At 64.1% G+C, this 114240-nt stretch carries 103 protein-coding genes and 1 pseudogene (1 of these 104 only partly in view); 48 read left to right on the plus strand and 56 right to left on the minus strand.

Annotated features, from left to right (window positions below):
• Both AC0L27_RS04080 and AC0L27_RS04085 read right to left on the minus strand, forming a co-directional pair.
• A protein-coding gene (locus tag AC0L27_RS04080) for an ATP-binding protein (protein WP_354203647.1) crosses the window boundary here: on the minus strand, nucleotides 1–1969 show its 5' portion. 1181 nt of this gene lie to the left of the window's left edge; the window shows 1969 of its 3150 coding nt (coding positions 1–1969); it begins with the start codon at nucleotides 1967–1969; its stop codon lies off the left edge, out of view.
• Between the two features lie 216 nt (nucleotides 1970–2185).
• The gene (locus tag AC0L27_RS04085) at nucleotides 2186–3550 is read right to left on the minus strand and encodes an FAD-binding protein (RefSeq protein ID WP_354203649.1); all 1365 of its coding nucleotides are present in this window, start codon (nucleotides 3548–3550) and stop codon (nucleotides 2186–2188) included.
• A gap of 328 nt (nucleotides 3551–3878) precedes the next feature.
• Between AC0L27_RS04085 and AC0L27_RS04090 the strand changes: the two genes are divergently transcribed.
• Both AC0L27_RS04090 and AC0L27_RS04095 read left to right on the plus strand, forming a co-directional pair.
• Nucleotides 3879–5699 carry a peroxidase family protein gene (locus AC0L27_RS04090; RefSeq protein WP_473317966.1) on the plus strand — a complete coding sequence of 607 codons (1821 nt, stop codon included), beginning with the start codon at nucleotides 3879–3881 and terminating at the stop codon, nucleotides 5697–5699.
• A gap of 2 nt (nucleotides 5700–5701) precedes the next feature.
• Nucleotides 5702–6646 (plus strand): hypothetical protein, encoded by a 945-nt coding sequence (locus tag AC0L27_RS04095; RefSeq protein WP_354203653.1) that lies wholly within the window; start codon nucleotides 5702–5704, stop codon nucleotides 6644–6646.
• Here the strand turns inward: AC0L27_RS04095 and AC0L27_RS04100 are convergent.
• The 5 genes from AC0L27_RS04100 to AC0L27_RS04120 all read right to left on the minus strand — a co-directional run bounded on the left by AC0L27_RS04100 (nucleotide 6643) and on the right by AC0L27_RS04120 (nucleotide 11699).
• Nucleotides 6643–7362 (minus strand): haloacid dehalogenase type II, encoded by a 720-nt coding sequence (locus AC0L27_RS04100; RefSeq protein ID WP_354054757.1) that lies wholly within the window; start codon nucleotides 7360–7362, stop codon nucleotides 6643–6645. The two genes, AC0L27_RS04095 and AC0L27_RS04100, sit on opposite strands and share 4 nt — an antisense overlap.
• Before the next feature lie 139 nt (nucleotides 7363–7501).
• Complete coding sequence (gene glpX, locus AC0L27_RS04105; protein ID WP_354054759.1) at nucleotides 7502–8503, minus strand: class II fructose-bisphosphatase; 1002 nt, start codon at nucleotides 8501–8503, stop codon at nucleotides 7502–7504.
• Between the two features lie 138 nt (nucleotides 8504–8641).
• Complete coding sequence (locus AC0L27_RS04110; protein ID WP_354203656.1) at nucleotides 8642–9958, minus strand: homoserine dehydrogenase; 1317 nt, start codon at nucleotides 9956–9958, stop codon at nucleotides 8642–8644.
• Nucleotides 9959–9987: 29 nt separating this feature from the next.
• Nucleotides 9988–11208, minus strand: a complete 1221-nt coding sequence (locus AC0L27_RS04115; protein WP_354203658.1) for an LL-diaminopimelate aminotransferase — start codon at nucleotides 11206–11208, stop codon at nucleotides 9988–9990.
• 215 nt (nucleotides 11209–11423) lie between these two features.
• Nucleotides 11424–11699 carry a hypothetical protein gene (locus AC0L27_RS04120; RefSeq protein WP_354203660.1) on the minus strand — a complete coding sequence of 92 codons (276 nt, stop codon included), beginning with the start codon at nucleotides 11697–11699 and terminating at the stop codon, nucleotides 11424–11426.
• Nucleotides 11700–11953: 254 nt separating this feature from the next.
• Here AC0L27_RS04120 and AC0L27_RS04125 point away from each other — a divergent pair, with 254 nt between their 5' ends.
• The 3 genes and pseudogenes from AC0L27_RS04125 to AC0L27_RS04135 form a co-directional block, all read left to right on the plus strand.
• On the plus strand, nucleotides 11954–13762 hold the full coding sequence (locus AC0L27_RS04125) for a PHA/PHB synthase family protein (protein WP_354203662.1): 1809 nt from the start codon (nucleotides 11954–11956) through the stop codon (nucleotides 13760–13762).
• 65 nt (nucleotides 13763–13827) lie between these two features.
• A complete protein-coding gene (locus AC0L27_RS04130) occupies nucleotides 13828–14226 on the plus strand; it encodes an MAPEG family protein (RefSeq protein ID WP_275171950.1) in 399 nt (132 codons plus the stop codon).
• Nucleotides 14227–14405: 179 nt separating this feature from the next.
• A pseudogene (locus tag AC0L27_RS04135) lies at nucleotides 14406–15107 on the plus strand (outer membrane protein); the annotation flags it as partial.
• Between the two features lie 179 nt (nucleotides 15108–15286).
• Here the strand turns inward: AC0L27_RS04135 and AC0L27_RS04140 are convergent.
• The 5 genes from AC0L27_RS04140 to AC0L27_RS04160 form a co-directional block, all read right to left on the minus strand.
• Nucleotides 15287–15856: a class I SAM-dependent methyltransferase gene (locus AC0L27_RS04140; RefSeq protein WP_354203666.1), complete on the minus strand. Its 570-nt coding sequence runs from the start codon at nucleotides 15854–15856 to the stop codon at nucleotides 15287–15289.
• A gap of 14 nt (nucleotides 15857–15870) precedes the next feature.
• A complete protein-coding gene (argC, locus tag AC0L27_RS04145; RefSeq protein WP_354203668.1) occupies nucleotides 15871–16917 on the minus strand; it encodes an N-acetyl-gamma-glutamyl-phosphate reductase in 1047 nt (348 codons plus the stop codon).
• Nucleotides 16918–17016: 99 nt separating this feature from the next.
• Nucleotides 17017–18000 (minus strand): N-acetyl-gamma-glutamyl-phosphate reductase, encoded by a 984-nt coding sequence (gene argC / locus AC0L27_RS04150; RefSeq protein ID WP_354203670.1) that lies wholly within the window; start codon nucleotides 17998–18000, stop codon nucleotides 17017–17019.
• The gene (locus AC0L27_RS04155; protein WP_354203672.1) at nucleotides 17997–18665 is read right to left on the minus strand and encodes an FMN-binding negative transcriptional regulator; all 669 of its coding nucleotides are present in this window, start codon (nucleotides 18663–18665) and stop codon (nucleotides 17997–17999) included. Before AC0L27_RS04155 ends, argC (AC0L27_RS04150) begins: the two co-directional genes overlap by 4 nt.
• A gap of 226 nt (nucleotides 18666–18891) precedes the next feature.
• Nucleotides 18892–19422, minus strand: a complete 531-nt coding sequence (locus AC0L27_RS04160) for a DedA family protein (protein WP_275171944.1) — start codon at nucleotides 19420–19422, stop codon at nucleotides 18892–18894.
• 272 nt (nucleotides 19423–19694) lie between these two features.
• Between AC0L27_RS04160 and parE the strand changes: the two genes are divergently transcribed.
• The 4 genes from parE (at nucleotide 19695) to AC0L27_RS04180 (ending at nucleotide 24206) form a co-directional block, all read left to right on the plus strand.
• A complete protein-coding gene (gene parE, locus AC0L27_RS04165; RefSeq protein WP_275171943.1) occupies nucleotides 19695–21737 on the plus strand; it encodes a DNA topoisomerase IV subunit B in 2043 nt (680 codons plus the stop codon).
• A gap of 434 nt (nucleotides 21738–22171) precedes the next feature.
• Nucleotides 22172–22954 (plus strand): outer membrane protein, encoded by a 783-nt coding sequence (locus AC0L27_RS04170; protein ID WP_275171942.1) that lies wholly within the window; start codon nucleotides 22172–22174, stop codon nucleotides 22952–22954.
• A 274-nt stretch (nucleotides 22955–23228) separates the two neighbouring features.
• A complete protein-coding gene (locus tag AC0L27_RS04175) occupies nucleotides 23229–23414 on the plus strand; it encodes a hypothetical protein (RefSeq protein WP_007591540.1) in 186 nt (61 codons plus the stop codon).
• A 21-nt stretch (nucleotides 23415–23435) separates the two neighbouring features.
• Complete coding sequence (locus AC0L27_RS04180) at nucleotides 23436–24206, plus strand: SDR family NAD(P)-dependent oxidoreductase (RefSeq protein WP_354203675.1); 771 nt, start codon at nucleotides 23436–23438, stop codon at nucleotides 24204–24206.
• A 109-nt stretch (nucleotides 24207–24315) separates the two neighbouring features.
• Here AC0L27_RS04180 and AC0L27_RS04185 read toward each other — a convergent pair whose 3' ends face one another.
• Both AC0L27_RS04185 and AC0L27_RS04190 read right to left on the minus strand, forming a co-directional pair.
• Nucleotides 24316–25092, minus strand: a complete 777-nt coding sequence (locus AC0L27_RS04185; RefSeq protein ID WP_354203677.1) for an outer membrane protein — start codon at nucleotides 25090–25092, stop codon at nucleotides 24316–24318.
• A gap of 179 nt (nucleotides 25093–25271) precedes the next feature.
• Nucleotides 25272–26528 carry an FAD-dependent oxidoreductase gene (locus AC0L27_RS04190; RefSeq protein WP_354203679.1) on the minus strand — a complete coding sequence of 419 codons (1257 nt, stop codon included), beginning with the start codon at nucleotides 26526–26528 and terminating at the stop codon, nucleotides 25272–25274.
• A 119-nt stretch (nucleotides 26529–26647) separates the two neighbouring features.
• Between AC0L27_RS04190 and AC0L27_RS04195 the strand changes: the two genes are divergently transcribed.
• The gene (locus AC0L27_RS04195; RefSeq protein WP_473317967.1) at nucleotides 26648–26782 is read left to right on the plus strand and encodes a hypothetical protein; all 135 of its coding nucleotides are present in this window, start codon (nucleotides 26648–26650) and stop codon (nucleotides 26780–26782) included.
• Nucleotides 26783–26933: 151 nt separating this feature from the next.
• On the opposite strand, the gene AC0L27_RS04200 is transcribed toward AC0L27_RS04195, so the two are convergent.
• Nucleotides 26934–28448 (minus strand): caspase family protein, encoded by a 1515-nt coding sequence (locus AC0L27_RS04200; protein WP_354203683.1) that lies wholly within the window; start codon nucleotides 28446–28448, stop codon nucleotides 26934–26936.
• 211 nt (nucleotides 28449–28659) lie between these two features.
• Between AC0L27_RS04200 and AC0L27_RS04205 the strand changes: the two genes are divergently transcribed.
• The 4 genes from AC0L27_RS04205 (at nucleotide 28660) to fabA (ending at nucleotide 33364) form a co-directional block, all read left to right on the plus strand.
• Complete coding sequence (locus AC0L27_RS04205) at nucleotides 28660–29625, plus strand: helix-turn-helix domain-containing protein (RefSeq protein WP_473317968.1); 966 nt, start codon at nucleotides 28660–28662, stop codon at nucleotides 29623–29625.
• 298 nt (nucleotides 29626–29923) lie between these two features.
• On the plus strand, nucleotides 29924–31492 hold the full coding sequence (locus AC0L27_RS04210; protein WP_473317969.1) for a DEAD/DEAH box helicase: 1569 nt from the start codon (nucleotides 29924–29926) through the stop codon (nucleotides 31490–31492).
• A gap of 162 nt (nucleotides 31493–31654) precedes the next feature.
• The gene (locus tag AC0L27_RS04215) at nucleotides 31655–32725 is read left to right on the plus strand and encodes a GGDEF domain-containing protein (RefSeq protein WP_354203689.1); all 1071 of its coding nucleotides are present in this window, start codon (nucleotides 31655–31657) and stop codon (nucleotides 32723–32725) included.
• 108 nt (nucleotides 32726–32833) lie between these two features.
• Complete coding sequence (gene fabA / locus AC0L27_RS04220) at nucleotides 32834–33364, plus strand: bifunctional 3-hydroxydecanoyl-ACP dehydratase/trans-2-decenoyl-ACP isomerase (RefSeq protein ID WP_275171932.1); 531 nt, start codon at nucleotides 32834–32836, stop codon at nucleotides 33362–33364.
• A 2-nt stretch (nucleotides 33365–33366) separates the two neighbouring features.
• On the opposite strand, the gene AC0L27_RS04225 is transcribed toward fabA, so the two are convergent.
• From AC0L27_RS04225 to AC0L27_RS04260, 8 genes are all read right to left on the minus strand, one after another.
• Complete coding sequence (locus AC0L27_RS04225) at nucleotides 33367–33822, minus strand: TfoX/Sxy family protein (protein WP_354203691.1); 456 nt, start codon at nucleotides 33820–33822, stop codon at nucleotides 33367–33369.
• Nucleotides 33823–33986: 164 nt separating this feature from the next.
• The gene (locus AC0L27_RS04230; RefSeq protein WP_081747958.1) at nucleotides 33987–34397 is read right to left on the minus strand and encodes a HesB/IscA family protein; all 411 of its coding nucleotides are present in this window, start codon (nucleotides 34395–34397) and stop codon (nucleotides 33987–33989) included.
• A gap of 85 nt (nucleotides 34398–34482) precedes the next feature.
• Nucleotides 34483–34854 (minus strand): SUF system Fe-S cluster assembly protein, encoded by a 372-nt coding sequence (locus tag AC0L27_RS04235; protein WP_007591551.1) that lies wholly within the window; start codon nucleotides 34852–34854, stop codon nucleotides 34483–34485.
• Entirely contained in the window at nucleotides 34851–36098 is a 1248-nt protein-coding gene (locus tag AC0L27_RS04240; protein ID WP_354203693.1) for a cysteine desulfurase, read from the minus strand. The genes AC0L27_RS04235 and AC0L27_RS04240 overlap by 4 nt, the downstream gene beginning before the upstream one ends.
• Nucleotides 36095–37399: a Fe-S cluster assembly protein SufD gene (gene sufD, locus AC0L27_RS04245; protein WP_473317970.1), complete on the minus strand. Its 1305-nt coding sequence runs from the start codon at nucleotides 37397–37399 to the stop codon at nucleotides 36095–36097. The genes AC0L27_RS04240 and sufD overlap by 4 nt, the downstream gene beginning before the upstream one ends.
• Nucleotides 37400–37411: 12 nt before the next feature.
• Nucleotides 37412–38164 (minus strand): Fe-S cluster assembly ATPase SufC, encoded by a 753-nt coding sequence (gene sufC, locus AC0L27_RS04250; protein WP_473317971.1) that lies wholly within the window; start codon nucleotides 38162–38164, stop codon nucleotides 37412–37414.
• A gap of 62 nt (nucleotides 38165–38226) precedes the next feature.
• Nucleotides 38227–39723 (minus strand): Fe-S cluster assembly protein SufB, encoded by a 1497-nt coding sequence (gene sufB / locus AC0L27_RS04255; RefSeq protein ID WP_007609805.1) that lies wholly within the window; start codon nucleotides 39721–39723, stop codon nucleotides 38227–38229.
• A 116-nt stretch (nucleotides 39724–39839) separates the two neighbouring features.
• Nucleotides 39840–40979 (minus strand): cysteine desulfurase family protein, encoded by a 1140-nt coding sequence (locus AC0L27_RS04260; RefSeq protein ID WP_354203698.1) that lies wholly within the window; start codon nucleotides 40977–40979, stop codon nucleotides 39840–39842.
• A 341-nt stretch (nucleotides 40980–41320) separates the two neighbouring features.
• Here AC0L27_RS04260 and AC0L27_RS04265 point away from each other — a divergent pair, with 341 nt between their 5' ends.
• Nucleotides 41321–41968 (plus strand): alpha/beta hydrolase, encoded by a 648-nt coding sequence (locus AC0L27_RS04265; RefSeq protein WP_007591562.1) that lies wholly within the window; start codon nucleotides 41321–41323, stop codon nucleotides 41966–41968.
• Between the two features lie 13 nt (nucleotides 41969–41981).
• Here AC0L27_RS04265 and AC0L27_RS04270 read toward each other — a convergent pair whose 3' ends face one another.
• From AC0L27_RS04270 to AC0L27_RS04280, 3 genes are all read right to left on the minus strand, one after another.
• Nucleotides 41982–42305 carry a DMT family transporter gene (locus AC0L27_RS04270; protein WP_354254959.1) on the minus strand — a complete coding sequence of 108 codons (324 nt, stop codon included), beginning with the start codon at nucleotides 42303–42305 and terminating at the stop codon, nucleotides 41982–41984.
• A gap of 10 nt (nucleotides 42306–42315) precedes the next feature.
• Complete coding sequence (locus AC0L27_RS04275) at nucleotides 42316–42993, minus strand: glutathione S-transferase family protein (RefSeq protein ID WP_275171925.1); 678 nt, start codon at nucleotides 42991–42993, stop codon at nucleotides 42316–42318.
• A 107-nt stretch (nucleotides 42994–43100) separates the two neighbouring features.
• A complete protein-coding gene (locus tag AC0L27_RS04280) occupies nucleotides 43101–44204 on the minus strand; it encodes an anhydro-N-acetylmuramic acid kinase (protein ID WP_275171924.1) in 1104 nt (367 codons plus the stop codon).
• 164 nt (nucleotides 44205–44368) lie between these two features.
• On the opposite strand from AC0L27_RS04280, the gene tyrS reads away from it, so the two are divergent.
• From tyrS to AC0L27_RS04300, 4 genes are all read left to right on the plus strand, one after another.
• Nucleotides 44369–45622 (plus strand): tyrosine--tRNA ligase, encoded by a 1254-nt coding sequence (gene tyrS, locus AC0L27_RS04285; RefSeq protein WP_354203704.1) that lies wholly within the window; start codon nucleotides 44369–44371, stop codon nucleotides 45620–45622.
• 57 nt (nucleotides 45623–45679) lie between these two features.
• On the plus strand, nucleotides 45680–46951 hold the full coding sequence (locus AC0L27_RS04290) for an MFS transporter (RefSeq protein WP_354203706.1): 1272 nt from the start codon (nucleotides 45680–45682) through the stop codon (nucleotides 46949–46951).
• A gap of 219 nt (nucleotides 46952–47170) precedes the next feature.
• Nucleotides 47171–47575 (plus strand): DoxX family protein, encoded by a 405-nt coding sequence (locus AC0L27_RS04295; protein ID WP_275171921.1) that lies wholly within the window; start codon nucleotides 47171–47173, stop codon nucleotides 47573–47575.
• A 395-nt stretch (nucleotides 47576–47970) separates the two neighbouring features.
• Complete coding sequence (locus tag AC0L27_RS04300) at nucleotides 47971–49665, plus strand: methyl-accepting chemotaxis protein (RefSeq protein ID WP_354203709.1); 1695 nt, start codon at nucleotides 47971–47973, stop codon at nucleotides 49663–49665.
• A 94-nt stretch (nucleotides 49666–49759) separates the two neighbouring features.
• Here the strand turns inward: AC0L27_RS04300 and AC0L27_RS04305 are convergent, their stop codons facing one another.
• Nucleotides 49760–53554: a YhdP family protein gene (locus tag AC0L27_RS04305; protein ID WP_473318219.1), complete on the minus strand. Its 3795-nt coding sequence runs from the start codon at nucleotides 53552–53554 to the stop codon at nucleotides 49760–49762.
• Nucleotides 53555–53758: 204 nt separating this feature from the next.
• On the opposite strand from AC0L27_RS04305, the gene AC0L27_RS04310 reads away from it, so the two are divergent.
• Together AC0L27_RS04310 and AC0L27_RS04315 are read left to right on the plus strand one after the other, a co-directional pair.
• Entirely contained in the window at nucleotides 53759–54451 is a 693-nt protein-coding gene (locus AC0L27_RS04310; RefSeq protein WP_354204541.1) for a peroxiredoxin, read from the plus strand.
• Between the two features lie 110 nt (nucleotides 54452–54561).
• Nucleotides 54562–55920 carry a M23 family metallopeptidase gene (locus AC0L27_RS04315; protein ID WP_275171919.1) on the plus strand — a complete coding sequence of 453 codons (1359 nt, stop codon included), beginning with the start codon at nucleotides 54562–54564 and terminating at the stop codon, nucleotides 55918–55920.
• Nucleotides 55921–55938: 18 nt separating this feature from the next.
• On the opposite strand, the gene AC0L27_RS04320 is transcribed toward AC0L27_RS04315, so the two are convergent.
• From AC0L27_RS04320 to AC0L27_RS04345, 6 genes are all read right to left on the minus strand, one after another.
• On the minus strand, nucleotides 55939–57174 hold the full coding sequence (locus AC0L27_RS04320) for an ABC transporter substrate-binding protein (protein ID WP_473317972.1): 1236 nt from the start codon (nucleotides 57172–57174) through the stop codon (nucleotides 55939–55941).
• A gap of 108 nt (nucleotides 57175–57282) precedes the next feature.
• Nucleotides 57283–58194, minus strand: coding sequence for a DMT family transporter (locus AC0L27_RS04325; protein WP_354203714.1), 912 nt, complete (start codon nucleotides 58192–58194; stop codon nucleotides 57283–57285).
• Between the two features lie 129 nt (nucleotides 58195–58323).
• Nucleotides 58324–59205, minus strand: a complete 882-nt coding sequence (locus AC0L27_RS04330) for an NAD(P)-dependent oxidoreductase (protein ID WP_275171917.1) — start codon at nucleotides 59203–59205, stop codon at nucleotides 58324–58326.
• A protein-coding gene (gene prfB / locus AC0L27_RS04335) for a peptide chain release factor 2 (protein ID WP_007609760.1) occupies nucleotides 59205–60336 on the minus strand; the annotation gives its coding sequence in 2 pieces (ribosomal slippage) (nucleotides 59205–60266 and nucleotides 60268–60336; 1131 coding nt in all). The genes AC0L27_RS04330 and prfB overlap by 1 nt, the downstream gene beginning before the upstream one ends.
• 111 nt (nucleotides 60337–60447) lie before the next feature.
• Nucleotides 60448–62949 carry a penicillin-binding protein 1A gene (locus tag AC0L27_RS04340; protein ID WP_354054830.1) on the minus strand — a complete coding sequence of 834 codons (2502 nt, stop codon included), beginning with the start codon at nucleotides 62947–62949 and terminating at the stop codon, nucleotides 60448–60450.
• A gap of 273 nt (nucleotides 62950–63222) precedes the next feature.
• On the minus strand, nucleotides 63223–64515 hold the full coding sequence (locus AC0L27_RS04345; RefSeq protein WP_473317973.1) for an N-acetylmuramoyl-L-alanine amidase: 1293 nt from the start codon (nucleotides 64513–64515) through the stop codon (nucleotides 63223–63225).
• 704 nt (nucleotides 64516–65219) lie between these two features.
• On the opposite strand from AC0L27_RS04345, the gene AC0L27_RS04350 reads away from it, so the two are divergent.
• A complete protein-coding gene (locus AC0L27_RS04350; protein ID WP_354203720.1) occupies nucleotides 65220–68309 on the plus strand; it encodes an Rne/Rng family ribonuclease in 3090 nt (1029 codons plus the stop codon).
• 64 nt (nucleotides 68310–68373) lie between these two features.
• Entirely contained in the window at nucleotides 68374–69606 is a 1233-nt protein-coding gene (locus AC0L27_RS04355; RefSeq protein WP_354203722.1) for an NAD(P)/FAD-dependent oxidoreductase, read from the plus strand.
• A 120-nt stretch (nucleotides 69607–69726) separates the two neighbouring features.
• Here AC0L27_RS04355 and AC0L27_RS04360 read toward each other — a convergent pair whose 3' ends face one another.
• From AC0L27_RS04360 to AC0L27_RS04370, 3 genes are all read right to left on the minus strand, one after another.
• A complete protein-coding gene (locus AC0L27_RS04360; protein ID WP_354054838.1) occupies nucleotides 69727–71061 on the minus strand; it encodes a dicarboxylate/amino acid:cation symporter in 1335 nt (444 codons plus the stop codon).
• Between the two features lie 83 nt (nucleotides 71062–71144).
• On the minus strand, nucleotides 71145–71699 hold the full coding sequence (locus AC0L27_RS04365) for a biotin transporter BioY (RefSeq protein ID WP_275172013.1): 555 nt from the start codon (nucleotides 71697–71699) through the stop codon (nucleotides 71145–71147).
• 87 nt (nucleotides 71700–71786) lie between these two features.
• Nucleotides 71787–72974 (minus strand): pyridoxal phosphate-dependent aminotransferase, encoded by a 1188-nt coding sequence (locus tag AC0L27_RS04370; RefSeq protein WP_354203725.1) that lies wholly within the window; start codon nucleotides 72972–72974, stop codon nucleotides 71787–71789.
• A gap of 217 nt (nucleotides 72975–73191) precedes the next feature.
• Here AC0L27_RS04370 and AC0L27_RS04375 point away from each other — a divergent pair, with 217 nt between their 5' ends.
• From AC0L27_RS04375 to aat, 10 genes are all read left to right on the plus strand, one after another.
• Nucleotides 73192–74595: a M48 family metalloprotease gene (locus AC0L27_RS04375; protein WP_275171909.1), complete on the plus strand. Its 1404-nt coding sequence runs from the start codon at nucleotides 73192–73194 to the stop codon at nucleotides 74593–74595.
• Between the two features lie 98 nt (nucleotides 74596–74693).
• A complete protein-coding gene (locus tag AC0L27_RS04380) occupies nucleotides 74694–75461 on the plus strand; it encodes a DsbA family protein (protein ID WP_354203729.1) in 768 nt (255 codons plus the stop codon).
• 226 nt (nucleotides 75462–75687) lie between these two features.
• The gene (locus AC0L27_RS04385; RefSeq protein WP_354203731.1) at nucleotides 75688–76542 is read left to right on the plus strand and encodes a DUF1236 domain-containing protein; all 855 of its coding nucleotides are present in this window, start codon (nucleotides 75688–75690) and stop codon (nucleotides 76540–76542) included.
• Nucleotides 76543–76801: 259 nt separating this feature from the next.
• The gene (gene aroQ / locus AC0L27_RS04390; RefSeq protein ID WP_007591609.1) at nucleotides 76802–77269 is read left to right on the plus strand and encodes a type II 3-dehydroquinate dehydratase; all 468 of its coding nucleotides are present in this window, start codon (nucleotides 76802–76804) and stop codon (nucleotides 77267–77269) included.
• A gap of 37 nt (nucleotides 77270–77306) precedes the next feature.
• A complete protein-coding gene (gene accB, locus AC0L27_RS04395; RefSeq protein WP_275171905.1) occupies nucleotides 77307–77795 on the plus strand; it encodes an acetyl-CoA carboxylase biotin carboxyl carrier protein in 489 nt (162 codons plus the stop codon).
• 60 nt (nucleotides 77796–77855) lie between these two features.
• The gene (gene accC / locus AC0L27_RS04400) at nucleotides 77856–79214 is read left to right on the plus strand and encodes an acetyl-CoA carboxylase biotin carboxylase subunit (RefSeq protein ID WP_275171904.1); all 1359 of its coding nucleotides are present in this window, start codon (nucleotides 77856–77858) and stop codon (nucleotides 79212–79214) included.
• A gap of 106 nt (nucleotides 79215–79320) precedes the next feature.
• Nucleotides 79321–80838, plus strand: coding sequence for a sensor histidine kinase (locus AC0L27_RS04405; RefSeq protein ID WP_354203734.1), 1518 nt, complete (start codon nucleotides 79321–79323; stop codon nucleotides 80836–80838).
• Nucleotides 80835–81275, plus strand: coding sequence for a response regulator (locus AC0L27_RS04410; protein WP_354203736.1), 441 nt, complete (start codon nucleotides 80835–80837; stop codon nucleotides 81273–81275). Before AC0L27_RS04405 ends, AC0L27_RS04410 begins: the two co-directional genes overlap by 4 nt.
• Nucleotides 81272–82375, plus strand: a complete 1104-nt coding sequence (locus tag AC0L27_RS04415; protein WP_275171902.1) for a sensor histidine kinase — start codon at nucleotides 81272–81274, stop codon at nucleotides 82373–82375. Before AC0L27_RS04410 ends, AC0L27_RS04415 begins: the two co-directional genes overlap by 4 nt.
• A 50-nt stretch (nucleotides 82376–82425) precedes the next feature.
• On the plus strand, nucleotides 82426–83106 hold the full coding sequence (gene aat / locus AC0L27_RS04420; RefSeq protein WP_354203739.1) for a leucyl/phenylalanyl-tRNA--protein transferase: 681 nt from the start codon (nucleotides 82426–82428) through the stop codon (nucleotides 83104–83106).
• Between the two features lie 34 nt (nucleotides 83107–83140).
• Here the strand turns inward: aat and AC0L27_RS04425 are convergent, their stop codons facing one another.
• Nucleotides 83141–84187 carry a DUF2155 domain-containing protein gene (locus AC0L27_RS04425; protein ID WP_354203741.1) on the minus strand — a complete coding sequence of 349 codons (1047 nt, stop codon included), beginning with the start codon at nucleotides 84185–84187 and terminating at the stop codon, nucleotides 83141–83143.
• Nucleotides 84188–84391: 204 nt separating this feature from the next.
• Between AC0L27_RS04425 and AC0L27_RS04430 the strand changes: the two genes are divergently transcribed.
• Complete coding sequence (locus AC0L27_RS04430; RefSeq protein WP_354203743.1) at nucleotides 84392–85339, plus strand: alpha/beta hydrolase; 948 nt, start codon at nucleotides 84392–84394, stop codon at nucleotides 85337–85339.
• Nucleotides 85340–85352: 13 nt separating this feature from the next.
• Nucleotides 85353–86369 (plus strand): Na+-dependent transporter, encoded by a 1017-nt coding sequence (locus tag AC0L27_RS04435; protein ID WP_354203745.1) that lies wholly within the window; start codon nucleotides 85353–85355, stop codon nucleotides 86367–86369.
• A gap of 62 nt (nucleotides 86370–86431) precedes the next feature.
• Here the strand turns inward: AC0L27_RS04435 and AC0L27_RS04440 are convergent, their stop codons facing one another.
• Together AC0L27_RS04440 and AC0L27_RS04445 are read right to left on the minus strand one after the other, a co-directional pair.
• Nucleotides 86432–86608, minus strand: coding sequence for a hypothetical protein (locus AC0L27_RS04440; RefSeq protein WP_275171898.1), 177 nt, complete (start codon nucleotides 86606–86608; stop codon nucleotides 86432–86434).
• 164 nt (nucleotides 86609–86772) lie between these two features.
• Nucleotides 86773–87714 carry a GlxA family transcriptional regulator gene (locus AC0L27_RS04445; RefSeq protein WP_473317974.1) on the minus strand — a complete coding sequence of 314 codons (942 nt, stop codon included), beginning with the start codon at nucleotides 87712–87714 and terminating at the stop codon, nucleotides 86773–86775.
• Nucleotides 87715–87805: 91 nt separating this feature from the next.
• Between AC0L27_RS04445 and AC0L27_RS04450 the strand changes: the two genes are divergently transcribed.
• The gene (locus AC0L27_RS04450; protein ID WP_354203749.1) at nucleotides 87806–88492 is read left to right on the plus strand and encodes a DJ-1/PfpI family protein; all 687 of its coding nucleotides are present in this window, start codon (nucleotides 87806–87808) and stop codon (nucleotides 88490–88492) included.
• A gap of 496 nt (nucleotides 88493–88988) precedes the next feature.
• Here the strand turns inward: AC0L27_RS04450 and AC0L27_RS04455 are convergent, their stop codons facing one another.
• A complete protein-coding gene (locus AC0L27_RS04455; protein WP_354054866.1) occupies nucleotides 88989–89396 on the minus strand; it encodes an NADH:ubiquinone oxidoreductase subunit NDUFA12 in 408 nt (135 codons plus the stop codon).
• Nucleotides 89397–89644: 248 nt separating this feature from the next.
• On the opposite strand from AC0L27_RS04455, the gene AC0L27_RS04460 reads away from it, so the two are divergent.
• The 3 genes from AC0L27_RS04460 (at nucleotide 89645) to AC0L27_RS04470 (ending at nucleotide 93259) form a co-directional block, all read left to right on the plus strand.
• Nucleotides 89645–90352 (plus strand): BA14K family protein, encoded by a 708-nt coding sequence (locus AC0L27_RS04460; RefSeq protein WP_473317975.1) that lies wholly within the window; start codon nucleotides 89645–89647, stop codon nucleotides 90350–90352.
• Nucleotides 90353–90587: 235 nt separating this feature from the next.
• Nucleotides 90588–91010, plus strand: coding sequence for a response regulator (locus AC0L27_RS04465; RefSeq protein WP_275171893.1), 423 nt, complete (start codon nucleotides 90588–90590; stop codon nucleotides 91008–91010).
• Nucleotides 91007–93259, plus strand: coding sequence for a CHASE3 domain-containing protein (locus tag AC0L27_RS04470; RefSeq protein ID WP_354203752.1), 2253 nt, complete (start codon nucleotides 91007–91009; stop codon nucleotides 93257–93259). The genes AC0L27_RS04465 and AC0L27_RS04470 overlap by 4 nt, the downstream gene beginning before the upstream one ends.
• On the opposite strand, the gene AC0L27_RS04475 is transcribed toward AC0L27_RS04470, so the two are convergent.
• The gene (locus AC0L27_RS04475; protein ID WP_354204545.1) at nucleotides 93256–93453 is read right to left on the minus strand and encodes an arginase family protein; all 198 of its coding nucleotides are present in this window, start codon (nucleotides 93451–93453) and stop codon (nucleotides 93256–93258) included. The two genes, AC0L27_RS04470 and AC0L27_RS04475, sit on opposite strands and share 4 nt — an antisense overlap.
• Nucleotides 93454–93782: 329 nt before the next feature.
• Between AC0L27_RS04475 and AC0L27_RS04480 the strand changes: the two genes are divergently transcribed.
• Nucleotides 93783–94274 carry a group I truncated hemoglobin gene (locus tag AC0L27_RS04480; protein ID WP_275172012.1) on the plus strand — a complete coding sequence of 164 codons (492 nt, stop codon included), beginning with the start codon at nucleotides 93783–93785 and terminating at the stop codon, nucleotides 94272–94274.
• A gap of 301 nt (nucleotides 94275–94575) precedes the next feature.
• Here AC0L27_RS04480 and AC0L27_RS04485 read toward each other — a convergent pair whose 3' ends face one another.
• The 3 genes from AC0L27_RS04485 to AC0L27_RS04495 form a co-directional block, all read right to left on the minus strand.
• Entirely contained in the window at nucleotides 94576–95244 is a 669-nt protein-coding gene (locus AC0L27_RS04485) for a type 1 glutamine amidotransferase domain-containing protein (RefSeq protein WP_354203755.1), read from the minus strand.
• A 75-nt stretch (nucleotides 95245–95319) separates the two neighbouring features.
• Nucleotides 95320–96078 carry an alpha/beta fold hydrolase gene (locus AC0L27_RS04490; RefSeq protein ID WP_354203757.1) on the minus strand — a complete coding sequence of 253 codons (759 nt, stop codon included), beginning with the start codon at nucleotides 96076–96078 and terminating at the stop codon, nucleotides 95320–95322.
• A 522-nt stretch (nucleotides 96079–96600) separates the two neighbouring features.
• Nucleotides 96601–97014, minus strand: a complete 414-nt coding sequence (locus AC0L27_RS04495) for a hypothetical protein (RefSeq protein WP_354203759.1) — start codon at nucleotides 97012–97014, stop codon at nucleotides 96601–96603.
• A gap of 108 nt (nucleotides 97015–97122) precedes the next feature.
• Between AC0L27_RS04495 and AC0L27_RS04500 the strand changes: the two genes are divergently transcribed.
• Nucleotides 97123–98058 carry a LysR family transcriptional regulator gene (locus AC0L27_RS04500; protein ID WP_354203761.1) on the plus strand — a complete coding sequence of 312 codons (936 nt, stop codon included), beginning with the start codon at nucleotides 97123–97125 and terminating at the stop codon, nucleotides 98056–98058.
• Between the two features lie 29 nt (nucleotides 98059–98087).
• On the opposite strand, the gene AC0L27_RS04505 is transcribed toward AC0L27_RS04500, so the two are convergent.
• Nucleotides 98088–98984 (minus strand): DMT family transporter, encoded by an 897-nt coding sequence (locus AC0L27_RS04505; RefSeq protein ID WP_354203763.1) that lies wholly within the window; start codon nucleotides 98982–98984, stop codon nucleotides 98088–98090.
• Between the two features lie 504 nt (nucleotides 98985–99488).
• On the opposite strand from AC0L27_RS04505, the gene AC0L27_RS04510 reads away from it, so the two are divergent.
• Nucleotides 99489–99689 carry a hypothetical protein gene (locus tag AC0L27_RS04510; RefSeq protein ID WP_275171885.1) on the plus strand — a complete coding sequence of 67 codons (201 nt, stop codon included), beginning with the start codon at nucleotides 99489–99491 and terminating at the stop codon, nucleotides 99687–99689.
• 56 nt (nucleotides 99690–99745) lie between these two features.
• Nucleotides 99746–103510, plus strand: coding sequence for a vitamin B12-dependent ribonucleotide reductase (locus AC0L27_RS04515; protein WP_354254953.1), 3765 nt, complete (start codon nucleotides 99746–99748; stop codon nucleotides 103508–103510).
• Nucleotides 103511–103792: 282 nt separating this feature from the next.
• On the opposite strand, the gene AC0L27_RS04520 is transcribed toward AC0L27_RS04515, so the two are convergent.
• Nucleotides 103793–104218, minus strand: a complete 426-nt coding sequence (locus tag AC0L27_RS04520) for a DUF7946 domain-containing protein (protein WP_473317976.1) — start codon at nucleotides 104216–104218, stop codon at nucleotides 103793–103795.
• 358 nt (nucleotides 104219–104576) lie between these two features.
• On the opposite strand from AC0L27_RS04520, the gene AC0L27_RS04525 reads away from it, so the two are divergent.
• Nucleotides 104577–105092, plus strand: coding sequence for a ParB N-terminal domain-containing protein (locus AC0L27_RS04525; RefSeq protein WP_354203769.1), 516 nt, complete (start codon nucleotides 104577–104579; stop codon nucleotides 105090–105092).
• A gap of 120 nt (nucleotides 105093–105212) precedes the next feature.
• Here the strand turns inward: AC0L27_RS04525 and AC0L27_RS04530 are convergent, their stop codons facing one another.
• Nucleotides 105213–105509 carry an HdeA/HdeB family chaperone gene (locus tag AC0L27_RS04530; RefSeq protein WP_354254950.1) on the minus strand — a complete coding sequence of 99 codons (297 nt, stop codon included), beginning with the start codon at nucleotides 105507–105509 and terminating at the stop codon, nucleotides 105213–105215.
• Nucleotides 105510–105728: 219 nt separating this feature from the next.
• Between AC0L27_RS04530 and AC0L27_RS04535 the strand changes: the two genes are divergently transcribed.
• The gene (locus tag AC0L27_RS04535; protein WP_275171879.1) at nucleotides 105729–106787 is read left to right on the plus strand and encodes a hypothetical protein; all 1059 of its coding nucleotides are present in this window, start codon (nucleotides 105729–105731) and stop codon (nucleotides 106785–106787) included.
• 55 nt (nucleotides 106788–106842) lie between these two features.
• Here AC0L27_RS04535 and AC0L27_RS04540 read toward each other — a convergent pair whose 3' ends face one another.
• From AC0L27_RS04540 to AC0L27_RS04550, 3 genes are all read right to left on the minus strand, one after another.
• The gene (locus AC0L27_RS04540) at nucleotides 106843–107061 is read right to left on the minus strand and encodes a hypothetical protein (RefSeq protein WP_354203774.1); all 219 of its coding nucleotides are present in this window, start codon (nucleotides 107059–107061) and stop codon (nucleotides 106843–106845) included.
• The gene (locus tag AC0L27_RS04545) at nucleotides 107055–107273 is read right to left on the minus strand and encodes a hypothetical protein (RefSeq protein ID WP_354203776.1); all 219 of its coding nucleotides are present in this window, start codon (nucleotides 107271–107273) and stop codon (nucleotides 107055–107057) included. The genes AC0L27_RS04540 and AC0L27_RS04545 overlap by 7 nt, the downstream gene beginning before the upstream one ends.
• A gap of 308 nt (nucleotides 107274–107581) precedes the next feature.
• Nucleotides 107582–108589 carry an acyl-CoA desaturase gene (locus AC0L27_RS04550; RefSeq protein ID WP_354203778.1) on the minus strand — a complete coding sequence of 336 codons (1008 nt, stop codon included), beginning with the start codon at nucleotides 108587–108589 and terminating at the stop codon, nucleotides 107582–107584.
• A gap of 268 nt (nucleotides 108590–108857) precedes the next feature.
• Here AC0L27_RS04550 and AC0L27_RS04555 point away from each other — a divergent pair, with 268 nt between their 5' ends.
• Complete coding sequence (locus tag AC0L27_RS04555; protein WP_473317977.1) at nucleotides 108858–109592, plus strand: lytic transglycosylase domain-containing protein; 735 nt, start codon at nucleotides 108858–108860, stop codon at nucleotides 109590–109592.
• Nucleotides 109593–109731: 139 nt separating this feature from the next.
• Here AC0L27_RS04555 and AC0L27_RS04560 read toward each other — a convergent pair whose 3' ends face one another.
• From AC0L27_RS04560 to AC0L27_RS04575, 4 genes are all read right to left on the minus strand, one after another.
• The gene (locus tag AC0L27_RS04560) at nucleotides 109732–110007 is read right to left on the minus strand and encodes a hypothetical protein (protein WP_275171874.1); all 276 of its coding nucleotides are present in this window, start codon (nucleotides 110005–110007) and stop codon (nucleotides 109732–109734) included.
• Nucleotides 110008–110098: 91 nt separating this feature from the next.
• Nucleotides 110099–110515, minus strand: coding sequence for a hypothetical protein (locus AC0L27_RS04565; protein WP_473317978.1), 417 nt, complete (start codon nucleotides 110513–110515; stop codon nucleotides 110099–110101).
• Complete coding sequence (locus AC0L27_RS04570) at nucleotides 110516–111169, minus strand: cell envelope biogenesis protein TolA (protein ID WP_354203784.1); 654 nt, start codon at nucleotides 111167–111169, stop codon at nucleotides 110516–110518.
• A gap of 306 nt (nucleotides 111170–111475) precedes the next feature.
• The gene (locus tag AC0L27_RS04575; RefSeq protein WP_275171871.1) at nucleotides 111476–112012 is read right to left on the minus strand and encodes a helix-turn-helix domain-containing protein; all 537 of its coding nucleotides are present in this window, start codon (nucleotides 112010–112012) and stop codon (nucleotides 111476–111478) included.
• A 199-nt stretch (nucleotides 112013–112211) separates the two neighbouring features.
• Here AC0L27_RS04575 and AC0L27_RS04580 point away from each other — a divergent pair, with 199 nt between their 5' ends.
• Together AC0L27_RS04580 and AC0L27_RS04585 are read left to right on the plus strand one after the other, a co-directional pair.
• A complete protein-coding gene (locus AC0L27_RS04580; protein ID WP_275171870.1) occupies nucleotides 112212–112562 on the plus strand; it encodes a zinc ribbon domain-containing protein YjdM in 351 nt (116 codons plus the stop codon).
• A gap of 145 nt (nucleotides 112563–112707) precedes the next feature.
• Nucleotides 112708–112893 carry a hypothetical protein gene (locus AC0L27_RS04585; protein WP_275171869.1) on the plus strand — a complete coding sequence of 62 codons (186 nt, stop codon included), beginning with the start codon at nucleotides 112708–112710 and terminating at the stop codon, nucleotides 112891–112893.
• Between the two features lie 21 nt (nucleotides 112894–112914).
• Here the strand turns inward: AC0L27_RS04585 and AC0L27_RS04590 are convergent, their stop codons facing one another.
• Both AC0L27_RS04590 and AC0L27_RS04595 read right to left on the minus strand, forming a co-directional pair.
• Nucleotides 112915–113835, minus strand: a complete 921-nt coding sequence (locus tag AC0L27_RS04590; protein WP_354203787.1) for a DMT family transporter — start codon at nucleotides 113833–113835, stop codon at nucleotides 112915–112917.
• Between the two features lie 56 nt (nucleotides 113836–113891).
• The gene (locus tag AC0L27_RS04595; protein ID WP_167552239.1) at nucleotides 113892–114038 is read right to left on the minus strand and encodes a hypothetical protein; all 147 of its coding nucleotides are present in this window, start codon (nucleotides 114036–114038) and stop codon (nucleotides 113892–113894) included.
• Nucleotides 114039–114240 lie beyond the last annotated feature (202 nt).

The following is a 114240-nucleotide window of genomic DNA, read 5'->3' on the forward strand; positions in this document are numbered from 1 at the left end:
GTCCCGCCGGAAGCTTCCTGATCTCCTCCAGCGCCATGTTGAGCTCGGCGACCGCTTCCAGATTAGCCGAACGTTGTGCTGCCTGCTGGGCCGCCTTGAGCCGCATCTGTGCCGCGCGGGAGGTGCGCCCGGCCTCGGACAGGTGCTGCGCAAGATAGCCGGGTTCGGTGATGGCAACCTCCGGCAGATGGAGCTCGATCTCCGCAGCCACGCGGTCGTGAAGCTCTCGTCTCTGCCGTTTGAGAAGCGAATAATAGGCAACGTCCCGGACCAGCGCATGCTTGAAGGAGTAGACCTTTTCGTCGTCGTTGCGCTCAAATCCTATCAGCCCAGACGCTCGCAGCCGCTCGAGAGCCGGTTCGAGGCTATCTTGAAGCTCGCCGGCGACGGCAGCAAGAAGCCGATGCGGAAAGCTTCGGCCAATCACCGACGCGAGCTGCGCGACGGCCTTGGCATTGCCGAGGCGCTCGAGACGCAGCATCAGGGAGTCGTAGAGCGCCGACGGCACTTCTGAAGGTCCGCTGGCGCCAGCCGTTCGGACGCCCGGATCGACCTGGCCCGTTTCGAGGGCCGCCGCCGCCAGCTCCTCCACGAACAGCGGCACACCGTCCGATCGCGCCACAATCTGCTGTATCAGCTGACTTGATAGCTGTTTGTCGCGCACGACCGATCCGGCAAGATGGCGGCAGTGCTCATCGTCGAGACGCTGAAGCGCTATACGCAGGATCGTCGGCGACACGTCACCAAGCACGGATGCCCGGCTGGTGACCACTAGGAGATTCCGCGTACCGGCGATCTGGCCGGCAATTCGCTCGACGATCTCGATTGTTGATGGATCGGCCCAGTGAAAATCCTCAATCAGGATCAAGCTGGCTTCGCCGCGCGTTTGCGAGATCAACAGCCGCACCGCCGCATCACGCGTCTTTCGACGCTGCTCCTGCGCGTCGGGAATGATCGCGCCTGACGCCGCCGGCACCGCCAAGCCGAGCATCTGGCCGATCAGCGTCAACTGCTCCTCGTCGCCGCCGGACGTCGCGGCCACGAAATCATGCAGACGCGCCGAATTCGCGTCGGCGTCTCCATCCCTGCCGATGCCGATGCGCTGCTCGAGTGCCCTGATGATCGGGTAAAGCGGCGTGCTCTGATGCGGGGCGGAGGCTTGGATCGCCAGAATCAGGTCGTCCGGCAGCGCGGCCCTTTCGATCAGCTCCAATGCCAGGCGCGATTTTCCGATCCCGGACTCCCCAGTGATCTCCACCGTACGCCCCTGCCCGGTCCGCGCCAGCTCCCACGCTTGCAGCAGCTGGCCCATTTCAGCGACCCTGCCCACCAGGCGCGAGGCATTGCGACGGCGTGCACGATGGCCAGCGCCATCTTCCAACGCCTCGCCCATGACGAGAAAGACCTCGACTTTTCGCGACAGTCCCTTGAGCGAACGCATACCGAGCGGTTGCATGGCGAATTTGCCGCGGAGGAGACGCCTGGTCTCACCGCTGATCACCAGCGAATTGGGCTCGCCCATCTCCAGCAACCGGAATGCGATGTTGGGCGTATCGCCGACGATCTCGGTTGCATCGTGCACATGGCCCGGCCTTGCCTTGCCGATCACCGCTACGCCCGTATGGACCCCGATCCGAACGCGCAGCGGTTCCCGGATCTCCGCGATCGCGCGCTCACTCAGTTCGTGGAGTGCCCGCAACAACACCAGGCCGGCACGGACCGCGCTCTCGGCTTCGTTCTCAGATGCGAGCGGATAGCCGAATTCCGCACGAATGCCGTCGCCGATATAGTTGACGACGCTGCCCCCGGCATTGCTGATGCATCGCGAGCTTATCGCCTGGAACTCCAGCAGGATCTCTCGCAAATCCTCCATGTCACAGCGCTCGGACAGGCCTGTTGAGTCGACCACGTCGCAGAACAGGACTGTCAGCTGGCGGCGTTCGGTTGCTCTGTCGTGAGGGTCGTCCATCACTCATCCCGAAATTCTGAAGCATGTTGCCCGGTTCGACGTCACGGCTCGACTTGGCTCCGCTCCTCTTTCGAAAGTGTGACGCAGATTGGCCATTGCCTCGGCAGAAGTCCACGACACGTTACGCGAGTAATTGGTCAATCCCACTGCCTCAATCGTGCGAGCCCGCAGCTACTGCCGGCTTGTCAGCCTCGGTCAAACCGCTGGACTCGATCCTCACGGACTCAGCAGATCGGCAAAGAACGGATTCAGCATTCGTCCTCGCGGATCTTCCCTTCTCACATGCGCCGAGAAGTCGATCCATCTTGTCCCGTACGCTGCCTCGACGTGGTCCCTGGTGATGAATGGACTCTGGTTCAACAGGGGAATGCCGCCCCTCTTGCTCGCAAATTCATTGAACGCCTTCAAAAACCCGTCCCAAGCCGGCCGGTCCGTATAAGCGTGGATGGGGTCGACCGAAAACACGTCTCCGTCATGCGAGTAGGACAGCAACGAGTGCTCATCCTTCCGGATGAAATAGGAGCCGAGCGCCATGTTGCAGCGGAAGTCATGGTCCTTGAAATATTTTTCGCTGAAGTCCACGTAATCGCGCAGCACATGCAGCCATTCAGAGCGCGGAAATGCCCAGAACGTAAACGCATATCGCGCCGACGGCCGCGTATTGCTGTAGTCGATCGTCTTATCGGGATTGTATAAGGTCGCTCCGCCGATCAGGTGCAAGAACGACATCAACAGCCGGTTGCCAATGAACCACGTGTCGAGCAACGCATCCCTGAGAGGCTTGGTCGGGATGCTGCTGTCGATGAATCTGCCGACGCGGGCTTCCGCAAAATTCCAGAGGTTACGGCGGCTGGCGGCGAACAGCGATCCCAACGGTCCGATCCTGTCGATGGGACGTCGCGTCTGGAAGTACGCCTTTCGTCCGACCGTCCAACAGATCAGGCCTCGCGACGCATCGATGATCCCGTCCACTTCCTTCTCGGTCAGTTCGCCGATCCGGCGCGGCAAATATCTGAAGTGGATCGCTTCCAGCGGCTTGATGCGAAACGTCACCTCGTAGATGACGCCGCACAGGCCGTAACTGGAGCGCATCAGGTACATCAGATGCGGGTCCTTCTCCTCCGATGCTTCCGCCAGCCCGCCGCTGGGCGTCACCCATTTCATCGCTGTGATGTACGAGCCGACCTGTCCGAACTCGCCGCCGTCCAGGCCGTCCTTGGTGTGGCAGCAGGCCGCCGCACCGAGCGTCATGTTCCCGATCTCGATATTGGTCAGAAACTGGAGGTTCATCGCCCGCAATAGCCGCGATGCAGCAATGAACTGGAGACCGGCCTCGGCCGTGAACGTCATGCTGTGTGGATCGATCTTGTGGATGCGGCTCATCCCGGACATGTCGATGATCGTCCCGTCCGAGGACGCGCAAGGCGTCAAGGAATGATAGCTGCCCATCGCCCGAACAGGGCTTGGGTAGCGGTCGGCATCCCTGAGGATTGATTGAATCTCGTCGACGGAGCGCGGTGACCCCAATTGCGCGGGCGAGCTTGTGATCCCGCCGTCGTAATTGCGAACCATATTGCCCATCTGCGTCACCCCCTTGACGGCGAAACACGCAACTTAGGATGGCTTTTCGGTCTTGCCGGCGCCGGTGCCGGCCTGGTTCTCACGAGATTGAAGCGCTTTGTCGCGCAGCTTCGCCGCGCTCACGCAAATTCAGCCGGGTCGCCCGATGCACCCACGTGCTGTACGCTATCCTATCCGACCAAACATTTGGTCGACAGGGAAAATTGCATGCCCGGGCGACCGCAACCGCCGGAAAGCCGCGTTGGCAAACGGCCATTTTGGTGCTATTGAACTGCATTTACTAGTTGCAAATTGAGTTTATTTCACGCCATCGAGTTTGGGAGCGTCAATGTCCCGCGAGAACGATGGTTTTGCCTTCCATCGTGACCTGCTCCAGGCGGTCCTGGATGTTGTCTATCGGGCCATCAACTTCCTTGTCAGATGGGACCACCTGCCGACCCTGCTCGGAGCTGCCAATCTTTCGGTGTTCCGCGACCGGCTGCGCGAGCACAACCTCCACCATACCGGCTATGGCGCGACGTCGCCTGGCTGGAGCACCGGCAATGACCGGTGGCGTTCCGCTGACGGCTCGTTCAACAGCCTCGACCATCCGCGCATGGGCATGGCGGGCGCCCGGTTCGGACGCAATTTCCCGCTGCCGGAATGCGTGCCGGACGGCGTAGACGATCTGCTCGAACCCAGTCCGCGCGAAATTTCGACGGAATTGCTGGCGCGGGACCAATTTATTCCCGCGACCAGCCTCAATCTGCTGGCCGCCGCCTGGATCCAGTTCGAAACGCATAATTGGTTCAGCCATGGGGTGCCCGAGCCGGGAAACGAGTTCAAAATCCCGCTGAAAGCGGGCGACCAATGGCCCAAGAAGGAGCGGCTCGACGACTGCATGAAGATCCGTCGCACGGTTTGCGACGAGACATCGCGTGAGTCATGGCTCGGCGCCACACCGACATTTCGCAATTTCAACTCGCACTGGTGGGACGCCGGGCAGATCTACGGCAGCGATCGCGCGAGGCAGATGAAGATCCGATCCGGGGTCGATGGGAAGATCAGGGTCGGCGATGATGGGATGCTCCCAGCCGATCCAATCCATCCGGGTGCCGATCTCACCGGCTTCAATGACAATTGGTGGGTCGGGCTCAGCCTGCTCCACAATCTCTTCGCGCGTGAGCACAATTACATCTGCGATGGCTTGAAGACCCGGTATCCGGCCTGGAATGACGAAGAACTATTCCAGCGTGCGCGCCTGATCAACGCGGCCCTGATCGCCAAGATCCACACCGTCGAATGGACGCCAGGCATCCTCGGCCATCCTGCGCTGGATTTCAGCATGCACGCCAACTGGTCGGGGATACCATACCGGGTGCTGCGCGCAGTGCTCGGCAAGAACAGCGAGGCCGCCTATGGCATCATCGGCTCTCCGACGGACCAGCACAGCGCGCCCTACGCGATGACCGAGGAATTCACCGCTGTCTACCGCCTGCACCCGTTGCTCCCGGACAAGATGGATGTGCGGCGGCTCGATACCACAGAGCCAAAATCTTGCGACTTGGTCAACATGCAGGGACGCGTCTCCCGCGAGTTCATGCAGTCTCACGGCTTCGCCAACCTGATGTACTCCTTCGGCACCGCTCATCCCGGCGCCATTCGCCTCCACAATTATCCCAACTTCCTGCGCCAGTTCACGAAAGACGGCCAGCCGCTGCTGGACGTGGCCGCGATCGATATCATGCGTGATCGCGAGCGCGGCGTGCCGCGCTACAATCGTTTCCGCGAGCTGGTCGGCAAGAAGCGCGTCAAGACATTCGAGGAAATCACCAGCATCCCCGGTGCCGCCAAGAAGATGCGCACGATCTACAAGGGCGACGTCGACCGCGTTGATCTGATGGTGGGGCTGTTAGCCGAGGACCTGCCGGACGGCTTTGGCTTCAGCGATACCGCTTTCCGCATCTTCATCCTGATGGCATCGCGGCGTCTCAAGAGCGACCGCTTTTTCACCGACGACTACCGGCCGGAAGTTTACACCGACTTCGGTCTGGACTGGATCAACCACAACGGAATGAAATCGGTCCTGCTGCGGCATGTGCCGCAGCTCGGGGCGGCGCTCGAGGGCGTCAACAACGCTTTTGCCCCCTGGAATGTGCTGCGAGGCTAGTCATGGCCCTCATCATCACCATTCCGGGCCTCGTTCGTCTTGCCCTCGTGCGCGATCCGGACGAACTGCTCCGCGTCAACGATGCGGGCGTGGTCGCGCGCTCGCTGTCCGGCCGCGGCGGTCTGTTCAATCGCTCGATCGCGGCAAAGCTCGCGGTTTTCCGCACACGTGATGGTGACATCTGGCCGGCGTTTCGCGACCGGCGCGATGCATTCCGCGCGGCGCATCAGGCGGCGCTCGAATCCGCACTTTCGGATGTCGAGCCGCTGTTGCAGCGGATCGCGCCGGAGATCACCGAACTCGGCAATTACATCCGCGACGGGCACGCACATCGCAGCATGGGCGTCGCTGTTCAGCAAGCGATAGGCCGGCTCTTCTTCGCCGACTATGTTGCTAGCGAGGAGTCCTACGCCGCCGCGCGCACGTTGCAGGCCTGGCTGTCGGCCTGGCCGCTGCGTGCATACTGGATCAGGCGCAGCGGCGCGTTGAAGGCTGCGCTCGATCGAATTGAGGCAGCCTCGCGCGGCGACATGGCTTGCGCGCATGCAACTGCGCTTGCGATGGACAACATCGTAAAGTCGATCGATCTGATGCGCGAGCTGGTGCTTCGCGGCGACAATCTGGCGAAGATCGAACCGCAGGATGCACTGCTTCGCACGCTGCGCGCGCCCGCACGCGTGATCCGCGAAGTGCGCGATGGAGACTGCGTTGGTTTGATCCGGCTGCGGTCACGGACGTTGGTGCTGCTAGCAGTCGAAGACGCCCGCCAGCAACGTGCCTCCGACCCGGGATTCGCATTCTTTGCCGATGCGTGGAATCGTTGCCCCGCGCACAGCATTGTCCCCGCGTTGCTCATCGAGGTCTGGCAGGCGGCAAGGACCAACAAGAAGCACAGCGCGACGGGAACGCCGCCGCAAGGTGGAGTGACAACGTCGCGGCCGGCCTAGCACTTGAGCTTGTCGGCGATTCCGCCAAAATCCTTGGCGACGATGTCCCAATTGCCGGTGGCCTCGAAATCGACTTTCTGGAGCGGACCGTATTCGGTCGGCCGCGCCACGAAGGCCGTCTTCAGCCCGTTCTTCTGCGCGGCGGCAAGGTCGCCGTTATGGGCTGCGACCATCATCACCTCTTCCGGCTTGAGGCACAGCAGGCGCGCGGCGCCGAGATAGGTTTCGGGATCGGGCTTGTAGTGCTCGAACAGCTCGGCCGACATGATGAGGTCCCAGGGAAGCCCTGCGAACTTCGCCATGTTGGTGAGCAGCGCGACATTGCCGTTCGACAGCGGCGAGATCACGAATTTCGTCTTCAGCCGCGTCAGGCCCGCGACGCTGTCGGGCCAAGGGTTCAGGCGGTGCCAACCCTTGGTGAGGTGATCGAGATCGGCTTCGGTCAGGCCTGAAATCGAAAATTGCGCGACCAGCTTTTCCAGCGAGCGGCGATGCAGATCATCCAACATGACATAGCCGCGCTCGGGATGTTTGCGCACGTCATCCATCGAGGCCATGTACATGCCGCGCCAGCCGTCGACCAAGGCGGTCCAGTCGGCGGAGATCCCGCGGCCCTTCGCCCACCACATGAAGTCCGTGATCAGGCTGGTGCGCCAGTCGACGACGGTGCCGAACACGTCGAACACCAGGGCTTTGACGGCGGTGAGGTCTGACACTGGCGCTTCCCTTGATTATTCTTGTTGTCATTCCGGGGCGACGGCGCAGCATCAAGCCCGGAATCCATTTCACCGCGGATACTGCCGTCCGATAAATTCCGGGCTCTCGCTTTGCGAGCCCCCGGAATGACGGAGAACATCAATCCAGGTGGAATTTCGCCAGCTCGCGGTGCTCGGCCTTGATGTAGCGCACGGTGCCGGTGACGGAACGCATCACCACCGTCTCGGTCTCGATCACGCCGTCCTTGCGGAATTTAACGCCTGACAGCAGCGAGCCCGTGGTGACGCCGGTGGCCGCGAACAGGCAGTCGCCGCGCGCCATGTCCTCGATGCCGTAGATCATCTTGGGATCGTTGACGCCCATCTTGGCCGCGCGTTCGCGCTTCTCGTCGGAGTCCAGGATGAGACGGCACTGCATCTGGCCGCCGATGCAGCGCAGCGCAACGGCTGCGAGCACGCCTTCGGGTGCGCCGCCGGTGCCGAGATACATGTCGACGCCGGTGTTGTCAGGGTCGGCGCAGTGGATCACGCCGGCGACGTCGCCGTCGGTGATGAGGCGCACGGCGGCACCGGTCGAGCGCACGCTCTCGATAATGCTGGCATGGCGCGGACGGTCGAGCACGAGAACGGTGATGCCGTCCGGCTTGACCCCCTTGGCCTTGGCGAGGCGGCGGACGTTTTCGGCCGGTGTCGCATCGAGCTCGACGACGCCCTTGTCATAGCCGGGACCGATTGCGAGCTTCTGCATGTAGACGTCGGGGGCGTGCAACAGCGTGCCGCCGTCGGCCATCGCCATGGTGGCGATCGAGCCCGGCATGTTCTTGGCGCACAGCGTGGTGCCTTCGAGCGGATCGACCGCGATGTCGACCTGCGGGCCGGCGTTCATGCCGACCTTCTCGCCGATGAAGAGCATCGGCGCCTCGTCGCGCTCGCCCTCGCCGATGACGATGGTGCCCTCGATCGGGAGCTTGTTGAGCTCGCGCCGCATCGCGTCCACCGCGGCCTGGTCGGCCGCCTTCTCGTTGCCGTGCCCGCGCAGACGCGCCGAAGACACCGCCGCCCGCTCCGTCACACGCACGATCTCCAGCGTGAGAATGCGCTCGAGCAATGCATGCGGCGGGACTGAAATATGGGTCGACATCGGCTCACTCCTTCGAAACAGTTTTGGACGGACATCTCCGCCGCATCAACTCGTAACACCCACAGTTCGTTCGAACCGTGTCTTATTCTTGGAGCATGACCTTTCCGGAAAACCGCTTCACACTTTTCCGGGACATGCTCAGTTCTTCTCGATCCTGATGACCTGCGGCCGTCCGCTGATCACCTTGTCCTTCTGCACGGCCGCGAGCGCGCGGCGCACGGCGTCCTCGTGCGTGGCATAGGTGATGAGGATGACGGGCACCGGTACCGCCTTGCCGTCTGCCGGCGCAGCGCCGCCATTGGGATGGCGCTGCACGATCGACTCGATCGAAATCTTCTGCTCCGCAAGCCGCGTCGCGATCGCAGCCGCGGTGCCCGGGAAATCGCGTGCCAGAAGGCGGATGTAGTAGCCGCCCTCGTGGCGCTCCATCGGCGCCTTCTTGGTATCGCGCAGCTGCGAAATCGGCCGGCCGAACGGATTGGCGCGAATGCCGCGCGCGACATCGGCGATGTCGGCGACGACGGCGGATGCGGTCGCAGCGCCGCCGGCACCGGGGCCCACCAGCGTGATCGGCGGGATGCCCTCGCCATCGATCGTGACCGCATTGGTGACACCCATCACCTGTGCGATCGATGAGGATTTCGGAACCATGGTCGGATGCACGCGCTGCTCGATGCCCTTGGCGGTACGAACGGCGACGCCGAGGAGCTTGAGCCGGTAACCGAGATCGTCAGCGGCACGGAGATCTTCCGGCGCGATGGAGGAGATACCTTCGACATACACCGCGCTTTGAGCAACTTTCGTGCCGAAAGCGAGGCTGGCGAGAATGGCGAGCTTTTGCGCGGTATCGTGGCCGTCGACGTCGAATGACGGATTGGCCTCGGCATAGCCGAGCCGTTGCGCGTCCTTCAGGCACTCGGCGAAGGACAGGCCCTCCTGCTCCATCCGGGTCAGGATGTAATTGCAGGTGCCGTTGAGGATGCCGTAGACCCGGTTGATGCCGGTTCCGGCGAGACCTTCGCGTAACGTCTTGATGACAGGGATCGCAGCGCCGACGGCTGCCTCGAAATTCAGCGCGCCGCCGTGCTTTTCGGCGGCCTTGGCCAGCTTGAGGCCGTGCTTTGCCAGCAACGCCTTGTTGGCGGTGACGACGGATTTGCCGGCACCAAGCGCGGCCTCGACTGCCGCCAGCGCGGGATCGCCGGAGCCGCCCATCAGCTCGACGAAGCAGTCGATGCCGGGATGCGTGGCGAGGGTAAGCGGATCCTTGACCCATTCGATGCCGCGCAGATCGACGGCGCGCTTCTTGGCCTTCGAGCGGGCGGTGACGGCGACGACGCGGATGCCGCGGCCGCTGCGGCCGGCAAGCACGCGCGCCTGCGTTTCGATCAGACGGACAACTTCGGCGCCCACGGTGCCGAGCCCCGCTATGCCCACTTTCAGGGGTGCAACCATGATGCCTTGGAAAACCTGCGGAAGAGAACTTAACGCCGAGTGGCGAGCGGAACGACGTTGTGCAACGTTTCGATGCCGCTTTCAAGGAAGCGGCGCACGCCGCGCGCGGCCTGCCTGATCCGTTGCTCGTTTTCCACCATGGCGATGCGGACATATCCTTCGCCATGTTCGCCGAAGCCGACGCCGGGCGAGACCGCGACGCCGGATTTCTCCACCATCAGGGTCGCGAACTGCATGCTGCCGACGCTGCGGAAGGCTTCCGGCAGCGGCACCCAGGCGAACATCGACGCTTCCGGCGGCGGGATCTCCCAGCCGGCGCGGCCGAACGATTCCACCAGCGCGTCGCGCCGCTTGCGGTAGGTGTCGCGCATCTCCTTGATGCAATCGTCCGGTCCGTTCAGCGCGGCGGTCGCTGCGACCTGGATCGGCGTGAACGCACCGTAGTCGAGATAGGATTTGACGCGGCCGAGTGCCGCAATCACGCGCTCGTTGCCGACCGCGAAGCCCATGCGCCAGCCAGCCATCGAATAGGTCTTCGACATCGAGGTGAACTCGACGGCGACGTCCATCGCGCCCGGCACCTGGAGCACCGAGGGCGGCGGGTTGCTTTCGTCGAAATAAACCTCGGCATAAGCGAGATCGGACAGGATCAGGATCTCGTGCTTCTTCGCGAACGCGACCAGGTCCTTGTAGAAGTCGAGGCTCGCGACATAGGCGGTCGGGTTCGAAGGATAGCAGACGACGAGCGCCAGCGGCTTCGGGATCGAATGCACGATCGCCCGCTCGGCCGCCTCGAAGAATTGCGGCGTCGGCTCCGACGGCACCGAGCGGATCACGCCCCCCGCCATCAAGAAGCCGAAGGCGTGAATCGGGTAGCTCGGATTGGGACAAAGGATGACGTCGCCGGGCGCGGTGATCGCCTGCGCCACGTTGGCAAACCCCTCTTTGGAGCCGAGCGTGCCCACCACCTGGGTGTCGGGATTGAGTTTCACGCCGAAACGGCGGGCGTAGTAGCCGGCCTGGGCCCGGCGCAGCCCGGGGATGCCGCGGGAGGCCGAGTAGCGATCGGTGCGCGGCTTGCCCAGCGTCTCCTTCAGCTTCTCCAGCACGTGCGCTGGCGCCGGCAGGTCCGGATTGCCCATGCCGAGGTCGATGATGTCGGCGCCGGCGTTCCGCGCGGCTGCCTTGGCCCGGTTGACCTGCTCGAACACGTAAGGCGGAAGGCGGCGGATGCGGTAAAACTCTTCCATGGCTCTCTCGGCTCCAGGCAACCGGTCAGGACAGAATCGACAGACCATAACGGCCATGCGGAAAGGCGCCCGCTTCCCTCGCGAAAATTACTCAAGATCAAATACTTAGAGCAATCATCGACGACGGCGACTGAAGTCGTTCGCCCTGACTCTCGGCTGAACTAAGGTCTTTTAGCACGGCGAGGCGGAGGCGCCAGCGATTACCTTGCAGCGCCCTATTTCGCGTCCTTGGTGGCAACCGCCTGGCGGTCGCGCGCGGCAGCAAGCTCGGCCTCGATCTTGGCGCGTTGATCCGGCGGCATGACCGCCTGATCGCGATCCGGCGGCAGATCGTGCACCGGCAGATAGCTACCGGCCTCCCTGGGATGCGCTTGCGCATCGGCAGGCGTCATATCCGCAAGCTGGCTCGAGCAGCCCCCCAAGGCGAGCACCGCCATCAGCAGCACACCACAGATCCACCGCGACTTTTGCAGGTCCCTCAACGCCAACACCAGGGAAATCCCCTACCCGTCCCAAAGCACGGCCCCGGGCAACCTTACCCAAGTCCGCGCCCAAGCTCAAACCATTGCTGCCCAGATGGTGCGAGCGAGAAAACAACCCCGGGTCCACCAAGCCGAGCGGTGCGGCTCGATTGTGACGGAACCAAGAAAATTTGTCGCACTGCAACACATCTTCGAGAGTGTTTAACGCCAACCATGCGAGCTTCGCGGTGACGAATACGGAATGAATCGTTACTGTTCTGCTCATGAGTATGGCCACGACCGATACGCCCAAACCCGAGACGAAGTTCGATGCGGAAGCCTTCGCGATGAATGTCGCGCGGGCGATGGAAAGCGGCGGCAAGGCGCTCGCGGCGTACCTGAAGCCGCGGGAGAGCGGCGAGGTGCAGGATCGTCCGCCGGCGGAGCTTGCCGAGGTCGTCAAGACCTTCACCGCCGTCGCCGAATACTGGCTGTCGGATACGTCGCGGTCCTCCGCGCTCCAGACGAAGCTCGCCAAGGACTATCTCGATCTCTGGGGTTCGGCGGCGCGCCGCATGGCCGGTCAGGACGCCCCGCCCGCGATCGCGCCCTCGCCGCGCGACAAGCGCTTTGCCGATCCGGAATGGAAGTCGAACCAATTCTTCGATTTCCTGATGCAGCTCTATCTGCTCACGACCAAATTTGCGCAGGAGCTTGTGCGCGACGCCGAGGGGCTCGATCCGCTGACCCGCCGCAAGGCCGAGTTCTACGTCCAGCAGGTCACCAACGCGATGTCGCCCTCGAACTTCGTGCTGACCAATCCGGAAGTGCTGCGCGCGACGGTGGCCAGCAGCGGCGAAAATCTCGCTCGCGGGCTGAAGATGCTGGCCGAGGACATCGCCGCCGGCAAGGGCACGCTGAAGATCCGTCAGTCCGATCCGGATAATCTCGTCGTCGGCGTGAACATGGCGACGACGCCGGGCAAGGTGATCTACCAAAACGAGATGATGCAGCTGATCCAGTATGCGCCGACGACGGAGAACGTGCTGCGCACGCCGCTCCTGATCATCCCGCCCTGGATCAACAAATTCTACATCCTCGATCTCAAGCCGGAGAAATCCTACATCAAGTGGTGCGTCGACCAGGGCATCACCGTGTTCGTGATCTCATGGGTCAATCCCGACAAGCGGCTCGGTGCCAAGAGCTGGGAAGACTACATGAAGGAAGGCCCGCTCACGGCGATGGACGTGATCGAGAAGGTCACCGGCGAGATGAAGGTGCACACCGCCGGCTATTGCGTCGGCGGCACCATGCTCGCGACCACGCTGGCCTGGCTCGCCGAGAAGCGCCGCCAGCGCGTGGCGTCCGCGACGTTCTTCGCAGCACAGGTCGACTTCACCCATGCCGGTGATTTGCTCGTGTTCGTCGACGAGGAGCAGATCGCATCCCTCGAGCAGGACATGAAGGCGGCGGGCGTGCTCGAAGGCTCCAAGATGGCGATGGCCTTCAACATGCTGCGCTCCAACGATTTGATCTGGTCCTATGTCGTCAGCAATTACCTCAAGGGCCAGCAGCCGAGCGCGTTCGACCTGCTGCACTGGAATTCGGACGCGACGCGCATGACGGCGTCGAACCATTCGTACTATCTGCGCAATTGCTATCTTGAGAACCGGCTCTCGACCGGCACGTTGGTGCTGGACAACACCTTGCTCGATCTCTCCAAGGTCATGGTGCCGATCTACAATCTCGCAACCCGCGAGGACCATATCGCGCCGGCGGAATCGGTGCTGTACGGCTCCCAGTTCTTCGGCGGCCCGGTGAAATACGTGCTGTCCGGCTCGGGCCACATCGCCGGCGTGGTCAATCCGCCCGCCTCGAACAAATACCAGTACTGGACCAACGACAACGTGAAGTCCGGCAACGTCACCGAGTGGATGAAGGGCGCGGTCGAGCACAAGGGCTCGTGGTGGCCGGACTGGCGGCAATGGCTGGGCACACTCGATCCCGAGGAAGTCCCGGCCCGCACGGTCGGCAGCGAGGCGTTTCCCGCAATCGAGGACGCGCCCGGCAGCTATGTCAGGGTTCGCGCATAGCAGAATCTTCCGCGCTTTCGTATAAGCTCCACGCCTGCGGCAGAAATTGATGAGGGGACCGGGTTATGACGCGTGAATTGTTCTGGCTGACACTGACGGTGGTCCTGACCGGAATCCTCTGGATTCCCTACACCATCAACCGCTGCCAGATTCGCGGTCTCGGTGGCGCGATGGCCAATCCCTCGCGCGCCGACAAGCCGCAGTCGGAATGGGCAAACCGCCTGATGTTCGCGCATGACAACGCCGTCGAGAACCTCGTGCTGTTCGCGCCGCTGGTGCTGATCCTGAACGCGATCGACTATTCCTCGACATGGACGGTGCTTGCCTGCGCCGTCTATTTCTGGTCGCGCGTCGCGCATCTGATCGTCTATGCGCTCGGAATCCCGGTATTCCGCACGCTGGCGTTCACCGTCGGCTTCATCGCGCAGGCCGTGCTGGCCGTCGCGATCTTCAAGGTGGTTTGATCGCGTCTCCGATGGCTTAGCGCCTGCAACAAAGGAGTGAAATCCTCGAAACCTGCCCGGCTGCCGGTGTTGCCAAAGGATGACAGTGCGACAAAAACAGGGATGCCATCCGTGGGAGAGACGAAGGATCGCCAATCCACAGGTATATTTGGTCATCTCATTGATGATTCGGGGCAGACATGAATTGGAAGATTGCATCCGCGCTCGCCGGCCTCTCGCTCGCAGCCGTCACGACCCAGGCCAGTGCCGCCGATCTCGCCGCACGTCCCTACACCAAGGCGCCGCCGATGATCGCGGCGATCTATGATTGGAGCGGCTTCTACATTGGCGCCAACGGCGGCTATGGCTCGTCACGCAATTGCTGGGACCAGACTGTTGGTTTCGCGGCCGGCGTTGCGGAAGGCTGCCATGACGCGACGGGCGCCGTCGCCGGCGGCCAGATCGGCTATCGCTGGCAGAGCAGCGCCTTCGTGTTCGGCCTCGAAGCGCAGGGCGATTGGGCGGATCTCTCCGGCCGGAGCGCCAGCACCGTGGCCGGCGTCGCGAACCGCACCCGTGTCGATGCTTTCGGTCTGTTCACCGGCCAGGTTGGCTATGCCTGGAATAGCGCACTGCTTTACGTGAAGGGCGGCGCCGCCGTCACCCGCAATCGCTACCGCGGCATCGGAACGGGCGGTCTGGCCGGAGCCGAGTTCGACGGTGCCGACGATACCCGCTGGGGCGGCACGGTCGGCGTCGGCATCGAATACGGCTTCGCCCCGAACTGGTCGGTCGGCCTCGAATACGACCATCTGTTCATGGGCCGCCACGACGTCACGCTCACCTCCAACGGCGCGCTGGCGCCGGTCGGCACGTTCTCACGCACCGACCGCATCGGCCAGGCGAAGGCCCGGGCATCCACAGTCTTCCTCGACTGCGGCGACGTGGATGGCCGGGACAAGCCCGGCCATGACGAGCAGCGAATGTTGCTCCTACGCCTTCACCGTCGGCTTCATCGCGCAGACCGTGCTGGCCATCGCGATCTTCGAGGTGGTTTGAGATCAGGCCTTGTAGCCCGAAATCAGGCTTTGCGAACGACGAGATGCAGCATGTGCGCCGGCGTCTTGTCAAAACTCTGGATCACGTTCCTGTCCGAGGACAGCGTGATCCATGAACCTGCGCTGGCGTAGGTCGCCTCGAGCCATTCTGGCGACGCATAATTGTAATAGCGCCCGAGACTGTCCCGGCCGTCGCCCTCGCCCATCTTGTAGCTTGCGTAGAACACGCCTGACGGCCTGAGTGCGCGATGAATCCGCGCCAGGATGCCGGCGAGTTCGTCGCGCGGCACGTGCAGGAGACAGGCACTGGCCCAGACACCGTCATAGGCCTCGAACCGCATCGCCTCGACGGCATGACCGAGCCGCTGCGAGGCGATCTCGGCCATTTCAGGCGAGCCGTCGTTGGCGCGCACCGAAAAACCTTCGGCCAGCATCACCGCCGAATGATTGCCGGCGCCACAGCCGAGCTCGAGGATCGAGCCGCCGGACGGCAGCAGAGCGAGAAAGCCTCGCAGCCGCGTCGAGGGCGCCTTCGCCCAGTCCGCATAGGACCGGGCGTTGCTCCGATAGAACTGCAGAGTCGCTTCGTCCACGGTGGCCACTCCGATCAGGGAAACAGCGCGATTTGCTCCAGTCCAGCGGTCTCGGGGAATCCGAACATCAGGTTCATGTTCTGGACCGCCTGACCGGCCGAGCCCTTCACCAGATTATCGAGTACCGAAATCACAATGGCGCGGTTCTTGATCCGGTCGGCGATGACGCCGATCTGCACATAGTTCGAGCCGCGTACGTTCTGGGTCTGCGGCAGCACACCCTTCTTGACGACATGCACGAACGGCTCGCTCGCGTAGGCTTTCTCGAGGGCGGCCCGCAAATCGTCCGGCGTCGCGCCATTGAGCTTGACGTAGGACGTGCAGAGTTCGCCCCGCGACATCGGTATGAGATGCGGCGTGAAATTGATCGTCACCGCGGAACCGGCGGCGACGCCGATCTCCTGTTCGATCTCCGGCGCATGCCGGTGCGTGCCGACCGAATACGGCGAAATCCCCTCGCCCGCCTCGCTGAACAGCGTGTTCTGCTTCAGGCCGCGTCCGGCGCCGGTGACGCCTGACTTGGCGTCGATCACGATATCATCGACGTCGATCAGTTTTGCTTTCGCCAGCGGCACCAGCGCCAACAGCGCTGCCGTCGGATAGCAGCCGGGACAGGCGACCAGCCGCGCCGCGGTAATCTTCTCCCGATAGAATTCGGTCAGGCCGTAGACGGCTTCGCCCTGCAGCTCGAGCGCCTGATGTTCGTGGCCGTACCACTGCGCGTAGGTTTCCTTGTCGCGCAGCCGGAAATCGGCGGACATGTCGAGGACCTTGATCTTCGGGTTGGCCTTCAGCACGGCCGCGATGATCTGCTGCGTGGTGCCGTGCGGCAGCCCGCAGAACACCGCGTCGAGTTTGGTCCAGTCGACCTTTTCCCATTCCACAAGTTTGGGCAAATCCAACATGAAGAAATGCGGAAACACCTCGCTCATCGCCTTGCCGGCATGGGTGTTGGCGGTGAGTGCCGTGATTTCCGCATTCGGATGCCGCGCCAGCAGGCGCACCGCATCGGCCCCGGTGTAGCCGGATGCGCCCAAAATGCCGATCCTCTTCGAACTCATCACACGTTCCTTTCAGGCGTCGCTGGATCGTCTTGGCGGGGTAGAAGGTTGCCGGGTCGCTTCGCCCACCGGACTGGTCTCGCGGCAACGCTCGATCGGTTACTCGTCGGCAAGGCCCAGCATCAGCCGCATGTTCTGCACGGCCGCGCCGGACGCGCCCTTGCCGAGATTGTCGAGCCGCGCGACCAGCACCGCCTGGTGGTATTTGTCACTGGCGAAGACGTAGAGCTCGAGCGTGTTGGTCTCGTTGAGCGCTTCCGGCTCGAGCTTGCCGCCCTTGGTCGCCTCGTTCTGCAGCGGCATCGCCGAGACGTATTTCGAGCCGGCGTAACGCTTTGCCAGTGCGGCCTGGAGATCGGCGCCGCTGGGCTTGCCGGGCAGCGTGTCGAGCTGGAGCGGCACCGACACCAGCATGCCCTGCCGGTAGTTGCCGACCGACGGGATGAAGATCGGCCGCCGCGTCAAGTTCGAGTAGAGCTGCATCTCCGGCAGATGCTTGTGCTCGAATCCGAGGCCGTAGAGCTCGAAGGACGGCGCACTGCCGTCCTCGAAGCTCGCGATCATCGACTTGCCGCCGCCGGAGTAGCCGCTCACCGCATTGACGGTGACGGGATAGTCCGCAGGCAGCAGGCCGGCATCGACGATCGGTCGCAGCAGCGCGATCGCGCCGGTCGGATAGCAGCCGGGATTGGAGACCTTCTTCGCAGCCCTGATCTTGCCAGCCTGATCCGGCGTCAGTTCCGGAAAGCCATAGGCCCAGTCGGGCGCGACCCGGTACGCGGTCGAGGCGTCCAGCACCTTCGGGCCCGACGGCCCCATGCTGTCGATGAGCGCAACCGTTTCCCTGGCAGCATCGTCCGGCAGACAGAGGATGACGAGATCAACCTCCTCCATCAGCGCCTTCTTGGCCGCGGGATCCTTGCGCTTGTCGTCGGCAATCGTCTTCACGACAACGTCGCTCTGCAGCTTCAGCCGCTCGTTGATCCCGAGGCCGGTGGTGCCTGAGCCACCGTCGACGAAGACGGTCGCGGGCTTTGTTGCAGCGCCGGTCTTGGGGGCATTTTTGGTGTCAACGAGACTCATGGCGCGCTCCTTTCGAGCATGTTGGTTTCGGATGCGAAGGCCTCCGGCCTTACGTCCTGCATCAGTTGCGCGATCTCCCTGGCGTCGGCGTGGGCTTGCGCGCCAAGCGCGTTGGCGATCGCCGTATAGTCGGCATCGGACTTGTGCTGGTTGAGCTTGAAGCTGCCTTCGACCTCCTCAATCGTCATGACCAGACCCACGATCCCCTTCTTCAGCCCCTCGAGCCGCCCCGCCGTCATTTTGCCTGAGGTCCACGGCTTCTTCGGCAACAGCCAGTTCTCGAACTTGTCGCTGAGCGTGTCGATCTGCACCGCCAGCTCGTCATCCGACAGGAGCCTCACCGGCCCGCTCAGATGCACCGACTGGTAAAGCCAGGTCGGCACCTGATCCGGCGAGACGTACCAGTCCGGCGACACGTAGGCATCGGGGCCGTTGACCGCGAGCAGCCAGGACGCCGCGCCGCCCGCCAGCTTTAGCAGCGGATTGTGACGGGCGACGTGGAAGGCGGCCTGCGGCGTGCCATCGGCGGCATAGGTCAAATAGAACGGCAGCGGCGAGGCGACCGGCTTGTGGCCGTCGAAGGCGCAGATGGTGCCGAAGCCGCGCGTGTCGGCGAATTTCAGGCTCGCGGCGCGGTCCTGCTTGAAAAAGGGTGGCGTGTACATCCTGGTCTCCTGCTGGCCTCTTTCGGGGGGGCCGCCGGATCAGATCGCGCTGACAGGAGAGAGAATGCCGCGGATCGGATCCAGCGGCAAAGACGATGATCTCAAACGCGATCGACCGCCCAAACCGCTAAAGAGCGGCGGCGGCGACGGGCGAACAAAATGGTCGCGGCGTTGATCATGGCGCGGGGCTATAGGGCCAGTTGCGGTTGGCGTCAAGGTTCGCACGTCACACCACGCGCCAGATCCATTCCATGAACTTCGCGATCACGTCGCCGAACAGCAGGAGCGCCGCCGACCAGATCAGCGCCGAGACGAAATTGGCGGCCTGGAAGCTCCAATAGGGCATCTCGAAAATGCCGGCCGCAAGCGGCACGGAGGCGCGCAAGGGGCCGAAGAAGCGGCCGATGAAGATGCTCGGCACGCCCCAGCTGCGCACGAAGGCCTCGCCCCTGGGCAGGAGTTCCGGATAGCGCGAGAGCGGCCACATCTGGGCAACCTTCTCCTTGTAGCGATAGCCGAACCAGTAGGAGACCCAGTCGCCCAGCGCCGCGCCGATGCCGCCGGCGATCCAGACCGGATAGAAGCTGATGCCACTCGCGCCGATCAGCGCGCCGATAGCGACCAACGCGCCCCAGGCCGGAATCAGCAGCGAGATGAAGGCGAGCGACTCCCCGAAGGCGAGCACGAACACGATGGGAGCTGCCCACGTCTGATGCGCGCGCACGAAATCGGCAAGCGCGTGCGCAAACTGCTCCATTCAAAATTGCCTTTCCGCCTGCCCGAAGGTGCTGCTCGATGAAAAGGACTGGTAAGCCAAGGACTTGTGTGACATCAAGTCACAAAGTCCCGTCCAGACCGGACCGGACCGTCAAATTGCCGGGAATTGATGGGGCTGCGGCGTAAAATCGCCGGGATTGGCTCCCAACCACACCGCCCGGCCCGCCCTGCGATAACCTTTCCAAGTCAGAAGTGGCATAGTCGGCCCAACCGATTCGCCGCTCATGCGGCCCTCAAAACGCATAAAGATATATGTCCAAGCAGTTGAAACCAAAAGCAAAAGACGACTTTTTCGGTGGTGATGAGCCGAAGCCTCGACCCGCCAAGGCGGCCCCGCGCGCGAGCGGCGCCGAGGCCGACTACACCGCGGCCGACATCGAGGTGCTCGAAGGTCTGGAACCGGTGCGCCGCCGGCCCGGCATGTATATCGGAGGCACCGACGAGAAGGCGCTGCATCACCTCTTCGCCGAAGTCATCGACAACTCCATGGACGAGGCGCTGGCGGGGCATGCGACCTTCATCGGAGTCGAGTTGAGCGCGGACGGGTTCTTGACCGTCACGGACAACGGCCGCGGCATCCCGATCGATCCGCATCCAAAATTCCCGAAGAAGTCGGCGCTCGAAGTCATCATGTGCACGCTGCACTCGGGCGGCAAGTTCGACTCCAAGGTCTACGAGACCTCGGGCGGCCTGCACGGCGTCGGCATTTCCGTGGTGAACGCCCTCTCCTCGCTGCTCGAGGTCGAGGTCGCGCGCAGCCAGAAACTCTATCGCATGACGTTCGAGCGCGGGCACCCGAAGGGCAAGCTCGAGGATCTCGGCAAGATCAACAACCGCCGCGGAACCCGCGTGCGGTTCAAGCCGGACACCGACATCTTTGGTGCGAAGGCCGCGTTCAAGCCGCAGCGCCTGTTCAAGATGACGCGTTCGAAGGCGTATCTGTTCGGCGGCGTCGAGATCCGCTGGAATTGCGCGCCCGAACTGCTCAAGGGCGTCGACGACGTGCCGGCGGAAGCGACGTTCCACTTCCCCGGTGGCCTCAAGGATTATCTGGCGGCCGCGATCCATGCCGACACGCTGGTGCATCCCGACATCTTCTCCGGCAAATCGGGCCGCAACGGCGCCCATGGCGCCTGCGAATGGGCCGTCGCCTGGACCGCGGATGCCGACGGTTTTCTGTCTTCCTACACCAACACCGTGCCGACGCCCGACGGCGGCACGCACGAATCCGGTCTGCGCAGCGCGCTGCTGCGCGGCCTCAAGGACCACGCCGAACGCGTCGGCCAGGGCAAGCGCGCGTCGTCCATTACGTCTGAAGACGTGATGGTGGGTGCAGCCGTGATGCTCTCGGTGTTCGTGCGCGAGCCCGAATTCCAGGGCCAGACCAAGGACCGTCTCGCCACCGCCGAAGCGCAGCGCATCGTCGAACAGGCGATGAAGGATCCCTTCGACCATTGGCTGTCGGGCAATCCGAACCAGGCCAACAGGCTGCTCGACTTCGTGGTCGACCGCGCCGAGGAGCGGCTGCGCCGCCGGCAAGAGAAAGAGACCGCGCGCAAGACCGCCGGCAAGAAGCTGCGCCTGCCGGGGAAGCTCGCCGATTGCAGCGATGCCGGTCTGGACGGCTCGGAACTCTTCATCGTCGAGGGAGACTCGGCCGGCGGCAGCGCCAAGCAGGCGCGCGACCGCAAGACTCAGGCCGTGCTGCCGCTGCGCGGCAAGATCCTCAACGTCGCGTCCGCCGGCAAGGACAAGCTGACAGCGAATACGCAGCTCGCCGACCTCGTGCAGGCGATCGGCTGCGGGATGCTCGCGCAGTATCGTGAAGAGGATCTGCGCTATCAGCGCATCATCATCATGACCGACGCCGATGTCGACGGTGCCCACATCGCTTCGCTGCTGATCACCTTCTTCTACCGGCAGATGCCGCGGCTGATCGACGAAGGCCACCTCTTCCTCGCCGTGCCGCCGCTCTACAAGCTGACCAACGGCACGAAGTCGGTCTACGCCCGCGATGACGCGCACAAGGCAGCACTGATCAAGAGCGAGTTCAACGCCAACGCCAAGGTCGAGGTCAATCGCTTCAAAGGCCTCGGCGAAATGATGCCGGCGCAGCTCAAGGAAACCACCATGGATCCGGCCAAGCGGACCATGCTGAAAGTGGTTCTGCTCGCCGACGACCGCGACACCACGGCGGATTCGGTTGAGCGCCTGATGGGCACCAAGGCCGAAGCGCGCTTCGCGTTCATCTCGGACAAGGCCGAATTCGCCAATGACGACCTGCTGGACGTCTGATCCGCAGGCGCTGCCCGGTCGTATCCCATCCAGAGCCCCGGCATGAAGCCCCGGGGCTCTTTTGTTTTTGGGGCCGACAATCGTCCTACCCCACCTCGACTCGCTGATTCCCGGCCTCGTCGCATCGCGAGTCGGCCAACGACTCACCCAGCCAAGCTGATGCAGGATTGCCTCCATTTCGGACAAAGCCGGATTTGCTAACGAGAAGTTACCAAAACACAGATCGCGAAATTCTGAATAACACGTTGATAATGCAGCTCTATTGTATATTTCGGCAATGGCACTCAGAATCCCTGCGGTGCAGCGTTTCCCGGCGACTGTGCCTGCTCTGCAACAGCATTTCGGAGAGAAGCAGCTATAGTCCGGGACATCAGATCACACGGACTTCAGTGCGCTCGCGCCTGCCAGACAGACCAAAGCTTGGGGATTTTAAAATGAAGAAGATTTTGCTCGCACTGACTGCGGTTGCCGCGATGACCGGTTCGGCCTCGGCCGCTGACCTTGGCGCCCGTCCCTACGTGAAGGCGCCGATGGCGGCTCCCGTCGCCAGCTGGACCGGTTTCTACATCTTCGGCGGCGCTGGCGGCGGCCTCTCGGCCTCTGACCAGCGCGTGCAGACCACGGTCGGCGCAGTTCCCCTGACGATCGATCAGCGCCAGGGTGGCTCGGGCTGGTTCGGCACGGTCGGCCTCGGCTACGACTGGCAGTTCAGCGGCACCTGGGTCGCCGGCGTGTTCGCTGACGGTCAGTTCGGCAGCATCCGTGCCACCATTCAGGATCCGACCCTTGGCCTCACCGGCAACCAGAAGCTGGAAGACTCCTGGGCCGCTGGTGTCCGCCTCGGCTGGCTGGTCGCCCCGAACGTTCTCTCCTACGTCAACGGCGGTTACTCTGGCGCCCATTTCGGCCAGACCAACTTCATGACGCTGGGTGGCGTTCCCGCTGGTGTCCACCTGGGCAGCTACAACCGCAACGGTTGGTTTGTTGGCGGTGGCGTCGAGAACAACCTGAACATCTTCGGCATCCAGTCGCCCGGCTGGTTCATGAAGACCGAGTATCGTTCGGCCTTCTACAACGCCAAGACCTCGGACATCGTGACCGACGTGGGCAATCTTCCGATCGGTAACAGCATCCGTGCCAACAGCTGGAACCAGACGATCTCGACCTCGCTGGTCTACCGCTTCAACTGGACCGGTCCGGTCGTCGCGAAGTACTGATCCGAACGCAAGTTCAGACGTCAAAGCCCCGGCATCGTCCGGGGCTTTTTCGTTGTGCGGTGCTTCAGCGGCTGATGCCCGCTTTCAGCTTTGGGTAGGCGTCTCGAAAGCTGGCTTTCCGGCGATCTTGCGTATGGACATGCATCCGCCCTGCGGCCTGCATCAGCAGCCATTGTATCCCAACCACGGCTACGGCTAGTCTCCCGCCAAGTTTTCGGGCCGCGGCAATCGGCTTGTCGCGTCCCGACAGAAGCGGACCAATGGGGAGGAATGCATGCGCAGATTTCTGCTTGTAGCAGGCCTGTTTGCCCTCGCCGTCGGGCTGCTCTGGATCGGACAGGGCACGGGCACCGTCGCGTGGCCGCGATCGAGCTTCATGGTCAACCAGTTGCAATGGGCCGGCTATGGCGCAGCCATGGCCGGCTTTGGGCTGGTGCTGATCTGGCAGAGCAACCAATAGAAGAAACCAGGGAATAGCAGCATGACATCCAGTCGGTTCGATCTCCGCGGCAAGGTCGCGATCGTCACGGGCGGCAATGGTGGCATCGGGCTCGGCATGGCCCGTGGCCTCGCCGATGCCGGCGCCAACATCGCCGTGGTCGGTCGCAACGAAACCAAATCCGCCGCCGCCGTCGCCGATCTCAGCCAACGCGGCGTGAAGGCGATCAGTGTTGCCACCGACGTCACCGACAAGGCGGCCATCGCCGCGATGGTCGAGCGTGTCATCGGGGATCTCGGCCGCATCGACATCCTCATCAACAACGCCGGCATGAGCATCCGCAAGCCGCCGCACGAGCTCGAGCTCGACGAGTGGAATACGGTGATCAACACCAACCTCACCAGCGCCTTCCTGTGCTCGAAGCTGGCCTATCCGGCGCTGAAGGCGTCCGGCAACGGCAAGGTGATCAACATCGGCTCGATGATGTCGATCTTCGGCGCGAGCTTCGCAACGGCCTATGCGGCGAGCAAGGGCGGCATCGTTCAGTACACGCGCGCCTGCGCCAATGCATGGGCGCCCGACAACATCCAGGTCAATGCCATCCTGCCGGGCTGGATCGACACCGACCTGACCCGCGGAGCGCGGCAGCAGGTATCAGGATTGCACGAGCGGGTGCTGGCACGCACGCCTGCGGGGCGGTGGGGCGACATCGACGACTTCGCCGGCATCACCGTGTTCCTTGCCTCGTCCGCCTCCAACTTCGTCACCGGCACCGCGATCCCCGTCGATGGCGGGTTCTCGGTGATGGCGTAGGCCGTACGCGAAAGCCCTGCACACAAAAAAGAAGCCCCGGACAATGCCGGGGCTTTTAAATTTGGGCAGTGATCGTCTTTTGTGGCTGCTTGGTCGTTCGTTGACGCACTCAGTAGCGGGCGATGACCGGCGCGTCGAACTTGTAGCTGGCGCGCACGACGGCCCACTGGATGTCGCGCGGCTTGGCATCGAAGCTGTAATTGCCCGAGGTGCCGCCAAGTTGATAGGTCTGGCTGGCGAAGGCTGCGTAGTTGTACTCGAGGCCGACGATCCAGTTGCGGGTGACGCCGTATTCCCAGCCGGCGCCGACGGTCCAGCCGTTGGCCCAATGGGTCTGACCGCCAGAGCCCGTCGACGGGTTCGGAACGGTATCGCTCACCGACAGGCGGTTGTTCACGCCCGCATAGCCGCCCTTGATGTAGAACAGATTGTTCTGCACGGCGAAGCCCGCACGACCGACGACGGTCGCGAGCACGTTGGCGCGCCAGGAGAACACATCGTCTAGGCCGACGCCGAACGTATTGTTCCTGCCCGAGCCGTGGTTGTCGAGGCCGGAGATCGTACCTTCCATGCCGAACACGTAGTTGTTGGCCTGCCAGTTGTAGCCAATCTGGGCGCCGCCCATGATGCCGGCGCCGCGCTGACGAAAGCCCTCGCCCGGAGCGAGGTCACCAAAGGGCGTTGTGTTCGCGGTGTTGTTCCAGCGCTCGTTGGTCCATGCGCCACCGATGTGACCGCCGACATAGAAGCCGGTCCAGTTGAACATCGACTCCATATAGGCCGGCGCCTTTGTGTAGGGCCGTGCACCGAGATCGGCAGCGGAAGCGGCGCCGGTCGAAATCAGAGCGGTCGTGCAGGCGAAGGCGGCAATCAATTTGTTACGCATGGTACACCCCGTGTCCTTTGATGGGTGCACGCTCACATGCAGTTCTTACTCAAATTTGAATCAAGACAGTTAAGACGTGGGATTGGCAAGCAGCGCGCCTTCAATCCGTTTGCGCTGTTGCACGCAGGCAACGCGCCGAGCGCGATTTAACGCAGCGTTATCCCTACCGGGTTCTTGCGCTACCGTGCCGGCGCAGCCTTCGACCGCACGTGCTCGGGCCGGACGCCGAGCGCGAGCAGGCGCGCCGGAATGCCCTGGAGCCACGGCAGCGCGGTGATGAGGCGCACGACCAGCGGCACTTTCAGCGGCCGGTCGCCGCCCTGCAAGGCGCCGCTGATGATGTTGTTCTGCACGATCATCTGCATTCGCTGCGTCATTTTCACCGGGAATTCGCGGCGACGGCGCACGGCATCGAGTTCGTCCTCCGACGGACAGCTGTTTTGCAGCTTGTCCGCCAGCAGATTTGCGGTCGCAACCGCATCCTGCACGGCGAGATTGACGCCGACGCCGCCGACCGGCGACATCGCATGCGCGGCATCGCCGATGAGAAGCAGGCCCGGCCGCGTCCAGCGCGGCAGACGGTTGATCGCGACGGTGAGCAGCTTGAAATCGTCGAAGCTCTTCACATCGGCAATGCCGATCTTCAGGATCGGCGCCATGCGAACGACGTCATCGAGCAACGCCTGTAATCCCCTCGCCTTCACCGCGTCGTATTGTCCCTTGGCGATGACATAGGCGCACTGCCAATAGTCGCCGCGGTCGAAGGTGATCATCATCTTGCCGGGCTCGACGCGCGCGAACACGTTCTCGGTCTCGTTCGCCTTGCGGCCGACGCGGAACCACAGCACGTCCATTGGCGCGCCGATCTCCTCGACCTCGAGGCCGGAACGCTGACGCACTGTCGAATGCCGGCCGTCACAGGCGATGGTGAGATCGGCTTCGATGTCCACGATGCCGTCCGGCGTCTTCGCCCGCACGCCGACGACGGTCTCGCCGCGGCGGATCAGATCGACGGCCTCCGTGTTCATCATCACCTTCAGCGAGGCGAAGCGCTGGCCGGCCTCGCGCAGGAAATTCAGGAAATCCCATTGCGGCATGAAGGCGATGAAGGGGTACTTGGTGCGGAGGCGGCTGAGATCGGCGATGCGAACGGGGGTACCGCCGAACAGGCCGTCCATCTTCTGCAAGCGCTGATGCGGCAGCTTCAGGAATCCGTCGATCAAGCCGAGCTCGTCCATCACCTGGAGTGTCGAGGGATGCACGGTGTCGCCGCGGAAGTCGCGGAAGAAATCCGCATGCTTCTCCAGCACCACGACATCGATGCCGGCGCGTCCCAGGAGATAGCCGAGCATCATGCCCGCCGGTCCGCCGCCGACGATGCAACACCGCACTTTCACCGAGGAGCCCTGGGGATGCTGCGACGTATCGGATTTCACGGCCGGGTCCTCATCCACCAGTTGAGCTTTCTGTGCAGTGCAGCAAGCAAGATTCATTTGCCGCAGTTGTGAATGGCCGTTAGCCTTGCTGCCAATTCCGACTCATTCAGGAAATTGCAGTGCAGACAATCTTCATACTGCTCGGCGTCTGGATCCTGATCAACGTGCTTTTCGTCGTGATCATGATCACGCCGCGGAGGCCCGGGCTGGCGCCGGTGCGCATCGAACAGAACGGCTATCCGTACGAGGAGTAGGAGAAGCTCCTGCTGCGCCGCGTCATCATTTCGATCGCGATGGGCGCGTTCTTCTCGCTGACTGCGCCCTTGATCGAGGCGCTCGACTCGATCAAGCCTTTGATAAGGATGCGCCGCGAATAGTTGCGGCGGACGCGGCCTGCTCGACACCTCAGTTGTTGCTGCGGTTCGCGCTGCGGAAGCTCTTGATCTCCGACACGCTGCCGTCGCGATAGGTCAGCTCCACCGAGATGAACTGCGTTGCCGGCGCGAGCTTCATGTAGAGCGGCATGCCAGCGCTGATCGCGCTGGGATCGCGCATGTCGCAGCCCGGCATCTTCAACACCTGGTTCGGAACGGCGGTGTCGATGCCGATGCGCACCTCGCGGATTGCGCAGCGGTAGGACACGAGGTGCGTGTAGTAGACCAGCAGCCCGTTGAACTCGCGGAATGACAGCCAGCTCGTCGCGGTCATGTCGAGGATCTTGCGCTGGTCGCGGATCAGCGCGGCTTCGGGATCGAACCTGATCGGGAACGGCCCCTGCATGTCACCGGACTGGTCGACATAGCGGACCTCGATGGTGCCGGCCTGCGCGTCCGGCGGCAATTCAATCGATGGGTTCGGCATTCTCTTGCGCGTGCGCGGGTCGAGCGTATCGATGAAGCCGGTTTCGCGGAAATCGCCATTGCCGGCCATGCGCCAGGATACGCCGAGGGTCGGGTCGGCAAAGGAGAACACCACGCTCCACCCGCCATTGTGGCGCGAGAAGCTCGCGATCGGCGCATTGGTGGTCTCCTCCTTCGGCACGCGCGGCACCGACACCGGCGGCAGCGCCGCAAGCTTCTGCGCCGGCGGATCGGCCGGGCGCGCGGCGACGTCCTTGGCGATGCCGCTGAGGAAGACGTCGTCGACCATCTGATCGAAATAGACCGGCACCTGCCTGTGCTTGACGGTGTCGGCCATCTCGGCGACGAGACGGCGCGTACGCTGCGCCACCTGCACCAGGTTCTCGCCGGGCTGGAGCAGCTCCTTGGCGAAGGTGCGCGTGAACACCGAATTGGGATTGGCGTCGTCGTTGGAGAGGCGGTCGAGCGCGGTCTGGCGCGGGCCCGCGGAGAAGACCGAGAACACGCCTTCAGGCAGCTGCACCATCGGGGCAAGTCCGCCACCACCTGAGACGGCGCGGGTGCCCTTGCGCTCGAACGGGTTGTTGCGGCACGCGTCGAACACCAGGATCGAGGTTCGCGCCTTCTTGTTCTGGAGACGCTCGACGATGCGATCGGCCAGGATGGAGGCGTCACGCACCAGCTCTTCCTGCCCTTCCGTCGCCGCCGGCACGTCGGTCGGCAGCAGATAGTTCTGGCCGGCGATCTCGAAGCCGTGGCCGGCATAGAAGAAGAACGCGGTGTCGCCGGCCTCGATCGTCCGATCGAACGCGAGCAGCGTTTCCGAAAATTGCTGCCGGCTCTGGTTTTCGGCGACCATCACCGAGAAGCCGAGCTGCTTCAGCGTATCGCCCATGGTGCGGGCGTCGTTGACCGCCTTGAGCAGCTTCGGAACGTTCCTGTAGTCGTTGTTGCCGACGACGAGCGCAACGCGCTTCTCTGCACAGGCGGGAAGCGCGAAACCGCTGAGGCCGGCCGCGAGGCCAAGCGCCGCCAGAACTCTGAAAAGCCGACGCGTCATCGAAAATCCCTCACGAACGGCCCACGCCGGTTCCCTCGAACATCGGTTCATGGGAACCGCGCCGTTGATGTGATAGTCGGCCCAGCCATAGCGCTGGTTCAACAGCCCCGAGGACTCAGGTTCTGTCGTCTAGCCTATGGCAGATCCCGCTGGAATCTGCTTTTTCTCAGTCAATTCTTGTGGGCGATTCCGCTGGAAGCGAGGGGCTGCCGTGTATCGCTGGTGCACCGACGAGGTCGAGCCGCACGACCGCTTCGACTTTTGGCGCGAGGTGCGCGCCAAGGGCCTGTTCGGCGTCACCGCCGAACTCGAGCGAGAACGCCGCGCGGACTTCTTCGGCGAATTCTCGCTGCGCCAGCTTGGCGGCGCCGGCCTCGTCGAACTGAAGGCGTCGCACTACAGTGTCGAGCGCAGCATGACCGACATCGCTCACGCGCCGAGCGACAGCATCTGCGTCTATCAGCAGCTCGGCAGCGGCGGCTGGTTCGGCGGCATGCGCAGCAGCGACTTCACGATCGCCAATGGCAGCTTCGCCACCAGCCATACCGACCAGCCCTATCGCACGACGCCGCTGGGCGCAGGAGGCTTCCATCTGCGGATCCTGAAGGTCCCCGTGAGCAGCCTCTCCACGCAGGATAACCGCATGCGCGAGCTTGCGCCCCGGACGTTCGACGATTCCACCCTGGCGCCTCTGCTCGGCGCCTGCTTCGCCGATCTCGGTGAGGTTGCCGCGGGTGATGACGGCCCCGCCGATGCCGCTTCCCTCGTCCAGGCTTTAGCCCATCTGGCGCTGATCGAGCGCGGCATCCTGCGGCCCGGCAGCCGCCTCGGGCAGGCCGCGCTGCGGACCGCCCGGCTCTCGCAGGCACGGCGCCTGATCGCGCGTCACCTGCAAGACCCGAATCTGGCGCCGACAGTGGTGGCCGATCTGCTCGGCATCTCCGTGCGTCACCTTCATATTCTGTTCGAAAGCACGGCCAAGAGCTTCTCGCAAACCGTGACGGAGGAACGCCTGAACCAGAGCCGCCACTTGATGCGCGAAGCCTCGGACCGGCTGATCGCCGACATCGCGACCTCCTGTGGCTTCGACAGCCTGGCGACCTATTACCGGGCCTTCAACGCCGCCTACGGGATGGCCCCCGGCGACTTCCGCGCGCAGGGGCCGCAGGGGCGTTAGCCGACGTTTGGGCAGCTCCGGCCGATCGCCGGATTGGGCGGAAAACCGCAGCCGCGCCCGCTATTTGGGCGAAAACCTCAGGTTTTTTAGGGCCTTCCCGCGCCTGCTCCATTGACTTTGGCCGATTCCCGCCTATGTTCCGTGGCGACGCGGCTCAGATCGAAGAGCGATTCCTGAGCTTGGCGCTTTGTTCGCGTGAGTCAGCACCCCCAGCTTCTTTGAGAGCGCGCCGTTTTGGGGTGGAACGCGACAGCCTTATTACCCTCGATTCCGAACGGCGGTTTCGACCAGAGGCTCAATGTCTTTTACCCATCTCGGACTATCCGAAAAAGTCCTCGCCGCAGTGGCGGCCACCGGTTACACCACCCCCACCCCCATTCAGGAACAGGCGATCCCTCACGTCCTCGCTCGCAAGGATGTGCTCGGCATCGCCCAGACCGGCACCGGCAAGACCGCGGCCTTCGTGCTGCCGATGCTCACCATTCTCGAAAAGGGTCGCGCGCGGGCGCGCATGCCGCGCACCCTGATCCTTGAACCGACCCGCGAACTCGCGGCGCAGGTGAAGGAAAACTTCGACCGCTACGGCGCGGGTCAGAAACTCAACGTCGCCCTCCTGATCGGCGGCGTTTCCTTCGGCGACCAGGATGCCAAGCTGACGCGCGGCGTCGACGTGCTGATCGCCACTCCCGGTCGCCTGCTCGACCACACGGAGCGCGGCGGCCTGCTGCTCACCGGCGTCGAGTTGCTCGTCATCGACGAAGCCGACCGGATGCTGGACATGGGCTTCATTCCCGACATCGAGCGCGTCTGCAAGCTCGTCCCGTTCACCCGGCAGACCCTGTTCTTCACCGCGACCATGCCGCCGGAGATCCGGCGCATCACCGAAACCTTCCTGCACAATCCGCAGAAGGTCGAGGTATCGAAGCCCGCCACCACCGCTGTCACCGTTACGCAGTGTCAGGTCCCGGCCGGGCGTGAGGCGCACGAGAAGCGCGAGCTGCTTCGCCGATTGCTGCGCGAGGCCAAGGATCTCCAGAACGCGATCATCTTCTGCAATCGCAAGCGCGAGGTCGCCGTCGTTCACAAATCGCTGCAGAAGCACGGCTTCAGCGTCGGTGCGCTGCACGGCGACATGGATCAGTCGGCCCGCACGGCGGCACTCGAACAGTTCCGCAAGGGCGAGCTGCCCCTGCTGGTCGCATCCGACGTCGCCGCCCGCGGCCTCGACATCCCCGAGGTCAGCCACGTCTTCAATTTCGATGTTCCCCACCATCCCGACGACTATGTCCACCGCGTCGGCCGCACCGGTCGCGCAGGCCGGTCCGGCATGGCGATCTCGCTCGTCACGCCGCTCGACCAGAAGTCGATGGTGGCGATCGAGAAGCTGATCGGCCAGAGCATTCCGCGCGCCGAAGGCGATTTCGAAGTCCGCACCGATGCTTCCGATGCGAGCGAGCGTCCGCGCGAGCAGCGCGGCCGTGAACGTTCACGCGGCGGACGCGGCAAGCCGCAACGCGGTCGCGATCGTGAGCGCAGCCACGAGCCGCGCGAAGCGCGTGGCGAGGCACAGCCTTCAGCCGAAGCACGGACCGCTCCCGAGGCGAGGCCCGCTGCCGAAGCAAGGCCCGCACGCGAGGCCAGGCCTCCGCGTGAATCAAGGCCTCCGCGTGAAGCCAGACCTCCGCGTGAAGGCAAGCCATCATCCGAGCCGCGTGACGGTGCGCGCCAGCAGGCCAATCCGTCGCATGTGCCGTCGATCGGTCGCCCCGAGCCGCGCCGCCAACGTGAGGCCGACAGTGAGCCGGGCGACCACTCGCATCTGCCGGCATTTCTGCTGCGTCCGGTTCGCACCCCCGCCGGCGCCTGAAGCGCGATGCGCGCCTTTGGTTGAAGTAAAGCTGGCGCGCACTTTTTTGGACGCATTCGTGGGCGTATATTTACGGGGCGTTCACGATCGTCCGTTAGCCTACGAACATAATTTAAGTATTGCTGCGGTCGACGGCGCGCCGATCGCTGTGGGGTATGTTCCGTGGTCAAGGTGCTCGACGAACACGAACGCACGATGGCGTTCGCTGAGGTTGCGCTCGGTCAAATCCGATCGCTACGACAGACGGCAATTCCCCGCAATTACGAGATCTGGTTCGTCTACGCCACCGGCTACAACGCCCCCCTCAACAAGATCATCAACGAGACGCTGGCGCGGAGCGGCAAGCTGACCGAAGCCGATCTCGATCAGATCTACGAGACCTACCTCTCCCACATCAAGACCACCGACCGCATCGACAAGGTCGGCGCGCGCGTCATCGGCGAGATCGACGACGTCATGAAGGTACTCGGCGACGCACTCGAGATGACCGGCTCCTACGATGCCAGCCTGTGGGGCGCGACCGAAAAGCTGTCTACGGCGCCCGAGAGCCGCGAGCAGATCAAGTCGATCGTCGAGACGCTGCTGCATTCCACCAGCGAGATGCGCGAGACCAACAAGGCGCTGGAAGATCGGCTGACGCTCTCGAAGAGCGAGATCAGCAATCTCCAGCAGAGCCTGGAGGCAATCCGCGCCGAGAGCCTGACCGATCCGCTGACGGGGCTCGGCAACCGCAAATATTTCGATCGCATGATCGACATGGCCGTGCAAGGCGCGCTCGCCTCGGGCGAACCGCTGTCGCTGCTGCTGGTCGACATCGATCATTTCAAGTCGTTCAACGATTCCTACGGCCATCTCACCGGCGACCAGGTGCTGCGGCTGGTCGGCCTGTCGCTGAAGCAGACCATCAAGGGCCAGGACATCACCGCGCGCTATGGCGGCGAGGAATTCGCGGTCGTGCTACCCAACACCGCGCTGCGCCAGGCCCTCACGGTGGCCGATCACATCCGGCGCGCGGTGATGGCGAAGGAATTGAAGAAGAAGTCCACCGGCGAAATCCTCGGCCGCGTCACCATCTCCGTCGGCGTCTCCATGCTCAAGCAGGGCGACGACACCGATGCGCTGATCGAACGCGCGGATGCTTGCCTGTACGCCGCCAAACGCAACGGCCGCAACCGCGTGATCTGCGAGGCCGATCCGGAATTCGCGGTAGAGACGCACAACCGCGTGGCGTGACGCCGAAGCCGCGCACCGCCGCCCGCGCTTGACATTCTGACCTGACGAACGACATCTCCCTCGCCGTCTCGAGGCGCCCGACTGCGAGCATCCGGAGGACTTATCGTCTTGCCCAACCCGCATGATTTTCACACGCCGCAACCGTCCTACACGAGGGACGACTTGTTGAAATCGAGCGAGGGCGGCTATTTCGGCCCGGGCAATGCGCAATTGCCGGCGCCGCCGATGCTGATGATGGACCGCATCACGGAGATCAGCCTGGACGGCGGCGAGTTCGGCAAGGGCCATATCGTCGGCGAACTCGACATCGCGCCGGCCCATTGGTTCTTCGATTGCCACTATCGCGGCGATGCGACCATGCCGGCCTCTCTGGGGCTGGATGCCATGTGGCAGATGGTCGGCTACTGGCTTGGTTGGTCGGGCTCGCCGGGCAAGGGCCGCGCCATCGGCGTCGGCGAAGTCGCGTGCACGGGCGAGGTCACACCGAACGCGCAACGCGTGCGCTACGAGGTCGCCATGCGGATGGTCCGGCGCGGCAAGCTGGTGCTCGGAATTGCTGACGGTCGCGTGCTTGCCGACGGCATCTGCGTCTTCACCGCCAAGGACATGCGGGTTGGTCTGACCAAGGCCGTGGACTGAGCTTACCCCAGTCGCTTGGCGCGCTTCCCAAGCGAGCTCTTTTTGCTCGCCTTCTTCGGCGCTTTCGCAGGCTTGGCGACCTTCTTCGCCGGCTTGTTCGCCGCTTTCTTCGGTGTCTTCTTGGCTTTGGGCCGCTTCTTCACCTTGGCGCGCTGGGCGGCGGCGAGCGCGGCCCTCGCCCATTGCGCGAGTTCCGCGGAATCGTCGAACAGGCGGGCCGGCAGCTCCCAGTAGGAGTTCACCACCACGGTCTTGGCGCGGGTCGAGTATTGGAACGGCTTCGAGCCTTCCGCCTCAAAATCCGGGATCGTCATCTCGTCGGCGCGGAAAAACAGGCCGGCGCGCAACGCGAGCGCGAAGTTGATGCCGTCGGCGGAGATGCCGTAGCCGGAAAACATTTTTCGAATCGCGACGGGGCCGAAATCGGCGAACAGGTCGATCAGGAATTCGCGGTCCATGGCTGACCTATCTCCGCACGGTCGTCCTGGCGAAAGCCAGGACCCATTACCCCAGGGAGTAGTTTAGCGAAGACTGCCCGTCGCGCCACGCCGGTACCGACATCTCTTACCGACGAGAGATCACGCTGTATGGGTCCTCGCTTTCGCCAGGACGGCCGCGGGCCTTACCCGTCGATCTGCGCGGGACGCAGCTCGACCGACTCGCCGCAGCCGCAGGCGGAGATCTGGTTGGGGTTGTTGAAGACGAACTGGGCCTGCATCTTATCGGCCTTGTAGTCCATCTCGGTGCCGAGCAGGAACAGCACGGCCTTCGGATCGACCAGGATCTTGACGCCCTTGTCCTCGACGACCTCGTCGGTCGGGCGGACGTCATGGGCGTATTCGACAGTGTAGGACTGACCGGCACAGCCGCCGTTCTTGACGCCGACACGCAAGCCCACGATCTCGGAATCGGCCCGCTGGGTCAGCTCGTTGATGCGCTGGGCAGCAGCGTCCGTCAGCCGCATCACCTGCGGGCGGGGCCGCCGCGGCTTCGGAGTGGATGCTGGTGTCGAGCCTGACGAAATCTGTGTCATGTCAGTGATGTGGTCCGTTGCCGAGCGAATTCAATGCCAAGGATCCAACAAGGATCTTCTAAGTATCTAAAGCGAAGGTTACGCGTCACCACATGTTGAGCACGAGGCGCGCCTCGTCGCTCATGCGCTCCGGCGTCCAGGCCGGTTCCCAGACCACCTTGACGTCGACTACGCCGACGCCGGGGACGCTGGCGACCGCGTTCTCGACCATCGTCGGCAGCTCGCCGGCGGCCGGGCAGTTCGGCGTCGTCAGAGTCATTTGCACGTCGACGGAACGATCGTCCTTGATCTCGACCTTGTAGATCAGGCCGAGCTCGTAGATATCAGCCGGGATTTCCGGGTCGAACACGGTCTTGAGCCCTGCGATGATCTCGGTGGTGAGACGCTCGGTCTCCTCCGGCGGCAGCGCCGACTGGGTTTCCATCGGATTGGCTTTGATTTCGGCCGTGTCACTCATGCGAACAAATCCCGCGCCTTCAGAAGCGCCTGTGCCAGATGATCGACTTCTTCCCGCGTATTATACATGCCGAACGACGCCCGGCATGTGGCTGTGACGTTGAACCGCTCTAAAAGCGGCATCACGCAATGGGTGCCGGCGCGCACCGCGATGCCCTGGCGGTCGATCACGGTGGCGACGTCATGGGCGTGCGCGCCCTTGAGCTCGAAGGAGATCACCGGGCCCTTGCCCCGCGCCGTGCCGATCAGCCGCAGCGAGTTGATCTCGCGCAGCTTGTCCTGCGCATAGGTGACGAGATCGTGCTCGTGCGCGGCGATACGCTCCTTGCCGATCGAATTGACGTAGTCGATGGCGGCGCCAAGCCCGACCGCCTCGACGATCGCCGGCGTCCCGGCCTCGAATTTGTGCGGGGGATCGCCATAGGTGACGATGTCGCGCGAGACCTCGCGGATCATCTCGCCGCCGCCGTTAAACGGGCGCATCGCGACGAGGTGGTCGTACTTCGCCCAGAGCACGCCGATGCCGGTCGGACCGTAGACCTTGTGGCCGGTGAAAACGTAGAAGTCGCAGCCGAGGTCCTGGACGTCGACGGGCAGATGCACGGCGCCCTGGCTGCCGTCGACCAGCACGGGGATGCCGCGGGCGTGGGCGATCTTCACGATGTCCTTGACCGGAACGATGGTGCCGAGCGCGTTCGACATCTGCGTGATCGCGACAAGCTTGGTCTTCGAGGTCAGCAGCTTCTCGAATTCGTCGATAAGGAAATTGCCCTCGTCGTCGACCGGCGCCCATTTGATCACGGCACCATGGCGTTCCCGGAGGAAATGCCAGGGCACGATGTTGGAGTGGTGCTCCATGATCGAGATGACGATCTCGTCGCCTTCTTTGATGTTCGGTTCAGCCCAGGACGAGGCGACGAGGTTGATCGCCTCGGTCGCGTTGCGAGTGAAGATCACTTCCTCGGTCCGCGGCGCGTTGATGAACTGCGCCACCTTGGTGCGGCCGCCCTCATAGGCCTCGGTCGCGGCGTTGGCGAGATAATGCAGGCCGCGATGTACGTTGGCGTATTCGGAGGTGTAGGCCTGCGTCATGCGATCGAGCACGGCACTCGGCTTCTGCGCAGAAGCCGCGTTATCGAGATAGACCAGCGGCTTGCCGTAGATCTGCATGGCCAGCGCCGGGAAATCCTCGCGCACGCGCGCAACGTCATAGGCGCCGTTCTTGACTGCCGGATGCGTGCTCATTGGCGCCGCTCCAGCCAGCGCTCGGCAATGCCGATCACGTGCTCGCGCAGATCATCATCGGCGATCTGCTCGATCGCCTCGCCCACGAAAGCCTGGATCAGCAGCGCCTGGGCCTGCTTCTCCGGCAGGCCGCGCGCTTTCAGATAGAACAGCAGGCTGTCATCGAGCGCGCCGGCGGTCGCGCCGTGACCGCAGGAGACGTCGTCAGCAAAGATCTCGAGCTCGGGCTTGTTGTCGGCTTCCGCCTCGTCCGACAGCAGCAGCGCGCGGATCATCATCTTGCCGTCGGTCTTCAGCGCATCTGGACGAACGATGATGCGGCCCTGGAACACCGAGTGCGCACGATCGTCGATCACGGCCCGGAAGACTTCGCGGCTCACACAATTCGGCACGGCATGGTCGACCACCAGCGTGGTGTCGCCATGTTCGGTCTTCTGCAACAGGTTCACGCCGTTGACCGAGAGTTCACTGCCCTCGCCTGCGAGCGTGATGAAGCCCTGGAGGCGGCTGACCGCAGCACCGGTGGTCATGTTGAAGAAATTGAGCTTTGTATTCGCGCCGACGGTGACGAATTGCGAGGTGATGTTCACCGCATCCGGCGAATCGTCCATCAGGCGGATATGCGCGACGTCGGCGTTGTCGCCGACCGAGAGGATGACGGCATCGTTGACCTGGTAGGCCTTGGCGCCGGCCGCGACAAAGCTCTCGATGATGGTGGCACGAGCGCCCTTCCCGACCGCGACCTGCGAGCGGGTGAAAGTCGACGCGGAAGGCGCGGTCGCAATGTGGATGATCTGGATCGGCGCGGACAGCTGCGCGCCGTCGGCGATATCAAGCACAACACCGTCGGTCGCCATTGCCGCGTTCAGCGAGATCACAGCATCGGTAGCTGCGGTCTTCAGCAGCCCGGAATCCTTCTCCAGCGTCTCCCGCAATGTCTTAAAGCCCGCCTCGGAGGCCAGCGCCTTGATGTCCGAGAGATCGGGAGCGAACACGCCGTCGACCAGCACCAGCTTGCGGGCGCCCGCGATCGCGTGCGCTTTCACCGCGTCCGCGGCGCGCTTCAACCCAGCCGCATCGGGCGCCGCCGCCAGCGGCAGCACCTCGCCGACCAGCGCGCGCAGATCGGTGTACTTCCATTCCTCGATCCGGCGGTGCGGCAGGCCGAGACGCTCATAGGTCTCGAACGCCTCGCGGCGCGCCGCGATCACGGAAGGCGAACCCGGCAGGCGGCCTTCGGCGCTGGCGAAGAGATCGCTCACCGCGCGGCCGTTTCCGGTCTTTGCCACAGCAACGTTCATCTCAAACAATCCTTACGCGGCGTCCTCGAACTGGGCGTAGCCCGACGCTTCCAGCTCCAGCGCCAGTTCCTTGCCGCCGCTCTTCACGACACGGCCCTTCGACATCACGTGCACGATGTCGGGCACGATGTAGTTGAGCAGCCGCTGATAGTGGGTGATCACGACCATCGCGCGCTTGGGCGAATGCAGCGCGTTGACGCCGTCGGCTGCGATGCGCAGCGCGTCGATGTCGAGGCCGGAATCCATCTCGTCGAGGATGCACAGGCTCGGCTCGAACAGCGCCATCTGCAGCACCTCGTTGCGCTTCTTCTCGCCGCCGGAAAAGCCGACATTGACGCCACGCTTGAGCATGTCCTGCGGGATATTCAGCGCCTTCGAGACTTCACGAACCTTCTTCAGGAAGTCGGGCGTCGAATACTCGCTCTCACCGCGCGCCTTGCGCTGCGCGTTCAGCGCGGTGCGCAGGAAATTCATGGTGGCGACGCCGGGAATCTCGACCGGATACTGGAACGCCAGGAACACGCCCTTGGCGGCGCGCTCGTTCGGGGCCATCTCGAGCAGGTCTTCGCCCTTGAACAGAATCTGGCCGTCGGTAACCTCGTAGCCCGGCTTGCCGGCAATGACGTGGGACAGGGTCGACTTGCCGGAGCCGTTCGGCCCCATGATCGCGTGGATCTCGCCCTCGTTCACGGTCAGTGTCAGCCCGTGGAGGATCTCACGTTCCTCGACACGAACCTTGAGGTCTTTCACTTCGAGCAAAGCCATCTTGGTGTCCAGTTTATTCAAATGATGCATGGGGCGCGCGATGCGCGCCGCGAGGATCGGCGCTAGCCGACCGATCCTTCGAGCGAGATCGAGATCAGCTTCTGCGCTTCCACCGCGAACTCCATCGGCAGTTGCTGAAGCACGTCCTTGACGAAGCCGTTGACGACGAGGCCAACCGCCTCCTCCTGCGTGAGGCCGCGCTGGATGCAGTAGAACAGCACGTCCTCGGAGATCTTCGACGTGGTGGCCTCGTGCTCGAACGTCGCCGACGAGTTCTTGGCTTCGATGTACGGCACGGTGTGCGCGCCGCATTTGTCGCCGATCAACAGCGAATCGCAGGCGGTGAAGTTGCGCGCGCCGGTCGCCTTGCGATGCGCCGTGACGAGCCCGCGATAGGTGTTCTGCGACCTGCCGGCGGCGATGCCCTTGGAGATGATGCGGCTCGACGTGTTCTTGCCGAGATGGATCATCTTGGTGCCGCTGTCGACCTGCTGATAGCCGTTCGAGATCGCGATCGAATAAAACTCGCCACGCGAATTGTCGCCCCGCAGAATGCAGCTGGGATACTTCCAGGTGATCGCCGAACCGGTCTCGACCTGGGTCCAGGAGATCTTGGAATTGTTGCCGCGGCAATCGCCACGCTTGGTGACGAAATTGTAGATGCCGCCCTTGCCTTCCGAATTGCCCGGGTACCAGTTCTGCACCGTCGAATATTTGATCTCGGCGTCGTCGTGCGTGACAAGCTCGACCACGGCCGCGTGCAGCTGGTTCTCGTCGCGCTGCGGCGCGGTGCAGCCCTCGAGATAGGAGACGTAGGAGCCCTTGTCGGCGATGATCAGCGTGCGCTCGAACTGGCCGGTGTTGCGCTCGTTGATGCGGAAGTAGGTGGACAGTTCCATCGGGCAGCGCACGCCCGGCGGCACGTAGACGAACGAGCCGTCCGAAAAGACCGCCGAGTTCAGCGTCGCATAGAAATTGTCCGACGTCGGCACCACCGAGCCCAGATATTTCTGAACCAGCTCGGGATGCTCGCGGATCGCTTCCGAGATCGGCATGAAGATCACGCCAGCCTTCTTCAGCTCGGCCTTGAAGGTGGTCGCAACCGAGACCGAATCGAACACCGCATCGACCGCGATCTTGCGCCTGTTAGGGTCTTCCTCGCCGGGCTTCGGCTCGACGCCTTCGAGCATCGCGACTTCCCGCAAGGGGATGCCGAGCTTCTCGTAGGTCTTGAGGATCTCGGGATCGATCTCGTCGAGCGAGGTGATCGTCTTCTTCGGCTTTGGCGCCGAATAGTAATAGAGGTCCTGGAAGTCGATCTTGGGATAATCGACGCGCGCCCAAGTCGGCTCGGTCATGGTCAGCCAGCGCCGATAGGCTTCGAGCCGCCACTGGAGCATCCAGGCGGGTTCGTTCTTCTTCTCGGAGATGAACTTGACGGTCTCTTCCGACAGCCCCTTGGGGGCCTTGTCGGACTCGATCAGGGTCTCAAACCCATAACGATACTGATCGACGTCGATGCGCTTCACGCGCTCGACCGTCTCTTGCACGGCTGGCATTCTATCCTCCGCTCGCGGTTTCAAGGACCGCGGTGGATCATCAAACTCGGACGACTATTACGATGTTTCTTGGCGGGACGCACGCGCTTAGAACCGTTCAAGCCGTGTTTCATCGCTTATCCCTTAAGTAGGGTATTACCGAGCTTTCGCCAAGCCTCTAACGCCCTGTTGATGTCATCCGGCTCCGTGGACCAGCCCAGACTGAGACGCACCGCTCCCTGGGCGACGGTGGGATCATACCCCATTGCCGACAACACGTGGGACGGCTGGACTTTGCCCGAGGAACAGGCAGAGCCCGAGGACACTGCGACACCTTCGAGGTCGAAACCGATCACGGCGGTCTCGGCCTTCAAGCCAGGGGCCGTGAAAAGAACGGTATTAGGCAACCGCTCAACGTTGTCTGAGAAGACCGTTGCGCCGGCCATGGAGCGAATGCCGTTTTCCAAGCGATCTCTTAGACTTGCCATCCTCTCCGTATCCTCCGGCAAAGCCTGAAGCGCGACCCGCACCGCAGCCCCGAAGCCGGCGATGCCGGCGACATTCTCGGTTCCCGCGCGCCGGTTCATCTCCTGCCCGCCACCCCGCAGCAACGGCTCAAGTCCGGCCACGCCCTCGCCCACAACCAGCGCGCCGATCCCCTTGGGGCCGCCGATCTTGTGCGCAGAAAAGGTCGCAAGGTCTGCGCCGATAGCTTTGATATCGAAAGGGATTTTTCCAAGCGCCTGGATTGCATCGACGTGCAGGAGGCCGCCAGCCCCGTGAACGATTCCCGCGGCCTCGGCGATAGGCTGCTGCGCGCCCGTCTCGTTGTTGGCGGCCATGACGGAGACCAGCGCCGGCGGGCCATCGCCAAGCAGCGCCTTCAAATGGTCGAGGTCGATCACGCCGGATCGCGTGACCCGGATCTGACGGATCTTATCGCCCGGGAACCGGCCGCCTGCCAGCACCGAAGCATGCTCGACGGCCGAGACCAGAAGCCGCTCGACAGGCCCGCCCGACGGGCCCCGAAGGCCCGGCGACAGCGCCAGCGCGTTGGCCTCTGTTCCCGCCGAGGTGAACACGACATTCCGCGGCAGCGCCCCTACGGCTTCGGCAAGCGTGGACCGGGCCCCCTCGACGAGCCGCCGTGCCTCCCGCCCCTCGGCATGAACCGAGGACGGATTGCCGATCAGCTCGTAGGCTGCGAGCATTGCGCTTCGCGCCTCGGGGCGAAGCGGCGTCGTCGCGTTCCAGTCGAGATAAACACGGCTCGGCATGACGTATTATATTACCATTGAGTCAGGCTGCTTCGCCCGCTGGTACCCGACATGGGCCCGCAGGGAGCACTTGGCAATCTCGATTCCCAATCGCCATCGCGCGATGACGGCCATGACAGGCTAACGTCTTGAGCCGATTGCGGGATGTTCAAGATGCTTGCTTTTTGACCCTCGCCTCATGTTAGAACGCGCGCGTCAGTTCGCCGCGCGCCGCTCGCGCATCATCCGAGGGCGCCGCTCCACCCTTCCATTCGCGGCTTGATCGGCCCAGCAGCCGATGAAATCCGCACAATCGGTTGATTGTTGAAGAGCGTCTTCAAGGGATCAATCAAGAGATCATCATGCCTGAAGTTATTTTCACCGGCCCCGCCGGCCGTCTCGAAGGCCGCTACCACCCGGCCAAGCAGAAGAACGCGCCGATCGCGATGGTTCTCCATCCGCATCCGCAGTTCCACGGCACGATGAATCATCAGATCATCTACCAGTGCTACTATGCGTTCGCGCATCGCGGTTTCTCGGTGCTGCGATTCAATTTCCGCGGCGTCGGCCGCAGCCAGGGTTCGTTCGACCACGGCACCGGCGAATTGTCGGACGCGGCCGCGGCACTCGACTGGGCGCAGACCATCAATCCCGAAGCGCGCGCCTGCTGGGTTGCCGGCTTCTCCTTCGGCGCCTGGATCGGCATGCAGTTGCTGATGCGCCGCCCCGAAGTCGAGGGCTTCATCTCGATCGCGCCACCCGCCAACCTCTACGACTTCTCGTTCCTCGCGCCCTGCCCGTCCTCGGGCCTGATCGTGCATGGCGAGAAGGACGCGGTGGTGCCGCCCAAGGACGTCAACACACTGGTCGAGAAGCTGAAGACCCAGAAGGGCATCGTGATCGACCAGCAGGTCATCCCCGGCGCGAACCATTTCTTCGACGCCAAGCTCGAGCCGCTGATGGAAACCATCACCGCCTATCTCGACATGCGCCTCGCCAACGTGCGCTAAGGGGCGGCACCGCTCAAGCCAGCTTGAGCGCGACGATTCCCATCAAGACGAGCGCGATGCCCGCAAGTTTCATCGCGCTCAGGGCCTCGCCGAACAGCGCGACGCCCATGACGAAGGTGCCGGCGGCGCCGATGCCGGTCCAGACCGAATAGGCGACGCCGACCTCGAGCACCTTCAAGGCGCGCCCGAGCAGGACAACGAAGGCTACGAGCAGCACGAGCGAAACGACGCTCCAGCCAGAGCGCGTGTAGCCCTCCGCATATTTCATCGAGATCGCCCAGCCGACGTCGAGGAGGCCGGCGATCACCAGCATCAGCCAGGCCATGGATTGCGACATCGGCGTGGGCTCAGGCCGCAAGCTTGAGCAGATGTGCGTCGTGGCGCACGAGGAAGGCGCGCAGCAATTGCGAATAGTCCGCGCCCACGGCAGTGCGGACGCTCGGACGCTTCGCCAGCTCGGCGCGCCACGCCCGGACCTTCGGCACATCGCGGAAAATGCCGTGCTCAGTCAGCTCGTCGAACAGATCGAAATAGCGGAAGACGGGAGCGAACACGGCGTCGACCAGACTGAACGCTTCGCCAGCAAAATAAGGACCGGCACCGAGCGCCGCTTCGACCCGCGCAAATTTCGCCACGAGCGCCTGGCGCTTGCTCTCGAACGTCGCCGGATCGGTCGTGGTCTCCAGGCCCCAGAGGTCGCCGAGCACTGCTGAACCGAACTCCATCCAAGCCCGGTGCTCGGCACGCTTCAAGGCATCCGCCGGATGCAGCCTCACCCCGCCTTGCGTCTCCTCGATGTATTCGCAGATCACGTTGCTCTCGAACAAAGCGACCTCGCCCTTCTCGCTCGTCACGACCAGCACCGGCACCTTGCCAAGCGGTGACAGTTTGAGAAACCAGTCGGGCTTGTTGGCGAGATCGATGTCGACCCGCTCGAACGGAACGCCCTTCTCCTTGAGCGCGATCACTGCGCGCTGCACGTATGGACAAAGCTTGTGGCTGATCAGTTTGAGGGAAGCGGTCATGGCAACGATCCCGGCGGTTGGATGCAACTGCATCCAACATAAATGCATTTGCATACACTCGTCAAGTTCAATGCATTTGCATGGATCGGCGCCGATCTATTAAGGCCTCAAGGCCGCGCGATCACCCCGCCCGTCATCGGCATCGGCACGCCCGTGGTAGTGGGATACGACAGCGGCAGTCCCTTCAGGCCGCGCGCGGCGAGGAAGCCGAAGGCCTGCGCCTCGATGGCGTCGGAGGCCCAGCCGACTGTCTCGGCGGCCTCGACCGTGGCGGACCCGACGCGCTCCCGCAGCATCTGGAGCATGGTCCGGTTGCGCGCGCCGCCGCCGCAGACGATCCAGCTCCGCGGCCTGCGAGGCAGCAGCGGGATGATGCGGGCGATCGCCGCCGCGGTGAAGGCGGTGAGAGTCGCGGCGCCGTCGGCCGGCTGCACCTCGCCGAGCTTCAGGGCGGCAAAATCGTTGCGATCGAGCGATTTCGGCGGCGGGCTTGCGAAGAACGGCAGCTCCAGCGCTCGCGCGATCCAGGCTTCGTCCGCCTTGCCAAGGGCTGCGAACTTTCCGTCCGCGTCGAACGCCTGATTCATGGTGCGGTACATGAAATCGTCGAGCAGCGCGTTGCCGGGCCCGGTATCGCAGGCAATCAGCGTGTCGTTGCCGTCGATATAGGTGATGTTGGAGACGCCGCCGATATTGACGACAACGATCGGCCCTTCGCGCTCCAGCGAATGGACGAGCGCCCGGTGGTAAACCGGCACGAATGGCGCGCCCTGCCCGCCGGCCTCGACGTCGGCGGCGCGGAAATCATGCATCACGGGGATATGGATTGCCCTGGCCAGCGCCGGCGCATCGCCGATCTGCACCGTCAGCCGCTTCTCGGGGCGATGCAGCACGGTTTGGCCGTGGAAGCCGACGATGTCGATGTCTTCCGGTTTCATCCGGTTCTGGGCAACGAAAGCGGCCACCGCCTCGGCATGCGCGAGCGTCACCGCGCGTTCGGCCTCGGCCAGAACTCCCGGCCGGGCATCGCGTTGCGACAGCTGCACGGCCTCGCTCAGCGCCTGGCGCAGCAGGTTGCGCTCCGCCGGGCTATAGGGCCGATAGCCGGACGGCCCGAACGCCTTCACCTGCTTTCCGTCGGTTTCGATCAGCGCGACATCCACCCCGTCCAGCGAGGTGCCGCTCATCAAGCCGAGTGCCGTCAACATCATGGATCAGCGTCCTCAAGAGCCCCCTCCGGCATGCCGATCTTGTGCCAGAGGGACACATCTTATAATGCCACAGGCCAAAGTGGCGGGCGGCAACCGAGTTCCCACGGAAGACCCTTAAATTGCTCCCAAAACAGTAAACCAAGAATTGTCAGGCGCGCCGACAAATGACTGCATTCAAATCGGATTTCCTCAATACGCTGCAGGAACGTGGATTCGTCCATCAGTGCTCCGATTTCGAGGGGCTGGACGCACTCGCCGCCAAGGGCGAGGTGACCGGCTATGTCGGTTACGATTGCACCGCTCGCTCGCTGCACATCGGCAATTACCTGACCATGATGATGCTGCACTGGCTGCAGGAGTCCGGCAACAAGCCGATCACCCTGATGGGCGGCGGCACCACCATGGTCGGCGATCCCTCCGGCAAGGACGAGACGCGCGCAATCCGCTCCGTCGCCGAGATCGAGGCCAACAAGGAATCGATCCGAGGCGTGTTCGCAAAAGTGCTGCGCTATGGCGACGGCAAGAGTGACGCCATCATGCTCGACAATGCCGAGTGGCTGACAAAGCTCAACTACATCGAAATGCTGCGCGACGTCGGCCGGCACTTCTCGGTCAACCGCATGCTGACCATGGACTCCGTGCGGCTCCGCCTCGAGCGCGAGCAGGAGATGAGCTTCATCGAGTTCAACTACATGATCTGCCAGGCCTATGACTATGTCGAACTCGCCAGGCGGACCGGCTGCAACTTGCAAATGGGCGGCTCCGATCAGTGGGGCAACATCATCATGGGCGTCGATCTCGGCCGCCGCATGGGCACCCATCAACTGTATGCGCTGACGACGCCGCTGCTGACGACGGCGTCGGGCGCCAAGATGGGCAAGACCGCGCAAGGCGCGGTCTGGCTCAACGCCGACCAGTTCTCGCCGTATGATTTCTGGCAGTACTGGCGCAACACCGAAGACGCCGACGTCGGCAAATTCCTGAAGCTGTTCACGACGCTGCCGATGAGCGAGATCAGGAAGCTCGAGGCGCTCGGAGGCTCCGAGATCAACGAGGCCAAGAAGGTGCTCGCCACCGAGGCGACTGCGCTCTTGCATGGTCGCGACGCAGCGAACGAGGCGGCCGAGACCGCGCGCCGCACCTTCGAGGAAGGCGCGTTGGCCGAGAGCCTGCCGACCGTGGAAATTCCGCGCGGCGAGTTCGACGCCGGCCTCGGCGTGCTCAATGCCTTCGTTAAAGCGGGCCTCGTTGCCTCCAACGGCGAAGCACGGCGCCAGATCAAGGGCGGCGGCCTGCGCGTCAACGACGAGCCGGTCACCGACGAGAAGATGGCGTTGTCGGCGGCCGACCTGACGCCGGAAGGCGTCGTCAAGCTGTCGTTCGGCAAGAAGAAGCACATCCTGCTCAGGCCTGCATAGGCGTATGAGCTTTTCGCTGCTTGTCAGGGCGCGCCGAAGCGCGCTCCCTGATCGGCAATGGACCAGAACACGCTCGGGGAACAGTCCAAGCAAGCGACCAGGGAACGCGTCACGGCGACGCCGCAGGGTGTCGTGCGCACCGCGCTCGTGGTGCTCGCGCTCTGTTTCACACTCGCCGTGCTCGGCCGCGGCCTCAGCGAAAGCTTCACCGTCTTCCTGAAGCCGATCTCGGAAAACTTTGGCTGGGATCGCGCCCAGGTGGTCTCGATCTATTCGCTGACCTGGCTCGTTAGCGGACTGATGGCGCCGCTGGTCGGACGCCTGTTCGATCATTCCGGCCCACGCATCGTCTATGCCCTCGGCCTCTTGCTGCTCGGCTCGGCCTTCCTGATCGCAAGCCACGCGCAGTCACTCTGGCAGTTCCAGCTCTCGATCGGACTCTGCGTCGGCATCGGCGTCGCCTTCATCGGCAATGTGCCGAACTCGATCCTGCTGGGCCGCTGGTTCGGCCCGAAGCTGCCGACCGCGATGGCGGTGGTCTACTCGGCCATGGGTGGCGGCGTGCTGGCGCTGCTGCCGGCCTCGCAGCTTTTGATCGATCATCTCGGCTGGCGCGAGACCTACCAGCTGTTCGGCTTCGCTGCGCTCGGCCTCCTGGTGCCGCTCATGCTGCTGCCATGGCGGCTGTTCGCCTCGGGGTCGCCGCGTATCGCCAAGAAGACCGATCCGCATTTCGTCGATCACGGCTGGACCCTTCCGAGCGCGATGCGCCATCACGCCTTTTGGGCGCTGTTCTCGACATTCTTCTTCACCGCCGTCGGCATGTATGCGATCGCCGCACAGATCGTGGCCTATCTGATCGATGCCGGCTTTCCACCGCTGCAGGCCGCCACCGCCTGGGGCTTCTCCGGCGTCGTGCTGGTGTTCGGCATGCTAGGGGTATCAGCGCTCGACGGCCTGATCGGACGCCGGCCATCCGTGCTGCTCAGCTACGCGATCTCGATTCTCGGCATCTTCCTGCTGTGGCTGTTGCAGTACGATCCGAACATCCTCCTGCTCACCGGATTCGTGGTCTGCTTCGGCAGCATGATGGGCTCACGTGGACCGCTGATCACGGCGACCGCAATGAAGATCTTCGGGGGCAAGCGCGTCGGCACCATCTACGGCACCATCTCGATCGGCAGCGGGCTCGGCTCGGCGTTCGGCTCCTGGAGCGGCGGCCTGATCCATGACGCGACGCATGGCTACAACGCGCTGCTCGCCTTCGCGCTTGGGAGCGTGGTGCTCGGGATGATCCCGTTCCTGGTCGTGCCCGCCTTGCGGCGATAGGTCTCCCGCAGGTAACTTGGGCGCATTCGCGTCACCGGGAAATTACGGATGGGCGCGGCGCGAATAGATGCAAAAAATGCGGATCGCACGCGGCTGAAAGTCTCGGCTGCGGTGTTTTGTCCGACATGACAAAAATGTCAGCTCAAATTGAGCTGGGGTGGCTTGCGGCTCGGAACCGAATACGGTCCAAGTCGCGCATTGGATGGAGGGCACAAACCAATGAACTTTCCCTATCTCGTTCGCTTTCAACCCGTTCTCTTGAGCCTGTTTCGCTTTATGACTGGACTCCTGTTGCTCCAGTACGGCATCGCCAAGCTGTTCAAGTTTCCGGTGCTTCCCTACTTCGCAAACATCCCGCCGATCATCTACGCAGCCGGTACGCTTGAGCTCGTGCTTGGCGCGCTGCTGATGATCGGCCTGTTCACCCGCCTCGCGGCGTTCATCCTCTCGGGTGAGATGGCCTTCGCCTATTTCATGGGCCACATGTTCAAGGGCGAGACGCCGGTGTTCCTGCCGCTGCTCAATGGTGGCACCGCGGCGATCCTGTTCTGCTTCGCCTGCCTCTATCTCTCGGCAGCCGGCGGCGGCTCGGTCAGCGCCGATGCGGCGATGGGCAAGGACTAGCGGCACAACCGGCGGCGCGCTCGCGCGGCGCTGAGGCGTCAGCAATTGATTCGTGAATAAAGGGATGGCACCAGTATATTTACGGGTGCCATCTCAGCGCGAGCCCAGCACGTTCCAGACCAGGACGAGGACCGCGACGAGCAGCATCGACATGATGAGGCGATGAACGAATCGGTTCATGTCCGCTCCCACCGCATTCGATCGCGACTAAAGACCCACACAATTTTCTCCGACTTGACGCGCCATGCGCCCACGCGACGCATTTCCGCATGGATATCTGCGCATGCAGCTCGCGGACGCCGCTGCGCGGCAGCCCGTCGCACGCGTCCATTCATGATTGGTAAGAATTTCATGCTACCGACGCGAGCAACAATAACCATTCCGTCGAGGCCGTGATGAAGCTGCTGAGTCATCTCAAGATCCGCACCAAGCTCGCCAGCATGGTCTGTCTTTCGGCGCTCACGGTCACGGCCATCATCGGGGTGTCGTCCGTGCTCAGCAAGAGCCGCATGCTGGAGGACCGCGTCCAGCAGATGCGGACCGCGGTCGATATGCTCCACAACTTCGCCCAATCACTTGAAGAGGAGGTCGGCGCCGGCAAGCTGACGCAGGCCGAGGCGAAGGTCCAGTTCCATCTGCGCGGCCGCCGCATGAGCTTCAATGGCGGGCAAGGCTATCCGGTGGTCTATAACGCCGATACGTCTCTCATCGTCAACGGCGCCAACCAGCAGCTCGAAGGCAAGATTACCGGCGCGAAGGACTCCAATGGCGTCCTGATCGCCGACGCTATTATAAAGGCCGGCGCTGAGACCGCACAGGGCGGCGTAACCTCCTATCTCTATCCCCGCCCCGGCCAGACGGAGCCCGTCCGCAAGACCGTGTTCGCGCGCAAATTCGCGCCCTGGAACGCGACGATCAGCTACGGCCTCTATGTCGACGACATCGACGCCGACGTGCGAGCCTTGACGCTGGAATTGGGTGCGATCGGCATCGGCCTGATGCTGCTGATGGCGACACTGTCCTGGCTGATTGCCCGCGACGTGCTCGGTGCGCTCGACCGCCAGAAGAACCGCATGCAGGCCATTTCCGAAGGCGCCATCGACGCGGCGGTCGAGGAGACCGGTCGCGGCGACGAGATCGGTCGCATGGCCGAGACCCTCGAAGTGCTCAGGCAGACCGCGCTGACGGCGCGCAAGCTGGAGGCCGAGCAAGTCGCCACCAAAACCCGCAGCGAACAGGAGAAGCGCGACGCGCTGATCTCGCTCGCCGATCGGTTCGATGCCTCTGTCGGCCAGCTCGTCGGCCTGATGGCCTCGGGCTCCGGGGAGCTGGAGGTCACCGCCAAGTCGATGTCGTCGACCGCGGAAGGCACCAACCGCCGCGCCGCCGTCGTCGGCTCGGCTGCCACCGAAGCCAGCCAGCGCGTCCAGACGGTCGCCGCCGCCGCCGAGGAGCTCTCCTCCTCCATCACCGAGATCAGCCGTCAAGTCGCGCAGTCCGCCGTGGTCACCGGCCGCGCCGTGGACAGCGCACGCCGCACCGACACCATCGTGCGCGCGCTCTCCGATGGCGCCCAGCAGATCGAGCATGTCGCCGAGCTGATCTCCAGCATCGCGGCGCAGACCAATCTGCTCGCGCTCAACGCCACCATCGAGGCCGCACGCGCCGGCGAAGCCGGCCGCGGCTTCGCCGTTGTCGCCTCCGAGGTGAAGTCGCTGGCGAGCCAGACCGCGGAAGCCACCCGCGAGATCGGCGAAAAGATCGCCCAGATCCAGGGCGCGACCAAGGAAGCGGTGGACGCCATCGGCGGCATCACCGCCACCATCGAGGAGGTCAGCCGGATCGCCACCTCGATCGGCGCTGCGATCGAGGAGCAAGGCGCCGCCACCGCCGAGATCGCCCGCAGTGTCTCGCAGACAGCGGAGGCGACCCAGGAAGTCACCACCAATATCGGTGGCGTCAGCACGGCAGCGAACGAGACCGGCAATGCCGCGGGCATGGTGCTCGCCGCGGCCTCGAACCTCTCCAAGCAGGCCGAGCAGCTCTCCGGCGAAGTCGGGACCTTCCTGGCCGGCGTGCGCGCGGCGTAAACGGCCGGCATCAAACCCAGCACGTCGTCATGGCCGGGCTTGTCCCGGCCATCCACGTTCTGCGCGCTTATGGAAGGAGCTCGCGGCCTCGCCGCTATCGCCGCGCCAGGGTGCAGCCGCTCGATAGCTGGCGCGTCGATCCGCTCGAGCCATCGTTCGATTGCGACGGGAATTCCTCGAACGGCGAGTTCTGTTTGCCGGTGTTGAATTCGAAGATCTTGCGGAATAGACCGGGCGCCATCGCCGAAATCGGATTGACGCGCATCACGGGCGCGGCCGGCGTGCCGACGACCTCGTAGGTCACGCCGATCAATCCTTCATTGTTGCCGCCACCGAGGAAGATACCGAACAGCGGAATCTGGCCGAAGATGTTGTTGACGCCATACATCGGCACGAAGGTGCCGCTCATGCAGACCTGATTGCCGGGAAAGTCGATTGACCCCTCGATGGTGGCGCCGATCATCGGCCCCTTGACCACGCCGTCGCGGATCGTGAGCGCGCCGTTCTGCCGCGTGAACTCCGCACGCAACGCCGTGAAGGCCACGCCGCTCTGCGCACCGTTGGGAGCGCCCGCCGCGACGCGATCGAGTTGATCCATTCCCTTGACCGAGAAGTCGCGCACATTGATCAGGCCTTCCCGTGTCGTAGGCTCTGACGTCGGCGGCTCCATGGCCACCACCATCTGGCCGCCGTAGACCTTGTTGGTGGTGTCTGTGAAGCGCAGGAAGTTGCCGGCATCGCTGGTCTGGAGATAGATCACCTCGCGGTTGCCCTGGGCGCGGCCACCGCGCAGGTCGGCTGCCACGGGCGTGTCTTTTCCGATCCTGCCGCTCAGCGTGAAGGCTTTAACCGCACCGTTGCGCCGCGACATCTTGGCCTCGACGCTGCGCATCGCCTCGCCGTTGAAACCCATGACGGCGCCGAGCTTCACGTCCATGTCGAAATCGACGTTCTTCGTCTTGCTCTTGGCATCGTCCTTGGAATTGCCTGAGATCGCCGATTTCAGGAAGCCGCGGCCGTCGAATACGTCGCCGCGCATCGTGCCCTTGACCACGCCCTCCTGGCTACGCTCCACCTTCAGCGACGCCTTGTCGCCGTCGGACGGCGCGTAGGTCGGGAAGTTCGCGTTCATGAGATCGCCGTTGGCATCGACCTCGAGCGACCCCTTGATCGAGGCGCCGCCGCCTTCGATCACGATCTCCTCCAGACGCGTCGATTGCGCCGTCGGCACCACCTTGAAGCTGGCCTTGCCCGCTCTGCCCGGCAGCTTGACCCAGCCGGGCAGGATGTTGTCGAGCTTGACGGAGGTCAGGTCGGCCTCGATGCCGAGCTTCGTCGTCTGGTCGGGCCCCCCGGCGATCTTGCCCGACAGCTTGATCGGCACCGATCCGCTGACGGCGGGACCCAAGTCAAATCCGAGGCGCGCGCGGCTCGCATCGTCGAGCGTGGTCTGCAATTTGACGTCCGCGTCGCCCTCGGCCGGTTTGCGGTAGTCGAGCGAGGCCGCCTGCCCGTTGATCTTGACGTCGCCCTTGACCTGGTAGCCCTGGTTGCTCGCGACGATCTTGAGGTTGTTGGCCTCCAGCTTCTGGTTCATAACGAGCTTGTCGGCACCAAAACCGTTGAGATCGGCGGTAACGCTGTAGGTGGTGTCGGCTTTGGTCAGCTCGCCCTTGACCGGCAACCCAAGCTGGACGTTCGCCGAGAACGTCCCCTTGCTCGTATTGGGATCGATGACGGTCGACGACAGATCGCTCAGGCGATCGTTGGAAAGCATTTCGGCGGCCGCAGGCACCGGGCCTTCGACACGGAACCTGGTCCGCGACGGCGAAGGCTTGGGCGCCATATCGGGCACCTCGAAGACAAAGTCGGAAATCGTGACCTTGCGGCCTGCTGGCGTATCGGCAATGCCCTGCCCGATATTCACCGTCGCGGTGCGACCGGTCACGCGTGCCTTCAAATCGGCATCGTGCACCACCGGCAAGCCATCCACAGGGCGAACCGTGACACCGCTCGCTACGATATTGACCGACAGGCCGTCGTCGGGAATGGGCGGGCCCTTGCGCGGAAGATTCTTCGTCGGTGAATTAACGCCGATCTCGATGCGCTGGAGCGTTCCACGCTCGATCCGCTCGATCACCCATTCGCGCAACTCGGGAACGACAAGCGTCGGCCACATCCGCTTGAGCGCGGAGGCCGACATCGGCGTACCCGCAAAACCCAGTGTCAGCCGCGGCTCGCCCGAATAGTCGATGGCACCGGTGCCGGCGACGCCGATCTCCCCGTTGGAGATATCAGCCTGCGTCAACAGCAGCCTCTTGTGGTCGGTGTCGAAACGGAAGCCGATCGCAATACGGTTGAAGACCAGCGGCGGCTCGTCGATGCCGCCGAGCAGGATCGAACCGCCGCTGAAACCCAGCTGCCAGTCATTGACGGTACCGTTGGGCGGCTCGACATGAGCCAGAAGCGTCAGACGGTTCGCGCCCGAGAGGACCTTGAAGGGAGCGACCAGCACCCGCCGATTGGCGTCCCACTCGACATTGATCTCAGCCGAGTCGATCGCCATCGGATAGTCGGGCGTATCGGTGTCGATGATGTTGCCCGCGCCGACCGCGATCTTGCCGCGAAAGAAGGTCGGCACGCCGTCGCGGCCGAGCTCGCCCTTGAGCTCGCCGGTCAGCGGCAGGTCGGCGGTGTAGGTGAGGTCCTTCACCCGCAGCGCCAGCAGGATGTTGGCGGTCGAGACCTTGTCGGCGCGGATATCGACCGAGCGCACGCCGTTCTCGGCGGGGCCGATCGTGGCACGCAACGACCACGGACGCGCGCCCTCCTCGCCGAGGCTGAGCGCGACGCCGCCACGGCTCGGTCGGCGCAGGCTGAGCGTGATGTTCTCAAACGTCCATTTGCTGCCGCGCTGCTGATCGTCGACGATCAGATTGCCGTTCTTCAGGCCGATCTCGTTGAGGTTCTGGCCGTCGAGGCCGGTCATGCTCAGACTGTCGAGCCAGTCGAGGCCCTGAAGAATGCCAGTCGGGGCCGCGGCCTGGGGCGCGACTTGCGATGCGTCGGGGGTCGCAGGCTCGGTGGCGAACGGCGGCGGTGGCACACCGTTGCGCGGGAAAGTCGGCGGCAGCCCCGCGTCCTTCTTGGAGGCGACGCCGGTTGCGAGCGGCTTTGCGGTGTCGCCAGCCGACACCGTGACGGTGCCGTCAGGCGCGATCCGGATCGCGAGCTCGGCATCGACGAGGTTGAGGCTTTCTGCGCGCAGATGCCCCATCAGCAGGCCCGCACCCGACAGCTTCACCTCGGCCTTCGGTGCGGTGGCGACAATGACGTGATCGTGGTCGCGCACGACGATATCGCGGATGCGCACGGCAATGCGGATCCGCCCGGCCCGTTCGATCTGCGTGCCGCCGACCTCCACGGTGTTGCCGTGACCGATATTGTCCTCGATCGCGGCGGCGAGCCACGGCGTCGCAATGTCGAGATTGATGGGACCGGCGCCGAGCCGCCACCACAGCGCGCCGAAACAGCCGACGAAGATGACGATCAGGGCACCGACGACCACGGCCACGCGCTTCAGCCAGCGACCGCCGCCCAGCCAGCGGCGCAGCGGCCCAAACCCGTCAGCGAAGCGATGGAAGCCCGAATTGGAACGCGACAACAGCCGGCGCGCCCGATAGCCCGCCGCCGCTTCCTGATCCGGATCCCAATCGGCGTCGTCCCATTGCTGCGACTCTGTTTGGCTGCCGCGCCGATCCAAATCCCGATTGTAATCCTGGGGCGACGTATTCCTTGCCATTGCCTCTCGATACAGGCGCCCGTCGTGGGATTGAGCGCCGCCGGGGCCGCAGCCGTCGACGGGAAGCGAAGCTTCCCGCGCCGGCATTGCCGCCATACCTCGAATATTCCTTCTGTTCGTCATGTCGCCCCGGGAGCGCGTTCAACGAGCAGTGGGGTGGTGCGTGGAATTCCTTGTAACCAGACTCCGGCGTCGTCAGACTCGCCCTGCCGAGGGCACGATTCCGGCATAGCGGAAAAGGGCTGCAATACCGCTTTGGTTGACCCGCCGAAAGCGACGAAAGGAAGGCGTATGTCCAAGAAATCCCAAAAGAAATCGTCCAAAACGCCCTCCGGCAGTCCGACGGCTAAAAAGACGCCCGTGAAAGCGCGGGCTGCGACTCAAACCAAGTCCGCGAAAACACAGCGGACGCCGGCGAGCAAATCAACTGGGACCATAGCAAAGACAGCATCGCATAAGGCCGCATCGAAACGGTTAAATTTTTCCAAATCGGCACCCGCGTCCGAAAAGGCGACGAAGGCCGGCTTGGCCGAGGGTCAGGATGCTCCCGCCTTCCGCCTGCCCCGCGACGGTGGCGGTGTCGTCGCGCTGTCGGATTATACCGGCCAGAAGCTGGTCCTGTTCTTCTATCCTCGCGCCGATACGCCGGGCTGCACCAGGGAAGCCATCGATTTCACCCGGCTGACCGGCGCCTTCGCCAAGGCTGGCACCGCCGTGCTCGGTATCTCCGCCGATCCGGTCAAGACTCAGGACAAATTCCGCGACAAGCACGGTCTCGGCGTCCCCCTCATCTCGGACGAGACGCACGCGATGCTGGAGGCCTACGGCGCCTGGGGCGAAAAGTCCATGTATGGCAAGAGCTTCCTGGGAGTTCTTCGTACCACGATGCTGCTTGGCGCCGACGGCAGGATCGCCCGGATCTGGCGCAATGTCCGCGTCGATGGCCACGCCGACGAGGTCTTGGAAGCGGCAAGAACCCTTTAACCAATCATTTAAATTCAAGCGGTTCCGTTTCCGGAAAATTAACCATGACTGGCCCAGATTGCCGCGGCAATTAGGCCGTACGGACTCATCCGACCGGCGCGGGAGTGCCGATGTCGAAAAGTTCTGCCCAGCTCTCGCAGTACCCCCAACATCACCCCCACGACCACGGACGAGCCTTTCATCGCCGTGCTGCCGCGGTGGCAACCGCGCTTCCCCTTCCGGACACCGACGACGCCTACACCATCGTGCATCACGGCAAGCAGGTTCGCCTGGGGCCCGTGGTGTTCTGGATCGTGGTCGGCACCGTGGTGTTGCTCGGGCTCTGGTCGGCCGCGACCGCGACCTATTTCGCCTTCCGCGACGACGTCCTCACCCGGCTGATCGCCCGGCAGGCCGAGATGCAATACGCCTATGAGGACCGCATCGCCGAGCTGCGCGCCAAGGTCGACCGCACCACCAGCCGGCAGCTGCTCGACCAGGAGCAGTTCGACCAGAAGCTCGACCAGATCATGAAGCGCCAGACGGCGCTGGAGTCCCGTGCCACGGCGCTCGGGTCCATGCCGGACGTGACCGGATCGATTCCCCGTTCCAACCCACAGCGTGGCGATGCCAGCCAGGCGACGCAGGGCACGCCAAAGCCCTCGCCGATCAGCGACACCGTGATCTTCGTGGCGCCGCCGGATCGCGAAGCGCGGCTCGAGTCGCGCGCGCCGACGCTCGCAGCTCCGCCCGTCAATCAATTCGCCAAGAATCAAGGGTTCGACAACGTCGTGGTTCGGCTCACGACCTCGCTGGACCAGGTCGAGCGTCGCCAGATGGCGGCGCTCAACGCCGTCGAGGAAGGCATGGATTCACGCATGCGCCGTATGCGCGGCGTCGTCAGCGATCTCGGCCTGAACCTCGCAAATCTCGAAGCCGCCGTGCCGCGCACGGCAATGGGTGGGCCTTTCGTACCCGTGAAGCTCACCGCCAGTTCGGGGCCGTTCGAGAAGCAGCTCCATCGCATCAACAGCACCCGCGCCGAGATGGACCGGCTCAATCGCACCCTCGCACTCGTGCCCTATCGCAAGCCCGTCATCGGCGAGGTCGAGTTCACCTCCGGCTTCGGCGTGCGCAGCGATCCATTCCTCGGCCGGCCCGCGATGCACACCGGGCTCGACTTCCGCGCCGCGAGCGGCGATCCCGTTCGTGTCACCGCCAACGGCAAGGTCGTCTCGGCCGGCTGGTCAGGCGGCTACGGCCGCATGATCGAGGTCGATCACGGCAATGGTCTTGCGACCCGTTATGGCCATCTCTCCGAGATCAACGTCAGGGTGGGCGAGATCGTGAAGATCGGCCAGGTGGTTGGTCTCGTCGGCTCGACCGGCCGATCCACCGGCCCGCATTTGCACTATGAAACCCGCATCGACGGCGAAGCGGTCGATCCGCAGAAATTCCTGCGCGCCGGCGTGCGCCTCAGCGCGGGCTAGGCCTGCGCTTCTCGCATTCTATTGGCCGCGCTCGTGGCCGACCTCACCGGTGATGACGTCGCCGAACAGCTCCCAGGCCTGCCCGTTGAAGCGCATCAGCTGCATCTGCTCGATCGGGAAATAATCGTCGGGCGACGTATTGACCATGATGCCCGGCAGCATCAGGTCGGTGTGGAAATCCTTTAGGTTCGTGGCCTGCTTCATCACGTTGTCACGTGTGAGGTTGTCGCCGCACTGCTTCAGCACCTGCGCCATCGCCTCTGCCTGAACGTAGCCGTAGATATTGTTGGAATTGGCCTTGTCGCCGTCAGGGTAATATTTGTCCATGAACTCGCGCCATTTGATCACCGCAGGATCCTTGTCCCAGTTCGGATCGGTCGGGTCCTTCAGATAGACGGTCGAGATGATGTCCTTGGAATAGTCGAGCCCGGCTGGCTTGAGCACCGAGGCGACCGAGGTCGCAGTGTTGGCCAGAAAGAATTTTGGCTTCCAGCCGAGCTCGCCGACCTTCCGGATCGCCTGCGCCGATCCCTTGGGCGCGGCCCATGAGAAGAAGATGTCGGCGCCGGAATCGTGAAGCGCGACGATCTGCGAGTCGATCGAGGGATCGCTGACCTCATAGGATTTATCGGCGATGATCATATTGGCCTTGTCGCCGAGGCCGTCCTTCAGGCCCTTGAACTGGTCCTTGCCGGCGTCGTCGTTCTGCCAGAACACCGCGATCTTGCTGTTCGGAAACTTGTCACGGATATATTTTGCGTAGATCCGCCCCTCGCTCTGGTAGTTCGGCTGAAATCCCATGGTCCACGGGAAATTCTTGGGATCGCCGAACTTGGTGCCGCCGGAGGCGACGAAGAGCTGCGGCACCTTCTTGGAATTCATGTATTTCATGATCGCTGAGTTCGAAGGCGTGCCGAGCGGCTGGAAGATCAGCAACACCTCGTCGCTCTCGACCAGCTTGCGCGCCTGCTCGATCGCCTTCGGCGGCGAATAAGCGTCGTCATAGCTGATGAAATTGATCTTGCGCCCGTTGATGCCGCCCTGATCGTTGATCATCTTGAAGAACGCGGCCTCAGTCTTGCCGATCACGCCATAGGACGATGCCGGCCCGCTATAGGGGATGATGTTGCCGAGCTTGATTTCGGTGTCGGTGGCGCCGGGATCGTATTTTTTCTGCGCCAGGGCCGGTGTCGTGACGAGCACGCCGGCAGCAAGAATGGCGAGGGCAGCAAGGCTTTCGCGACGACCCGGCATCGTTCTCTCCCCTGTGTTTTGTAGTCTTGTTTTGCCGAGAGTGTCGCAAGGCCGCCTGCGGCTGGCAAGCGCCACGATTTTCCGTGAGGTGAAACGGCCGCTCCAGAACTATGTGCCGCGCCGCAGCAGGTTCAGAACGCGCCCATCGATCACCAGCAATGCACTGCCGATCACGATCGCGCCCGCGATCTCACGCATCGAGATCGGCTCGCCCAGCACCAGCCATCCCAGAAGGATGGCGGTGACGGGAATGAGCAGCGTCACCAGCATCACATTGGTCGCGCCCGACCGCCGCAGTATCTGGAAGAAGACGATATAGGCGAGCGCCGTCGACAGGCCGGCAAGGCCAAGCACCGCGAGCCATGTCGTCACGCCCGGCATCGGGAGACGCCACGGCTGCTCCATCGCGCCGACAACGATCGCCATCATCCCCGTGGAAGCCATCAGTTGAAATGCTGCCGTCCCCAGCGGGGCGGCATCCTTCAACAACCGCCGCGCGGCCAACGCCGCAAAGCCATAGCTGAAGGCGCCGCCGAGGCAGAGCAGGATGCCGAGCCCCTGCCCTGCTCGTGTCTCGACACCCCATCCACGCAGGATGATCACGCCGGCGAGACCCAGTGCCACGCCGCCGACGCGGCGCAGCTGCAAGGCCTCTTCGCCTGCCGCCGCCATCACGATCACCGTGAACAGCGGCGTGGTGGCATTCAGGATCGACGCCAACCCGCTTGGAATGAAAGTCTGACCGATCACGATCAGCGAGAACGGGATCACGTTGTTAAGGAGTCCAATCGCAAAGAACGGTTTCCAGCCCCTCACGCCCTTTGGAAATCGGATGGCCTGGATACGGAGCAGCGGCAGCAGAATGGCCGCGCCAAGCGCGACACGCAAAAGCACCAACGTCAGCGGCGGCAATTCCCGCAGCGCCGCGCCGTTGAAAAAGAACGAGCCGCCCCAGAGCACCGAGAGCACAGCGAGCAGCGACCAGTCTCGCGCGTCGATCCGGTTGTCATTCGGGGGCATGGCGTCTCGTGTCGGTAGGCGAGACAGCCGCCCTAGGACAACGCGGCGAAAAGCGCCACCCGATTTCCGATGACGCGTCGGTTTACACAACCGATGCTCGAACGAGGCTGCGTATGCGGATATGATCCGCTACGACGGCTTCTTCGGCCGCGACACCAGCTCGATCATCTTGCCTTCATCGTCGTCAGGCATCGCGGCCTTGGCCTGCGCGTAGGCCTCGACCGCGGCGCGCGCGACCAGCGGCTTGTCGGCCAGCAGGCTCTCGGCGAGCTTCACCGCGTAGGCGGCATCCTTATGCCGCAGCGCCGCCGTGAACGTCGCGCCGGAAAAATCGCGGGCGACCATGCGCTTGGAGTGACGCTGCACCTGCGGGCTTGCGGCGACGCCAGCCTGGATCGAGTCCAGCACGAGGTTCATGTCGAGCCCGGCCTGCTCGGCGATCGCAAGGCCCTCAGCGAGACCGGCGATCTGGATCGCGCCCATCAGATTGTTGATCAGCTTGTAGACCGTGCCAGCGCCGACCGCGCCGAAATGGCGGATGGTCGAGCCGATCGGTGTCAGATAGGGCCGCGCGCGTTCGAGATCGGCCGCATCGGCACCGACGAGCAGCGTCAGCTTTCCGCTCGCTGCCGCATCCGGCAATCCCGTCACGGGGCAATCGATATAGATCAGCCCGCGCGCGTTCATTTCGCGGCCCATCTCGCGCGCATGGTCATAGGAGACGGTGGAGCATTCGATCGCGATGGTGCCAGCCTTGGCCGTCTTGGCCGCGCCCTCGGGCCCGAGCCAGACCGCACGCGAGGCCTCGTCATCGGCGACCATGGTCACGACGGCATCGGCGTCGATCGCCGCGTCCTCAGGCGAGGTCGCCCACAGCGCGCCGCGCGCGATCAGGTCTTCCGCCTTGGCCTTGCTGCGATTCCACAGCGTCACCGTAAAACCGGCATCGAGATAGCGGCCGGCCATGCCGTGGCCCATCCGTCCAAGCCCGATGAAGGCGATCCGGGGCATCAGTCGACGTCCTCGATGTCGGCGCCGGGAGTGCCGAAGGCGCGCTGCGCCAGGGTCGCGGCCATGAAGTCGTCGAGATCGCCGCCGAGCACGCCTGATGTGTCGGAGGTCTGCACACCCGTGCGCAGGTCCTTCACCATCTGGTAGGGCTGGAGCACGTAGGAGCGGATCTGGTGGCCCCAGCCGATGTCGGTCTTGGCGGCCTGGTCGGCGGCGGCTTTCTCTTCCCGCCGCTTCAGCTCGATCTGGTAAAGCCGCGCGCGCAGCATGTCCCAGGCCTGCGCCTTGTTCTTGTGCTGCGAGCGACCGGCCTGGCAGACCACGGCGACGCCGGTCGGGATATGCGTCAGTCGTACCGCGGACTCGGTCTTATTGACGTGCTGGCCGCCGGCACCGCCGGAGCGCATGGTGTCGACGCGAACGTCGGATTCCTTGATGTCGATCTTGATGGTGTCGTCGATCACCGGAAACACAGCGACGGACGAGAACGAGGTGTGCCGCCGCGCGTTGGAATCGAACGGCGAGATCCGCACCAGGCGGTGCACGCCCGCCTCGGTCTTGAGCCAGCCATAGGCATTGTGACCGGAGACCTGGATGGTCGCGGACTTGATGCCGGCCTCTTCGCCCTCGGACTCTTCCAGCATCTCGACCTTGAAGCCGTGGGTTTCGGCCCAGCGCGAGTACATGCGGAGCAGCATCTGCGCCCAGTCCTGGCTCTCGGTGCCACCGGCGCCGGCATGCACTTCGAGATAAGAATCGAAACTATCGGCCTCGCCCGAGAGCAGCGCCTCGAGCTCGCGCCGGGCAACTTCCTTCTTGAGGGTCTTCAGCGCGGCTTCGGCTTCCTTGACGACGCCCTCATCGCCCTCGGCTTCGCCGAGCTCGATCATGCCGATGTCGTCTTCGAGCTCCTGCTCGACCTTGCCGATGCCGGAGAGCGCATCCTCGAGCGAGGTGCGCTCCTGCATCAATTTCTGGGCTTTCTGGGGATCGTTCCAGAGGTTGGGATCTTCTGCGAGCTTGTTCAGCTCAGCGAGGCGCGCCGTCGATTTCTCGACGTCAAAGATGCCTCCTCAGCAGCCCGACAGACTGCTTGATCTCTTCTACCAACCGTTCGATTTCGGCGCGCATGGGATTCTCTGGTCTCGCGGGATTGTTCCGCGTCTAATGACAACGGGATGTAGCGGCGGCGGCTGCAAAGCGCAACCACCGCGGCGACGAACGTCTGTCTTGTCCTAAGCCTTAGTACAGCCCGCCCGTGCCCGGCCGCATGAAGAAACCGGAATCCGGCTGCTGCTGCTGCGACGCCGGCATGCGGCCGTCGGCATCGGCAACGCCGATGACCGAATAATTATCCGGCGGCGCCGTGCCCGGCTTGAAGGCTTCGAGGATGGTTCCGCCGGTCTCGCCCGGACCGGCGCGCATGCCGGACTTGGCGACGACCCGCACCAGCTTGATGCCTGCCGGCACCTTGAAGGGGACTGCCGGCTTGTCGGCGAGCGCGAGCTGGAGGAAGTCGCGCGCGATGGGAGCTGCGAGATGGCCGCCGGTCGCGGCGTTACCCTTGCCGAGCGGACGCGGCTTGTCGTAGCCCATATAGATGGCGACGGCGACGTCGGGCGAGAAGCCGACGAACCAGGCGTCCTTGGCCTCGTTGGTGGTGCCGGTCTTGCCGGCGATCGGCTTGCCGACCTGCTTGACAACGGTCGCGGTACCGGCCTGGACCACGCCCTCCATCAGCTCCGTGATCTGATAGGCGGTCATGGAATCCAGCACCTGCTCGCGGCGATCGATCAGCTGTGGCTCGTTCTGGTTCTTCCAGCCGCCCGGTGCGTCGCAGCCGCGGCATTCGCGCTGGTCGTGCTTGAAGATGGTGTGGCCGTAGCGATCCTGGATGCGGTCGATCAAGGTCGGCTTCACCCGGCGGCCGCCATTGGCGAGCATCGAATAGGCCGTGACCATGCGCATCGCCGTGGTCTCGCCGGCGCCGAGCGCGTAGGACAGATAGTTCGGCAGTTCGTCATAGACGCCGAAGCGGCGGGCATACTCGCCGATCAAGGGCATGCCGATGTCCTGGGCGAGGCGCACCGTCACCGTGTTGAGCGACTGCCGCAGCGCGTTGCGCAGCGTCACCGGCCCCTGGAATTTGCCCGAGGAGAAGTTTTCAGGCCGCCACACGCCCGCGCCCTGGCCCTGGTCGATCTCGATGGGCGCGTCGAGCACGACCGTCGAGGGCGTATAGCCGTTGTCGAGCGCGGCCGAATAGACGATCGGCTTGAACGACGAACCGGGCTGCCGATAGGCCTGCGTGGCGCGGTTGAACTGGCTCTGGTCGAACGAGAAGCCGCCGACCATCGCCAGCACGCGGCCGGTCCAGGGGTCCATCACCACCATCGCGCCGGACACTTCGGGGATCTGGCGCAGCCGGTACTGACCTTCGACAGGTTGGGCGTCCTTGTACAGCGGATCGGCGTAGATCACGTCGCCGGGCTGGAGCACCTGCGACACCGCGCTCGCCGCCCTGCCCTTCGCAGCTCCCGAGGCTGCTCTTGCCCATTTGATGCCGTCGAGCGTGATGAGGCCGGTCTCGCGCTGCTTGCTCACGGCGCCGCCGAGCTCGCGGCTCGGCTGGAAGCCGATGCGCGCCGACTGGTCGCTGGTCTCCAGCACCACGGCCATGCGCCACGGCGAGATATCGGACAGAGACTTGATCTCGGCGAGCTTCACGCCCCAGTCGCCCGAAATGTCGAGCTTGCTGATGGCACCGCGATAGCCCTGCTGCTCGTCATAGTTCACGAGACCGGCGACCATGGTCTTGCGCGCCATGACCTGAATCTTGGGATCGAGCGTGGTGCGGACCGAGAGGCCGCCCTCGTACAGCTTCTTCTCGCCATAGCGCTCGAAGATGTCGCGGCGCACTTCCTCGGCGAAATATTCGCCGGCGAAGGTGTGGGCGCCGTTGGAACGGCTGGTAACGGCCAGCGGCTCCTTGCGCGCCTTGTCGGCGTCGGCCTGCTTGACCCAGCCGTTCTCAACCAGACGATCGATCACGTAGTTGCGGCGCTCGATGGCGCGGTCGCGGTTGCGGACGGGATGCAGCGTCGCGGGCATCTTCGGCAGCGCCGCGAGATAGGACGCTTCCGCCACCGTCAGCTCGTTCACCGACTTGTCGAAATAAACCAGCGACGCGGCCGCGATGCCGTAGGCGCCGAGGCCCAGATAGATTTCATTCAGATACAGCTCGAGGATCTTGTCCTTCGAGTAGGTCTTCTCGATCCGCATCGCGAGCAAGGCTTCCTTGATCTTGCGGGCGAAGGAGACCTCGTTGGTCAGAAGGAAGTTCTTGGCGACCTGCTGGGTGATCGTGGAAGCGCCCTGCGGACGGCGGTTGGAGCCGTAGTTCTGGATGTAGACCACGCCGGCGCGCGCCATGCCGGTGTAGTCGATGCCGCCATGCTCGTAGAAATTCTTGTCCTCGGCCGCCAGGAAGGCATTGATCACGAGTTTCGGCACCGCCTGGATCGGCAGGTACAGCCGCCGCTCCTTGGCATATTCGCCGAGCAGCGAGCCGTCGGTCGCGTGCACGCGGGTCATCACCGGCGGCTCGTAATCCTGAAGCTGAGAGTAGTCAGGCAAGTCCTTGGAGAAATGCCAGATCAGGCCTGCGATGGCACCCACCCCGACAAGGAACAACACCGTTCCCGCGGCGAACAGGAAGCCCATGAACCGCACCAGCAAGCGCATTATCTGTTTATCCGTTCAAACTCTGGATCAGCCCAAAGATCAGCCCAAGACCAGCTTAAGATCAGCCCTCAGCACCCGAAACAGGCGCCAAACCATCGCGAATTCACCGGCCTTACTCAATACTATCAGTGCCGGACCCAAGACGCTTGCCGAACGGGATTCTCGCCGATTCCGGAACCCCCTGCGGCGTTTTTATAAAGCGCCCGCTGTGGCCAAACTAGGGCTTTTGCGGCGGGACGGAAATTCCCCTCTCAATTCGACGATCCCCGGTCGTCAGTTCGACGATCCGGCCGTGGCCATCCGCTTGGCCAAAAACCCGTCGATCGCCTGCGCCATGGAGCCGACGGCACGCGACCGCCATCCTTCGGAGACCAGATGCTCGAGGTCGCCCTTGTTGGAGACGTAACCGATCTCGACCAGGACCGACGGCACGTCGGGCGCCTTCAGCACCCGGAAGCCGGCCGACTTCAGGGGATGCTTGTGCATTCGCACCGTCGACTTCATTTCGCCCATCAACAGCCGGGCAAAACGACTTGAAAATGTGCGGGTTTCCCGCTGGGTGAGATCGATCAGGATGTCGGCGACATCGGTCGGCTCCTCCGCGAGGTTGAAGCCCGCGATGGCGTCCGCCCGGTTTTCCGCATCCGCCAGCCGCTGCGCCTCGGCGTCGGAAGCCTTGTCGGACAAGGTGTAGATGGTCGCGCCCTGCGCATCGCCCTCGGCACGCGGCAGCGCGTCGGCATGGATCGAGACGAACAACGCAGCCTTGAGGCTGCGGGCGACTTTGACCCGGTCGTTGAGCGGAATGAAGGTGTCGTCGTCTCGTGTCATCACCACGCGATATTTGCCGGTTTTTTCCAGCCGTTCGCGCAGCGCCAGACCGAAGGCCAGGACCAGATTCTTCTCGCTCTCGCCGCTCGACTGCGTGCCGTTGTCGATGCCGCCATGCCCGGGATCGATGACGACCACCGCGCGGCCATCGGCCTTTTGCCCGGCTTCAGGGTGTGCAGATGCGGGAACCGTCGCGGGCGGCGGATCGGCAATTGCCGGCCGCAGCTCAGGACGGTTTTCCGGAGCCAGCGACGGCACGAAGGCGGTGCGCTCGACCTCCTCCAGTTCGAGCACCAGCCGCGCCGGCTGGCCGTTGGCAGCCTCCACCACGTAGGAATTGGCGATCTTGGCCGGGCCCGTCAGGTCGAACACGATTCGGGAGCCGCCGGGCATCACCAGCCCATAGCGGAAGGCCTTGACCAGCCCGCGTCCGCCGGCCCCGGTGCCAGCGGGAAGCTGAAAATTGACCTGGGGGACGTCGACCACCACCCGATACGGGTCGGCCAAGGCGACGGCGCGGAAGCTAACGGTCTGGTCGATGTCGAGGACAAAGCGAGTTTGCCTGCCGTCACCGGCCAGCCGGGCGGCCGAGGCCGTCGGGAAATTCGCTGATGCAACAGGGAGTTGAGGCTGACTTTCCGCGGCCTTCAGGCGCGAGGAATCAGCACATGGCAATGCCGCCGCGCAGAGCAGCACGCATCCCAGCAAGATCCTTTGATTTGCGCGGCTCGCCACCGATTCCGTGCCTCCGAGCAGCCTCTTTAACGCAATAGAACCACAGGGTTAAACGATCCTTAATGACAGACACGCGAAACTCGCTGACTGTGACCGCCGTGCGACGCTCCTTGCACGGATGGTCCAATCCACGTATGTACGGAATGCTGACGGCCGATATTTCCGGTTGTGTCGCATTCAGCCTCCCGGTGCAGCGCCGGAACTCTCAAGGTTTGGGAATTCCAGCGTTTTTCCGTTCCCCTCTAGGTCCAGCGCGGTGCGCGGCAGCGAGGTGGAGCGGGGCAAGCCCCGGCGGCGGACGGTCTCCGGTTACCACCACGTTTCCGGGACGGTTCTGACAGCGGCGCAACCCGTTACCCGGTCCCTTAATCTCAAGGGAGCGGTTCGTACTACCCAAGGCGAGCGCGCTCGCGCCATGCCTGGCCAACAGCAACTGATTGAGGGGCGGCCCCGCCGCCCAATGTTTCATACGGGCCGACGCTTGATGCGCCAGACTGTGCCGACCAATTCTGAAGGACCATTCGCGACGCTGCGGAGTGACAATTCCGCGCGCCGCTTTGGTCCTCCGGCTTCCGGTTCGGCAAGGCGCGAGAGACGGCGTTTCGGCCTTCCCCTCACCCCCGAATCAGGTGGACCGTCGCGTCACCCGGCAGCGCTGATGGCGCCCACGGTGAATCGCGCCCGCCGCCGCCAAGAGTTAAGACATGCCCAACAAGATGTTGATCGATGCCACCCACCCGGAAGAGACCCGGGTGGTCGTGGTCCGCGGCAATCGCGTCGAAGAGTTTGATTTCGAGACCGCGCAACGCAAGCAACTGCGCGGGAATATCTACCTCGCCAAAGTCACAAGGGTCGAACCCTCGCTCCAGGCCGCTTTCGTCGAATATGGCGGCAACCGCCACGGCTTCCTCGCCTTCAGCGAAATCCATCCCGACTATTACCAGATCCCGGTTGCCGACCGGCAGGCGCTGATCGAAGCCGAAGAGCAGGCCCATCGCGAGGCCGAGGAAGAGAGCGAGAACCGCTCCCAGGGCCGCCGCCGCTCGCGCCACCGCAATTCCCGCCGCCGTAGTCATGGCGAGCGCGTCCGCAGCGACATCGTCGAAGGCACCGATCCCGCCGCCCAGCAGGTCCAGGGCGAGGCCCTGCCCGAGGGCGCTTCGCACGAGGGCGAGCACCTGCATGCCGGCGCAGAGCATCACGGCGAGCACGAAGGCCACGATCATCACGATCACGGCCACGAAGTACATGACCACGAAGGGCATGGCCACGAAGGACATGACCACGACGACCATCATCATGCCCATGGCGACGATCATCACGACGACCATCGTGGCGAACACGATCATCGCGACCATGATCATGCCGACGAGACACCGGCGCCTGTCGCAGCAATCGGCGCCGAGCCCGCGGTCGCCACCGAGGCCGTTGCCGAGCCGCAGGAGGTTGCCTCCGACGTCCACGCCGACGATCTCGCCGAGGCCGTGACAGCGGCTGCTGAGCCTGCCGACGCCGTGTACGCCGCAGGCGAGAGTGCGCAGCCTCCGCATCACGAATCCGAAGCGACGGCCGAGGATGACGACGAAGACGAGGACGACGAGGAAGCCGAAGAGGACGTTGTTGAATCCGTCGGCGGCGACGATGTGCTGGAGGAGGTGCCGGAGCGCACCTTCCGTCCCCGCCGCCAATACAAGATCCAGGAAGTCATCAAGCGCCGCCAGGTGATGCTGGTGCAGGTCGTCAAGGAAGAGCGCGGCAACAAGGGCGCAGCGCTGACGACCTACCTCTCGCTCGCCGGCCGCTATGCCGTCTTGATGCCGAACACCGCACGCGGCGGCGGCATCAGCCGCAAGATCACCAGCGCGCAGGACCGTTCGCGCCTGAAGGAAGTGGTGCAGGATCTCGACGTGCCCGAGGGCATGGGGATCATTCTGCGCACCGCCGGTGCCGCCCGCACCAAGCCCGAGATCAAGCGCGATTTCGAGTACCTGATCCGGATGTGGGAGACGGTGCGCGACATGACGCTGAAGTCGCAGGCCCCGACCCTCGTCTACGAGGAAGGCTCGCTGATCAAGCGCTCGCTGCGCGACCTCTACAACAAGGAGATCGACGAGATCTCGGTTGCCGGTGAATCCGGCTACCGCGAAGCGCGCGACTTCATGAAGATGCTGATGCCCGCCAATGTGAGCGCGGTGAAGCAGTATCGCGACGGCCAGCCGCTATTCTCGCGCATGGGCGTCGAAAGCCAGCTGGATGCGATGTTCTCGCCGACCGTGCAGTTGCGCTCCGGCGGCTACATCGTGATCAACCAGACCGAAGCGCTGGTCTCGATCGACGTCAACTCCGGACGTTCGACCCGCGAGCACCATATCGAGGACACCGCGCTCAAGACCAATCTCGAGGCTTCTGAGGAGGTCGCGCGTCAGCTTCGGCTGCGCGACCTCGCCGGCCTGATCGTCATCGACTTCATCGACATGGACGAAAAGCGCAACAATCGCGCGGTCGAACGCAAGCTGTCCGACTGCCTCCGGCAGGACCGCGCGCGGATCCAGGTCGGACGCATCTCGCATTTCGGCCTGCTCGAGATGTCACGTCAGCGCATCCGCGCCAGCGTGCTGGAATCCTCGACCGATCCCTGCACGCATTGCGGCGGCACCGGCCATGTGCGCTCGGTATCCTCGGTTGCGCTCCAGTTGCTGCGCGGCCTCGAAGAGATCTTGATGAAGGGCGCGACCCACAATCTGGTGGTCCGCACCCGCACCGACGTCGCGCTCTATGTGCTGAACCACAAGCGCGGCCATCTGCGCGACCTCGAGAACGGCTTCAAGGTCACGTTGGCGGTGATCGCCGACCCGAGCGTCAGCGGACCGCAGGCCTATGTCATCGACCGTGGCGAGCAGGTGCATACGCTGGAAGCCGCCAAGGCTCTGCTGGTGGCGCAGGCGGCCGCAAGCCCGCCGCCCCTGATCGAAGAGGCCTATGACGACGAGGAGTTCGATCCTGAGACCGAATCCGAGGTCGAGACCGAGGAGACCGAAGGTCTCGCCGAGGAGCAGACGGCAGGCGATGCCGCTACCGAGCAGGACGGCCAGCGCCGCAAGCGCCGCCGCCGCCGCCGCGGTCGCGGTGGCCCGCGCGACGAGGAGACGCGCGAGGATGGCGCTCCCGCTATTGCCGAGACGGCCGTGGCAGCCGGCGAAGGCGAAGAGGATACCGAGGCCGAGCCGGAGGGCGAGGAAGGCGAGGAACAGGCAGCCCGTGGCGAGCAGCAGGGCAGCGCCGATCGCCGTCGCCGGCGTGGTCGCCGTGGCGGCCGCCGCCGTCGCGGTCCTGGCGAGGAAGGTCTCGCCGGCTCCATCAGCGACGAGCTCGCTGCCAATGCGCCGTCGGAAGCGACCGACGCAGTCGCCGATTTCGACGGTTTTGGCGGCGAGGCTGCGCCTTCGGTCGCGCAGGCCGAGCACACCTCGCAGCCGCAGGTCACGCAGCCAGAGCCGCGCGCCGAGGCAAAGATCGAGGCACGGATCGAGGCAACGCCCCAGCCTGAGCCGGCTCCTGCTGCCGCGGACGAAGAGCACGCCGACGACAAGGCCGCACGACGCCGTTCGACGGTTCGGGAAAAGGTAAGCTTCCTGTCGAGCAGCCAGAGTGAACCGGCACCGGTTGCTCAGGCGGCCGAGCCGGGTGCGCCGCCCGCACCGGCTCCGGAGCCCGCGCCCGCAGCGGCAAGCGAGACGTCGGCCGCACCGCGTCGCGCCGGCTGGTGGTCCCGCCGCTTCGGCGGCGGCGAATAGACGAGCAAGACAGTTGAAACCGCCCGGCCAAGCCGGGCGGTTTTGATTTGGCGAGGTGAGTTCAATGCAAAGCGCGATCGTACTCGGCGGCGGCATGATCGGCGTCAGCGCGGCGCTGCACCTCCAGCAGCGCGGCTGGTCCGTCACGCTCATCGACCGCAGGGAGCCGGGCCGGGAGACCAGCTACGGCAATGCCGGGATGATCCAGGCGGAAGCAGTGCGCCCCTATCCGATGCCGCGCGACCTTGCCACGCTCCTGCAGATCGCGACCGGCCGCACCAACGACGTGCGTTACAGCCTGTCGTCGCTTCATCTCCATATCGAGCCCCTGCTGCGCTATTGGTGGCATTCGGCACCGAAGCGGCATCGTGAAGCCATCGACGCCTGGGCGCGGCTGATCGCCTACGCGACGGCGGAGCACGACATCCTCATTCGCGAAGCCCACGCCGATAATCTGATCCGCCGCGCGGGATACCGACACCTGCATCGCGACGCAGCGTCGTTCGATCTCGCCGTCAAGGCGGCGGAAGAGGACGAGCGCGAATTCGGCGTGAGGTTTCGGGCGCTCTCGGGCGCCGAGCTCGCCAAGGCCGAACCTGTCCTGCGCGACGATCTGCCCGGCGCGATCCATTGGCTCGACACCTGGACGGTGTCCGATCCCGGCGCGCTCGTCACGGCCTATGCCGATCTGTTCGAGCGCCTCGGCGGCAATATCGTGCTTGGCGATGCTCAGACCTTGCAGCAGACCGCGACCGGCTGGTCGGTCGCGACCGACATTGGACACATCGACGCCGCCCACGCCGTGGTGACGCTCGGGCCGTGGTCGCCCGATCTCCTGCTCAAATTCGGCTATCGCATCCCGCTGGTGCGCAAGCGCGGCTACCACATGCATTACAGCGGCGGCGCCTCGCTCGATCTGCCGCTGGTCGACAAGGCCGGCGGCTACGCCATGGGTCCGATGGCCAAAGGCATTCGCATCACCACCGGCGCGGAGTTGACCGGTCTGGACGCGCTCGCGACGCCCGTGCAGCTCGCCAGCGCCGAAGCTTCCGCGCGCGAGTTGATTGACCTCGGCAAGCGGGTCGAGCCCGACCCGTGGTTCGGCACCCGCCCCTGCACGCCCGACATGCTGCCGGTGCTCGGCCCTGCCCCACGCCATCCCGGCCTGTGGATGAACTTCGGCCACGGCCACCAGGGCTTTACGCTGGGGCCAGCGACCGGGCGCCTGCTCGCCGAGATGATGAGCGGCGAAACGCCAGCGATCAATCCGACGCCATATCGGCCGGAGCGGTTCTAGCGCTCTGCGCTCGCGGGGAGGATCTCGACTGGTCACCGCAAGAAAAAGGGCTGATCGAGGATCTCGACCAGCCCTGCTATTTCAAGACCTGACGGCGCGCCGTCGGTGACAGCTTGCAGATCAGTCCGTCGTGAGCGCCGTTTCCATGTCGGTCGGATCGATCTGCTTGGCGAGGTTGGCGTTGAGCTTGTCGCGATCGAGCTCGCCCTCCCACCAGGCGATGATCACGCAGGCAACGCCGTTGCCGCACAGATTGGTCAGCGCGCGGCACTCGCTCATGAACTTGTCGATGCCGAGCACGATCGCCATGCCCGGCACGAGGCGCGGATCGACCACGGCGAGCGTCGCCGCCAGCGTGATGAAGCCCGCCCCCGTGATGCCGGAGGCCCCCTTCGAGGTCAGCATCGCCACCACCAGGATGGTGAGTTGCTGGCTGAAGGAGAGATCGAAGCCCAGCGCCTGCGCGATGAACAACGTCGCCAGCGTCATGTAGATGTTGGTGCCGTCGAGATTGAACGAATAGCCCGTGGGCACCACGAGGCCGACCACCGATTTGGAGCAGCCGAGGCGCTCGAGCTTTTCCATCAGGGACGGCAACGCGCTTTCCGAGGACGAGGTGCCGAGCACGATCAACAGCTCGTCTTTGATGTAGGCTAGGAACTTGAAGATGGAGAAGCCGGCGAAGCGCGCGATGATTCCGAGCACGACGAACACGAACAGCGCCGCGGTCACGTAGAACGTCGCGATCAGGCCGATCAGGTTGAGGATCGCCCCGGTGCCGAACTTGCCGATGGTGTAGGCCATCGCGCCGAAGGCGCCGATCGGCGCCGCGCGCATCACGATGGAGATGACGCCGAACACCGCATGCGCGGCGTCGTCGATGAAGCTGCGGATGGTGTGGCCGCGTTCGCCGAGCCCCATGATGGCGAAGCCGAACAGCACCGAGAACAGCAGCACCTGAAGGATCTCGCCTTGCGCGAAGGCGCCGACGACGGTGTCCGGAATGATGTGCAGCACGAAGTCGACCGACTTCTGGCCTTCGGCCTGCTTGGCGTAGTTGGCGACGGCCTGCGCGTTGGCGGCGGCGCCGCCGAAGCCCGCACCCGGCTTCACCAGATTGCCGATGATGAGACCAATCACCAGTGCGAAGGTCGAGACGATCTCGAAATAGACCAGCGCCTTGACGCCGATGCGGCCGACCTTCTTGGCGTCCTGTATATGGGCGATGCCCGAGACCACGGTGCAGAAGATGATCGGCGCGATCACCATCTTGATCAGCTTGATGAAGCCGTCGCCGAGTGCCTTGATCCACTCATTGGTGGCGACTGACGGCCAGAGCCAGCCGACGATGGCGCCGAGCACGATCGCGATCAGCACTTGGATATAAAGTACTTTGTACCACGGCTTGGCGGCGGGCGGCGCGACCGGCGCCCCCGCCATCGTTGTCGTCGTCATTGTTTCACTCCCCCTCAAACGCCAAGCCAGCCAAGATCAACTTGGCCGGCCCTGTCAATCGGAACTGCTCGTTATTGCGCGCTTTACCCGCGATCGACCACCCGGCGTGTCGCCGGCATCAATGTCGCGCCCAGCGCGTTCTTGACCAGCGACGCCGCAACGAACGGCATCAGGCCAACCTGCCACGCTTTTGCGGCGCCAAGGCCGAGACCGAACGCCAGCCAGCCAAAGCCCGCGGCCAGAATGAGGATGTGGCCGACGGCCATAGCGGCAAACAGCAGAAATACGCTGCGATCCCAGCCGCGCTCGGTGAGCCAGCCGGTGACGAAGGCGGCGCCAATGAAGCCAAACAGATAGCCCGCGGTCGGGCCGACCAGCGGTGCAATTCCACCGACGGGGCCGGCGAACACCGGCAGGCCCATTGCGCCCTCGGCGAGGTAGGCGATCATGGTTGCGCTGCCAAGCCGCCAGCCATAGGCGGCGCCAATCATCAACACGACCAGCGTCTGCAACGTCATGGGCACGTAAGGCAGCGGCAGGTTCACCTTGGCTGACAGGGCCATCAAGGCGGTACCGAGCGCAATCAGCACGACAGCACGCAAAGCGCCGACGGTTTCACCGGGCCGGACTGGCCACATCAATGCGGCGAGAGGAGAATGCGTGGCGGTAGACGGGGCGGAACGGTCAGGCAAGTTGCACTCCAGAAGGCTGTCGAAAACTGGCGGCTATTTAAGCCAGTGAGCGATCCGGTCAACTGCTTCCCGCATCTCCGCAGCCGAACGCGCATAAGAGAGCCGTATGAATGAACGACCATGGATGGGATCGAAGTCGAGGCCCGGCGTGGCCGCGACATGGGCCTGCTCGAGCATCTGCTTGGCGAACTCGAAACTGTCGGAAGTGAAGTCCGAGACGTCCGCATAGAGATAGAATGCGCCGTCGGCCGGCAGAAACCTGGTCAGGCCGGCCTTGGGCAATCCCTCGATCAGGATGCGCCGGTTTTCCTGATAGCCGTGCTTGATCTCCTCCATCTCAGCCGCGCCGTCGAAGGCCGCTTCGGCCGCGATCTGCGACAGCGACGGCACCGAGATCGACAGGTTCTGCTGCAGCCGCTCGATCGGCCGCACCAGAATCTCGGGCACGACCATCCAGCCGACGCGCCAGCCCGTCATGCAGAAATACTTCGAGAACGAGTTGATCACGAACGCGTGGTCCGACAGCGCCGCAGCCGTCACCGCGGGAAATGCGTAGTCGAGCCCGTGATAGATCTCGTCCGAGATGAAACGGATGCCCGCGTCTTCCGCCGCCGCGATCAGGCCGGCGAGCGCCTCGCGGGACATCATGGTCCCGGTCGGATTGGCGGGGCTGCCGACCAGCACACCCTTCAGCGGCGCCTTGCGATGGGCGGCCAGCAGCGCCTCGCCGGTCAGCGCATGCCGCGTCTCGTTCGTGGTCTCGATCAGCACCGGCTCGCAGCCGAGCGCGGTGAGGATATGTCGGTACGGCGGATAACCCGGCACCGTCACGGCAACGCGGTCGCCCGGCTCGAACATCGCCAAGAAGGCCAGGATGAACCCGCCGGAGGAGCCGGTGGTCACCACGATCCGCTCGGGGCTGATGTCACAGCCATAGGCATCGCGATAATGCCGCGCGATGCGCGCGCGCAAGGAGGGGATGCCGAGTGCGGAGGTATAATCGATCCGCCCTGCCTCGAGCGCCGCATGGGCGGCCGCAATCGCGGTCTTCGGCGCGCCCGCGGCGGGCTGGCCAACCTCCATGTGGATGACATGGCCCCCCGCCGCCTCGATCCGGGCCGCGGCGGCCATGACGTCCATCACCATGAACGGGGGAACATCGCTGCGGCGGGAGGGCTCAAGCCACTGCCCCAACCGGTTCCTCAATGTCGTATCGTGCATCGATTTCTGCTATTCGCTGGCGAACCGGTCCGTCCGACCCGGAAACGGGGTGCTTGCGCCCCAGACTGGCCGCATTGTACGGCTCATAAGGGGTACGGCTCAAAGGGGCATATCGCGTATCCGGTCCGCCGCCAATCGCCAAAAACCAATCACGAAACTGCTTGACCAAGAATGCCTGACAAGCCTGCCGACAAGACCGTTTGACCCAGACCGCTTGATGTTATTCCAGATCGCATTGCGCAAGAAGGCCACCGCCCTCACCTCCCTCGTTGCGGCGGCTGCGATCGCGCTGACGCCGTTCTCGGCCGCGCATGCGCAGGCCAAGGGGCCGCCGGTCTTGCGCGACACCGAGACCGAACAGCTGCTGCGCGAATACACGCGCCCGATCCTGCGCGTCGCGGGTCTGGAGAAGCAGAACATCCAGATGGTGATCGTCAACGAGGGCTCGTTCAACGCGTTCGTCGCCGATGGCCGCCGCATCTTCGTCAATTACGGCGCGATCCTCCAGTCGGAGACGCCGAACCAGATCATCGGCGTGCTCGCGCACGAGACCGGGCATCTGGCCGGCGGCCATCTCTCCAAGCTGCGCGAGCAGCTCGCCAACGCCCAGACCCAGATGATCATCGCGATGCTGCTCGGCGCCGGCGCGATGGCCGTGGGCAGCACCCGCGGCAGCGGCAGCGCCGGCAACAATGGCCTTGCCAATGCCGGAGCCGCCGCCCTCGCCGGCCCGCAGGAGATGATCCGCCGTACGCTGCTGTCCTACCAGCGTCAGCAGGAGGAGAACGCCGACCGCGCCGGCGTGAAATTCCTGACGGCGACCCAGCAGTCGCCGAAGGGCATGTACGAGACCTTCAAGCGCTTCACCAGCGAGAGCCTGTTCGCGGCACGCGGCGCCGATCCCTATCTCCAGTCGCACCCGATGCCCGCCGAGCGCGTCGCGTCACTCCAGGAGTTCGCCAGCGCGAGCCCTTATTGGGACAAGAAGGACGATCCCGCGCTCCAGCTCCGCCACGACATGGTGCGCGCCAAGATCTCCGCCTTCATGGAACGGCCGGAGACGGTGTACCGCCGCTATCCTCTGACCAACGACAGCATGCCGGCGCGCTACGCCCGCGCCATCAGCACCTATCTCCATGGGGATTTGCGCAGCGCGCTCGCCCAGATCGACGCACTGATCCAGGTCCAGCCCAACAACGCGTATTTTTACGAGGTGCGCGGCCAGGCCCTGCTGGAGGGCGGCAAGCCGGCTGAGGCGATTCCTGCCCTGCGCAAGGCTGTCGCACTTTCGAACAACGCGCCCCTCATCGAGATGTTACTTGGGCAGGCTCTGGTTGGGTCCGATAATAAGGCCTACACCGATGACGCCGTTCGGATTCTCCGGGCCGCGGTGGCACGGGAACCGGAGGCCGTTCTCGGCTACATGCAGCTCGCGATGGCCTATGGCCGCAAGGGCGACTATGCCGAGGCCGATCTGGCGTCGGCGCAGGCCGCTTATCTGCGCGGCGACAACAAGACCGCCCGCGAGCTTGCGACGCGCGCGAAAACCCGTTTCGCCGTCGGCACGCCCGGATGGGTCAAGGCCGACGATATCGTGGCGTCCAAACCGCCGCGCAACTGACAAGACCAGAACGACGCCTTACGAAATGACGTCACGACACCGAGATTAAGTCCGCCGGGACGTTTTCCGAAACCTGCTTTGGATAAGAGGATTTGCCTATGCCTTCGCTGCGCCTGCTTGCTCCCGCGCTGTTTGCGCTCGCCATGTTCGGCGCAGCCGCGCCCGCGTCGGCCGACAGCTTCTCCGATGCCCAGCGCACGGACATCGAGGTGATCATCAAGAACTATCTCGTCACCCATCCCGAGGTGCTCGAGGAAGCGATGGCCGAGCTCACCAAGCGCCAGGCCGCGGCCGAGACGCAAAAGCACGAGGCCAGCGTCGCGCAGAATTCCGATGCGATCTTCAACTCGCCGCGCCAGGTCGTGCTCGGTAACAAGGACGGCGACGTCACCTTCGTCGAGTTCTTCGACTACAATTGCGGCTACTGCAAGCGCGCGATGGACGACATGCTCACCCTCATGAAGGCCGATCCGAAGCTGAAGGTGGTGCTCAAGGAGTTTCCGGTGCTGAGCCAAGGCTCCGTCGAAGCAGCCCAGGTCGCCGTCGCCGTGCGCATGCAGGATCCCTCCGGCAAGAAGTACCTCGACTTCCACCAGAAGCTGCTCGGCGGTCGTGGCGCGGCCGACAAGGCGCGCGCACTTCAGGCGGCCAAGGAAGCCGGCCTCGATACCGCGAAGATCGAGAAAGACATCGGCAGCGCCGAGGTGCGCACCACCATCGAGGAGAACTTCAAGCTCGCCGAAGCAATGGGCATGAACGGCACGCCGAGCTACGTGATTGGCAAGCAGATCGTTATTGGCGCCGTCGGTGTCGAAAGCCTGAAGGAAAAGATCGCTGTGGCCCGCTGCGGCAAAGCGACTTGCTAACAAGGCGACTTGCTAACAAGGCGACTTGCTGATCACGTCTACAACTCACGCATGCAACGAGGCCGGCTGAAAAGCCGGCCTTTTCATTGCGCCGAAATCTGGCGCGCGCGTTCATCTGGCATTCAACAAACAAAAGCCTCGGAACCGCCAATGTTCCGGAACTCCTGATACGTCGTTTCGTTGTCGGCGCGGGCAATGACGCAGAGAAACACGTGAGGAGAATTCAATGTCTAACCGCTTTATGATCTCGGTCGCCGCGCTCGCGCTCGTCGCCGGTACCGGTCTGGCGAACGCACAGGGCACCATGAACCGCGACAGCGGTGGCGGCGCAGGCGCGCAGCCGACGCAGCACTCGCAGCCTTCCGGCGCCGCCGAGCGCGGCGGCTCGATGGGCCGTGAATCCGCTCAGGAGAAGGGCACCGTCGGCCAGACTGGCGGCGCCATGAAGCCCGGCGGAGCAGCCGAGGAGAAGTCGTCGGGCGGGATGGACAAGTCCGGCGCGATGAACAAGAACGCGGCCGACGAGAAGGCCGGCGCGGCGAAGGGTGAGCACGCCCAGGGCGCGCAGGACAAGTCCGCGCAAGACAAGTCCACGCAGGACAAGTCCATGCATGACAAGTCAGCGCAGGACAAGGCAGCGCAGGACAAGTCGAAGAGCACGATGGACAAGTCCCAGACGGACAAGACCAAGAGCACGGAGACTGACACCAAGAGCGGCAACATGAACGCCCAGACCAAGGGCGCAGACAGTCAGACCAAGGGTGCAGACAGCAAGGCTGCCGATACCAAGTCTCAGACCACGACCGGCACGGCCTCCGCGACCGCTTCTGCGCCGCCGCCCGAGAAGCGGACCGAGATCTCATCCGCGATCAAGTCGACCAAGATCGAGGAAACGACCAACGTCAACTTCAACATCTCGGTCGGCACGACCATCCCGGCGAGCGTTCGTTTCCATCCGCTCCCGCCCCGGATCGTCGAGATCTATCCGGAGTGGCGCGGCTACGAGGTGATCTTCGTGCACGGCCAGTACGTCATCGTTCGTCCGCAGACGCGCGAGATCGTATACGTCATCGAAGGCTAAGCTGCCTCGCTGATGCCCAAATGAGCCCTTGCCGAGAGATCGGCAGGGGCTTTTGGGCTATCGGGCGCTCCTCCCCCGCCTGTCCCGTCCGGCAGCCACGATTAGAACTGGTTAACAAGCAATTTCCGTAGCTTGCGCACAGGTTTTTGCACCCCGGATGAGGCATCTGAAGCCACCTCGGAGGTCCTTCAAGGCTTCCCCTCACGCGCTTTGTTACCTATAACCCCCGCCACGCCGAAGCACCTCTTGCGGGATTGGAATGGCCGAACCAGCAACCGACACGATCCTTGTCCTGAACGGGCCGAACCTCAACATGTTGGGGACACGCGAGCCCGAGAAGTACGGGCATGCGTCGCTGGCCGACGTCGAGGCGCTGTGCCGGGAAACGGCGGCGACGTTCGGCCTCAAGGCCGACTGCCGGCAGTCCAACCGCGAAGGCGAGCTGATCGACTTCATCCACGAGGCGCACGCCCGCAAGATGAAGGGCATCATCATCAATGCCGGCGGCTATTCGCACACGTCGATCGCGCTGCACGACGCGCTGCTTGCAGTGCAGATCCCGACGGTCGAAGTGCACGTCACCAATATCCACGCCCGCGAGAACTTCCGGCATCATTCCTACACCGCGCGCGCGGCCTTCGCTTCGCTCTGCGGTTTCGGCATCGAGGGCTACCGCCTCGCCATCCAGGGCCTTGCCGCCAAGCTCGGCATCAAGCCCAAAGCCTGACGCTCCCCCTTCACACAGAACATTCGGATCAAACAACATGGCGCGCCAGCCAGACGACAAAGCAGCCGCAAAGTTTTCCAGCGAGGATTCCGCCCTCGTCCGCGAGCTCGCCTTGCTGCTCGATGAGACCAGCCTCACCGAAATCGAGATCGAGCGTGCCGGCCTGCGCCTGCGCGTCGCCCGCAACATCAGCGTCGCCGCGACCATGCCGATGCAGATGGCGGCCGCCCCCGCCGCTCTCCCAGCGGCCGCCGTTGCCGCCGCGCCTGCCGCTGCCGACCTGTCGAAGCATCCCGGCGCCGTGACCTCGCCGATGGTCGGCACCGCCTATTGGGCGCCGGAGCCCGGCGCCAAGCCGTTCATCGAGGTCGGCAGCAAGGTCTCAGTCGGCCAGACGCTGCTGATCATCGAAGCCATGAAGACCATGAACCAGATCCCCTCGCCGCGCGCCGGCACGGTGACGCAGATCGTGATCGAGGACGGCCAGCCGGTCGAGTACGGCGAGCCCCTCGTGATCATTGAGTGACGGTCGAGGGCGGTCTCATCGCCCTGGCCGCTTTCCGCGCGTCAGTCCAATAAGGACACCATGTTCGACAAGATCCTCATAGCCAATCGCGGCGAGATCGCCCTTCGCATCCTCAGGGCCTGCAAGGAGCTCGGGATCGCGACCGTCGCCGTGCACTCCACCGCCGACGCCGATGCCATGCATGTGCGCCTGTCGGACGAGAGCGTGTGCATCGGGCCTCCGGCGTCCAAGGACAGCTATCTCAACGTGCCCGCGCTGCTCGCGGCCTGCGAGATCACCGGTGCCGATGCCGTGCATCCCGGCTACGGCTTCCTGTCGGAGAACGCGCGCTTCGCCGAAATCCTCGCCGAACACAATCTGCATTTCATCGGCCCGAAGGCCGAGCACATCCGCCTGATGGGCGACAAGATCGAGGCCAAGAGGACTGCCAAGAAGCTCGGCATTCCCGTGGTGCCCGGCTCCGACGGAGGGGTCGGCCCCAACGACGACGCGATGGCGATCGCCAGGAAGATCGGCTTCCCCGTGCTGGTCAAAGCCGCGGCCGGCGGCGGCGGCCGTGGCATGAAGGTGGCCGAGAGCGAGGCCGATCTTCAGGTCGCGCTGTCGACGGCCGCCAACGAGGCCAAATCCGCCTTCGGCGATGCCTCCGTCTACCTCGAAAAATATCTCCAGAAGCCGCGCCACATCGAGATCCAGATCCTCGGCGACGGCCGCGGCGGCGCGATTCATCTTGGCGAACGCGACTGCTCGCTGCAGCGACGCCACCAGAAGGTCTGGGAGGAAGGCCCCTCGCCCGTGCTGACCGCGGCTGCACGGGCCAAGATCGGCGAGACCTGCGCCAAGGCGATGCGCGAGATGAAATATCTCGGCGTCGGCACCATCGAATTCCTGTTCGAGGACGGCGAGTTCTACTTCATCGAGATGAACACGCGCATCCAGGTCGAGCATCCCGTCACCGAGAGCATCACCGACATCGACCTCGTGCTGGAGCAGATCCGCATCGCCGCCGGCGGCGACCTGCCGGCGCGGCAGGACGAGGTCCAGGTCATCGGCCACGCGATCGAGTGCCGCATCAACGCCGAGAATCCGCAGACCTTCCGTCCTTCGCCCGGCCGCATCACGCAATATCACCCGCCCGGGGGACTTGGCGTGCGGATCGATTCCGCCGTCTATCAGGGCTACACGATCCCGCCTTATTACGACTCGCTCGTCGGCAAGCTGATCGTGCACGGCAAGACCCGCGGCGAGTGCCTGATGCGGCTGCGCCGGGCCTTGGACGAGATGGTGGTCGAGGGTATCGAGACCACCCTGCCGCTGTTCCGCGCTCTGGTGCGCGAAGACGACATCATCAACGGCGACTACCACATCCACTGGCTGGAACAATATCTCGCCGGCAAGGCGGAACCCGCCCCGAAGTAGCCGTCCCTCCACATGGAACCCTTTGGCCCCAATCGCGTTTGGGACGATGGGGACAGTTCCGAGGGGGCGTTTTGAAGTCCGGCAAGCCTGACCGAGCGAGGCCGTCGTGACTGCTGACGCACAGCGACGGCGTGCATTTTGGCAGATCCTGCTGTTCACGGCGGGGCTTCTCGTGCTGACCGTGATCAGCGCCGGCTCCGTCTACCTCGTCAACAAGGCGAGAGACGACAGCAAATGGGTGGTTCACACCATCGAGGCGGAGAACCAGATCAACGCCCTCCTGCTAGAGATCCGGCGGGCCGAGAGCGCCGCCCGCGGCTACCTTCTGACGCAAGGAGAGGATTTCAAGGCCGACCATGACAAGGCCGTGGCGGCCGTCATCCCGGCTCTCGACAAGCTCACGCGCCTGATCGGCGACAATCCGGCGCAACGCGAGAACATCGAGAAGCTGAGCGCGTCGATCGAGACCCGGCTCGGGCAGTTCGTGCGGGAGATGGATTTCATCCGGCGGGGTGAGCCGGAGAAGGCCGCAGCGCTGGTCCGCGAGATCGCCTCCACGGACGCGACAGCCGCGATCGCCAAAGTGGCGACCGGGATGATCCAGGAAGAAGAACGGCTGTTCCGGCTTCGAACGGTCAATTCGGACCGCAGCCAGACCCTCGCGGCGTCGATGACCGGCATCGGCTCCGGCCTCGTCGTGCTGCTGGCGCTGATCTCGATCTGGCTGGTGCGGCACTCGGTCCGTGCCCGTGACGATGCCGAGGCGCGCCTGCGCGACGCCAATGTCAATCTGGAGGCCGTAGTGGACGAACGCACGGCCGATCTGCGCGAGGCCAACAACGAGATCCAGCGCTTTGCCTATATCGTCAGCCACGATCTGCGCTCGCCACTCGTCAACATCATGGGCTTCACCAGCGAACTCGAGGAGCTCGGCGGCGACATTTTCCGCCGTATCGGCGGCCTTACCCATGTCCCGGCCGACGGTCCGCCGCCTTCGACCGGCGAGATCGCGCTCGAAGGTCCCGACAAGCAGCTTTCAGCGGATTTTGCCGAAGCGCTGGGCTTCATCAAGTCGTCGATCGCCAAGATGGACCGCCTGATCTCGGCGATCCTCAATCTCACCCGCGAGGGCCGGCGCGAGTTCCAGCCGGAAAAGATCGACACGCGCGAGTTGATCGAAGCCATCGTGTCGACGCTGGCGCATCAGGCCGCCGAGGCGCAGGCCGAAATCCATGTCGCCCCCCTGCCCAATCTCGTCAGCGACCGCCTGGCGCTGGAGCAGATATTCTCCAATCTGATCGACAACGGCATCAAATATCTCAAGCTCGGCGTCCCCGGCGAGATCAGAATTCGCGGGCGTACCAAGCTCGGCTACGCTATCTTCGAGATCAGCGATAACGGCCGCGGCATCGACCCCAAGGACCACCAGCGGATCTTCGACCTGTTTCGCCGCGCCGGAACCCAGGACAAGCCCGGTCAGGGCATCGGTCTTGCGCATGTGCGTGCACTTGTGCGTCGCCTCGGCGGCACCATGTCGGTATCATCGGAACTGAATACGGGCAGTACCTTCACCATCACGCTGCCCATCACCTGGAACGCCAGCAACCGGAACGCGGATCAATGACTCAACCCGTCAGCATCATCATGATCGAGGACGACGAAGGACACGCGCGGCTGATCGAGCGGAACATCCGAAGGTCCGGCGTCAACAACGAGATCATCTCCTTTGCCAACGGCACGGACGCGATGAAGCACCTGTTCGGGTCCGACGGTAGCGGGCTGGTGCAGAAAGGTAATGCGCTCCTGATCCTGCTCGATCTCAACCTTCCCGACATGACCGGGATCGACATCCTCAAGCAGATCAAGGAGAACAAATACCTGAAGGCCTCGCCCGTGGTGGTGCTGACCACCACCGACGATTCCCAGGAAATCAAGCGCTGCTACGAGCTCGGCTGCAACGTCTACATCACCAAGCCCGTGAACTACGAGAATTTCGCCAATGCCATCCGGCAGCTTGGCTTGTTCTTCTCGGTCATCCAGGTCCCGCCCGCCGCCCCATGAATCAACGTACGCCCACACTGCTCTACATCGACGACGACGGGGCGCTTGCGCGCTTGGTCGATCGCGGCCTGACACGGCGCGGCTACAAGGTCGTCCATGCCGCGAGCGGCGAGGAAGGCCTTGAGCTCATCCGCCGCGCGGGCACGACCGGCGGCATCGACGTCGTGGCGCTCGACCAGTACATGCCCGGCCTCGACGGGCTGGAGACGCTGGAGCAGATCATGGCGATCCCGGGCGCACCGCCGGTGGTCTTCGTCACCGCGTCGCAGGATTCCAGCATCGCGGTGACGGCGCTGAAGGCGGGCGCGGCCGATTATCTGGTCAAGGACGTCAAGGGCGACTTCATCCCCCTGCTTCACGTCGCGGCGGAGGGCGCGCTGCGCCAGGCCGAATTGCAGAAGGCGCGCGAGGAAGCTGAAGCCGAGATCCATGCCTCGCGCGACCGCTACGCAGCGCTCGCTGCCGAACGCGAACTGCTGCTGCGCGAGGTCAACCACCGCGTCGGCAACTCGCTGCAGATCATCGCCTCCCTGCTGCACCTGCAGGCCAGCTCCGCCGCGCAGGACGAGGTCAAGGCTGCGTTGACCAACGCGATGGGCCGCGTCGCCGCGGTCGCGCAGGTGCACCGCCGCCTCTACACCTCGCAGGACCTCAAGAGCGTGGTCCTGAACCAGTATCTGGACTCGCTGCTCGAGGATTTGCGCCGCTCGGCCGAGGGTAACCGGATGTCGCGCCTGACGCTGAAGGCCGAACCGATCGAGATCGATCCGGATCGTGCGGTCGCCGTCGGCATCATCGTCAACGAGCTGGTGATGAACGCGGTGAAATACGCCTACCCCGACGGCGCTGGCCCGATCCATGTGGAGCTGACCTCGCAGGGCGACGATCTCCTGCTGTCGATCAGCGACGATGGCGTCGGCGACAACGTCAAGGCCGATCCGCGCTCCACCGGCATGGGCCAGCGCATCGTGGCAGCCATGGCCACCAAGCTCGACGCTTCGGTCGAGCGCGACCCCACCCATTCCGGAACCCGCGTCATGTTGAGGTTCCGCCGTGTACCGGCCGCCGCCAGCAAGCCGGCTGCTGCCGCAGCGAACTGATCCGCACCGCCCATCGCAACCGCATTGCGATCCTGCTATTGTGGCGAGCCATGACTTCGCGCGACTCTGCCCCGTCTGAAATCACGCCGGCCGTGCTGCTGCGCGCCTATGCCTGCGGCATCTTTCCGATGGCCGAAAGCGCCGACGATCCGACCCTGTTCTGGGTCGAGCCGGAGTTGCGCGGCGTCATCCCGCTCGATGGTTTTCGCGTGGCCTCGCGGCTCGCGCGCACCGTGCGTTCGGATTCATTCCGTGTCACCGTCAATACCGCCTTCAAGGCCACCATCGCCGGCTGCGCCGCGCCGCAGGCGGGGCGCGAGGACACTTGGATCAACAAGCGCATCCGCGACCTCTATGGCGGGCTGTACGAGCTCGGCCATTGCCACAGCGTCGAGGCCTGGCAGGGCGAGGACCTCGTCGGCGGGCTTTACGGCGTCAGCCTGGGGCGGGCTTTTTTCGGCGAGAGCATGTTCCACACCGCGCGCGATGCCTCCAAGGTCGCGCTGGTGCATCTGGTTGCGCGGCTCATCCATGGCGGCTTCGAGCTGCTCGACACCCAATACGTCACCGAACACCTGAAGAGTTTTGGCGCGGCCGAGATTTCGCGGCGGCGCTACACCGCGCTGCTCGACAAGGCGCTCGCGGGCGAGCCCGGCGATTTCCTGAGGCTCTCGGCCGGTGAAGCGATCCCCGGCACACGCGCGCTCGAGATCATCGCCGCACGCCAATAACCAGGCATTTCCGACCGAACTCGGGGAATTTGGCCTAGCGGCCAAACCCGGGGATGCCGAACAGACCCGGGCGCTGCTCGGGCGGCGGAGGTGGCGGCGGCGGAGCCGGCTGCTGCTGCTGGATCGGCGGCAAGGGCTGCGGCGGACGCTGCTGCACCTGCTTGGGCGCGGCTTTCTTCTGCGCGGGGGGCGGCGGTGCTGCCGGCTTGGTGCCGGGATCCGGTGCCGCGGTCGCAATCGTTTGCTGCGGCTCTTTGCAGTCGGTGAGCCAGATATCGTAGATCGGGTGCTCGACGCCGTGCAGGCCCGGACTTGCCGCGTACATCCAGCCCGAGAAGATGCGCTTCACCTCACCCTGCAAGGTGATCTCGTCGACCTCGACGAAGGCGTCGGTGTTGGCGGCCTCGGTCGCCGGCCGCGTGTAGCAGGCGTCGGTTTTGACCCGCAGCGCACCGAACTGCACGGTCTCGCCGATCTCCTCGTCGAAATTGATGATGCGACCGGTGATCTTGTCGAGGCCGGAGAAGGTCGCCTTCTTGTTCACGATCTTCTGGGCCGGCGGCTCGGTGACGACCTCGTCGCCCGGCTGAAGGCTCGCCGGCGTCTGTGGGACTGCGCCGCCCGGCCCGCCCTTCTGCTGTGGCTGGCGCTGACCGGGCGTACCCGGGGCGCCTTGCGAATTGGGTGGAGCGACCGCGACGGGCGGCGGCTGGTTTGGCGGAGCAGCACTAGACCCGGGCGGCGGCGCCAGAGGTTGGGTCTCGACCGGGCCCGGCATCACGTTGCCCTGCCGGCCCGGCGGCGGCGCCATCGGACGCGACGGCAGCACACGGCCCTGCGGCGGCAGCTCCGGCACCTCTTCGTCGTCGTCGGGGATCTGTGGCTGCGGCTGGGGCTGGCCACGCGGAATGTTGCCGGGCGGCCGCAGCGGCGGCGGATCGGAAAAGATCGTGCCGATTTGCGCCTGCGCCGGCGTCGCAGCCGTCAGTACGGTGGCGGCCAGAAGCGCCGCAAGACCTGTCAGGGTAAATGTTCGAAACATCTCGCGCGGCTTCAACAGCGAATCGGGCTTGCTGGACATTCTACAGGGGATACCGCCGCTCGCAGGCCATCCGGTTAACACGGCGAATACGGCGGGGGAAGGGCGGCATCCCTGCCCTTCCCGGCCCGGTCTGGCCAGATCGGCCCCCGGATGGGATAGTCGAGCGCCCTTCCCCGGGGGCCAGGCGGCGCCGCTCCCAAAAAGAACTCCAACCATAACTGGAAACCCAGAGGTCGCTTCCCCATGCCCGTTGTGCTCGATCCCGATGCCGCCGCCGTCTACCAGGCCTTCCAGGAGGCAGGCCGCCCCGCCTACGAGACCCTGACCGCCCCGGAAGCGCGCGCCTATTACGCGCAGGCGCGCTTTGCGACCAATCCCGAGCCACCGGACCTCGCACGCGTCACGCCGCTGTCAATCCCGGCACCGCACGGCGCCATTCCCGCGCGCCTCTATGTTCCGAAAGAGTCCCGCCGGCATGATGGCTTGTCCCCGGCGCTGGTGTTCTTCCACGGCGGCGGCTGGGTGATCGGCGATCTCGATTCCCATGACGTCGTCTGCCGCCAGCTTGCCGACGCCGGCGCGCTGATCGTGATCTCGGTGGACTACCGCCTCGCGCCCGAGCACAAATTTCCCGCCGCCGCCGATGACGCGATCGCCGCGACCAAATGGGTCGCCGCCAACGCGCGCGAGCTCGGCATCGACGCCTCCCGGCTTTCGGTCGGCGGCGATAGCGCCGGGGGCAACCTCGCCGCAGTCGTCGCGCTCGCCGCGCGCGACGGCAACGGTCCCGCCATCGCGGGCCAGTTGCTGATCTATCCGGCGACCGATTTCGCCATGACGCACGGCTCCCACAGCGAGCCCGAGACCAGCGTGCTGCTGACGCATTCTGTGATCCGCTGGTTCCGCGACCATTATCTCAACGGCGCCGCCGATATCCACGACTGGCGCGCCTCGCCGGCACGGGCGAAGAACCTGGCCGGCCTGCCGCCGGCCTATGTGCTGACCGCCGGCGCCGATCCCCTGCGCGACGAGGGCGACGAATATGCCGAACGTCTGAAGCAGGCCGGTGTGCCCGTGGCTACCAAGCATTATCCCGGCCAGTTCCATGGCTTCTTCACGATGGGCAAATTGCTGCGAGAGGCCAATGTCGCCGTGAGCGAGATCGGCGCGTGGCTGAAAGGATTGGGCTGAAACGCCATTCCTCATGCCGCCCGTTCTTCAAAGCATATTCGCCCTCCCCCTGCGCGGGCTGACATGGCTCGGTGGCCAAGGCACCCGCGCGGTCGCCGCCGTCGTGTTCATCGCGCTCGCGGTGCCGCCGCTCGGTGCGTTGCTGCGTCCCTACGTCACCGAGGCGATCTTCGTCCTGCTCTGCATCTCCTTCATGCGGGTCGATCTGGCCGCGCTCTCCGGCCATCTGCGGCGGCCGGCGCTGGTGGCGACCGCGACCGTCTGGACCATGATCGGCGTGCCTGTGATCGTCGGGCTGATCGTCCATCTCACCGCGCTCACGGCGCGCGCGCCCGACCTTGCCCTGGCATTGATGCTGCAGAGCATGGCGTCGCCGATGATGGCCGCGCCGGCGCTGGCCGCGCTGATGGGCCTCGACGCCACGCTGGTGCTGGTCACGCTGGTGAGCGCGACCGCGCTGGTGCCGTTCACGGCATCGCTGTTCGCAAGCCTGTTCCTCGATGGCATGCTCAGCATTTCGCCGCCTGCGCTGGGCTTGAAGCTGCTCGGCATCCTCGCAGCATCGCTGCTGGCCGCGACCGTGATCCGACAGATCTTCGGCGCGGCCGCGATCCAGCGCCACAGGCAGCCGATCGACGGCTTCAACATCGTCATTCTGCTGGTCTTCGCGACCGCGATCATGGGCGACGTCGCGAGCGATCTCGTCGCCCGGCCGGTCTCCACCCTCGGCTTCGCAGCGCTCGCCTTCGCGATCTATTTCACGCTGCTCGCCGTCACCACGGTGCTGTTCCGCCGTATCGGCTATGAGCGCGCGCTGGCGCTCGGGCTGATGGTGTCACAGCGCAATCTGGGCCTGATGCTCGCCGCGACCGCCGGCGCGCTGCCGCCCACCACCTGGCTCTATTTCGCGATGACGCAGTTTCCCATTCACCTGGCGCCCTATATGCTGATGCCGATCGCGCGGCGCTTGACGGCGCGCGCACAGGCCTCGGGCGCCGCGGCAACCGACGGCAAGGCCGCATCGGGCTGAATCAATCTTCACGTCATGTCCGCTGTGCCATCGCGAAGCCGCTGGTGACCAGGCGAATGTCGTCACGCAGCGCGCCAATTTCCCTTGTGAATATCGAACTTCACAGCGCCTTCGTCACGCATCTTCAACAGGAGCGATTGGCAGTCGTCCTGGTTCTTGATGTTCACGCGCTTCATGACTTCGAAAGTCTTCAGAGGCTTTTCACGAAGGGCAATCAGGATCTTTTCTCGATCGGTCATTGCGGTTCCTTGCATAGGTATCGGCGACGGTACGTGTTGTACCGATCGTCTACAACGGGTGCATCCGCTTGACGAGGTCCGTTCCGGGTCAAAAGGCGGAACGCCCGGCCATATGCAAGTCTGCTCACCCGCTCAAGCGGGCTCTCCAACCCGATCAATTCTCCCTACCCGGCCCTTGCCGCGCGCCGCAGCGCCTGCGGCGGCTGGCCGAAGGCACGGATAAAGGCACGACGCATGCGCTCGGGATCGCGAAAACCTGTCGCCTCCGCGACGAGCTCGATCGCCTCGCGCGAGGACTGCACGCGCTCGCGCGCGACCTCGATGCGCAAGCGCTCGATGGCCTTCGAGGGCGTCGTGCCGGTCTCGGCGGCAAAGGCGCGGGCAAAATGCCGCGCACTCATGCCGGCGCGGTCGGCGAGGTCTTCGACCGTCAACCGGGCGTCGAGGTTCTCGCGCGCCCATGACAGCAGCGCGCCAAAGCGGCCGTTCGGCGTCTTCAATTCCAGAAGTGACGAGAATTGCGACTGGCCGCCGCTGCGGCGATGATACAGCACGAGCTGCCGCGCGGTGTCCTGCGCGATCTGCTCACCGTGATCCTCCGTCACCATCGCGAGCGCGAGGTCGATGCCCGCCGTGATGCCTGCCGACGTCCACACATTGCCATCGCGCGTGAAAATCTGGTCCGGCTCGAACTTCACCTTGGGATAGCGCGCGACGAAATCCCGCGTCCGTCCCCAATGCGTGGTGGCGCGGCGGCCGTCGAGCAATCTCGCCTCGGCCAGCACATAGGCGCCCGAGCAGACGCTCGCGACCCGCACGCCGCGCCGCGCCAGCCGCTGCACGAAGGCACGCGTGACCTCGCAGCGCGCGGCATCGGTCACGCCCGCGCCTCCCGCCACGACCAGCGTCGTGATCGCATTCGCCGACTTGAAGTCGCGCGCCATCATCTCCACGCCGGATGAGCTGCGCACGGGCCCCGCGTTCACCGCCAGCACGCGGATCCCGGTCGTCGTCTTGCCCGTACAGCGCGCCGCGATCTCGAACACCGAGATCGGGCCGGCCGCATCGAGCAACTGGAAGTCCGGGAAGATCAGGATGCCGATCATGGTCATGTCCGAAAGCGAGGGAAATACGCCATTTTGGACAGAAGGGCATCATGACAGGCTGCCTCCGTCAAGCTCATAATTGGAGGCTCTCATGTCGTCCCCGCTCCAGATCGGTCTCTTGGTGTTTCCGCGCGTCACCCAGCTCGATTTTACGGGTCCCTTGCAGGTGTTCTCCTCCGTGCCCGGCGCAAAGCTGCATTTGATCTGGAAACGGATCGAGCCGGTGCCGAGCGATTCCGTGCTGACGCTGACGCCGACCACGACATTCGCCGACTGCCCGCAGCTCGACGTGATCTGCGTGCCCGGCGGCGGCGGCACCAACGATCTGCTCAATGACGAGGAGGTGCTCGGTTTCCTGCGCCGCCAGGCCGAGGGCGCTAAATACGTCACCTCGGTCTGCACGGGATCGCTGGCGCTCGGCGCCGCCGGCCTCCTGAAGGGCTACCGCGCCGCCACGCATTGGAGCGCGATGGAGATGCTCAGCCAGTTCGGCGCGACCCCGACCAAGACGCGCGTCTGCGTCGACCGCAACCGCGTGACCGGCGGCGGTGTCACCGCGGGAATCGATTTCGCGCTGACCCTGGTGTCGATCATGGTCAATCGCACCACCGCGGAGGCGATCCAGCTTCAGCTCGAATACAATCCGGCCCCGCCGTTCAATGCCGGCTCGCCGGATACCGCGCCGGCGGAAGTGGTGGCGTTGCTCAGAGAGCGTGGCGCGCAAGGCCAGGCGCGCCGCCTCGAAGCGGTGAAGCGCGCAGCCGAGCGGATGACCTAGTCTCCACTCTCGTGTCCCGGACGCGCTGCAGCGCGTAGCGGTACTGCGCAGAGCCGGGACCCAACAAGCCACGCGGCACGCCGCGGCATGGGCCCCGGCTCTGCAGCGCATCACTCCGTGCTGCGCCGCGTCCGGGGCACGTGACGTCCAGTTGTCCCTTCACGAAAGAAAAAGGCCGCCCGGTTTCCCGAGCGGCCTTTCCTGTCTTACGGCGGCTGCACATTTCATCGGGCGATTTCGGAGCTTCCAGACCGGGGGCCTATCTCCCGATCGAGTCCTGGTCGGCGGCCGCTGCATTTCGGGACAGTCGCGAACTGTTGCCCGAACCGAACGCGATGGTCTCCCATCTCCGTAAGATGCGACCATTGAGCCGCATCGCTCGCACGGCTGCAACCAGTGCGCAGCAATCATCCCCGCTGTTCCCGCTGTCCACAGCAAAGCGAGGCGGATGCGGGTGCATCCACTCCTACGACAAGGATTCAGCGGGATCGGAAGCCTAGCTGGGCGTCCAGGGCTGATAGTCGCCGGTCGCCTTCGGCCGCTTGCCGCTGGCGAGCGTCGAGCCCGAAGGACGGTAGGCGTTCGCCGTGCCGGTGAGATTGGGCTGGTGCGGCTTTTCCCACTCGCGCGGCTGGTAGTTGTCCTGCGTCGGCGGCACGTCGACGGTGTGATGCATCCAGCCGTGCCAGGACGGCGGGATACGGCTGGCCTCGGCATAGCCGTTATAGACCACCCAGCGCCGCTCGAAGCCGAGCGCAGGATCGATCGCCCCGCCGCGGGTGCGATAATAGAGGTTGCCCTGTTCGTCCTGGCCGACCAGCTCGCCGTAGCGCTTGGTCCAGAGTTGAGTGCCAAACGTCTGGCCATTCCACCAGGTGAAAAACTTGAGGAAGAACTGTTTCATGCGGCAAGGGCCCTGCTTCGTCGGGTCCTGATGCCATCCGGACGGCGAAATGTCCAGTTCGGCGCGGGCGGCGGTGCCCCGCTGCAGATGCGGTCGCCGGGCACACGGACGCTGCCGCAAATCGGACGCGATCCGTTCATGCCGGATACAGCGTGGCCATGAAAGCTTATCCTCGCACGCAAACCGCCGTGATCCCAGGAACTACAGCCCTTTCATGGGGTTTGCTTCCGGGAAAAGGAGTTTTGATCATGAAGAGTCTGAAAGTCTTGAGCGCGGCTGCGGCCGTGGCGCTGGTTCTCCCGTTGGCGACGCCAAGCTTCGCGCAAGGTCGCGGCGGACATGGCGGTGGCGGCGGTGGGCATTTCGGCGGTGGCGGCGGTGCCCACTTTGGCGGCGGAGGTGGCGGTGCCCACTTCGGCGGCGGTGGCGGCGGCGCTCACTTCAGTGGTGGGGGTGCTCACTTTGGCGGTGGCGGCGCCCGCATGGGCGGCGGCAATTTCGGCGGCGCGAGGATCGGTGGTGGCGGTGGCAATTTCGCCGCCGGCGCAGCGGTACGTCCCAGCGGTGGCAGCTTCGTAGGCGGCAACGCGAGCCGACAGGCCTTTTCGCCGTCCTACAGCGGGACACGCAGCGTCGCGACTGCGGGCAACTGGCAGGGCGGTAGCGGCAATTGGAGTGGTCGTCACTGGCATCATCGTCGCGGCGGCGGGTTCTGGCCCGGTGTCGCCGCGGGTGCTGCGATCGGCGGCCTCGGCTCGTACGCCTATTACGGCGGCGGCTATTACAACGACCCCTACTACTATGGCGACGACAGCTATTATGACGAGCCGTCAGTGGCCGTGGTCCCCGATAGCGGCGGCGACTCCGAGGGCTACTGCGCGCAGCGCTACAAGTCCTACGATCCGGCGTCCGGCACCTATCTGGGCTATGACGGCCAGCGTCATCCTTGTCCGTAAGCACACCGGCAACATTTGAAGAAGAAGGCGTCGCAGCGATGCGGCGCCTTTTTGCATTGGGGGCGCTTCACCTGTTTCGCGTGTTCGTCATCTGCAATGCCGCGTACCAACCGACGCGAGCGGACCTTTATTCACCGCACCGTGCATATCTACCCTTATCCAATCCCAAATTGACCCGACGCGCGATTCACCTGTATCAACTTGGCTATGGGGACTTCGATGACTGGGAAGTGTCATGCCGCGTATTCTCGTGGTTGATGACGATCCGATGGTCGGCGCGACCATCGAGGTCCTCCTCCAGCGCCAGGGCTTCGACGTCACGTTGACTGACGGCGGAGAAACGGGTTTGGCTGCGCTCGAAACACAGAGTTTCGATGTGATGCTGGTCGACATCTTCATGCCGCATATGCGCGGCTTCGAGTCCATTCGCATCTTTCACGAGCGCGCGCCGGCGGTTCCGCTGATCGCGATGTCCGGCTACGCCTTCGCGTCATCCGCCTCGCCCTCTCCCGACTTCCTCCGGATGGCGCTGGAGCTCGGCGCGACCCGCTGCCTGCGCAAGCCGTTCACGCCGGACGCGCTGCTGACCACGATCCGGGAATGCATCGCCGGGCCGGGCGATGGCTCACAGCCGAAGGACAAGAAAGAAGCCCCTTGATCCCAACGCAGCGCGTCATTCTCGGTGCTGGACTTGCCATCCTCCTGATCATCACCGCAGCCTCGATCGGCCTCGACGTCAAGTCACGGTCCGATGCGGCATGGGTCAATCACACCGTCCAGGTGCTGAAGAAGATCTCCGACCTGCGGGTGCTGATGCGCAGCGCCGAGAGCGCCGCACGCGGCTACGAGATCTATCGCAGCCCGAGCTTCAGCGAAGAATTCCAGGCGGTGCACGCCCGGATCGCACCGGCACTCGCCGACCTCAAGCGCAGCGTGCGCGACACGCCCGAACATGTCGCGCTGCTCGAGGGCACCGAGCCGCTGGCGCTCCGCCGGATCGAGATCGCCGCCGAAGTGATGCGCCTGCGCGCCGGAAACGATCAGGCCGGCATTGCCGCGGTGCAGGGCAAGGGCGAGGGCCGTGGCCTCATGGACACAGTGATGGGCAATTTCGATCGTTTGAGCGCAGAGGAAGAACGATTGCTCGCGGCGCGCTCCCAGGATTCGCGCCGTACCGGCATCGTGCTGCTCGGCATCGACCTCGCCGGCGCGCTGGTGATCCTGCTGCTGGTCGTGATGATGATGCGCGAGAGCCGGCGCACCGAGGGCGCACTCAAGAGCACGCTATTGGAGACCACGGCCGCCAAGCAGCAGCTCGAGTCCGCAGTGGCCGAGCGCACCGAGCATCTGGTCACCGCGCATGACGAGCTGCGCCTGTCGGTCAACGTGCTCCAGAGCACGTTTCACAGCATGGCGGAGGCCGTGCTGGTCATCGATGCCGAGGGCAACGTCCTTCTGTCCAATCCGGCCGCGGAGCGCATGCTGCTGCACCGGAGCGGCATGAACCTGCGCAATCTGCGCGCGATGTCCAGTGTGCTTCACGGCGACGGCGTCACCCCGCTCAAGCCCGACGAGCTGCCGTCGGCACGCGTGCTTCGCGGCGAGCCGTTCGAGAATATGGAGATGATCGTCCGCCCGCACAGCGGCAATCCTTCCCGCCATCTCATGATCAGCGGCCGGCCGATGCTGGACGGGCAAGGCAACGTCTCCGGCGCGGTGCTGGTCTATCACGACGCGACCATGTCGCGCGAGACCGAGCGGCAGTTGTACCAGTCGCAGAAACTGGATGCCATCGGCAAGCTCACCGGCGGCGTCGCGCACGACTTCAACAACATGCTCACCGTGATCTCCGGCAATACGGAGACGCTGGTGGCAAGCCTGAAGCAGCAGCCCGACCTCCAGCGCGTGGCGCGCCTGATCGACGAGGCCGCCGAACGCTGCGCCGAGCTGATCCAGCATCTGCTCGCCTTTGCGCGCAGGCAGCCGCTCCAGCCGCGCAACGTCGAGATCAACACCGCGGTCGGGGACATCGCGAAACTGCTGCGCCCTACCCTCGGCGAGCAGATCGAGATCGAGACCGTGCTCGAACAGGGGCAGATGACCGCGCACATCGATCCGTCCCGCCTCACCAATGCCCTGCTCAACATGGCCATCAACGCCCGCGACGCCATGCCGAACGGCGGCAAGCTGCTGCTCGAGGCCCACCGCGTCGTGCTCGACCAGGCCTATGCGCAAAACAATCCCGACGTACGGCCCGGCCCGTACGTGATGCTCGCCGTCAGCGACACCGGCACCGGCATGCCGGCCGAGGTGCAGCAGCAGGCGTTCGAGCCGTTCTTCACCACCAAGGAGGTCGGCAAGGGCAGCGGCCTCGGCCTCTCCATGGTCTACGGCTTCGTCAAGCAGTCCGGCGGCCACATCAAGATCTACAGCGAGGAAGGCCACGGCACCACGATCAAGCTCTATCTGCCACCGGGCGAAGGCATGGCCGAGGCGGCCCCGACCACGCCGCCGCAGGCGGAAGGCGGCGCCGAGACCATTTTCGTGGTCGAGGACGATCCGCTGGTGCGCAACTTCGTCACCGTGCAGCTCCAGAGCCTCGGCTACCAGACCGTCGCCGCGCCCGACGGCAAGGCCGCGCTGGAGTTGATCCGGGCGGGCCAGCCGTTCGATCTGCTGTTCACCGACGTCGTCATCCCCGGCGGCATGAGCGGGCGCGAGCTCGCCGACAAGGTGGCGACGATCCGCCCCGGCGTGAAGGTGCTCTACACCTCCGGCTATACCGACAACGCCATCGTCCACCACGGCAAGCTCGACGACGGCGTGATGCTGCTGACAAAACCCTACCGCCGCAACCAGCTCGCCGAGATGATCAGGAAGGCGCTGGGAGGCATGCCGGCCGGCTAGCGTATCTGCTTGGCGACACATCCAATGGTGTTGCAGATGATCCGCGCTGCGCAGATTGCCCCGATATTCTGCACATCACGCTCCGGCGCCAATTCGACCAGATCGAGACCGACAATTCTGGCCTTCGAGGCGACGCCCGCGATCAGGTCTATGACGTCGAAATACGACAGGCCGTGTACATAACGTCGGCTCACCAAGGCCAAGCGGAAGCTCCTACGTTGGGTGTGATCGGCGACTTGTGACCCAGTCCGGACATTCGTGGCGCGGGTTTTGTTCGTCGACTTCGATTTTTGACGGGAACCTCTTCGCTTCAAAGCCATCCAAGGAGACAGCAAGGAGAGCGCCGATCAGACGGGGCCTGAACGCCAACAGTGGCGGCGTACCCGTTGGCATCGGAGGACGCCGAGCTACGACACACCGTGCTCAAGGCGGTGAGGCCTTTTGAGCCATCTCTAAGGAGCTGCCAATGACAAAGACTCGTTCGACTTCCATCACGCGACGAAGCATCGTCGCAGGATTGGCGATGATTGCTGTCCCCATGGCTTTGGCGAGTGCGGACAACGCGCAAGCACAGAACAAGCAAACCACGCCTGAGAAAAGCCTCTATGAGCGGCTGGGCGGCGCTTTCGCCATCGCGGCTGTAGTGGATCACTTCAGCGATGCCGTCGTGAAGAATCCCATCGTCGGCCAGAAGTCCAAGAATCCGCAGCTCCGAGAATGGCACACCAAGAGCCTGGAAAGGCTCCCCGGCCTCAAATTCATGCGCACGTTGTGGGTCTGCGACGTTTCGGGTGGCCCCTTCAAGTTTGCAGCAACCAGGCCCGGCGCAACCCCGCTTGGCCTTGAGGAGGCCCATCGCAACCTCCGGATCTCACCTGCAGAGTTCGACGAAGTCGCAGCGGAACTCGGACGGACCCTGGATCACTTCAAAATCCCGAAGCGCGAGAAAACCGAAGTTCTGGAAGCCTTCGCTGCCCACAAAGACGAGGTCACCGCGGGCGCCAAGCGCGGCTGAACCGTCATAACGCCCCGGCCTTGGCGGAATTGTTAGCTGCGCGCTGACGCGGGCGATCGAAAGTTGCGAACTGCTGAGTCGCGATGCGTCCGCTCGTGGGCCCATTGCTCCAGTTTGCGCTACAGCGAAGTGTCCGAAGCCGGGAGTAGACCGGAAGTCGTCGAGCTACCGGCGAACCAACGTGTATGCCCCCGAAGCAGACCTTCACTTCGAGTTCTGCGTCCGAGGCATTGTTATCAACCACGCTTCCTCGGGGAATGCGGCCTCCAGGTCAGCCAGGCGATGCTCGGCTGCCTATTCTTTATTTTCTGAGTGCTGCCAGCAACTCCTTGGCCAGGAGCCCGGCCGAGGCGGGATTCTGGCCAGTGATGAGGCGTCCGTCGACGACGACGTGAGGTTGCCAGTTTGCTGCGGACGTATACTGGGCACCCTCTGCCCGCAGCGCATCTTCAAGTTCGTAAGGAACGTCTTCGCGTGCGTAGTCGTACTCTTCCTTCTTCGAGAACGATGTGAGCTTCTTGCCCTGCACGAACGGCTTGCCATCGCCAAGGTCTACGCCAAGAAGCGCGCACGGACCGTGACAAACGGCAGTTACAAACTTTCCACTGCTCCAGGCGCGCACGACTGCATTCTGAACGACGGGGTTACGCTGAATGTCGACCATCGGTCCAAGACCGCCTGGCACGAAGATGGCTTCGTAATCGGCAGCATCCACCTCAGCTAGTTTGCGACTGCGATTCAAACGGCGAAAGGCCTTGCTTTCGAGAAAAGACTTCTGCGCAGGATCTTTCTCGTCGTAGGCATCATATGGCGTCCACCCGCCCCTTAGAGAGGCGAACTCAACGGCAATGCCTGCCTTGTCCAGCACATCGAACGGATGCGCGACCTCGGCGAAAAAGAAGCCCGTCTTACGATTGTGCGGACCGATCACGGCTGCGTTGCTGACGATAACCAGGACGTGCTGAGTCATGACATTCCCCTTGAATCTTGTGAAGGCACTAAGCCCAAACGTCGTAATATTGCCGCCAACATGGTGCCGGTGATATCAATCTGCTTCTCCGGCTGCGCTTTCGATGAAGGCTGCAACTTCCCGCGGGTGGGAGAGCATCGCGGCATGGCTGCTCGGCAGCTCGGTAAGTTTCGCTTTTGCTCGCGAAGACATGAAGCGCTGTGTGCTGGGCGGCACCATGTGATCTTGCGTTGTCAGCATGTAGTGCACAGGCTTGTCTTTCCATGCTGCGCCAACGATCTTGTGTTCGACCGCTTTGAGTCCCCACGGAACTTGTGCTGCGGCCATGAAGGCGGTGATGGACGGATCAACATCCTGCGCGAACGCACTCGGAAACTTCGCCGGATCAACCAGAAGAAAGCCGCCGCTCGGCGGCAACAACGGTGCACCGGCCTCGCCCGGAGTAGGACGCGTCGCGAGCTCGTAGACGGATTCTCCGACCTCTGGCGCGAAAGCGGCAATATAGACAAGCTTGCGAACCCTGGGATCGCTTCCGGCTTCGGTGATGACGGCACCGCCATACGAGTGGCCTACCAAAATGATCGGCTTTCCCGCCTTGCGTATGACCTCCCGCGTTGTCTCGACATCACCGTCGAGCGTTGCAGTCGAGTTCTGGACGACCAAAACCTCATAACCGTCGCGGGTCAGAATGTCGTAGACAGCCTTCCAGCCCGAGCCGTCAACGAAGGCGCCGTGTACGAGAACGATCGAGACGGGCTTGCTTGCGGGCGTCTGCGCGAACGAAGGAAGGCTGGCCGCCATGGAGAGGAGTGCTCCCAGGATCAGGTGTTTCATTGCGATACCTTTCGGACGGACGAAACTGCGATCGAGCGACTATAGTCCGGTGGGCGGTGCGGGTCGGTTAAATCAGGTAAATCCGCCGTTCGTGGCAGGGGCCGCACGAAGCCCAAGGAACGCTTTGGATCCTGCGACAAAATGCTCGCTGCGATCGTGCTTTTCAAAATCGCGATGTTCAGCAGCCTTGTGACGCATGATATTTTCAGCGCACTGTCGCGTCCTTTGGCAGTGAAGAATGCGGGCTACCACGGAGACATTGCAGAGAGGCCGGCGTCGAGAGGAACTCACGTTTTCCTTTGGGCCATTCCAACTCATTCCGCGCCGCCAGCTTCTTCTTTTCGATGGCCACCGGTCAAAATGGGCGCCGCGCCTTTGAGCTGTTACAGCCAGATCCGCCCAACGTCACCCGCATCGGTATCTCGACCTCCCTGGAGTATGCCAGCAGGTGCTCGAAGACAAACTCCCGATGACTGAAGTGCTCCGTTAAAGGCGAATGCCGAGGCCGTCGCCTCGATGCGTTCACATCGCCTTGGCGAGCGCGAACAGCCGGAAATCCTCGAGCGCCGCGTGCCGATGCGGGGCGGCTTCGCGCCGGTAAGTCTCGGTGTCGACGATCGAGCGGAAGGTGGCGAAATCGCCGTATTCATTGATCGCCGCTTCGTCCCAGCGTTCGCTTGGCGCGCCGACGAGGCTCGTCAGGACCGGCCCGGAAAACATCCGCACGAGCGGCTTACCGGCCGCGAGGCGCCGAAATGCCGGCCTATAGCGTTCATGAAAGGCTTCGCGGCCCGAGCAGGGCGCGGCGTCGAATCCGTCCTCGTAACGCGCATACGCGCGGTAGCGCAGCAGATTGAGCATATAAACCGGCTGGCCGGGTGGAATCGCGCGCTCGGCGGCGTCGAGGGCTTGCAGGGTGATTTCGATGGGGTTCATGGGACTTCCCGCGGTTTCTAGCGGCGCAGATTGCGCGCTGACGCTCCGTATTTAGCCGCTAGGGAATGGCTCTTGTAGTGACTGCATAGCCATGACTATGTGGACTGCATGTCCACAACGACTTTACCTCCCGACCTCTCACGTCTCCTCGCCTTCGTCCGCGTCGTCGAGGCGGGCTCCTTCGCCGAAGCCGCGCGGCGGGCGGGGACGACCACCTCGGCAATGTCCAAGGCGGTCGCCCGCTTCGAAAAGGCTCGCGGGTTGCGGCTTTTGCATCGCTCCACCCATTCGTTGGCGCTAACCGAAGAGGGCGACAGGCTAATGGCGGCGGGACGCGCGTTGGTCGAAAGTCTCGCCCGTGTCCAATCCGCGCTCGGCGAAGTCGCGCGCGACGATGGCGGACGTGTGCGCGTGACCGCCCCCGCCTCGTTCGCGCGCGCCTGCATCCTGCCGCGACTGCCCGCATTCCTGCGGGAACGGCCGGAAATCGAGATCGAGGTCAAATTCCGCAACGAGATTCTCGATCTCGCGGCGGAAGGCGTCGACGTCGCGATCCGCTCAGGGTCCCTCGACCGCGCGCCCGGCCATCAGGCGCGGCGGCTTTGCACGTTCCCCTGGATCGCTTGCGCCTCGCCTGCCTATCTGAACGCGCGCGGCGCGCCGGCTACGCCATACGAGCTTTCCGCGCACGACCACGTCGGCTTCCGGAATCCCGCGAGCGGTCAGATCCTCACCTGGCGTTTCGCCGACCCGCGCGGCAAAGGACTCATTCGCGTCACGCCCAAGCCCAAGCACATTTGCGACGACGCGCACGCTTCGCTCGCTTTGATCGCGAATGGGTTCGGCATCGGCTGGGGGCCGGCGTGGCTCGTCCATGAAGACCTGCGCGCCGGCCGGCTGGTCGAAGTGCTTGCGCCCTGGCGCGCGCCGGCGGAGCCCCTATGGATGCTGCGCACCTCCGATCGCCGCCCGCCCCTGCGCACACAGCGCGTGATGTCGTTCCTCACCACGCTTCCCGCTGCGTTCGGAGACAAGGCGGTGTGAAGCGTGGGTCGTCACCGAAATTTAGGCGCCTAGCGCGTCGCCAGCACCACCGCCGCCAGCGTGAAGATCAGCGCGGCAATCTGCCCTGCTCCCAGCGGCTCGTGGAGTGCGATCGCGGATGCCACGACGCCGATGACAGGCACCGCCATGGTGCCGATCGCGGCGACCGAGGCCGGCAGGCGTGCAAGTGCTGCGAACCAGCTGACATAGGCGATGCAGAACTGCACCACGGTCGAATAGACCAGCAGCCACCATCCGACCGGCGTCACCAGCTCCAGATGCGTGGTCTCGACGGCGAGGCCGATGATCGTGATCGGCAGGCAGCCGATTCCGATCTGCCAGGCCGCGGCCGTGATCGGCGGCAGGCGGATCGGGTACTTCTTCGAAAACACCGTGCCGAGCGCGAAGCCGAGCGCCCCGCACAGCGCCATGATGATGCCCGGCAGCTTGTCCGCGGTGGCGGCAAAGCCGTTGCCGCCCATGATCGAGGCGAGGCCTGCAAAGGCCATCACCAGCGCGATGGTGCGCAACAAGGTCGGCCGCTCGCCCAGCACCGGCCAGGCGATCAGCGAGGCCCAGACCGGCATGGTGTAGGCGATCAGCGCTGCTTCGCTCGCCGGCAGCCACAGCAGCGCCAGGCCCATCAGCACCATCCAGCCGGTGACGTTGAGGAGCGCGGCGGTCACGAGCCGCGGCCAGATCTCGCGCGGGACGCTGAGGCTGTCGCGGCGGATCAGCGCAAGCGCCGCCAGCAGCACCGCGCCCAGCACGCCGGTGACCCCGCGCAGGGTCAGCGGCGGCAGCTCGGAGAGCAGGAATTTCGTCACCGGCCAGTTGAAACCCCAGCCCACCGAGGTGATGGCGAGGAACATCAGGCCGGCCGGGGCGATGCGCGCTCGCGCATCCCGGCGGGTCGAATCAAGCATGTGGGTAGTCCGGCAAAATCCAGCGCAGCTTGGCGCGGATTCGCGCCTCCCACCACCAGCCCGGCGGGCATGCCTGCCCTTACCTACCGTAGCCCTACGTGAGTCCCGCTGAGGCAACCCCGCGACTTAAAAATATACCTGGCCTGTGAACAGCGGGGTGAAGCCTCAGCAGGACCACCAGATGCAAATTTTTTCGGTTGGGAATCCCTGAGGACTCACTGATACTTGGCTCAACAACAGGCGCGGGCCTGCCCCCTGTTATCCCCCACAATCCACCATATTTAGTATTTGATTCAGGAACTCGCACTAGTTCTTGACGGGCGTAACGGAGAGTCCTAGTTTTCGATCCGTTCGGCGCGAGTGTGTTTGCGTCCCGCCGGCACTCCCCCAAAGGGTCTGCAAAACAGCACTCCGCCAAGCCAGACAAAGGCAGCGGGATACGGGCTTGTCTGCCCGGCGAGAGCGGACTTTTCGGGCGCCTGAACGGGCTGGAAACAGGCTCGGATGGCAATGGTTGAAGACGTGACGTTGTGGGGCGTTGAACGCATGTCGGGCTCATCCCTTTGGGGCGGATGGGTCTGGACGTGCCGGCGGATGATCGGTGCGCGCATCGAGCAATCGCGTCGGGAGAAAACGGGCCGGGTCTACCGGCTGAACTGCGATGCCAGGGGCCAGACGGCCGCCGAGCACCGCGAAATGAAATGATGACCCGGCACGCCTGAACGGAGGCGGTTCGGTCAAAGATAGGACGGGGCAAGACCATGCGGATTGAGCGGCGCCACACCACTTCGGGACAGTCACCTTACGCCGGCATCGAGTTCCGGCTGACCACGTCGGAGATCAGGAATCCCGACGGCTCGGTCGTGTTCAAGCTCGACAATGTCGAGGTGCCGACCGCGTGGTCGCAGGTCGCCTCCGACGTCCTGGCCCAGAAGTACTTCCGCAAGGCCGGCGTTGCCGCGCGCCTGAAGAAGGTCGAGGAAGAGTCCGTCCCCTCCTTCCTGTGGCGCTCCGTGCCCGACACCGAGGCGCTCGCCCTCCTGCCCGAGAAAGAGCGCTATGTCAGCGAGCTCTCGGCCAAGCAGGTGTTCGACCGTCTCGCCGGCTGCTGGACCTATTGGGGCTGGAAGGGCAACTATTTCTCCTCCGACGAGGACGCCCAGACCTTCTACGACGAGCTCCGCTACATGCTGACCATGCAGATGGTCGCGCCGAACTCGCCGCAATGGTTTAACACCGGCCTGCACTGGGCCTATGGCATCGACGGCCCCGGCCAGGGCCATTATTACGTCGACCCCTTCACCGGCAAGCTGACCCGCTCGAAGTCCTCCTACGAGCATCCGCAGCCGCACGCCTGCTTCATCCAGGGCGTCGGTGACGACCTCGTCAACGAGGGCGGCATCATGGACCTCTGGGTCCGCGAAGCCCGCCTGTTCAAATACGGCTCCGGCACCGGCTCCAACTTCTCGCGCCTGCGCGGCGAAGGCGAACGCCTCTCCGGCGGCGGCCGCTCGTCCGGCCTGATGAGCTTCCTCAAGATCGGCGACCGCGCCGCCGGCGCGATCAAGTCGGGCGGCACCACGCGCCGCGCGGCCAAGATGGTCGTGGTCGACGTCGATCACCCCGACATCGAGACCTATATCGATTGGAAGGTGAAGGAGGAGCAGAAGGTCGCGGCTCTCGTCACCGGATCCAAGATCAACCAGAAGCACCTCAAGGCCGTGCTCAAGGCCTGCGTCAATTGCGAGGGCTCGGGCGACGATTGCTTCGATCCCGAGAAGAACCCTGCGCTCCGCCGCGAGATCAAGCTCGCGCGTCGCAGCCTCGTGCCCGACAATTACATCAAGCGCGTCATCCAGTTTGCCAAGCAGGGTTACAAGGACATCCAGTTCGACGTCTACGACACCGACTGGGATTCGGAAGCCTATCTCACGGTGTCCGGCCAGAACTCCAACAACTCGGTCTCGCTCAAGGACGACTTCCTGCGCGCGGTCGAGACCGACGGCGACTGGAATCTCGTGGGGCGCACCACCAAGAAGATCACCAAGACCCTGAAGGCGCGCGACCTCTGGGAAAAAATCGGCTACGCCGCCTGGGCGTCGGCCGACCCCGGCCTGCACTTCAACACCACCATGAACGACTGGCACACCTGCAAGGCGTCCGGCGACATCCGCGCCTCCAATCCGTGCTCGGAATACATGTTCCTGGACGACACGGCGTGCAACCTCGCCTCGGCGAACCTGCTGACCTTCTACGACATCCCCTCCAAGCGCTTCGACGTCGAGGGCTACGAGCATCTCTGCCGGCTCTGGACCATCGTGCTCGAAATCTCGGTGATGATGGCGCAGTTCCCGTCGAAGTCGATCGCCGAGCTCTCCTACGAGTTCCGCACGCTCGGCCTCGGCTACGCCAATATCGGCGGCCTCCTGATGACCATGGGCCTGTCCTATGACAGTAAGGAAGGCCGCGCCATCGCCGGCGCGCTGACCGCGATCATGACCGGCATCACCTACAAGACCTCGGCCGAGATGGCTTCCGAGCTCGGCACCTTCCCCGGCTACAAGAAGAACGCCGCGCACATGCTGCGCGTGATCCGCAATCACCGCCGCGCCGCCCATGGCCAGTCCAACGGCTACGAGGCGCTCAGCGTGAATCCAGTGCCGATGGACCTGGTGTCCTGCCCGCAAGGAGACCTCGTCACGCATGCGCAAGCGGCCTGGGATGCGGCGCTCGAGCTCGGCGAGAAGCACGGCTATCGCAACGCCCAGACCACGGTGATCGCGCCGACCGGCACGATCGGCCTCGTGATGGATTGCGACACCACCGGCATCGAGCCTGATTTTGCGCTGGTGAAATTCAAGAAGCTCGCCGGCGGCGGCTACTTCAAGATCATCAACCGCGCAGTCCCCGCAGCACTGCGCGCGCTCGGCTATCGCGAGAGCGAGATCGCGGAGATCGAGGCCTACGCCGTCGGCCACGGCTCGCTCTCCAACGCGCCCGGCATCAACGCCTCGACCTTGAAGGCCAAGGGCTTCACGGATGAGGCCATCGCCAAGGTCGAGAAGGCGCTGCCGACTGCGTTCGACATCAAGTTCGCCTTCAACAAATGGACCTTTGGCGAAGACTTCATCCGCGACCAGCTCGGCATCGGTGCCGAGGCGATCGCGGCCCCCGGCTTCGACCTGCTCCAGGCCGTCGGCTTCACCAAGCGCGAGATCGAGGCGGCCAACGTCCACATCTGCGGCGCGATGACGGTGGAAGGTGCCCCGCACCTCAAGGCCGAGCACTATCCGGTGTTCGACTGCGCCAATCCCTGCGGCAAGGTCGGCAAGCGCTATCTCTCGGTCGAGAGCCACATCCGCATGATGTCGGCGGCGCAGCCCTTCATCTCGGGTGCGATCTCCAAGACCATCAACATGCCGAACGACGCCACCGTGGAGGACTGCAAGTCCGCCTACATGCTGTCGTGGAAGCTGGCGCTCAAGGCCAACGCGCTCTATCGCGACGGCTCCAAGCTCAGCCAGCCGCTCAACTCGCAGCTCATCGCCGACGATGAAGACGAGGACGATGCGGTCGATCATCTCTACGACAAGCCGATGGCGGCGCGCACCGCCCAGGTCTCGGAAAAGATCGTCGAGAAGCTGGTCGAGCGCATCATCGTGATGCGCGAGCGCGAGAAGATGCCGGATCGCCGCAAGGGCTACACCCAGAAGGCGGTCGTCGGCGGACATAAAGTCTATCTCCGAACCGGCGAATATGACGACGGCCGCATCGGCGAGATCTTCATCGACATGCACAAGGAAGGCGCGGCACTGCGCTCCTTCATCAACAACTTCGCCATCGCGGTGTCGCTGGGTCTCCAGTACGGCGTGCCGCTCGACGAATATGTCGACGCCTTCACCTTCACCCGCTTCGAGCCGGCGGGCCCCGTGCAGGGCAACGACAGCATCAAGTACGCGACCTCGATCCTCGACTACGTCTTCCGCGAGCTGGCTGTGAGCTATCTCAGCCGCTTCGACCTCGCCCATGTCGATCCCAGCGAGACCGGGTTCGACGTGCTCGGCAAGGGCGTCGAGGAAGGCAAGGAGCCGGGCGATCACAGCCACGGCGCCTCCAAGCTGGTGTCGCGCGGCCTCACCCGCTCCCGCACCGACAACCTCGTGGTGATGCGCGGCGGCTCGACCGCGGTCGCGCAAGGCAACGACAGCGCGCCGGCCGGCGGCAGCAAGGTCACCTCGCTCGCCTCGCACGGCGCAGGCCGTGCCGGCGACGTCCTGGAAGGCGCGGTCGCGCTGAAGCAGGAAGTGGCCCACGACCTCTCGCCCACCGAGAAGCTGGAGGCCCTGCAGTGGAGCAAGGCCGGCAGCGCACAAGTCGCGGTGCCCAGCAAAGCCGAGCGCCGCGCGGAAGCCAAAGCCAAGGGCTACGAAGGCGAGATGTGCAGCGAGTGCGGCAACTTCACGCTGGTGCGGAATGGCACCTGCATGAAGTGCGATACGTGTGGCAGCACGACGGGGTGTTCGTAAGAACTAAACTGATCAATGTCTTCTGAGGACAGCATTTATCTCAGCAGAGGGGGCGGTTGGAGCCGCCCTCTCTCCACTTTTAAGGCGGTTCATTTCGTGGCAGCTTGGGTACGTAGCAGAATGAGCGCATTGCCACTCTAATTGGATTTACGTGGCTATGATCAGCAACGAACCAAGGCATTGGCTCAATGACGCAATTGCTAGGCACGCCCGATTGACGCCAGCAGTTGCCGGCCTCCTCAAGAACGTCCTAAATCGACATTCCATCGAATATCTAAGCATTCACGGAAGAACCAAAGACTTCAGTTCTGCAGAGGAAAAGATAAGGAGGAAAAAATACACAAATCTTAAAAGCCAGCTCACTGACTTATCTGCGGTCCGCGTCTCCGTCCGCGGCAGCAGCATTTGCCAAACATACGAAATCAGTGCAGAGAGCGGAACGGAGACGGCCGCGGCCATCCCCTGTTTCACGCCCGACACAATGATATCTTCGATGAATGACCCGCGCTGCGGGCTTCGAACTATCGCCTCGACATTTGATTCGAGGGTAATCTTCGCCGTGACTCGTTTGGTTCTTCTAAAATGTTCTACGGTCGCGATGAACCGAGCCATCGCGTATTGCGACCTGCTGTATTCGTAGAAATGGAGCTGGCCGGTGCTGGCGAGCCCTCCATCAAAACGCAACCGAATCAATTCTGTCTCGGCCATACCCCCTCCCAAAACCCCAGGTTGCACCAAACCTCTCGGTTCAGGATACCGATGTCAAGCTGCCGGGCCGCTCCTCCTCACTGCTCGCCTTGCATTATGCACTGCACTCGCCTCTCCCGCGCGAATTACGGTGACAGTGCACTAAGTTCACGGCTCCGTCCTGCCGATCTGCGGCTTCGGCTCGCGTTGGTGAACGGCGTCAATCAAGTGCACTGCCACCGTCATCGAGACCGGTTCCAGCTTCGTTGCTCATCATCACCCTGCCGCCGAATTGCCTTTGCGGTCGAGCCCTTCCCTTCTAAACTCCCGACACCACCGGCATGCGTTCCGACGGGCCTGGTAGACGCGGAGTCAGATTATGCCCAAACCGGAAAGCTTCCCGATCGAGAAGATCTTCGTTCCTACGAAGCAGAAGAAAGCCATCAAACCCGGGATCGTCGGGGAGATCGCTGAAAGTATGCTGGACATCGGACAGCAGGAACCCATTTCCGTCCGGCTCGACGGAGACCGCCTCGTTCTGGTCGAGGGACTGCATCGGCTCGAAGCCTGCAAGGCGCTCGGCGAGACAACCATTATCGGTGTCATCGTCCCGGCGGAGGTCGCTCAACACAGGCCGCTGCTGTCCGAAGGACCCGCAGTCGAGGCAGAGCGCATCAAGATGGCGCGATTGAAACAGTTGCGCCTCGAGAAGGAAGCTGCGGAAGCATCTATGGCTGGCTCGAAGAGCGTCAACGCCACGGAAGCTGCGCGTACCCGTCCGACGAAAGGCGTTCGCGACAATCCGAAGGCATCACCGGGCCGGACCGTGGGATCGGCACCGAAGACATTGTCGGACTGGATCACGCAGCAAAAGGGCCACGGCGGCCGCTATTAATGGCCGGCGATGACGGTGCTAGTGCACTTCACCTGTCGATGTAGATTCCATGCGCGTCGCCGCAATGCGCGATATGGTCAGGCCGGACACGACCGCAAACGCCCGCGCCCTCCTCGGCCCCTACTTCGTATTGGCCTCGACCGCGTCCAGCAGCGGCATCTCGCGATGCGACTCGCAGAAGCGCGAGAGCTTGTTGCCGTTCTTGTTCAGCGCTTGCGTGTCCACAACGGGATTGTTGCGGCGGCCGGCGTAGAACCCGGCGAGCCAGACGTTCACGGTCTGCATGTGGGTAATGCGCTGGGTGATGTACTGGTCGCAGCTGATCTTGGAAACGTCGACCAGCACCTGTGCCTTGGCCGGCACGGCCAGCAGCAGGGCCGCGAAGGCACCAAGGATGATCGCTCTTGTCTGAACCATGTGTTCCTTCCGATGAATGTCTGCACGGTGGCGACGGTCGGGCGCTGCATGCTTGATCCAGATCAAGGGCGCCCGTTGCATACCCCGCGACCGCCCCACCCCGAGGTCTCGCCATAATTTCTCCTTCGCACGCGCGTTGTGTGGGACGGCGGCGAGTCTTATCGTTCCGATCGGACTGCCGCACTCCCATTGACGCCCGACGGAATCGAGAGCGCATCGGTGCCCGAGACGAACGACCCCAAACCTGATGACCACAAGCCTGACGCCCCCAAGCCGGACGCCCCAAAGTCGGACGCGGGGCGCGCCGATGGCGGGCTGGCGCGGGCTTACGACCGGATCAAGAGCGCGGAGCAAGACCTTGCGCGGCTGGACCGGCTGGTTTCCGGAATGGAACGCGGCAGCGAAAGCCCACGGGCCTCGCGAGCAAGTGCCGGTGCGGATGCTGTCGAGACTCCCAAGGACAAGGCTCCCGAGGACAAGACTCCCAAGGCCGCGGCGCTGGCGCCGGCTAGCACGGTTCGCGACCAAGGCCTGAAGAGAGATCGGCCCATGCGGCGCGCTCTGGTTGGTCTCGTGCTGGCGATCGGCGTTCTCGGTGTCGCCTTCGCTTCGCAATATCGCGACGAGGCCAGGTCGATGAGCAGGTCGATCATGGCGCGGTGGGCTCCGCCAGCAGCGAGCGAGCCTCCGCAAGCGTCCGCGGTTGAAACTCCGGCGCAACCGCCGGCAGTGCAATTGGCTGCCGCGGATGAGCCTGGCACGGTGCCCGCGCCGCCGGTCGGCAAGGACACGGAGAGCAATGCAGGGTTTGACGCTTCAAGACCCGACGCTCCAAGGCCCGACGCTTCAAGAACTGGCGCCACAACGCCTGACTCGTCGTCGTCCGATCTCGCGCAATCGCTCAAGACCATCACCAGCGAGCTTGCGAACATCAACGGAAAGCTAGAGCAACTGAAAAGCCGCAACGAGCAGACGCTGCGCGAGCAGGCCGACACCATTCAACAGCTCAAGGCGGCGCAGGAGAAAGATACGGCGGCCAATGCGCGCCTCGCCGCCCAGGTCCAGGCGCTGCAAAAGGAGCTGACGACATCATCCGCATCGTCGTCCGCACCTGCATCCGCGAAACCGGCCGCGCGGAGCGTGATCAACAACGAGACCGCTGCGCCTGCACGGCCGCACGCGCAGGCGGCCGCACCTCGGCGACCCCGGCCGTCGCGAGGGCCCTGGATGCCCCCGCCCTATATGGTCGATCCCTACTACGGCGATCCGGATTGGTGAGCCCGCAGGGCAATGCGAGCACGTCTGCGCCAGCACACAAGCTCGCGGACCGGCATCAATCACGCGGCGAGATCTGAAGCTCCATCAACGCCATGCGCTCCAGGACGACGGGGTCTCGCTCGCCCTCCTTCGCTGTGCGAAGGATTGTTTCCGCGATAGACCGGACATGCGCGGAGCTGACCGGGGCCGGCAGTGACGCAACCGCCGTTTCCAGCGCAGTTTTCATGATGCCGATGGTTTCAGGCGTAAAAGATGCATTGGAAAAGTCTAACATGCTGGATCCGATCCGGAGGTCATCACGAGCGTCGCTTGGTTCGAATGGCTGCTGATCTGCGCAATCCGCTCGACCAGGGCCGTCAGATGTTGCGGCAATGGGTCGTGCTCGCCGCGAAGCTTGATCCGCAGGCGGTCTGCTATTTCATGAGAGATCGCCAGGCTTGAGCCGCGGTCGATCTGAATCGGATTGCGAACATCGGGGCTGTTCATGAAGATTTCCGGTTGGTACGCACGGAGCACGCTTCGCGCCGAGCCGCGCTCACAACGCGACTGCGGTTACTCAGGCGAGGATCGGAGGTTCGATCTCGCTACGCTCGGGGATCACAGGCTCAACGGCCCCATCGGGCCAGAGTTACCTCCGAACACAACTTAGGTTTGGATTTCACGGAAGCAGCAGTTTCTGCGGCTTGCGGCGGCTAGGGACCGTAGCCCGGATGGAGCGCAGCGAAATCCGGGATCTCGCGCCAAGCTGGTCTGGTCCCGGATTGCGCTGCGCTCCATCCGGGCTACAGCGCCCTTCAGACCATTGCTTCGGTATCTGCCACTGGACGTTTTCCGCCGTCCGGATCTCCGGAGCGAACAGCCCTGCTCCCCGCCGCGAAGATGTCGTGCACCAACCCGAGCTTACCAAGCCCGAGAATGATCAGGCCGTTGATGTCGATCTCGTACCAGGCGTGCGAAATGTAGGCGTCGCGCGGAAACCGGTGATGGTTGTTGTGCAGGCCTTCGCCGAAGGTGAGGATCGTGGTCACGAACTCGTTGGTGGTGCCGTCGTCGAGATCGAAGCGGCGGTAGCCGTAGCGGCCGTCGCTGTGGCAGACCGAGTTGACCAGCGATGTCGCCATGGTCATGAGGTAGCTGCGGAACAGGCCGGAGAACAGGATGCAGCCGGTCATCGTGTGCACGCCGCCGAACGCGTAGCCGATCGCGCCCGGAATGATCACCGCCGAGAGCGCGTACCAGTACCAGCGCGTCCTGGTGAAGAACATGGCGATCGGGTCGGCCAGGATATCCTTGGCGTAGTATCCGGCATCGGTGGTGGCCTGATCCCACACCCAGCCGCCTTGCGCGTGCATCATCCCCTTGGCGAAGGTGACATAGGGGTTGCCGTCGCCGTCATAGTAAGGGCTGTGGACGTCGCCGGGCTTGTCGGAGTGAAGATGATGCCGGCGATGATTGCTCACCCATTTCAGGATCGAGCCCTGCACCGCCATGGTGGCGATAGCCGCGAACAGCGTCCGCATCACCGGACCGCAGCGAAAGCTGCGGTGGACGAAGTAGCGATGCATGAAGCCGATGCCGACCGTGGACAGCGCGAATGTGCCGGCGAAGACCGAAACCTCCACCCAGCCGATGCCTTGCCAGAAGGCCCAGACCAGCGCCGCGATCGAACCGCCGATCATGATGACGAAGGAGATGTAGGAATCGCGAAACTTGGCCTCGACCACCGGCCCTTCGACCAGCACGCCCGGCGGCATTTTCCGCTCCGCAGCTTCCGCCGACACCACGCTTTCGATTACGGTCATTCCAGTCGATCCATTCACACAAAATTAACCCTGCTGCGGCGCACACTACAACCTCGGGTTATTTCCATCAAGGATGCGAGCTGCCGTGGGAGTACGGAGCGGCGACTTGAAAGGGCGCGACCAGAGGGAAAAGAAGCCGGATTTCAAGGCCTGGTGACCGCGTTAACCAGGTGCAAAGCCTCCGCAATGCACTCCCGGAAGACCGATGCCAGGAAGAAGCAAGCCCCTCCTCCCTCGCCTTCGCAAGCTGCGGCGACGCGCGCGATGGATGCGAAAGACTTTCGCGCGCGCACCGCGGATGATCCAGATCGCGGGCGGCGCGGCGATGCTGCTTGCGATCGTCGTGCTCGTGAACATCGCCTATCAAACCATGCGCAAGCCGACCGAGCTGTTCGTCCTTGTCGGCCACGCGCTCGACAAGGAGCCATCGGAGACCTGGCGGCAATACGGGCCGCTGTTCCGCAAGCATGCTACCGCGACGATCACACCCGAATTGCTGGCGGCGCTGGCGCAGGTCGAGACATCGGGCAATCCGCTCGCGCGCACCTACTGGCGCTGGCGATGGAGCCTTAATCCCCTCGCGATCTACCGGCCCGCCTCCAGCGCCGTCGGCCTTTTCCAGATGCTGGACGCAGCCTACGCCGACGCCGCGCGGTTCTGTATTCGCAGCAACGCGGTCACGGAAGCCGGCTGCGGTTCGACCTTCCTCTATGTCCGCGCGATCCCGAGCCACGCCATCGAGCTGGCATCGGTGTATCTCGACCGCAATGTCGCTGATGTCTTAAGCCGCGCGGGTGATGTGAAGGCGAGTGCGCGCGAGAGGCAGGATCTCGCCGCCTTCATCCATCTCTGCGGCGCCGGCCCGGCCACCGCCTACGCGCGCCGCAAGTTTGCGATGATCCCCGACGAGCGCTGCGGCGATCACCTCGTCGCAAGCTATGTCGCCAGGGTCAACGCGATGAAGCGGCAGTTTGTGCGGCTTGCAGCGGATGACGATCCGTAGGGTGGGTTAGCCTGCGGCTGCGCGAAGCGCAGTCCGCCAGCGTAACCCACCATGCTTCAGCGAATGCGGCAAGAAATTGGTGGATTACGCTGCGCTAATCCACCCTACGCACTGTTCTATGCCGCGTTCGTCGGTGGCTTCACCACCAGTACGGCCAGCGCCAGCCCTCGTAGCGGACATACGACGACACCAAAGGCGGCCCGTAGGGATCGACCCGGTCATCTTCCGGGCGATAACGATAGCGTGGAACGATATTGTAATCCCACGGCGTCGGCCTGAGCACGGGGACATCCACCCTCAGCCGTTGTTCATCCACCACGCGGACCTTCCGCGTTCGGGCTTCGGCATCCGATATCCCGAGATTGCACAGCACCAGGGCGGTTCCGAGCGCACACGCGACAGTCATGATCTTCATGCGTTGGTCTCCTTCCCGCCAGAGTGCAAAAGGATGCAAAGCAAGGCAAGCGAATTTGTCCGAGGTCTTTCCGCGCAGCGCAGACCGACCGTCACGCGCCGGTCTTGCCATCCAACAACGCGAGCGCCCGCGGTACCTGATCGCGGTCGGCAACCAGCACATATTCCTGCCGCGCCAGGCTGGCGCCGCTCGCGATCACGATCGATTGTTTCGGGCACAGGCCGAAGCATCCGGTCACGATCAGCTTAGCCGGCTTGGTGCGGTCGCGCTTGTTCGCCTTCAGTTCGGATTTCAGCGCACGCCTGACGTCGCGGCCCTCGTCGCTGCGCTTGAGGCATTTGCGGCACACCAGGACCGGCGCCGCGCGGCGCGGGCGCACGATCATCGGGCTTGCAGAATTCGAGGGCTTTTCAGGCATTGGCAGACCTATATGGCACTTCAGTCCATATAGGGATGGAACCGCGATCTCGCCGCTGAGCACGACGACCTGCCACGCATGACCAGGCATTTACTCCCGCGCGCGACGCACGGCCTCAGATAGCTTCATCCTCTGCTTGTCCCACCGGCTCTGCTCCGCCTCGGCGCGTTCGTCCAGCGCAACTCGCTCCGCTTCGATCGCCTCCGCACGGGCGTCGTGCTCCCGCCTCGCTTCGTCCAATGCGGCCTGCGCAGTTGCGACCGCCTTGTCCCGGCGCGCGCGCTCCTTGGCGCGAGCGGCCTCTTCCTTGCGGCGCTCGGCTTCCCGCCGCCGCTCTTCCTTCTCGAACGCCGCGGCGGCCTTGCGCGCCTGTTGATCGTCGACCTTGCGGGGTGGTTGCTTTGCCGCATTTGAAGGACGCTCTTTTGGCTTGGATTTCGCTTTGGACTTGGCCTTGCGCTTCGGCGTGGCCTCGTCGTCAGCGAGATCGGTCGGCAACTCGGAATGCTCGGTGAACGCCCCGTCCGATCCGACCGGACGCCGGAGCACCACGCCCGGCTTCTCCATCGTCGCCGCGACGATGTCGGGGTCGTCGGTCTCCTTCGCGGCGCCCTGATGAAACAGATTGGACCTGGCGCCCCAGGCGTCCAGCGCCGCCTTCATCGAGGGTGCGGCGATCGCCTGGTCGTAGAAGCCGAGCGAGGTCTGGTAGGTCTTCAGTTTTCTTTTTGGTGTCTTCGGCATGTCGCCCCACGGCCCGGCGAGGCACCATCACGCCAACCTTCGCCACGATGACATCATGCCCCTGTTTTGCCCGACGAGTCAAACTCGATTCGGTATCGCCGAAGTCGATGCGGGGCCCGTAGCCCGGATGGAGCGAAAGCGTAATCCGGGACGGTGCCCGCCGCAGGACTCCCGGATTGCGCTTCGCTCCATCCGGGCTACGGTCCAACACCAACGATTTTTCGGATTTCCAACACACTGAAATCCCTCGGGATTTCTACTGTGCATGGGGTTGTTTTCGAGGTTTTTGTTTTGGCGGGTCGCCACCTACGCCGCGTCGACATCCTCGGGCGCCGGCCCGGCAACGAGCCCGTCGAGACCAACCATCAGCAGATCGGCGATGTGCATCAGTTGATACAGCGGAATGTCCGCCTCGCCCTGCTCGGCCAGCGACACGAAGGCCGACGTGGCGCCGATGAGCTCGGCGAGCTGGCCTTGCGTGTAGCCGCGCTTGTCGCGCGCAACCTTGAGGCGCGCACCGATCCCGAGTCTGTGCCGGGACTGCTCGTCGGTGGTCATCATCACGGCCTGCTCGTCCGCGCTCGCATAGCCGGCCACGAACGCGCTGCCGATCAGCCTACCCTTGCGCCAGGCGACGCGGCAGTCCTTGCGCAGTCCGCTGCTGAAGACCAGGGTGAATTGGTCGGCGACCCAGAGCGAGGCGTTGAGGCCGAGGCGCGCCCCGGTGCCGGAGACATCGCGGATCGTGCAGGGCGCGCTGATGATCTTGCCGGTGCCGTTGTCGAATTCGACGATGCCGGTGCGCAACGTGTGATGTCTGACTGCGGCGCGATGCTCGCTCATGACCAGAACGCTCCCTTCCGCGGCAACGTCGAACGAACGCCGCGTAAACCCGGACCTCGATACCGCAAACTTTTTCCTGAACTCCTAAATTTCCAAGGGTTCCACCAGGACTGAAAGCCATGGTAAAGGATTTGCTCCCAATCCATCTTTTTCCGGCGGAAAGCGTGCGGCGCGCCCGTGACGGGCGACGAGGCAAACGATGACCGACGCGATGAAATGTCCGACCTGCAACTCCGAGCACGCCTATCAGGATCGCGGCCTCTGGGTCTGCCCGGAATGCGGCCATGAATGGAGCGGCACGGCGGAGGCCCCCACGGACGCCGCGCAGCAGGCGGGCGTTCGCGATGCCAACGGCAATGCGCTCGCCGATGGCGACAGCGTCATCGTGATGAAGGATCTCAAGGTCAAGGGCTCCTCCTCCGTCGTCAAGGGCGGCACCAAGGTCCGCAACATCCGCCTGCAGGACGCGACCGACGGCCACAACATCGCCTGCAAGATCGACGGCATCGGCGCGATGAATTTGAAATCGGAGTTCGTGAGGAAGGCGTAAGCCGAGGCCCAGTGTTCAAAAGTGGACATACGCTGCTGCGCCGGACCGGTACCCATCAGTCGACATCCGCACGAACAAGTCTTGGGAGGCCGCTCTGCGAGGACCGCCAACAGGGGACGCCAATAGGCCAAACCCGACAGATGACATGTTCGACAATCTGAGCGATCAGGCCGTCTTGCGATTGTACGAAAACATCCGGCATCAGGTTGCCGCCGACAAGGCGCTCGGAGGCAGGTATCGGCTGCTCGGCAAATCCGCCAGCGAGCGCGCCGAGCGGCTCGGGCGGGAGCTGACCGGCCGCGGCGTCAAGTTCACCGCCATCGAATGGTAAGCGCCGTTTAGGGTCCGCGATCTATCGCTGCCGCTGCGCCAGATAGAATCCGCACAGCACCGTCACCAATCCCGCCGTCTGCAATAGTGTCGGCGGCTCGCCGAGCAGGAGCCAGCCGGTGAGCACCGTCAGCGCCGGCACGCAGGCGGGGACAACGGCGGCGCGGGCCACGCCGAGGCGTTGGACCGAGACGGCGAACAGATAAAGCGCAGCCGGGCCGGCAAGCACGCCCTGCGCCAGCGCCTGGATGGCGTTCTCACCGATACCGATCGCCGCGATCCGCGCCAGCCCGCCGGTCATGAGGTAGATCGGCAGCAGCAGCAGCGACAGCACGTTGATGACGAGCGCGGCCGACACGGCGGAGACACGCCAGTGGCGCAGCAGCGCGCCGAAACCTGCGAACATCAATCCGGTCAGCACGAAGGTGAGATCGCCGAGCACGCCGTCGACGCCGATATGGCCGATCGATTCCGCGCCGATCACGCCGAGCCCGCCGACGATGACCAAGGCGCCGGCGATGCGCGACACAGAGACATGCTCTTTCAGGAACAAGGCCGCGAGCAGCAGGCCGCCGAGCGTCGCGCAGGAGGGCTGGATCACGCTGCCATGGCCGAGCGGCACGAACAGAAAACCAGTGTAGGAGATCAGCGACATCACGGGGCCGCCGAGCACCATCAGCGCAAGGCCCCTGCCCCAGCCGATGCCGCAGAGATCGGAGATTCCGCCGCGTATCACCAGCGGCAGGAACGCGATGCCGGACCAGACATAGCGATGCACCAGCAAATCGACCGGCGTGAAGCCGACCTTGAGCCCGTGCCGCGTGCCGGCGAAGCCGAGCGCCCAGAACACCGCCGCGGCGAGGCCGCAGAGCACGCCGACAAGCGCCGGCGCCGCATCGTTCTTTTGAGTGAGAGCGTCGGCGCCGCTCGTCCGCTGATCCATAAGCAAGCCTTATGTCAGCACGCGACGAGGCTCAACCCACGCGGTTGCAGATCTGGCTAGAAAAATCCGGGGCTGAGATCGAGGCCATAGGTCAGGCTCAGAACGAACACGAACAGCGCGGCGGCTGCGAACAAGGCGAGATGCCTGAGAATGAACGCGCGCGGCGAGACGCTTGCAACAACGGCTTTCTGTGCAACAGGCATGACTACTCCATTATGAAAATGATTCTTGGCTGCTCAATCAGCGGCGCCCGCATCAAGCGCCGCGATCTGCAAAGCAACTATTAAAGAGATCACACTCGCTTTGAACGGCCGTACACAAGTGGCACGCGATCATGACTCGCTGTGCCAAAAAAAAGACCGCGCTCCCAAAAGGGAACGCGGTCGTGGCAGCCTCGGAGAAAAA

The organism is Bradyrhizobium sp. Ken51 (genome assembly GCF_055807435.1).

Coding starts and splice junctions, on each gene's coding strand:
- AC0L27_RS04465 (WP_275171893.1), top strand. CDS start 90,588: ATGCCGCGTATTCTCGTGGTTGATGACGATCCGATGGTCGGCGCGACC.
- AC0L27_RS04375 (WP_275171909.1), top strand. CDS start 73,192: ATGTTATTCCAGATCGCATTGCGCAAGAAGGCCACCGCCCTCACCTCC.
- aat (WP_354203739.1), top strand. CDS start 82,426: ATGACTTCGCGCGACTCTGCCCCGTCTGAAATCACGCCGGCCGTGCTG.
- AC0L27_RS04570 (WP_354203784.1), bottom strand. CDS start 111,169: ATGCCGAAGACACCAAAAAGAAAACTGAAGACCTACCAGACCTCGCTC.
- AC0L27_RS04590 (WP_354203787.1), bottom strand. CDS start 113,835: ATGGATCAGCGGACGAGCGGCGCCGACGCTCTCACTCAAAAGAACGAT.
- AC0L27_RS04330 (WP_275171917.1), bottom strand. CDS start 59,205: ATGCCCCGGATCGCCTTCATCGGGCTTGGACGGATGGGCCACGGCATG.
- sufC (WP_473317971.1), bottom strand. CDS start 38,164: ATGGCTTTGCTCGAAGTGAAAGACCTCAAGGTTCGTGTCGAGGAACGT.
- AC0L27_RS04490 (WP_354203757.1), bottom strand. CDS start 96,078: ATGAAACACCTGATCCTGGGAGCACTCCTCTCCATGGCGGCCAGCCTT.
- AC0L27_RS04445 (WP_473317974.1), bottom strand. CDS start 87,714: ATGATCGGCATCCTGATCTTCCCGGACTTCCAGTTGCTCGATGCGGCC.
- AC0L27_RS04430 (WP_354203743.1), top strand. CDS start 84,392: ATGCCCGTTGTGCTCGATCCCGATGCCGCCGCCGTCTACCAGGCCTTC.
- AC0L27_RS04540 (WP_354203774.1), bottom strand. CDS start 107,061: ATGTTAGACTTTTCCAATGCATCTTTTACGCCTGAAACCATCGGCATC.
- AC0L27_RS04485 (WP_354203755.1), bottom strand. CDS start 95,244: ATGACTCAGCACGTCCTGGTTATCGTCAGCAACGCAGCCGTGATCGGT.
- AC0L27_RS04455 (WP_354054866.1), bottom strand. CDS start 89,396: ATGAAACAGTTCTTCCTCAAGTTTTTCACCTGGTGGAATGGCCAGACG.
- accC (WP_275171904.1), top strand. CDS start 77,856: ATGTTCGACAAGATCCTCATAGCCAATCGCGGCGAGATCGCCCTTCGC.
- AC0L27_RS04440 (WP_275171898.1), bottom strand. CDS start 86,608: ATGACCGATCGAGAAAAGATCCTGATTGCCCTTCGTGAAAAGCCTCTG.
- sufD (WP_473317970.1), bottom strand. CDS start 37,399: ATGAACGTTGCTGTGGCAAAGACCGGAAACGGCCGCGCGGTGAGCGAT.
- AC0L27_RS04280 (WP_275171924.1), bottom strand. CDS start 44,204: ATGATGTTGACGGCACTCGGCTTGATGAGCGGCACCTCGCTGGACGGG.
- AC0L27_RS04360 (WP_354054838.1), bottom strand. CDS start 71,061: ATGACGACGACAACGATGGCGGGGGCGCCGGTCGCGCCGCCCGCCGCC.
- AC0L27_RS04270 (WP_354254959.1), bottom strand. CDS start 42,305: ATGTCGCAATCCATGGCCTGGCTGATGCTGGTGATCGCCGGCCTCCTC.
- AC0L27_RS04125 (WP_354203662.1), top strand. CDS start 11,954: ATGAGTATGGCCACGACCGATACGCCCAAACCCGAGACGAAGTTCGAT.
- AC0L27_RS04185 (WP_354203677.1), bottom strand. CDS start 25,092: ATGCGTAACAAATTGATTGCCGCCTTCGCCTGCACGACCGCTCTGATT.
- AC0L27_RS04210 (WP_473317969.1), top strand. CDS start 29,924: ATGTCTTTTACCCATCTCGGACTATCCGAAAAAGTCCTCGCCGCAGTG.
- aroQ (WP_007591609.1), top strand. CDS start 76,802: ATGGCCGAACCAGCAACCGACACGATCCTTGTCCTGAACGGGCCGAAC.
- AC0L27_RS04505 (WP_354203763.1), bottom strand. CDS start 98,984: ATGCTTGATTCGACCCGCCGGGATGCGCGAGCGCGCATCGCCCCGGCC.
- AC0L27_RS04300 (WP_354203709.1), top strand. CDS start 47,971: ATGAAGCTGCTGAGTCATCTCAAGATCCGCACCAAGCTCGCCAGCATG.
- AC0L27_RS04575 (WP_275171871.1), bottom strand. CDS start 112,012: ATGAGCGAGCATCGCGCCGCAGTCAGACATCACACGTTGCGCACCGGC.
- AC0L27_RS04500 (WP_354203761.1), top strand. CDS start 97,123: ATGTCCACAACGACTTTACCTCCCGACCTCTCACGTCTCCTCGCCTTC.
- parE (WP_275171943.1), top strand. CDS start 19,695: ATGTCCAAGCAGTTGAAACCAAAAGCAAAAGACGACTTTTTCGGTGGT.
- sufB (WP_007609805.1), bottom strand. CDS start 39,723: ATGCCAGCCGTGCAAGAGACGGTCGAGCGCGTGAAGCGCATCGACGTC.
- AC0L27_RS04565 (WP_473317978.1), bottom strand. CDS start 110,515: ATGCCTGGTCATGCGTGGCAGGTCGTCGTGCTCAGCGGCGAGATCGCG.
- AC0L27_RS04155 (WP_354203672.1), bottom strand. CDS start 18,665: ATGTACACGCCACCCTTTTTCAAGCAGGACCGCGCCGCGAGCCTGAAA.
- AC0L27_RS04110 (WP_354203656.1), bottom strand. CDS start 9,958: ATGGTTGCACCCCTGAAAGTGGGCATAGCGGGGCTCGGCACCGTGGGC.
- argC (WP_354203668.1), bottom strand. CDS start 16,917: ATGAGTTCGAAGAGGATCGGCATTTTGGGCGCATCCGGCTACACCGGG.
- AC0L27_RS04585 (WP_275171869.1), top strand. CDS start 112,708: ATGTTCGACAATCTGAGCGATCAGGCCGTCTTGCGATTGTACGAAAAC.
- AC0L27_RS04305 (WP_473318219.1), bottom strand. CDS start 53,554: ATGCCGGCGCGGGAAGCTTCGCTTCCCGTCGACGGCTGCGGCCCCGGC.
- AC0L27_RS04480 (WP_275172012.1), top strand. CDS start 93,783: ATGATTGCTGTCCCCATGGCTTTGGCGAGTGCGGACAACGCGCAAGCA.
- AC0L27_RS04555 (WP_473317977.1), top strand. CDS start 108,858: ATGCGAAAGACTTTCGCGCGCGCACCGCGGATGATCCAGATCGCGGGC.
- AC0L27_RS04200 (WP_354203683.1), bottom strand. CDS start 28,448: ATGACGCGTCGGCTTTTCAGAGTTCTGGCGGCGCTTGGCCTCGCGGCC.
- AC0L27_RS04425 (WP_354203741.1), bottom strand. CDS start 84,187: ATGTCCAGCAAGCCCGATTCGCTGTTGAAGCCGCGCGAGATGTTTCGA.
- AC0L27_RS04340 (WP_354054830.1), bottom strand. CDS start 62,949: ATGCGCTTGCTGGTGCGGTTCATGGGCTTCCTGTTCGCCGCGGGAACG.
- argC (WP_354203670.1), bottom strand. CDS start 18,000: ATGAGTCTCGTTGACACCAAAAATGCCCCCAAGACCGGCGCTGCAACA.
- AC0L27_RS04230 (WP_081747958.1), bottom strand. CDS start 34,397: ATGACACAGATTTCGTCAGGCTCGACACCAGCATCCACTCCGAAGCCG.
- AC0L27_RS04450 (WP_354203749.1), top strand. CDS start 87,806: ATGTCGTCCCCGCTCCAGATCGGTCTCTTGGTGTTTCCGCGCGTCACC.
- AC0L27_RS04325 (WP_354203714.1), bottom strand. CDS start 58,194: ATGCCCCCGAATGACAACCGGATCGACGCGCGAGACTGGTCGCTGCTC.
- AC0L27_RS04180 (WP_354203675.1), top strand. CDS start 23,436: ATGACATCCAGTCGGTTCGATCTCCGCGGCAAGGTCGCGATCGTCACG.
- AC0L27_RS04580 (WP_275171870.1), top strand. CDS start 112,212: ATGACCGACGCGATGAAATGTCCGACCTGCAACTCCGAGCACGCCTAT.
- AC0L27_RS04260 (WP_354203698.1), bottom strand. CDS start 40,979: ATGCCGAGCCGTGTTTATCTCGACTGGAACGCGACGACGCCGCTTCGC.
- AC0L27_RS04320 (WP_473317972.1), bottom strand. CDS start 57,174: ATGCCGGGTCGTCGCGAAAGCCTTGCTGCCCTCGCCATTCTTGCTGCC.
- AC0L27_RS04095 (WP_354203653.1), top strand. CDS start 5,702: ATGGCCCTCATCATCACCATTCCGGGCCTCGTTCGTCTTGCCCTCGTG.
- AC0L27_RS04315 (WP_275171919.1), top strand. CDS start 54,562: ATGTCGAAAAGTTCTGCCCAGCTCTCGCAGTACCCCCAACATCACCCC.
- AC0L27_RS04435 (WP_354203745.1), top strand. CDS start 85,353: ATGCCGCCCGTTCTTCAAAGCATATTCGCCCTCCCCCTGCGCGGGCTG.
- AC0L27_RS04545 (WP_354203776.1), bottom strand. CDS start 107,273: ATGAACAGCCCCGATGTTCGCAATCCGATTCAGATCGACCGCGGCTCA.
- AC0L27_RS04520 (WP_473317976.1), bottom strand. CDS start 104,218: ATGGCCGAGACAGAATTGATTCGGTTGCGTTTTGATGGAGGGCTCGCC.
- AC0L27_RS04385 (WP_354203731.1), top strand. CDS start 75,688: ATGTCTAACCGCTTTATGATCTCGGTCGCCGCGCTCGCGCTCGTCGCC.
- accB (WP_275171905.1), top strand. CDS start 77,307: ATGGCGCGCCAGCCAGACGACAAAGCAGCCGCAAAGTTTTCCAGCGAG.
- AC0L27_RS04225 (WP_354203691.1), bottom strand. CDS start 33,822: ATGGACCGCGAATTCCTGATCGACCTGTTCGCCGATTTCGGCCCCGTC.
- AC0L27_RS04130 (WP_275171950.1), top strand. CDS start 13,828: ATGACGCGTGAATTGTTCTGGCTGACACTGACGGTGGTCCTGACCGGA.
- AC0L27_RS04090 (WP_473317966.1), top strand. CDS start 3,879: ATGTCCCGCGAGAACGATGGTTTTGCCTTCCATCGTGACCTGCTCCAG.
- AC0L27_RS04265 (WP_007591562.1), top strand. CDS start 41,321: ATGCCTGAAGTTATTTTCACCGGCCCCGCCGGCCGTCTCGAAGGCCGC.
- AC0L27_RS04355 (WP_354203722.1), top strand. CDS start 68,374: ATGCAAAGCGCGATCGTACTCGGCGGCGGCATGATCGGCGTCAGCGCG.
- AC0L27_RS04530 (WP_354254950.1), bottom strand. CDS start 105,509: ATGGTTCAGACAAGAGCGATCATCCTTGGTGCCTTCGCGGCCCTGCTG.
- AC0L27_RS04240 (WP_354203693.1), bottom strand. CDS start 36,098: ATGAGCACGCATCCGGCAGTCAAGAACGGCGCCTATGACGTTGCGCGC.
- AC0L27_RS04275 (WP_275171925.1), bottom strand. CDS start 42,993: ATGACCGCTTCCCTCAAACTGATCAGCCACAAGCTTTGTCCATACGTG.
- AC0L27_RS04415 (WP_275171902.1), top strand. CDS start 81,272: ATGAATCAACGTACGCCCACACTGCTCTACATCGACGACGACGGGGCG.
- AC0L27_RS04515 (WP_354254953.1), top strand. CDS start 99,746: ATGCGGATTGAGCGGCGCCACACCACTTCGGGACAGTCACCTTACGCC.
- AC0L27_RS04550 (WP_354203778.1), bottom strand. CDS start 108,589: ATGACCGTAATCGAAAGCGTGGTGTCGGCGGAAGCTGCGGAGCGGAAA.
- AC0L27_RS04160 (WP_275171944.1), bottom strand. CDS start 19,422: ATGGAGCAGTTTGCGCACGCGCTTGCCGATTTCGTGCGCGCGCATCAG.
- AC0L27_RS04235 (WP_007591551.1), bottom strand. CDS start 34,854: ATGAGTGACACGGCCGAAATCAAAGCCAATCCGATGGAAACCCAGTCG.
- AC0L27_RS04510 (WP_275171885.1), top strand. CDS start 99,489: ATGGCAATGGTTGAAGACGTGACGTTGTGGGGCGTTGAACGCATGTCG.
- AC0L27_RS04365 (WP_275172013.1), bottom strand. CDS start 71,699: ATGTGGCCAGTCCGGCCCGGTGAAACCGTCGGCGCTTTGCGTGCTGTC.
- AC0L27_RS04310 (WP_354204541.1), top strand. CDS start 53,759: ATGTCCAAGAAATCCCAAAAGAAATCGTCCAAAACGCCCTCCGGCAGT.
- AC0L27_RS04115 (WP_354203658.1), bottom strand. CDS start 11,208: ATGGAAGAGTTTTACCGCATCCGCCGCCTTCCGCCTTACGTGTTCGAG.
- AC0L27_RS04175 (WP_007591540.1), top strand. CDS start 23,229: ATGCGCAGATTTCTGCTTGTAGCAGGCCTGTTTGCCCTCGCCGTCGGG.
- AC0L27_RS04350 (WP_354203720.1), top strand. CDS start 65,220: ATGCCCAACAAGATGTTGATCGATGCCACCCACCCGGAAGAGACCCGG.
- AC0L27_RS04595 (WP_167552239.1), bottom strand. CDS start 114,038: ATGCCTGTTGCACAGAAAGCCGTTGTTGCAAGCGTCTCGCCGCGCGCG.
- glpX (WP_354054759.1), bottom strand. CDS start 8,503: ATGTCGACCCATATTTCAGTCCCGCCGCATGCATTGCTCGAGCGCATT.
- AC0L27_RS04410 (WP_354203736.1), top strand. CDS start 80,835: ATGACTCAACCCGTCAGCATCATCATGATCGAGGACGACGAAGGACAC.
- AC0L27_RS04460 (WP_473317975.1), top strand. CDS start 89,645: ATGAAGAGTCTGAAAGTCTTGAGCGCGGCTGCGGCCGTGGCGCTGGTT.
- AC0L27_RS04170 (WP_275171942.1), top strand. CDS start 22,172: ATGAAGAAGATTTTGCTCGCACTGACTGCGGTTGCCGCGATGACCGGT.
- AC0L27_RS04295 (WP_275171921.1), top strand. CDS start 47,171: ATGAACTTTCCCTATCTCGTTCGCTTTCAACCCGTTCTCTTGAGCCTG.
- AC0L27_RS04525 (WP_354203769.1), top strand. CDS start 104,577: ATGCCCAAACCGGAAAGCTTCCCGATCGAGAAGATCTTCGTTCCTACG.
- AC0L27_RS04085 (WP_354203649.1), bottom strand. CDS start 3,550: ATGGGCAATATGGTTCGCAATTACGACGGCGGGATCACAAGCTCGCCC.
- AC0L27_RS04495 (WP_354203759.1), bottom strand. CDS start 97,014: ATGAACCCCATCGAAATCACCCTGCAAGCCCTCGACGCCGCCGAGCGC.
- AC0L27_RS04290 (WP_354203706.1), top strand. CDS start 45,680: ATGGACCAGAACACGCTCGGGGAACAGTCCAAGCAAGCGACCAGGGAA.
- AC0L27_RS04380 (WP_354203729.1), top strand. CDS start 74,694: ATGCCTTCGCTGCGCCTGCTTGCTCCCGCGCTGTTTGCGCTCGCCATG.
- AC0L27_RS04560 (WP_275171874.1), bottom strand. CDS start 110,007: ATGAAGATCATGACTGTCGCGTGTGCGCTCGGAACCGCCCTGGTGCTG.
- tyrS (WP_354203704.1), top strand. CDS start 44,369: ATGACTGCATTCAAATCGGATTTCCTCAATACGCTGCAGGAACGTGGA.
- AC0L27_RS04370 (WP_354203725.1), bottom strand. CDS start 72,974: ATGCACGATACGACATTGAGGAACCGGTTGGGGCAGTGGCTTGAGCCC.